This is a genomic window from Nonomuraea sp. NPDC003214, assembly GCF_053590035.1.
The window spans coordinates 282317-393214 of sequence record NZ_JBSFSX010000002.1 but is presented as its reverse complement, the minus strand read 5'-3'; the positions used below and the strand labels follow the sequence as shown (position 1 = coordinate 393214).

Genomic DNA, 110898 nt, shown 5'->3' with positions numbered 1-110898 from the left:
CGTCGTAGGTCGTGACGCGAGTCCCGGTGTCCGGGGCGGCGCTCCTGGTCGTACGGCCACGCAGGTCATAGGCGTAGGACCAGGTGTTGCCCGCGGGGTCGCGCATCGTGGCCGGCTCGCCGCCGGGCCTGTAGGTGTAGGTCGTCTCCTGGTAGGAGCCGGACGGCGACGGGCCCTGATACTGGCGCAGGGCCGTGGTGCGGCCCCGGGCGTCGGTGATGGTGACGGTCGGGGTGGCGCCGTCGGGCGGGTCCACGGCCACCCGGTCGCCGCCATAGGCGGTGACGGTGCGCCACTTCTCCTGGACGTCGTTGCCGCCGACGACGAAGCGGCGCAGGGTCTCCCGGTTCAGCCCGTCGTAGGCGTACGTGTACTGCGCTTCGACGTCGCCGGGCGTCTGGACGCCGAACAGTTCGGGCCGCGGCTCTCCCTCCGCGTAGTAGGGGTCGTACGTGCGCGATACGTTGCCCCGGCTGTCGTAGAAGGTGTCGGTGATGAGCCGTCCGCCGTCCGGTCCCTCGGTCTGCCGCTGGCGCGGGCGCTGGAGTCCGTCGAACAGCTCCTGGGTCACCTGGCGGCCTCCGCCAGGGGCCAGGGCCTTGGTGGTGACGGCGGCGATGCCGCCTTCGGCGACGACGTAGTCGTGCTCGACGTCTGGGGTCTCGGTGGTGGCGCGGCCGGGGAGCCACACCTTGGTGAGGCGGCCCAGCGCGTCGTGGGCGAAGCTGGTGGCACGGCCGGCCGGGTCGGTCCGCGTGGCCGGCACGCCGTGCGCGGGGTCGAGGGTCTCGGTCGTGACGTGGGCGGACGCGGCGTCGCCGGGGGTGACGGGCGGTCCGGTGGTGGTGATCCCGGTGGTCAGTCCGGCCGTCTCGGTGTACGCGGTCCGGGTCGTCCGGCCGAGCGCGTCCGTGACGGCCGTGACTCGTCCGTGGCCGTCGTACGCCGAGCGCGCGGACGGCACGTAGACAGGTGTGCCGTCGTCGTAGTCTGCGATCTTCTCCACCCGGGTGGCGTCCCCCTTCTCCGGCGCGGCCCCGAAGGCGCCTCCGTCGTAGAAGGTGCGCACGTCGGAGACGATGCCGTCCGGCCGGGCGGGCGTGGCGGCGCAGCGGGCGGCGACGGTCTCGACCCGGGCGGGCCGGTCGCGAATCCAGGCGGCGGCGTTGATCGCGTACGTCGTGCGCGTGCACAGGTCGTCGTCCTGGCGGGCGGTGTCGCCGTGGTCGTCCATCTGGGTCGGCAGACCCGTGACGGTGTCGTACGCGGTGTCGGTGCGGGTTTCCCGCCAGGAGCCCCCGTCCACGGCGGTCCAGGTACGGGTGGTGGCGGTGCCGGTGAGAACCGCGTTGGAGGTGCCCCAGGAGCGGACGCGGGAAGCGGTCTGATGCTGCCAGGGCGTGTTGACGGTCTTGGTGTGTACGGATCCGCCCGGGCCGGTGTAGACGGTGCGCTTCACCTCGAACCCGGCCAGGGCGTTGTGATCGGTGTGCGTGCCGCCCTCGCCGTCGGAGACGGTGACGTCTTTGGTGCCGCCGGAGGCGTTGAGCCGGTCGCCGTCCATGCCCCGCAGATACAGGTTCTCCTCAAGGGTGAGGGGTTCGCCGTCGCCACCGGTGCCGATCTGTACCCGCCCGTAGCCGCGCCACTGCGACCAGGTCTTCTCCTTGGCCTTGGCCAGGCCGTCGTCGTCGGCGAAGTGCCAGGCCGCGCCGCCCAGATAGCGGTAGCTGGTGACCATGTCCGGCGACCGGGCGGTGCGGTCCGACCGGATCACCTTCGTCACGACGTACTTGTGGAACCAGTCGCGGATCGGACTGTCGCGCCCGGCGGGCTGCCAGATGGCGGGGAAGCACCGCCTGGTGTTGGTCTCGGGGGCGGGCAGGTCGGACAGGGTGCAGTCCTCGCCGGAGTACTGGACCTCGATCTGGCCGCCGTACGCGTCGAAGATCGCGCCGAGCCGGTACTTGACGAACGGGGGGATGTCGTCGCCGACGCGGTCGATCCGGTTCTTCATCTGGACGTGGTTGAAGGTGACCTCGGGGAGCGTCACCGGCGTGCCGGTGGCCTTGCCCGTGTGCTCGATCCCTTCCAGCAGCAACGGCCGGTCCACGTCGGCGTCTCCCCACCTGTAGCGCAGCCGCCAGGTGTCCACGTCGCGGTAGCCGCCGTCCGGCCGCCTGACCTGCGTGGTGATGTCGGCGAGCCGCTTACGGGACCAGAAGGTCGGCGAGATCAGCCCCTTCGCGGTGCACCCCGCCGCGCAGTTCTGGTCCCACGGCACATCGGGCCACCTGTCCGGGGAGCCGGCGATCTTGGCGGGGGCGCAGTCGAAGCCGCTGTCCGGGAGGCAGCGTTCCGCGGTGCCGAACACCATCCTGGCCGGGGGCGGGGCGAACAGGTCGTCGGACCGCAGGCCGTACTCGATGCGGCTCAGCTGGCCGCCGCGCTCGTAGGCGACATCGTCGGTCAGGGAGACGTTGCGGCCGTACCGGTTGCTCTCCTTGGCGTAGTAGTACGTGATGGCGTTGCCATGGGTGTCCACGACGTGGTCGAGGTTCCAGCGCCACGCCTGGTGGCACGACGACTTCGCGAACCCCGCCGGGTCATGGCATGGCTCGCCGGCCTGGTTGCCGAAGACCGGGGCCGTCCAGACCGATCCGGTGCGCGGCCGTTCCGTGGTCCAGCCGGGCAGCCGGTCACGGCCGAAGAAGTACTGGGTGCCATCGGGTGTGGTGGCCTTCCAGTACTCGCCGTCGTCGTCGCCGTCCCCGCCGCGGCTCGGCCCGTCGGTGAGACGCTCGAACCGGGTGCCGTCGTCACCCCGCGTCCGCCACGTGCCGTCGGCTGCCTTGATGAGCTCACCGCCCCTCCCGTTCCAGGTGACGGTCGCGTTGTCGTACGCCCAGCACTGGTCGCCCGGGTCGACGCCGTTGCTCGTGGGGGCGCCGTCGTCCACGCACGCCTTGTAGCTGCGTTCGATGAACCCCGGCCACAGCGCGAAGCCTTCGCCCACCCATGAGGACTGGTTGTTGGTGCTGGAGGTCCGGCCGTCCACCGAGCCGGAGGAGTAGCCGATCGCCGCCTGCGGCGTCAGTCCGCCCGGCACCGGCGGCACGCGCAGCGGGTAGGACCAGCTGAAGTCGCCGGAGTTCCCGCCACCGCTCCAGGTCGCCGCCTCGGCCAGCGGTGTGGCCCGATAGTCGCCCAGCGCGCTCGCGGGACCGGCCTGGACGGCGAACACCGCCTGCCCGGCGGCGACGTCGGCGGTCAGTGTCCGGGACTCGGCGTCGTTCTCCGCGGGCACCGGGGTGGTGGCACGGCACGCGCCGGCGCCGGGGCTGGTCAGCGCGCAGTCAGGCAGCCGGACGAGCCGGAGGCGGGACCCGTAGGAGCCGCCGTAGGCTTCGCCGATCCCGGAATAGGACACGCGCACTTCGGCCGGGCCCGCGCTGTCCACGGTGAACAGCAGCCCGCTCACGCCGGCCTTCGCCGCGGCGCCTCTGTCGAGGACGCGCACCCGGGCGTTCCCCGTCGCGCGCAGCTCGGCGGCGTCGCCCGCGGACGGCCACCGGGGCCGCGCCACCCGCTCCCCCGCCCTTGAGTCGGTGGTGCGCGGGCGAACCGCCACCCGCTCTCCCCGCACCGGAGGCCGGTCATCACCGACCTCCGGTGCGCCCTTGACCGTCGGGAGCGAGTACGCCGGAGGGGCGTACAGAAGGCTTGCCACCGTGACGGCGGCCGTTATCACGCATAACGACGCTTTACCTGCCCGCACAGAAGCCTCCCTGCGCCGGTGAACCGATGATGGGGCAGAGCACATTGCAGAACGGGTTTCACCGGCTGGGGCGGGCCGACAGGGCAAATTCTAAAAAGATCGGGAGGTTTCGACACCGGGGGCTGATATTACGGGTATATATCTTTTCAGATGTGTTTACTGGTGCCGCACACTTGTTGTCGCCCTCCGGCGTTCCGAGGGCCCCAGGCAGGACCGTGCGATGGGCGACGTATGTCCCCGGCTCCGGTGCCTAGCATCTCGTGCCGGCTGCGCCTCCGACGAGGCTCCCACTGCCCGGCCTGCGGCCCGGCGTTCCGGGGACAGGCGCTCGGCTGGTGGTTCCGCACGCCTGTCAGACCGTCTTGGATTGGCCGCCGTCGATGACGTAGTCGGCGCCGTTGATGTTGCGGGCCTGTCCGGAGGCCAGGAACAGCACGAGTGCGGCGACTTCGTCGGGTTCGGTGAGTCGCCCGGTGTTGAAGCCCGCCTTGGCCGGGAAGCCGGTCAGGAAGTCCGCGACGGTGCTGCCGTTGGCCGCTGCCAGTGTTGCGCCGATGCCGTGCTCGCTCTCCCAGGCCGGAGTGCGGGTCGGTCCGGGAGAGACCGTGTTGATCCGCACCCCGCGCGGCAGGATCGGATGGCGGCGCTCCCCCGGCTCCCGGGCGAATCGAACGTGACGGCGCTCAGGTGAGTGCGGCTTGGGTCGCGACGCGGGCCGGCCCGCATCGGCACCGCCGCCACCCCTGAGCCGGCGCCGACGCTGTGGTCCGGCCAGCGCGCTCCGATACGGACAGCTCATTACGGAAGAAGATCAGATGCCCTCTAAAGCCTGAAGAACCGCTTTCGCTACTGTGTTCCAAGATCAGAAGGGGGTGGCTGGGAGCGCGACCCCGTTGCAGCCAAGGGGAGGATCGATGGGGAACGGTGGACGCATGCACCTGGTCCGGTGGGCGCGAGGCGGTTCTGCCCTGTCCTGCAGTGCTCTTCTCGCTGCGTGCGGAGGGTGGGCGCCACCGGACCGGCCTGCCCCGGACCTGGCGGTCACGCCAGAGACGTCTGCCGCGGTGAGCCCGTCGCCCTCTCCATCGGGTGCCTCGTTCGAGGGACGCGGTCCGGTGCTGTCTGTGAAGAAGGGGCCCTATCCGCACTCGGTTCAGATCGTGGACGCCCAGCTCAGTCCCGACGCTCCGCAATCCCCGGCGCCGCTGGGCCTGACATACATCCAGCTCGTGTTGAAGGTCACCAGCGCTCCGGGACGCCCCCTCAAGGCCCCGCATCCCCAGGCGTACTGGGTGGTTCACTACGACGGCTGCAAGTCCGCCCGGGAAGCCAACAGCCAGGTCGGCTGTGGTGGCATGGACAACGGGACCAACTACTTCACCGAAGAGGAAATGCATTCCCCGGAGTACGGCACCGGCGTTTCGAAGCAGTTTGGCGACCTGGTGGCGGACACTCCGTACTGGACTCGCGCCTGGCAACTGGTACCGGAGAAGGCCGACATGTCGCGGGCTCAACTGTGCGAGGGGGTACGTACCGGAACCCCGGACAACTGCATCCCTCTCGGGACGGTTCGCCATGACGGCGGGCAGCGCCCGGCGGCAGGCTGACAGGCCTCGGCCGAGAGCTGTCCCCTCCCGGTGCCGCGGCTCCCTGCTGCCCTGCCTTGCCCTGGGAACTGCGGGGACCCGCACTACCACTCCGCCTCCAGCACAGGCAGGCTCACCACCACGTCCCGCCGTGTGGCTGGTGTCGCTGGGACATGATCAGGCGCCCAACCGCACCCCGGCCGGCCGCGAGCTCAGGCGAGGACTGGGAAGTTGCTCCGGAAGACCCCGTGCGGGTCGCGGGCGTGCTTGAGGTCGCGGAGGCGGGCCAGAGTCGCGCCCGTGAAGGCGCTCGCGGCGCGTTCCCCCTGGCCGAGGAAGGTGTACGGCTTGCGCCCGCTGGTGTGCGCCAGCAGCGAGGTGCTGAGTTCGCGTTGCCGTTCGGCGACGGCGGCGCCCGCCTCCAGGGTGGGGGACAGGCCGAAGAGGTAGAGGGCGTACGGCTCGGACAGGTGGCCAGCGGCCGTGTCCGAGGGGCGGGCCAGCGCGCCGCCCAGGTGCCGGAGCTGCACGCTGAGCAGCGGGTCGATGGGCCGCTCCAGCAACACGTCGGCGACTTCCGGTCCCAGCCCGGTCAGCAGTTCCGCCCGGGAGCGGCCGGCGCCGGGATCGGTGGGTTCCGCGGTGATGGCGGGCAGGTCGGCGACGGCCATCATGGCGCGGGAGTCCGACAGCCCGCCGTCGATCTTGTCGAGCGGGCGGAGCAGCCGTTCGGCGTCCCCCTGCGAGCCGAGGAAGGTCACGTCCACGGCGACCATGGGCGGGGCGCCGGGGAAGCGCAGGAGGTCGTACCAGGCGGTGAGCTCCTCGGGCGCGTCGGCGGTGATCTCCCGGTAGGCCGCGAGGACGTCGCGGGCCTTGTCGCCCGGCCACAGCATCCGCCCGCCGTACAGGGCGGGAGCGGGGTGCAGGTCGAACTCGACGGCGGTGACGATCGCGAAGTCACCGCCGCCGCCACGGAGGGCCCAGAACACGTCGGGGTCGCTGTCGGCGTCGACCCGGGCACGAGCGCCGTCGGCGTCGACGACGGCGAAGGCGCGCACGCTGGAGGCGGCGAAGCCGTGCTTGCGGCTGAACCAGCTCAGACCGCCGCCCAGCGTGTAGCCGGTGACGCTGACCACCGGGGAACTGCCCGCCAGTCCGGTGAGCGCGTGCGGGCTCGCCGCCTGCTGCACCCGGCCCCAGCTCACGCCGGCGCCCGCTCGGGCCCGCCGTTCCTGCGGGCGGATCTCCAGGTCGTCCAGCCTGCCGGTGCGGAGCAGGATCACGTCGTCCACGTCACCGCTGGCGCCGTGGCCGTTCGGCTGGGTGGTGACGGTGAGACCGGCCAGGCGCGCGTGCCGTACCAAAGCCGCCACGTCGTCGGCGTCGGCGGCCTCCACGACCGCGCGGACGGGCTGCTCCACCGCCAGGTTCCACGGGCGGCGAGCCTGCTCGAAGCCGTCGTCCCCGGCCGCGAGCACGGCGCCCCTGACCACACTGCGCAGTTCGTCCCCGATGTTCATGTCGCATCCCCTTCGTCGGCGTTGGAGCAAGGCTCTCGCAGGTGAGCTGGGGTCGAGCTGAGGTCCGGTTGAGGCGGGCGGCATATGCTGTGACCTCGGGGAATCTACCTGCAAAGTGGGATGATGCTGGCATTTCGGTTGTTCGGTGCGGTGCAGGTCTCCGACGCCTCCGGCGAGCCGTACGATCTGGGCACCCGCAAGCAGCGGGCGCTCGTGGCCATGCTGGCGCTGGAGCCGGGTCGCGTAGTCTCGCTCGACCGGCTGATCGACGAGCTCTGGACCGGCGAGCCACCGGCCGGAGCCACGCGCACGCTGCAGGCGTACATCGCGCACCTGCGCAGGATCCTGGAGCCCGGCCGGGCGGCGCGCACCCCGCCGAGGGTGCTTCTCACGCGCGAGCCCGGCTACCTGCTCGCCGTCGCTCCCGGCCAGGTGGACCTCGGGCGCTTCGTCTCGTACGCCGAGGAAGGGCGGCTGGCCCTGGCGCGCGGCGAGCACCAGGAGGCGATCTCGGCCCTCGACCGCGCCATGGCGCTGTGGACGGGCGATCCGCTCGGGGAGTTCGCCGGCCAGGAGTTCGCGCGGCCCACCGTGGCGCGGCTCGCCGAGGTACGGACCGCGGCGCTGGAGGACCGCTTCGACGCGCGGCTCGCACTCGGCGAGGCGGCCTCGCTCGTCCCCGGCCTGCACGACCTCGTCGAAGCACACCCCTACCGCGAGCGCGGATGGGCGCTGCTGGCGCTCGCCCTCTACCGCTCCGGCCGCCAGGCCGACGCGCTGGCGGCGCTGCGCCGTGTGCGGGACCGGCTGTCGGAGGATCTCGGCCTCGATCCGGGACCCGAACTGCGCGCCCTGGAACAGGCCGTGCTCGGCCAGACGGCGGAGCTGCGCCCGGCCACACCTGCCCCTGAACCGCCCGCCCCGCCCACCCCCGCGCCCGCCACTACCACGCTGATCGGCAGATCGGACCAGCTCGCGGTGCTGGAACACCGGTTCGCCGAGACCCGCGCGGGCCGGGGCGGCGTCGTCCTGGTCACGGGGGAGGCGGGCATCGGCAAGTCCAGGCTCGCCCAGGTCGCGGCCGAGCTGGCGCAGGCGCGTGGCTTCCGCGTCGCCTGGGGGCGCTGCGCGGAGGGTACGGCTCCCGCCTTCTGGCCCTGGACGCAGATCATCCGGCAGAGCGGCCACGCGGGCGAGCCGCTGTCGGGTGAAGCCCTCGAACCGACCCTGTACGGCCGGTTCGAACAGGCCGTCGCGGCCCTCACCGAGGACCCCTGGCCGCTCCTGGTGATCCTGGACGACCTGCACTGGGCCGACGCCTCCTCGCTGCGGCTGCTCGCCTACGCGGCCGGCCCCTTCTCTCGGCTCCCGGTCCTGGCGGTCGTCACCGTCCGTACCGAGCCCGGCGACCACCCCCACGAACTGGGCGACACACTCGCCGCGCTGGCCCGCCAGCACGGGGCGGACCGGCTGGAGCTGACCTCGTTCACCCTGGAGGAAGTCGCAGCCTACCTGCGCGCCAGGAACCTCGACGACGAACCGGGCACGCTGCTGCAGCGCACCGGCGGCAACCCGTTCTACCTCGGCGAGGTGTTGCGGCTGCGGCAGAGCGAGCGCCGCGACCCCACCGCCGTACCCAGGGGCGCGGGCGACGTGATCGACCGCCGGGTCGCCCGCCTGCCGGAGGAGACCCGCGAGCTCTTGCGCGCCGCGGCGGTCGTGGGGCGCGAGCTCGACGTCGAGACGCTCGTGGCCGTCACCTCCAGATCGGCGGAGGAGGTCATGCTCGCCCTGGAACCGGCTGTGGCGACGGGACTGCTGACCGAGCCCGCCGACGGACCCGACTACCGCTTCGGCCACGCTCTGGTCCGCCAAGCTTTGTACGGCAAGCTGTCCCGGGTCGAGCGAGCCCGCCTGCACCTGCGCGTCGGGCGGGCGCTGGAGCCGTACACCGCCGACGCCGAAGCCGCCACGCTGGCCCACCACTTCGCCCAGGCCGCCAAGGTCGGCGGCGCCGCCGGCGCTGTACGGCACGCCGCCCGCGCGGCGGAGCACGCGGCGCGCCAGCTCGCCCACACCGAGTCCGTGCAGTTCTGGCAGCTCGCCCTGACCCACCTGCCGCCCGGCGACCAGGCCACCCGTGCCCGGCTGCTGATCGGCCAGGCGCACGCCAGGCGCGCCAACGGCGATGCCGAGGCCGCGGAGCGGGACCTGCTCGAAGCCATCGAGCTGGCCGACCGGCTCGGCGACCGCACCGCCATGATCGACGCGCTGAGCTTCTTCGGCACGCCCGCGCTCTGGTACTGGCGGCCCTACGGTCAGGTCGACGAGCGCATCGTGGCAGCCCTCGAAGGGCTGCTCGACGGGCCACTTCCGGACGCCGACCGGGCCCGGCTGCTCGGCACGCTCGGCGTCGAGCTGCACTACGGCCCGAGGCAGGGCGAAGGCGAACGCCTCACCGCGCAGGCGATCGACCTGGCCGGCCGGACCGGCGACCACATGCTGCAGGCGCGCACGTTGAGCAACCACCTGCTCGCCGCCTTCGTGCCCGGCCGTACCCACGAGCGCCGGGCCGTCGCCGAACGGATGGCGGCGCTGCCGGGACTGTCGCCGAGCACCGAACTGGTCGCCCGCGTCACCCGCCTGGCCTGCCTGTTGCGTACGGCGGAGCTGGACGAGTGGGACCGCGAGCTGGCCCGCTGCGAACGCCTCCTCGACCGCGACCGGCGGCCGGACCTGGAGGCGATGGTGCGCATCGCGCAGACCGGCCGCCACATGCTCGACGGCGACTGGGACCAGGTGGAACAGCTCGCGACGGGGCACGCGTCGCCGCGGTACGGCTCCAGCCTGTGGGGCGCGCCGTACCGGCGGCTGGCGACCGCCTACTCTCGCGCCCGCGCCCACGGGGAGAGCGGCACGGTGCTGGACGACCTCCTGGCCGCGGCCGAGGAGCGCCACCTGGAGCCCGTCCGGCCCCTCGCGATCCTCGCCGCCGCCGAATCCGGGCGGACCGACCTCGCCCACGACCTGATCGCCCGGTGGGGCGCCCGGATCAGGCAGGACTGGACCGCCGACTTCCTCACCCCCGTCTGGGGTCTCATCGCCGCCCGCCTCGGCACCCCTTCGCCGCACGACCTGTACGAGACGCTCCTGCCCTCCGCCGACCTGCTCGTCGTGCTCGGGATCGGCAGCGCGTGCTGGGGCTCCACCCATCAGGTCCTCGCCGAGCTGGCCGACCGCATGGGGCGGACGGAGACGGCCCGCGAGCACGCGCGCGCCGCCCGCCGTCACAGGGTGCCGGGGAAGCCCGGGAGCACGAGCTGGAAGAAGCCCTGGGCGGTGTAGGTGGCGAGCTTCCTGGCCTTGCCGGTCTCGACGTTCACCGCGTACGCCGTGAAAGGGACGTAGGGCGGGTCGAAGCTCGGTGCCGGGGCGTCGTCGTCCCGCTCGCGGCAGGCCAGGGGTGTGGCCAGGGCGGTGATCTCGTGAGGGCCGGTCCAGCCGCGCAGGTGAACCTGGTTGGCCGTCATGGACAGGCCCCGCACGGGGACGCGCCGGAGCGCCTTGCCGGTCTTCCGGTCCAGATGCACCAGGTCGGGGCCGCTTCGCAGGCATCCGGTGATGCCCGTTTCCACGCTCTCCACCGCGACGACGCGGTTCCCGTCGGGCCCGAGCGCCCCAGCCAGATAGTGCCCGGCGACGTCGACGGTCGTCGTGTTGCCCGCCGTGGACGTCCGCCAGAGCCGGGTGATGGTCCGCAGCCGGGTTCTGGGCGCGTACTCCGCCAGGGTGATCGTGTCACCGTCCGGGGACAGGCCGATCGGGTTCCAGCCGTTGGGCAGCGGCCGGGACATGCGTTCGCGCAGGTCGAAGAGCATGGCCGGGTCCTTGAGCGGCGGCCTCTTGGTGAAGGCCAGGAAGCGGCCGTCGTCCGACAGCAGGAGGTGCGCGATGCTGCCGAGCCAGGCCGTGGGCACCTTCGTCGGCGCCGTGGTCACCGCGCCGGAGGCGAGGTCGCGCACCGCGAAGGTGCCGGCCGCGGTGTCGTAGTACGCGATCTTGCGGCCGTCGCGGCTGATCGCCAGCGGGCTCGTCCGAAGGGGTGCCTGGGACCCGGCCAGGGCCCGCGCCACCCGGTACGTGGTGCCGTCGCGGGTGACCACCCGCCAGCCGCCATTCACGCATCCCGCCGGCGCCTTGCCGCCCGGCGGCCGGCAGAACGTCATGTAGGCGTGGCTCAGCGGCCCCACCCCGCGCGCCGGCAGGTCGGTCGCCGTCCGGGGCGCGACGGCGGGGGCCGGCCGCGCGGCCTGCGTCCGTACGACGGCCGTCACGCCGAGCGCGACGGCGACCACCGCGGCCGCCGCGACGATCGAGGTCGTCCTGCGCCGCCGCCGGTTGCGCATCCCGATCGTGCGCTCGGTCAGGTCGACCCGGGGGGCGCTGTCGGCCACGTCGTTCAGCGCGTCTCGCAGCCCGGTCATCGGTGTGCTCCCTTCAGGTCTTCCAGCTCGGCGAACCGCGGCGCCAGTTCGGGTGCGAGCGCCCGTAACCGGGCGAGCGCGTGATGGGCGTGGCTCTTGACCGTGCCGATCGAGCAGTTCAGCAGCTTGGCGGTCTCGTGCTCGGTGAGATCCTCGTAGTAGCGCAGCACGATCACCGCCCGCTGCCTGGGCGGCAGTTGCGCGAGCGCCCGCAGCATGACGATCCGGACGAGCGTCGAATCCTCGGTGGAGTACGGCCGGTCCGGCGGCTCGGCGCTCGGCAGCTCGGCCACCCTGGCCAGCCGCCGGCGCCACGAGATGTACTGGTTGACCAGGGCCTTGCGGGCGTACGCCTGCGGGCTGGCGAGGCCCGCCAGCCTGGGCCATCGGCCGAGCACCTTGACCAGCACGCTCTGCAGCAGGTCCTCGGCCAGGTGGGCGTCCCCCGTGAGCAGGTACGCCGTCCGCATCAGCGACTGCTGATGGACGGCCATGAACTCACGGAAGCTGTCGTTGGGGTCCACGGTGACTCCTCTCACCCGTTACCAACGCCCGCGATCGGCGGATGGTTGAGACGCCCCTCCCCCAGCCGCCGATCGGGCGTCACGGGCGGGCGGTCACCGTTGCGGCTCGCGTCTGTAGGTGACGTCCGGGCTGTGACTGAAGGCGCTGTCGCATGCCTGCGGCGGTGTATTGGCCCACCCTCGGCTGAGCTCAGGGCCCGCCCGGCCTGTGGCAGTCCCGCTTCATGGTTTCAAGGGCGGGATCGTCTCGATGATCTCTTCGACGGCTCTGGCTCGCAGCTGCGCGCCGGACACGCCAGGATGTCTCCGGCCTACGGAATCCTCCAGCACCTTGGCCAGCCCCGGGCGGGCCTCCATCCAGATCAGGGCCATCCCCACCATCTTGGGCCGGAAGTCATCGGGCTCGATCCCCGCAGGATTCACCACCAGGACGGCCTTGTCGAACGCCCATATCGCCTCTTGGGGCTTCATCTCCATCGCGCGGATCACCGCCAAGTGCAGCAGCGCCCGCCAGTGCCCGTAGATGCAGGCCTGTTCGATCTCCATGACCGCAAGGCTCTCCGAACCAGGAGTGGCAAGGCGCCTCTCTGCCTCCTGGTAGTGCTTCTCCCCGTTGGCGACGTTGGTGAGGCAGACCTCCAGGAGGCGGCGTGCCCCCTGGACCCGCACTTCCCACCGCCGTCGCTTCACGGCCGGGTCGACTTCGTTGTCGGCCGGCTTGGCTTCGGAGCCGCCGGACACCAGCATGACAAACAGCGCCACAACCCCGAGGAGCCCCAGCACACCAAGCACCTCGTGCAAATCCGCGCCCACCTCGTTCACAGTAGAGGCAGGTCCATTCCGGGTGAACCTCTCGCAGCGGCAAGCAGGCATAAGCCGCCGGCGTTGGTCCGGGGAAGCGATGGGCAGCCCCGTATGTGGTCCGGACGCCGCTCACGCCTCGGACATCAGCTGCTCACCCTCGGGCCGCTCCGTCCTCAGCGGGACACCGCCGCCACCGCCCTGAAGTGACCTGCGGGCAGATCGTCCGGTCGGAGGACTACGCGGCAGGTGATCATGACCACCGCGACCAGCCGTCATCCGTCCGCGGTGGTGAACCGCAGGTGTGCCGCCCGCGCCCGGCTGTCTCCCAGGTGTTCGAGGGCGGCGAGCCAGCTCGCCGCCCCCGGCCCGTCGCGGGCGGTGCGCAGACCGGTCACCTCCGCCATGGCCGGTACGGGCTCCGGTCCGGTCAGTGACCGCATGACGGCTCTGCGGACCGGGCCGTCGTTGGCCAGGACTCCGCCCGCCAGCACGACCGGTCCGGGCGAAGTCTGATCACTACAAGGGCGTGCATGATCTTCGTCAACTCGGCCTCCTGGGCGCAGAGTCCGTCGCACTTGCCAACGCAGAGCGCTTTGCGTTGCAAAGCGCTCTGCGTTACCGTACAGGTCTGATGTTGTCGAGAACGGAGGCACGCGTGCAAAGCCACTCGGTGCACGATCTGGAACGAGTCCGCTTCGTCACTGCGCATTACGAGATGCTCCAAGGGCTCGTCGTCCTGCCCTTGCTGACGGTCCTCGGCGTTCTGTTCGTCGTGGATCCCCGCTCCGGCAGCCAAGGCGCTGCGGTGATCTGGTGGGGCATGGCCACGGTGGGGCTGGTGGCGGCATTCGCCGCCATGCCGGTGCTGAGCGGTTACTACCGGCGCAGGTACGGCGCGGTCCGGGCTCAGCGGGAGCAGGGGCGCTCGGCTCTGGTGGCCACGGGCGTGGTGTTCGCCGTGGTCGCCGTCTTGCACACGTTCGCGCCCGCCCTGCCGTTCAGCCCGGAGGCGGTAGCCGTGGGGGCGGGTGTGCTGGTGGCGGGCCGGCGGTTGCGTCCGCTCGCGCCTCCGTTCCTCCTGACGGGCGTCGCCCTCATCGTGGGCGGGCTGCTGCCCTTCCAAAGCGGCGGCCATCCCCTGTCCGATCTGTCGATCTTGCTGGGCGTGTGCTGTGGCGCTGCCGTTCTGCTGGGGGTCTGGAGCCACTTGCTGCTCAGGCGCGTGCTAGGCGGGAACGAGTCCGGTGAGTGAGCCCTTTCAGGAGCTGGCCAACCTGGACAAGCTCGTCCATGAACCGGCCAGGCTGGCCATCACCGCCGCCCTGGAATCCTGCAAGGAGGCCGATTTCCTCTACCTGCAGCGTGTCACGGGCCTGTCGCCGGGCAATCTCTCCTCCCATCTGGCCAAGCTCGAGAACGGCGGGATCGTCCAGGTGCGCAAGGAACTTGCGGGCAAGCGGACGGAGACCTGGATCCAGCTGACCGCGGAGGGACGAGCAGCGGTGATGGAGCACTGGCGCCGCCTGGAACGGTTGCGCCCCGGAGCGTCCAGGCACACCGCCGGCTGAACGTCTCTTCGGCGGACACCGCGCGCTGGGCGGTGCTATCGGTGCCGGTGAACCCGAGCGCGACCAGGCGGTTGTGTATCTGGCCGGCGCCGATCTTCCCGCGCGCCGGGTGAAGCTGACCGGAGCGCCGTCGGCGGCGCCGCTCCAGGCAACGGCAACCGACTCGCCGACGATGGGCGGGCAGCCGAGGCCGAGCGGCGCCGATGCGCGCCAACGCTAGAACGAACTGCACCGCCTCGCCGGCGTCCTTGGCCGACCCCGTACAGCTGATCGGCCGGCGGGACGTCGGTTCGCGGCTCGCCGCGAAGGCGGGCACCCACCCCGTGGTGACCGTCCTGCGTGCACATGACCGGTCAGGGACCCTGCCGTCAGCACTGGTAGAGGGCCGACCAGGGTGTCCCGCCGGGCTCGCGGGCACGGGCGCTGCTCATGCGGTGGTGGCGCCCAGGTCGTGGACGGTCTGGGCGAGGGCTCGGACAAGGTCGTTTTCGGTGTCGGTCTGCCACACCAGGGCGTACGTCAGGGGCGGCATGTCGGGGATGGGCAGCCAGCGCAGGTGGGGCATCGACCAATACCGGGTGACGTGCGCGGGAAAGGTATGGACGATCTCGCCGGTGCCGACGAGGTCGATCAGTTCGTCGGTGCTGGTGATGGGGGCGATGCGTTCGATCGTCTGCCCGCGCGGGGTGTGGAAGGGCAGGTAGCTGTCCAGCCAGTAGTCCGGCATGTCGGCGGCGATGGCGTGCTGGAAGTCACCGAGCGCCTCCAGCGGGATCGAGGACCGCCCGGCCGGTTCCTGGGCGCCGGAGACGGCGAGCACCCTGCGGTCGGTGAGCAGCGGCGGGCCTACGGTCAGGTCGGGTTCTTCCACGGGCAGCCAGGCGATCAGGACGTCCATCTCACCGCTGCGGAGGGCGGCGAACGGGTCGATGAAACGGGCGCGGCGTAGCTGAAGCTCCCATTGCGGGTGCCGCGCGCGGAATTCCTGCCAGTACGGGTGGAAGTCGTGGACGTTGAAGGGCAGCATGCCCACGCGCAGGCGCGCTGTGATGCCTCGCGAGGCCATCCGGGCGCGTTCAAGGCTTTGCTGCAGCCCCGAGTAGACCGGCCGTAAGTCGTCGCGCAACTGCTGTCCGACCGGGGTCAGACGGACCTGACGGCGGTTGGAGCGGTCGAACAACGGGCTGCCGATGCGGCGTTCCTGCTGGCTGATGGCCTGGCTGACTCGGGCCTGGGACACGTGGAGCCGGCTGGCGGTCCGGCCGAAGTGCAACTCCTCGGCCAGAGTCAGGAAGATCTCGATATCCCGAATCTCCACTTATTCCTCATTTGCCTCATAAGTTCCACTTATCGAATCATACGGAATCTCGCGTTGATGCAGACGCGCGACCGCTCCAAGGTGGGAGACGTCCGAAACCGCACGTGAGCGCGGTGCCGGAGCCGACCGCTTGAAGGAGAAGGCCGTGAGCAGGCTGCTCGACATGACGACGATGCATGCGATGCATGACGCGCTGCGTCGCGAGGCCGAGCACCTGGCCAGGGTTACCGCTCGGGTCGGCGGCGACCGCCGCGCCATCCTGCGCACCGCGGCCCGCTGGGACCTGTTCAAGACATCCCTGCGCGTCCACCACACCGCGGAGGACCACGCCCTGTGGCCCGCGCTGCGACAGTCCCTGGCCGACCGGCCCGCCGACCTGACGCTGCTGGAGGCGATGGAGGCCGAGCACGCCGCCATCGACCAGGTCATCGAGGCGATCGACACGGCACTGGCCCACTCCGAGATCGGCATGGACCGGCTCGGCGACCTCACCGACTCCCTGGTCACCGGCCTCACCGGCCACCTCAGGCACGAAGAGGACCAGGCGCTACCGGTGATCCAGGCAGTCATCACCCAGGAGCAGTGGGCGCGCTTCGGGCAGACCCACACCCAGTGGATCAGCGGCGATGCGTCCCGGATCCTGCCGTGGCTCCTGGACGGTGCGAGCGAACAGGTCGTCACCACGATCCTCGCTCCACTGCCCGAACCGATATGCCGGGCCTGGTGCGGGCCCGGCGATTGAACCTCGCGCATCCGTCCCGTACCTCGGACCAGACCCCCAGCAGGAACGACGAGAAAGAGGAAGAACGATGGAAGCTCGCATGAAGAACCCGGCCTACGTCCTCCCCGATGTCATGACCGGCATTCAGGCCATCTTCAAGGGCATCAACAGCAGCGGGATCTCCCAGGAACTGCAGGAGATCGTCGGCCTGCGCACGAGCCAGATCAACGGCTGCAGCGCCTGCGTGGTCAGCCACACCAAGAGCATGCGGAAGGCCGGCGCCGACGAGAACAAGATCGCGGCCGTGGCCGCATGGCAGGAGGCCCCGTACTTCTCCAGCGCCGAGCGGGCCGCCCTGTCCCTGGCCGAGCACGTCACCCGGGTCGCCGATCGCTCCGGCGAGGCCGTCCCCGACACGCTCTGGGACGAGATCGCCGACCACTTCTCCGAGGCGGAGATCTCCGGCCTCCTCATGAGCATCGGGATCACCAACCTCTTCAACCGCCTCAACGCCACCGTCAAGGAGCCGGCCGGCCAGAGCTGGGGCTGAGGACCGTCCTCAGACAGGGCGGGAAGCAGCGAGCATCGCGCTCGACCGGTATCAGCAGCGCGCACCCGTGCCTGGACGGCCGGCCGCATGATCACCCATGTACCGCATAACCATCCACACATAAGGAGTAAGACATGAAGGCACACGTCAGCTCGATCCTTCTCGGCGTCCGGGACATGGACCGGGCCAAGCAGTTCTACACCGAAGGGCTCGGCTGGAAGATCGGGCAGGACTACGGCATCTCGGTGTTCTTCGAGTCGGACGGCGCCTCGCCCGTCGGCTTCTACGGCCGGGAAGGTCTGGCCGGCCTGGCGGGGACGAGCCCGGAGGGCAGCGGCTTCAGCGGGCTGGTGCTCACGTACGTCGTGCGGAGTGAGGCGCGGGTGGACGAGGTGATGGCGGAGGCGGAGAAGGCCGGCGCCACGATTCTCAAGCCCGCCGGCGCCCTGCCGTGGGGCGGGTACGGCGGCACGTTCGCCGACCCGGACGGTTACATCTGGAGTCTCGGCTACAGCGAGCAGGCGCAGGACCAGCCCTACGCGGAGTAGAGGAGCACGTTGTGAAGTTTCGCACCCTCGTCGAGCCTCCGGAGCCCATGCGGGGATTGGAAGTTCCGCCCGAGGCGGTCGAGGCGCTCGGCGGGGGCGCGCGACCGCCGGTGACGAGCTGCCGCGCTCGAGGCGCTGGCCTCGCCGATCGTGCTGGGGGAAGAGCTGCCGCGTCCCGTCCGCGCGGCGCTGGCCGCCGGGATCGAGCGGCATCTGACCGCGTTCGGGCTCGCGACCGAGTTGCCGGATTCGCCGCACTACCTGGACGACGGCTACTGGCGCGGTCCCATCTGGGCGCCCTCGACCGTACTGATCGAGGACGGGCTGCGCCGCGCCGGGCATCCGAACCTGGCCGACGAGATCAGCAGCCGCTTCCGCGCGCTGTGTGAGCGGGCGGGGTTCGCCGAGAACTTCGACGCCCGCACCGGCCAGGGCCTGCGCGACCGTGCCTACACCTGGACGGCCGCCGCCTACCTCCACCTGGCCGCCGCCCACGAGAAGCGAGCCTCGTTCCCGCCTCCTGCCCCACGCGGGCGTCTCACGCCGCCCCGGCAGAAGCCGTCACCGGCCCGCTGAGCGAGGCCCTCGGTACAGCACGTCAGCGTACGCAGGGATCTACTTCGACTCGACGCGTCCGATCGGGGTGGTGCTGCCGTCGAGCGCCGCGGTGGCCCGCGTCCAGGCCGGATCTTCGGGGTAGAGCTCGCTGCGCACGTAGGCCCAGATGAGCGCGCGTACGGCGGCAACCCGGTCGGGGTTCTCGTCAGTGGTCTCGACCGCGTCGAAGGTGGAGATGCCGCCGAGCCCGTGCTCGGCGTCGAAGATCTCCAGCCGGGTCTTCGGCCCGGGCGCCGCGACGTAGGGGTCGCTGCGCCAGTCCTGCCGGTCGGAGAAGAAGGGGTTCCAGTCCTTCTCGCCGACGACGATGAGCGCCTTGGGCGTCATGCCATCGAAGCCGGTGCTGGTGAGTGCGGTGTAGAGCTGCGCCGCTGGACCGTTCAGGTCTTCGCCGCAGCCGGGAGCGGCGATCATGACGCGGGCGCTGAAGCGGTCGTCGACGGCTCCGACCGTCGACCCGTCGCTGGTGTCGGCGATGGTCTGGCCCGAGACCAGGCCGACGGTGTGACCTCCGGCCGAGTGACCGACAGCGGCGATGCGGCCTGGGTCCAGGCGCCCAGCGAGTCCCGGAACGGCGCGTTCGATCTCGCCGAGGTGGTCCACGACCTGGCGAAGATCGTCGGCGCGCGACTTCAGGTACAGCGGCGCATCCGGATCGCCGGCCTCCCGCAGGCCGAGGAACGTGGCGTCGAGATGCGTGGGCTGGATCACGACGAAGCCGTGCGCGGCCCAGAAGTTCACGAGCGGACCGTATCCGTAGAAGGAGGGGACGAAGGTCGACGGGCCGTGTCCGTGCGAGAAGACGATGACCGGCAGGTCACTGCCGACGGCCGGAGCCGTCACGCGAACCGCCAGCGGAACGGGGCGCCCTGGGACATCGATCAGGACGGGGTGGTACGAGGAGACGGGCTCGGGGTCCGGCACCGGGATGCCGGCAGCGTATGTCGTCGGGTCTTTCGCAGAGTCGTTGAGTGCCATGAATTGCTCCTTGAGGATCGTTCCCGTTGCCCAGGTGGAGGGTCCGGCGAGCCCTTCGCCTTCCGTCGCGGTGCAGCCGGAGCCAGGTGGCTGCCGGATTTCCGTGGAGTGGGTCACGCTTCCAGCATGGGTGGGATCGGGCGAACGATGAATGCTTGACGGTGCGGATTTCCTTCGCGATAGTTCGGGGCGTGATGGTCGATCAGTTGTCGGAGGTGTTCGATCTCCTTGAGGTGCGCGGCCAGGTCTCCGGCGCGTTCGCGGTGGGGGGACGATGGGTCACGCGGTCGGTGATCACCAGCCCGCTGAAGTTGACGGTGATGGTGCACGGCCGGTGCCGGCTGTCGGCCGACGGGCTGGACACCCCGATCGAGATGGAGGCCGGTGACGTCGCAGTCCTGACCGGCCGCTCCTGGATGCGTGCCGAGGGCGGCACCGGTGACGGTCCGCCGGTCGAGTTCGTGCCTGAGCCGGGTGATTACGCCCTGCGCGTCGGCGGTGCGGACTTCGCCGCCGACGACGTCATCCTCGGCGGTCACGTCGAGCTGAACCAGGCCGGCGCGGCGCTGCTGACGCAGGCGCTGCCGCCGGTGGCGCTCGTTCGCTCCTGCCACACCGCCGCGCCCGCCCTGCGGGCGTGCGTCGACCGGCTGGTCGAGGAGGTGACGGCCGAGCGGATGGGCGCGGCCTTCGCCGTACGCCAGCACGCCCAGCTGCTGATCTTGGAGGTGTTCCGGGCGTACCTGAACCAGGCCGAACTGCCGCCGGGGTGGCTGCGGGCGCTGACCGACGACAGCCTGCGCCCCGCGCTGACCCTCATGCACCGCGAACCCGGCCGGCCCTGGGGGCTGGCGGAACTGGCCCGTGCGGCGGCGATGTCGCGGACGTCGTTCGCCGTGCGCTTCCGCTCCGTTGCCGGTGTCCCGCCACTGACCTACCTCAGCTCCTGGCGGATGCTGCTGGCCCGGCGGGCGCTGCGCGACGGCGACGTCCGGATCGGGGAACTGGCCGCGCAGCTGGGCTACACCTCCGAGAGCGCCTTCAGCACCGCCTTCAAGCGAGAGGTGGGCGAGGCGCCCCTGCGCTATCGACAGCGGCACCGGCGAACGTCTCCGGTCACGGCACCGGCCTCCAGCCCTTCGGCTGCGTAACGCTCAAGACACACTGCTCTCCGGCAGGCGCACGAGGTGTGGCGCGTGACCTCACCCCTGAGTCAGGAGAAGCAATCCAGCCCGGTGAGTTCGCCGGAGAGGGCCCATAGCCGAGATGCGGAATCGGGATCGGTCGCCCACGGCTTGACGCCGCCGACGAGCATGTCCTCGGTGGTCGCGGGCTCGGCAATGTCGCAGTCCTGGCAGTACGCGCCGCCGTACGCGTCGAGCAGGGGCGAGGTGGCCGCCCACACGGCCGTCGCCGCACCCTGCGCCGGGGTCTTGAAGCCGTCGGCCTGGCGGCCGTCCGAGGTGATCCAGCCCTGGGCGACCTGCTGCTCGCGGGGGATACGCCGTTGCAGCGGAGTAAGAATGCTGCCCGGCCTGGTCATGACCGCGGCCTCAGGGCCGGGCGGCGTCCGCCGGCCTCGTACAGGGACAGAAGCGCATCCACCGCTTGGAGGCGGGACCCGCCGCGCGCCAGCCGCCATGCTTCAGCGGCAGCGCTTCCGGCGCGTCGGCGCGCCTGATCGGCAGCAGGCACCTACCATGAGGCCGCATATTTGCTGAGCTCAGCAGCTCAAGCGTGCACGGGACCGCCAGCGTCCGTGAGGCAAGCGCTGACCTCGAACAGCTGATGTCCTGTTCGGGGCGATGGCGTCCATCGGGCTGGCCCCTCGCCTCCGAGGTCGGCCGGTACGTGATCGCCGCCGGATGGCTGCTGCACGGCATCTGGGACTTCGTGCACCTGCGGCGCGGCAAGGTCGTGGCCCGCTCCTACGCCGAGTGGTGCGGCGTGCTCGACGCGCTGATCGCCTTCGAGCTGGTCTTCCTGGTGTGAGGTGGCTACCGCCGGGCCGAGGCGCGCAGGGCCTCCGCCAGCCATCCGGTGAGCGCGGCCGTCTCCTCGTCGGCGTCGGCCGGGGTCCCGTTGATCGAGGCCACCAGGGACAGATACCGGCCGTGGGTGGCGGCGTACCGGGCCTCCTCCGGGGAGTCCTCCTGCCGGAGCTCCTTGGCCAGGTCGTACGCCGTTGCCAGCCGCTCGCGCGACTCGGGTGTGGACCGCTTGCCGGCCAGCTCGGCGGCCGCGTCCGCGAGGCGGACTGCCAGCTCCTGGGCGCGCGGCGAGTCCGCCGCGAGCCTCGAACGGTACGCCTCCGTGATCTCCTCCCCGATCCGCGCGCCCGTCGTGTGGATGAAGTCCTGCACCGGGGCGCCGGCCACGTACCGGCCCGGGTACGCCGAGTACGTGTCCTTGAGGTAGGCGCGGACCGCGTCGCGGAACCCCTCGTCCTGCACCAGGTCGGCCAGTTCGATCCAGGCTTCGAGCTGGGCCGCCGTGGGGTCCTCCGGCAGGTTCGGACGCATCGTGCGCAACCGGTCGACGAAGCCGGGGGGCACGTCGAGGTGGTCGCCGACCTCGTTCCAGAAGTCGTCGACGAGCCGCTCGCGTTCCTCGTCGGACATCGAGACGAGCTTGTGCATCAGGGCCGCCTGTGCGGCGGTGCCTCCCTGCTTGACCAGCGTTCGCAGCACGGCGCGCTTGGCGCGCAGGCCGCGCTCCTGCCGCTCGACGAGCTCCAGGTGCCGCGCGAGCAGCTCGTGCAGCGACGTGCCGCCGTCGAGCAGCCTGCGGATGTCGTCCAGGCCGGTGTCCAGGTCGCGCAGGGTACGGACGAGTTCAAGCCGGGCGATGGCGCGGATGTCGTACAGCCGGTAGCCCGCCTCCGTCACGCGCGTCGGCTCGGTGAGGCCGGCGTCGGAGTAGAACCGGATGGCGCTCACGCTCAGGCCGGTCCGCCGCGCCACGTCTCCGATCGGGTACGGTTCGTCGTCGCTCATGCGGCCACTATGGAATCTCAAGCCGCTTGAGAGTCAAGCCCGGCACCCCTGGCTGTACCTCGGATTGGGACGTAAGGGGGAATGAGGTGATCTTGGAGGGTAGGACGCTGCCCATGTGGGCGCCCGCACTGAACACAGCTTCGACCAGCATCTCATCCAGACGGGCCGCAGCGTCCGCCTCATACGCCTCGACTGAGGCCGTGCCGCTATAGCGCCGCACCATGAACCGCCGGGCCAACCCGCCGTGGAGGCAGCAAGAGTCCATTCCACCGCATACGGACACGCTAGAAGCCTGCGGGTATCCCAATCCTCAACGACAAGTCCCGATCGGCAAATGAATCTGCCGTTCTACGGCTTCTGGCTCTAGCCAGGCCGGGCGCGGGCGGCGCACTCGGGTGGCCGCTGGGCTCGACGCCGGACTGCAATGGCGTGACGGTCACCACGGTGGCCACGTGCACCTGTCGCCGTTCCGAGTTCTCAGCTGCCTTGGACCCGCAGGCCGCGGTCCAGGAAGTCGATCATCCACTCGAAGGATGCGTCCGGATCGCCGGTCCACTGGAAGCCCTGGGCGACCTGGAGCGCGGCGAAGCCGTGGGTCGTGCTCCGGATCGTCCTGATCGCGTGGACCATCTCCTCCTCGGGGACACCGTAGCCGCGCAGCACGGCGGCCATCGTGTCGATCACCCGGGTTCCGGCCTTCAGCAACGGATCGTCGGGTCCCTCGAAGGGCTCGCCGATCGTCGCGCTGTACGCGCCGGGGTGCGCGGTCACGTACGCCCGCAGCGCGGTGAGGTAGGCGGACAGGGCTTCCTTGCCCGACACGCCCTGAACGGCCTCCCCGACCGTGTCGGCGATGGCTTCCATCGCCAGCGTCGCCACCTTGTGCCGCAGATCGGCCAGGCTGTCGACATGCTTGTAGAGCGACGGCGTGCGGACGCCGAGCCGGTCGGCGAGCAGGGCGAGAGTGAGGCCCGCGAAGCCGACCTCGTCGGCCAGTTCGGCGGCCACCCGCGTTACGTGCTCACTCGACAGCCCCGCCCTAGGCATTCACGGTCCTTTTCACGAAGGCCAGGACGGCGTCCGCGACCTCGTGCGGGAACTGCGCGTGCGGGTAGTGACCCGCGCCCTCGATCATCACGACCGACCCCAGCCCGGACGGCATCGCCGCGATGATGCCGTCGGCTTCGGCGCGCGGATCAGCCCAGTCCGGGTCGAGCGTGCCCATGACGACCAACGCGGGCACGCCCAGCGTCGGCAGGGCGGCCTCGGCATCCTTCGGCGCGGCCTGGCCCATCTTCTGCACGACCGTCATCCGGCCGTCCTCGCGCAGCGTCCTGGCCAGCGCGGCCTGCCGGACAGCCCAGTCGGCCGGCTTGACGCCGGGGTAGGCGTGGTCGAGGTAGCTCAGCCAGGTGTCCACGTTCCCGGTGATGCCGGCGCGCAGCAGGCGGAGCAGGCCGGTGCGGTAGCGGGCGTTCGTGAACAGCGCTCCGAAAGCGACCTTCGGCACCCGGGTGAACGGGCCGATCTCCACAACGGCGGCGACCGCCGGGTGCGCGGCGGCGATCGTCGCGGAGCCGCCGGAGAACGAGTGGCCCACGATCACCGCCGGGCCGCCGCCCAGGTGCTCGATCAGCGCCACGAGGTCACCGGCCGTGTCGGTCCGGGTGTAGGACGCCCACCCGGTGCTCGACTCGCCATGCCCGCGCAGGTCGGCGGTCGCCACCCGGTAGCCGGCTTCCACCAGGAGCGGCGCGAGGAAACGGTAGGCCTCGCGGGTGTCGCCCATCCCGTGGGACAGCACGATCAGCGGGCCTTCGCCGACGACGTCATAGGCCAACGTGCCGCCGTCGTGGGTCAGAAACTCGGTCATGCCCGTACCTCCAGTTAAGCTTGTTAGCCACAAAGCTAATATCAATAGCTTCTTGCGTCAAGAGTCGACGGAGTGGGGCCTCATGATCGGGAGCCACGACCGCCCCTTCGCCTGCGTTCACCGCGGCGTCCATGGCCATCACGTCCTGTCCCGCCCGGCGACCAGAGCTGGTCTACTGCTGGACGATCAGAGAAGTTGATGTACTGCCCGGCGCGGCGCCGGAAGCCATGCGAGACCGGATGGCGGCGATGACCTCACCGGTCTCCAGGCAGGCGATGCCCATACCGGTCAGCTCGTCGTCCGCGTTGCTGGTCCAGCGGGAGAGTGCGTCCCGCACCGCGACGGTGCGTAAATCACGCTCGCTCGCGTCGACGAGCGTGGCACGCGGGCAGTTCGGGTAGTTGCAGCCGGCGACGACTACCGTGCTCACCTCACGTTCGGTGAGGTGTCCCAGCAGCCGGGTGCGGAAGAAGGCGCTCCAGCGCGGCTTGTACAGGATGTACTCGTCCGGGCCGATCTCCTGCGCGTGCCCCGCCAGGAGCAGGTCCGGGTCAAGTTCGCTTCCCGGCGCCAGCCCGTCGGCGAGCTGGGAACCCGGCGAGTGCGGGTTGACCTTTCCGCGCAGCGTGCGCCGGCACAGGTCGGCGTTGCCGCCGTCGGGCAGGTACAGGCGCACGATATGCACGATGGGCCGCCCCGCTTGGCGAAACGCGTGCGTCAGACGCCGGATCGCGGGCAGCACCCCGGCGGTGCCGGTGATGTCGGCGATGAAGTCGCGTTGCAGGTCGATGGTGAGCAGTGCGCTGCGGGAAAACTCCGGCCTGGTGTGTTCGTTCACGCCGGACACGCTAGGCGGGCGGGCCGCGCCGCTCTTGTACGTCGTTGCGCGCAAACCGGCCCGGGGTGCCGGCGAACGCGCGGCGGAAGTGACGGTGCAGATGCGCCTGGTCGTAGAAGCCGCTTTCGGCGGCTGCGCGCGCGACGGTGTGCCCGGCGGTCAGGAGTTGCTGGGCACAGCGCAGGCGTAGCTGAAGCAGGTAGCCGTGCGGAGTGAGGCCGGTTTCGCGGCGAAAGGCACGCAGCAATTGAAACCGGGGCAGGCATGCCACCCTGGCAAGCTCGTCCAGCGACGGGGTGCGTTGAAGGTCCGCGGCCAGGTGCCGCTGTATTCTCCGGACGAGCAGTGGCGGCGTCGGAGTGATCGCGCGGCGTGTGTAGCGGACGAGGATCTCGGTGAACAGTGCCTCGAACTCTTCCTGCGCGACCAGAGGGTTCCGGTCCTGGCGGCGGTGCAGCCGGATCAGACGAGCGGCCAGCGGCGGGTCGTACGGAGTCGGCACCGGGAAGGTGGGCCGGTACCCGGCGAGTTCCGCCAGCAGCGCCGGCGGGAGGTAGAAGACTCGATAGTCCCAGCCTTCGGCGATGCCGGGGCGGCCGGCGTGGATGGTGTCGGCATCGAGAAGGAGCAGGCTACCGGCGGGCGCGTGCTCGGTGGCGCCGCGATAGCGGACAGCCTCCACCCCGCGCTCGATCGCCGCGATGGCGTACTCGCTGTGCGCGTGAGGAACGAAATGATGCGTACGGAAGGACGCTGTCACCAGACGCATGTCGTCCCGGCCGTAGCGGTGCTCAACGACGTCCCTCACGACCGCCTTTGTACCCAACGTCGCCCGAACCTCGAACAGTGGGGTAGCGACCGCTCAGCGATGGCTGACGTTGACCTCACAGAATTTCGAGGAGGCTGGCCCGCCGGCGGCCGGGCAGACGTGGACCGTCACCCACCAGCCCGGCACCCGGGCTCTGGTCGCCCAGGTGTGGGAGGTCACCACCAGCGAGCAACCACCGGCGCGACCCGGTCGCCAAAAAACCAAGAAACCCCAGCTCAGCGAACTGAACCGGGGCTTCTGTCAGGGTGCGCCGCCAGGGACTCGAACCCCGGACCCGCTGATTAAGAGTCAGCTGCTCTGACCAACTGAGCTAGCGGCGCGCCGTGCACGAAGGAATATACCGGCACCAAGCACCCAGGTCGAATCGGCCGAAGCGGCGCCCGTACCGCTAGAATAAAGTTCGGCCTGCAGACAGGAGCATCGATGTTCGACTCGCCCGCCGACGTGACCGAGCGGCTCGCCGCCGTGGACTATCTCTCCGACGACGCCATCTCCACCTCGGTCTTCCTCGCCGCCGCGCTGGGCAAGCCGCTGCTGGTCGAGGGGCCGGCGGGGGTGGGCAAGACGCAGCTCGCCAAGGCCGTGGCGCTGACCACCGACGCCGAGCTGATCCGGTTGCAGTGTTACGAGGGCCTGGACGAGGCGCGGGCGCTGTACGAGTGGAACTACAAGAAGCAGCTCCTGCGCATCCAGGCGACGAGCGCCGACGACGACATCTTCGGCGAGGAGTTCCTGCTGGAGCGGCCGCTGCTCAAGGCGATCCGGTCCGCCGGGCCCTCGGTGCTGCTGATCGACGAGACGGACAAGGCGGACGTGGAGGTCGAGGGGCTGCTGCTGGAGCTGCTGTCCGACTTCCAGGTGACGATTCCGGAGCTGGGCACGATCGAGGCGGTGCGCCGCCCGTTCGTGGTGCTGACGTCGAACGCGACGCGCGAGCTGTCGGAGGCGCTCAAGCGGCGCTGCCTCTACCTGCACATCGAGTATCCGACCCCGGAACGCGAGCGTGACATCGTACTCAGCCAGGTGCCGACGCTCCGCGCCGATCTGGCCGAGCAGCTGGCCAGGACGGTGGCGACGCTGCGGTCGCTGGAGCTGAAGAAGGCGCCGTCGGTGGCGGAGACCGTCGACTGGGCCAACACGCTGCTGGCGCTGGGCCGCGACGAGCTGGACGAGGCGACGGTCGCGGGCACCCTGGGCGTGGTGCTCAAGCACGCCTCCGACCACGCCCGCGCGGTCAAGGAGCTCGGGCTGGCGACGCCGTGACGCACGCGCCGCACAGCTCGCTCGTCGACAGGCACGTCGGCTTCGTGCACGCGCTGCGCGAGGCCGGGCTGCCCGTGTCGCTGGCGGAAGGGCTCGACGCGGCGCGGGCGCTGCGGGTGATCGAGCTGGCCGACCGCGAGTCGCTGCGCGCCGCCTACGCGGCGACGCTGGTGAAGAAGCCCGCGTACCGGCCGGGCTTCGACGTGCTGTTCGACCTGTGGTTCCCGAGGGCGACGACCGGCCTGTACGGGCCGCGCCCGGATCTGGAGTCGGCGCCTCTGGAGGAGGTGCGCGGCTACCTGGCGGGGCTGCTCACGCAGAGCACGGACGCCGAGATGCGGGAGTTCGCCCGGGCCATGGTGGAGCGGTTCGGGCGGCAGGAGGCGGCGGAGGGCCGGCAGAACTGGTTCTCCTACAGCGTCATGCGGGCCCTGTCGCCCGACACGCTGATGGCCCGGATCCTGAACGAGGTACTGGCCGGGCAGGAGCGCGGCGGGCTGGCCGAGAAGACGGCGCGTCAGCGGGTCGCGGCCAACACGCGGCGGCTGGAGGAGGCGGTGTCGGCCGACGTGCGCCGCCGCATCGCCGAGGACTCCGGCATCGACAAGATCGCGCGCTCGGCGGTGCGCCCGCCGCTCGACCACATCGACTTCCTGCGCATCACCAAGGCCGACCTGGCCAGGCTGCGCCGCGAGGTGCACCCGCTGGCCCGGCGGCTGGCCGCGCGGCTGACGATCAAGCACAGGAAGGGCAGGCGCGGGCGGCTCGACTTCCGCAGGACCATGCGGGCGTCGTTGCAGAGCGGCGGCGTGCCGCTGACCACGCATTTCAAGCCGCCCCGGCCGCACAAGCCGGAGCTCGTCATCCTCTGCGACACCAGCGACTCGGTCTCGTCGTTCGCGCATTTCACGCTGCTGCTCACGTACGCGCTGAGGGAGCAGTTCACCAAGGTGCGGGCGTTCGGGTTCGTGGACACGGTGGACGAGATCACCCGGTTCTTCGTGCCCGGCGCCGACGTGGTGGAGGCCATGACGCGGCTGGCGAACGAGGCCGACATGGTGCGGTTCGGCCGGACCAACTACGGCCACGCGCTGGAGGGGTTCGCCGAGCGCTACGGTGACGCGATCGGGCCGAAGACGTCGCTGCTGATCCTCGGCGACGCCCGCTCCAACTACCAGCAGCCCGCGCTCGACACGCTGAAGTCGCTGACCCGGCGCGCCCGGCACGCGTACTGGCTGAACCCGGAGCCCCGGCAGCAGTGGGACACCGGCGACTCGGTGGCGACCGAGTACGGGACGGTCGTCCCCATGTACGAATGCCGAAATGTCGCCCAGTTGACCGCGTTCATCGAGAGCATCGCCTAGGGCGGTTTCTCGTGGATTGCCGTGCCTGCCGGGAAGGACGGCGTGCGGCCTCCCGCCGATCTACGGTGGCAACCAGCCATCCGATTCCGCGGGAGGAACGCCGTGACATCGAACCGACTCGGCTGCGTGGTCGCGGGGACCGTGCTGTTGCTCGCCTCGATCACGGCGATCCCAGCCGCCGCCGACGCCGCCTCCGACGCCGACTGTGCCTGGACGCGTGCCCCGCTGCCCGTGCCCGCCGGCACCCGGCAGGCCGAGGTCACCGCGACCGACCACCAGGGCGGCTTCTCCGGCCGTGCCGTGCTGGCCGACGGCGTCTGGCACGGGGTGTCCTGGCGCGGCGGGCAGTTCGTCGACCACGGAACCACGATCGACGGTGAGCCGATCGCGGGCCTGCCGGACGAGACCCGCTCGGGCGCCCTGCTGGCGTGGACCGCGATCGCCGCCCCGCCCTACTACGGGCCCAGCCACGCGGTCCTGATCAGGAACGGCCAGGCGGACCGGCTCGCCCGGCCCGCCGACGGGTTCCTGCGGCCGTTCGCCGTCAACGAGAAGGGCGACGTCACCGGCCGGAACATGGTGTGGACCGGCAGCCGGTACGTGCACCGCCTGCTGCGCTGGCCCGCCGATCGGCCCGGGCAGGTGATCGAGACGGTCCTGCCCGACGGGTACGAGCCCGAGGACGCGGACGAGGACGGCACGGTGCTGCTGCGCACGCCGGACGGCCCGGCCCTGTGGCGGAACGGCGTGATCACGCCCCTGGCCAAGGTCGCGGGGGCGGCCGGCACGTTCGCCACCGGGATCTCCAACGGGCGGGTGATCGGCCGGATCAGCTACACCTCGCCCTACCGGACGTACGGCGTGCTGTGGGACACCGACGGCGTGCCGCGCGTGCTGCCGAAGAGCGCCGACACCCGGGCCGTCAACCGTGACGGCCTGATCACCGGCACCACGGACGAGGCCACCGGGGGCGGCGAGGGCGTCTGGCGGCTCGACCACTTCGTCCACGCCCTGCCGAAGTCGCCCACGCACAGCATGTGGCTCACGGTGGCCTCGGACGACGGCGCGGTGGCCGGCAGCACCTACGACGTGAGCGACGGCACGGGTGAGCCGTTCGTCGTGCGCTGCGTCTGAGGCCAAAGTGCCTGGTGACCCGGCGGGCGGCTACGGGCAGCTGATCTTCCTGGTGAGGCCGGTCCTGCTGCTGGTGTTGCTGGAGTCGAACCAGATCCGCCATTCGTGCGTGCCGTCGCACGACACCCGCAGCGAGGCGCGCTTGCTGCTGCTGGTGGCCGAGTCCCACGAGTCGTCGACCATGTCCTGCCAGCCGTACCACCGCGACCGCTGCAGCTTCATGGTCATCCGGCCGCAGGAGGAGCCGGCCCACGTGACCACGCCCGCGATCACCTTGTAGCCGTCCTTGTACGGGGTGCCCGGCGAGAGGCTGCACGCGGCCTGCACTCCGGCGGCGGCGGGCTGCGCGCCGGTGAGGAGTCCGGCGGCGAGGGCGAGGGCGACGATTCCGCTGGATCTGCGCATGTTCTTTACCGCTCCATCCCTGGTTCTGGCCTGTCGCGAAAGGACGCTAGTGGCCAGGGGTATATCGGCGGTATATCGCCACTAGGCGCGCTGGAGCTCGCGGGCCGCGGTGCGGGTGAGGAGCTCGATCTGGGCGGGGTCGAGGTGCCCGTTCGCCGTCGATCGGATGCGCCTGGCGACCAGGCGCGGCTTGAGCAGCGTGATGCCCTCGGCCTCCAGCAGCCCGCGGCGCGGCAGCATGCCGCAGTGCACGGCCAGCAGCGGGGTGATCGTGACCTCGATGCCGGTCTCGCGGGTGAGCAGGTCGGCGAACGCCTGGGCGGCGTCGGCCAGCGGCTTGGCGACCTTGGTGCCGTACTTCTCGCCGAAGAACAGCCGGCCGCCGTAGGTGGCGATCTCGGTGTCGGGGCTCCAGGACTCGTTGTCGACGATCCAGACGCCGCCCGGCCCGATCACGAGGTGGTCGATGGACGCCTGGTCCTTGATCGCCCGGCCGTCGAGCACCTGGTAGCCGCGCCTGCCGAGCGAGCGGCGCAGCAGGCGGCCGGTGATGGCCTCGCCGTGCCTGCGCCCGCGCCAGACGGCCGTGGCCTGGAAGCGGCGCCAGTCGAGCCACCAGTCGCCTGCGGCGACGAGCCCGGCCACGACGAGCGCGTAGAAGGCCGTGTAGGTGACGTCGAAGCGGACGCCGAGCGCGAAACCGGCGGCGAACCCGGCCGCCGCCTTGAGGATGCGCGCCCTGCGCCTGCTCTGGGCCTCCTCACGCCAGAACTTCTCGTACCACCACTGGGGGGACGACCCCGTGTACTTCTCGTCCTGCTGCACGTAGATAGAGCCACCGGGCACGGCAAACTCCCCGAATGAGTGTGTCGTCAACAGGATCTGCCACGCCGAAGATCCCTCGCCGGTTAAAGAGATACCCCATCCGAAACCAAGGTGAGCCTAAGGTGACGGAATTGGTACCCCTAGGAGAAGCATCACGGCTCAACCGACCAGTCGGTATGCTGTGATCCGTGATGAAAGAGGAACCGGTACGCCAGAGGCTGCTCGCCGAGGCCACCCGGCTGTTCGCCGAACAGGGCTTCGAGAGCACCTCCGTCCAGGAGATCGTGATGGCCGCCGGCGTCACCAAAGGCGCCATGTATCACTACTTCGACTCCAAGGACGACCTGCTGCACGAGATCTACGGCAGGGTCCTGCGCATGCAGATGGACCGGCTGACGCAGATCGCCGACAGTCCCGGCACGGTCGTCGAGCGGCTGCACCGCGCCGCCGCCGACGTGATCGAGACCACCACCGACAACCTCGACGACTCCAAGATCTTCTTCCGCTCGATGCACCTGCTGGCGCCCGAGACCCGCAAGAGTGTACGGGCCGAGCGCCGGCGCTATCACGAGCGCTTCCGCGACCTGGTGCTGGAGGGCCAGCGCGACGGCGTGTTCAGCGACCGGGTGCCGGCCGACCTGGTCGTCGACTACTTCTTCGGCTCGGTGCACCACCTGGGCACCTGGTTCCACACGGACGGGCCGCTGACCGGCGCCCAGGTGGGCAAGCACTTCGCCGACCTACTGCTGGCCTCCCTCGGGGCCGGGCACCTCGGCGAGTGAGGCGAGCGCCTCGCGATGGTCGCCGGGGGTGCCGAGAGCGATCTCGGTGGCCTTGGCGCGCTTGAGATAGAGATGCACCGGGTGCTCCCAGGTCATCCCGATCCCGCCGTGGAGCTGCACCGCCTCCTCGGCCACGTGCACGGCCACGCCGGCGTTCCACGCCTGGGCCACGGCCGCCGACAGGGGCGAGTCGTCGGCCACCGCGCCCCGTGCCGCCGCCCTGGCCCTGACCACGTCGAGCCACAGGTCGGCCAGCCGGTGCTTGATCGCCTGGAACGACCCGATCGGCCGGGCGAACTGGTGGCGCTCCTTGACGTAGGCGAGCGTCGTGTCGAGGCACCACTGGGCGACCCCGTACTGCTCGGAGGCCAGCAGCCCGGCCCCGTACCGCAGCACGCCCGCCACGTCCACCTCGCCGAGCCGGGTGGCCTCGGCGCCGTCCAGCGTGACGGTGGCGACCGGCCGGGTCAGGTCCAGCGACGGCACGGCGGCGACCTGGGCGCCCTCGACGCGGTAGAGGACGCCCTCGACCGGCACCAGCAGCACGTCCGCGACGTCGGCCCCGGCCACGCCGGTGACCGTGCCCGACAGCCGCCCGTCCGCGAGCCGTACGGAGGAGCCGCGCGACGGGTGGTAGGGCGAGGCCGCGAACGACACCGCGAGCGCGGCGGTCGAGCGGCCGTCGGCGAGCCGTTCGAGCAGGCCGGCGGCCCCGGCCTGGACGAGTGCCCGGGTGGCGAGCACCGCGCTGGTGAGGAACGGCACCGGCGCGACGCCCCGGCCCAGCTCCTCCAGCACGACCGCGACCTCGCTGGCCGTCGCCCCGGCCCCGCCGTGCTCCTCGGGGATGAGCAGCCCGGCCACCCCGATCTCCCCGGCCAGCGTCTTCCACAGGTCCAGGTCGTACGGCTCCGACTCGGCGCGCTTGAGCACGGCGGCGGGCGGGCAGCGGTCGGCGAGCAGGTCGCGCACGGCGGCGCGCAGCTCCTCCTCGACCTCCGAATACAGCAGGCTCGTCATCGCGGCAGGTCCTTCCAGGGCACGTCCTTGTCGACGCGGGGCTCTGAGGGCAGGCCGAGCACCCGCTCGGCGATGATGTTGCGCAGGATCTCGGAGGTGCCGCCCTCGATCGAGTTGCCCTTGGCGCGCAGGTAGCGGTAGCCGGGTCCGCGGCCGTAGAAGTCCACGGTCTCGGAGCGGCGGAAGGTCCAGTCGTCGTAGCCGAGGTCGCGCCGCAGCTCGACGTCCAGGCCGGACAGCGCCTGGTTGAGCCGGGCGAACGACAGCTTCATGCCCGAGCCCTCGGGGCCCGGCTGCCCGGCGGCGAGCTGCTCGCGCAGCCGCGCCCCCGACAGGCGGGTCACCTCGGCCTCCACCCAGAGCGAGAGCAGCCGCTGGTGCAGGTCGTGGGTGCGCAGCTCGGGGTGCTCGCGCCAGTGCTCCAGCACCGCGCCGACCATGCCGCCGCCGCGCCGCACCGGCGCGCCGCCGATGGCGACGCGCTCGTTCATCAGCGTGGTCTGGGCGACCCGCCAGCCGTCGCCGACGGCGCCGAGCCGCAGGTCGTCGGGGAGCCGCACGCCGGTGAGGAACACCTCGTTGAACTCGGCCTCGCCGGTGATCTGCCGCAGCGGGCGCACGTCCACGCCGGGCGCGTGCATGTCGCAGATGAAGTACGTCATGCCGCGGTGCTTGGGCACGTCCGGGTCGGTACGGGTGACGAGGATCGCCCAGCGGGCGTGGTGGGCCCCGGACGTCCACACCTTCTGGCCGTCGACCACCCACTCGTCGCCGTCGCGGACCGCGCGGGTGCCGAGCGTGGCCAGGTCGGACCCGGCGCCGGGCTCGCTGAAGAGCTGGCACCAGATCTCCTCGCCCGTCCACAGCGGGCGCAGGAAGCGGCGCTTCTGCTCCTCGGTGCCGAACGCCAGGATCGTCGGCGCGGCCATGCCGAGCCCGATGCCCTGCACGCCGCCGTCGAGCTGCGGCGTGTGGGCCAGCTCCCGCTCGACCACCTGCTGCAGCTCGCGCGAGACGCCCAGCCCGCCGAGCCCCTCGGGGAACCACACCCAGGCCAGGCCCGCGTCGAACCTGGCCCGCAGGAACTCCAGCCGGTCGCCGTCCGGATCGTTCTCGCTCAGGAACGCGGCGACGCGCTCCTTGAGCCGTGCTTCGTCCACTCCAGCTCCTGTCGTCATCACATGTGCTTCTTCAGCTCGCGGTAGGCCAGCGACCGCTTGTGCACCTCGTCCGGCCCGTCGGCCAGGCGCAGCGAGCGGGCCGCCGCCCAGAGCCCGGCCAGCGGGAAGTCCTGGGAGACGCCGCCGGCGCCGTGCACCTGGATGGCCTTGTCGAGGATCCACTCCACGGTGATCGGGGTGGAGATCTTGATGGCCTGGATCTCGGTGTGGGCGCCCTGGTTGCCGACGGTGTCCATCAGCCAGGCGGTCTTGAGCACGAGCAGCCGCAACTGCTCGATCCTGATGCGGGACTCGGCGATCCAGTCCTGGACCACGCCCTGCTGGGCGACCGGCTTGCCGAACGCGGTGCGGGCCAGCGCCCGCTCGCACATCAGCTCGACCGCGCGCTCGGCCATGCCGATCAGGCGCATGCAGTGGTGGATGCGGCCGGGGCCGAGGCGGGCCTGTGCGATGGCGAAGCCGCCGCCCTCCTCGCCGATCAGGTTGTCGGCCGGGACGCGGACGTCCTCGAACAGGATCTCGGCGTGGCCGCCGTGGTCGGCGTCGCTGTAGCCGAAGACGTGCATGCCGCGCTTGATCGTCATGCCGGGGGTGTCGCGCGGCACCAGGATCATGCTCTGCTGGCGGTGCTTGGGCGCGTCCGGGTTCGTCTTGCCCATGACGATGAAGATCTTGCAGTCGGGGTTCATCGCGCCGGAGATGAACCATTTGCGGCCGTTGATGACGTACTCGTCACCGTCGCGGACGATCGAGGTGGCGATGTTCGTGGCGTCGGAGGAGGCCACGTCGGGCTCGGTCATCGCGAACGCCGAGCGGATCTCGCCGTCGAGCAGCGGGGTCAGCCACTCCTTGCGCTGCCATTCGCTGCCGAACATGGACAGCACTTCCATGTTGCCCGTGTCGGGCGCGGCGCAGTTGGTGGCGACCGGCGCCAGGCTCGGGCTGCGGCCCATGATCTCCGCCAGTGGCGCGTACTGGAGGTTCGTCAGCCCGGCGCCGTGCTCGCCGGGCAGGAACAGGTTCCACAGGCCGCGCTGCCTGGCCTCGTCCTTCAGGTCGTTGACGAGCGGCGGGGCGCTCCAGCCGCTGGTGCGGGCCTGCTCCTCGAAGGCGGACTCGGCGGGATAGACGCATTCGTCCATGAACAGCAGCAGGCGCCGCCGCAGGTCCTCGGTGACGGTGTCGAAGGCGAAGTCCATGCCCGCGAGCCTACCGACCGGCCGGTATGAGTGTCGACAGGTGGTTCCCCGCAAAATCGGTCAGGTGGCCATCAGCGCGCCCGCGAGCCCTGCCTAAGCTGACCGCCATGACCGCGACCTTGCCGGCGCCCGTGGTGCTGGAGAACGACGACGTCCGCCTTGAGCCGCTCACCCTGGCGCACGTGCCCGACCTGTTCGCCGCCGGCGGCGGGGACGACGAGCTGTGGCGGTGGCTGCCCGTGGCGACGCCGCGCACCGAGGAGGAGCTGGCGGCGGTCGCCCGCACGCTGATCGAGGACGACAAGCACGTCCCCCACGCGGTGATCGTGAAGGCGACCGGCAGGGCCGTGGGCTGGACCGCCTACTGCGACGTGCCCGGCTTCGACGAGAGCATCGAGATCGGCTGGACCTGGTACGGCCGGGCCTACTGGCGCTCGGCCGTCAACACCGCGTGCAAGCTGCTGCTGATCGACCACGCCTTCGACAAGCTGGGCCACAACCGGGTGCTGCTCAAGACCGACTGCCTGAACGAGCGGTCCCAGAACGCCATCAGGCGCATCGGCGGCGTCCACGAGGGCACGCTGCGCCGCCACCGCCGCCGCTCCGACGGCACCTGGCGCGACACCGTTTGTTTCGGCATCCTCGTAGAGGAATGGCCGGACCACAGGGCCCGCCTGAACCGCTGACCGGAAGGCGGCATCCAACCTCGCATGGGTGATCGGCTGGGAGGCTACTGGTTGGGCGACCGGCTCGGAGGCGGTGTCCGCGAGGCCTACGACGAGTCGGGGGTCCGCCATGCCCTGCGGGTCCTGCCGCCTCCCGCCGATCCGGAGGCGCTGGCCGCCTGGGTGACGGCGGTCGGCCGGGTCAGCTCGTTACGGGTGGCCCGGCTGGTGGACCACCGGCTCGACGCCGACCCGCCGTACCTCGTCGGGGAGTACGTCGAGGGGGTGAGCGTGCGGGCCGCCGTCGAGCGGCACGGGCCGTACGAGCCGGGCGACCTCTACCGGCTGGCCGCCACCACCGCCACCGCCCTGGCCGCCGTCCACGAGGCGGGCGCCGCGCACGGCGGGCTCGGCCCCGGCACCGTCCTGCTCACGGCCGACGGGCCCCGCCTCACCGCCCCGCGCCCCGGCGGCACCCCGGCCGCCGACGTCCACGCCTGGGGCCGCCTGCTCCGCTTCGCCGCCCACGGCGCCGACGAGCCGGGCAGGCCGGTGCGGGGCACGCCCTCGCCGATGGACCGCCGATTACGCGACCTGGTCGCCGCGGCGCTGCACGACGATCCCGCGCACCGCCCCGGCGCCCGCCAGCTCCTCATGTCGTTGCTCGACGCCCCCCAGTCCCAGCAGGGCCGCCTCTCGCCCCCCGAGCCCGTCGACGACCCGCCGCTCGGCGCCCGGGCCGAGGACGTCTACCAGCGGCTCGCCGTTCCCGACCAGGCCCTGGCCCCCGAGGTGTTCCTGCGGCTCGCGCCCGGCACCGTACGCGCCGACCTGGTCGCCGGCCGCACCCCGGAGCAGGCGGCCGCCATCGACCGGGTGCTCACCGCGTACACCGAGGCGGGGCTGCTGGAGCGGGCGGACGGGCGGGTGACGGTCGCGTGCGGGGCGCTGCCGTCGGCCTGGCCGAGGCTGCGCGCCTGGGTGGAGGCCGAGCGGTCCGGGCTGGCGGTGCAGCGGGAGCTGGCCGGGGCGGCGCGCCGGTGGGAGGAGGGCGGGCGGCGCGGCGCCGACCTGTTCCGCGACGCGGCGCTGGACCGGGCGCTGGCCTGGGCGGCGGGAGACCGGCGGCACGTAACGCTGAACGCGGGCGAGCAGGCGTTCCTGGACGCCGGGCGGGCGGCGGCGCGCAGGCGGGGCCGGCTGCGGCGCGGCGGGCTGGCCGGGGCCGCGGCGCTCGTGCTGGCCGCGGTGCTCGCCTGGCAGGGCGGCGCCGCCGACGGGCGGCTGGAGCAGGCGATGGCCAAGGTGGCGGCGTCCCGGGCGGAGGCGGCGCGCGGGGCCGACCCGGTGACGGCGCGCAAGCTGGCGCTGGCCGCGTGGAGCCTGGCGCCGGTGGCCGAGGCCGGGCGGGCGCTGGTGGGGGCGGCGGCGGACCCGGCGGTGGACGGGTTCGCCGACCCGTACGCCACGGACCGGTCGCTGCACGCGCTGTCGGGCGACGGGAGCAGGCTGGCGTCGCTGGCGGACGGGACGCTGCGGGTGTGGGACGTGACCGGGCGGCGGCTGGTGGCGTCGGCGGCGGGGCCGGAGCGGAGCGTGCGGGCGATGGCCTGGGCGCCGGACGGGCGGACGCTGGCGCTGGTCGGCGTGGACCGCTCGTACCTGTGGAACACCGGCTCCGGTTTGGGCGTGGGGCGGCCGTTCGGGCGCGGGCTGGGCGCGCCGGGCGAGCAGGCGGCGTGGTTCAGCCCGGGCGGCGGGCTGCTGTTCGCGGCGGCGCGGCAGTCGGGCGAGCGGTGGGCCTGGGACCTGCGCGGACGGCGGGCCACGCTGGTGGGCGAGTACGCGGTGGCGGGGCCCGGGGACCGGGTGGCGCTGGTGTTCGCCGGCAACCGCTCGCACCTGCGCTACCTGGCGACGGGGGCGACGACCGCGCGGCCGTGGCTGGACCGGATGCCGTGGGAGTACACGGCGTTCGCGCCGGACGGGACGCGCGTGGCGATCGCGGAGGAGGGCGGCGTGCAGGTCTACGGGCTCGACGGGGTGCCGACGCTGCCGTTCCGGCTCCAGCCGTCGCCCGGGCATCCGGTCTTCAGCGCCGACGGGCGGGTCCTGGCCGCGACGGGCGGCGACCGGGTGAGCGCGTGGCGGCTGGCCGACGGCAGGCTGCTGGCCGACCGGCGGGTGCCGTCGCCGGGGACCGACCGCCCGGCGCAGGCCGCTCTCAGCGCGGACGGGCGCCGCCTGCGCGTGCTGGCCGGGCGCGGCATCGTGCTCACGATCGACCTGGCCCGCTCCCCCGCCCCCGGCGACCCCGAGCGGGCCGCCGCGGCGGTCTGCGCCCGGTACGGCGGGCTGTCACGCGCGGAGTGGACCCGCCACCTGCCCGAGGTCCCTTACGTGGACGCCTGCTGATTACGAGGCCCCGGTCCGCCGCCGAGCATGCCGGCCAGCAGCTCGGCCACGGCCTCGCGGAGGTCGTCCAGCGACGGTTCGGTCCCGGCCCCGGCGATCGCGTCGAACATGATGCCCTCGCCGAACGCGACGAGGCGCTGGCCGTGCCGTACCGGATCGGCGGACCCGGCGGCGGCGAGCAGGGCGACGGCGGGGTCGCGGAAGCGGCGACCGGCCCGGTCGTAGATGCGGCGCAGCTCGGGCCGCCGGGTCGCCTCCAGCGCGAGCTCGTAGCGGGCCAGCGTGCGGCGGCGGTCGCGGAGCTGGATGTGGAGCACCCGGGCCAGGAGGTCGGGCAGCTCGGCGGCGGTCGGCGGCCGGCCGACCAGGCCGTCGGCGAACACCTCCGTCTCCAGTTCGGTCAGCCGCGACAGCGTCAGCTCCAGCAGCGCGGCGCGGGTGCGGGCCAGGTTGGACGTCGAGCCGGGCGGCAGCCCGGCCGCCTCGTCGACGGCGCGGTGGGTGAGGCCGCGCATGCCCCGCTCGGCCAGCAGGGTGATCGCCGCCTCCGCCACGGCCTCTGAACGCTTCACGAACCGGATACTACAGTTGTAGTCGAGACTACAGCCGTAGTAGCGTCAAACTACAGACGTAGTTGAGGAGTGGGGAATGAAGGCTGTAGTGATCGGCGGCGGCATCGGCGGCCTGGCCGCCGGCATCGCGCTGCACCGCGCGGGCTGGCACGTGGACGTGCTGGAGAAGGCGGCCAAGCTGGAGCCCGTCGGCTCCGGCCTGGCCGTGGCGTCCAACGGGCTGCGCGCTCTCGACGTGCTCGGCCTGGGCGACCGCGTGCGCGAGCTGTCGAGGATGGAAGGCCAGGTGGGCGTCCGCCGCCACGACGGCGCCTGGCTCACCCACACCACCGAGGACCGGGCGCGCGAGCTCTACGGCGACTCGATCGTCGTGCTGCTGCGGGCCAGGCTGGTCGAGCTGCTGACCGAGACGCTGGGGCCGGAGCGGCTGCGGCTCGGCACGGCGGTCACGGGCGTCGACGCCGCCACCGGGACCGTGCGCACCGACGCCGGCGAGCTGACCGCCGACCTGGTCGTGGCCGCCGACGGCATCCACTCGCGGGTGCGGGCCGCGCTCTTCCCCCGGCACCCGGAGCCGGTCTACGCGGGCGTGACGACGTGGCGGGGGCTCGCGCCCCGGCCCGACGGGCCGATCCGCAGCTCGGAGAGCTGGGGGCGGGGCACCGTGTTCGGCATCCACGCGCTGGACGACGAGCTGGTCTACTTCTACGCCACCGACCTGTCACCGGCCGGGGCCGCGGGCGGCGACGAGCGGGCGGAGCTGGTGCGCAGGTTCGGGACGTGGCACGCGCCGATCCCCGCCCTGCTGGAAGGCGCCCGGCCGGACCACATCCTGCGCAACGACCTCTACTACCTGCGGGAGCCGCTGCCCGCCATGCACGCGGGCCGGGTGGCGCTGCTCGGCGACGCGGCCCATCCGATGACGCCCAACCTGGGGCAGGGCGCCTGCCAGGCGCTGGAGGACGCGGTCGTGCTCGGCCACCTCGCGGGCGGCGACCTGGCCGCCTACACCGAGGCGCGGCTGCGGCGCACGGCCGACGTCGTGCGCAAGTCGATGGCGATCTGCCGGATCACCAAGGTGCGCAACCCCGTCGCCGTGGCGGTGCGCGACCGGGCGATGTCGCTGGCGAGCCGGTTCAGGCCCGATCTGATGCTGCGCTCAATGGACGAGATTCTGGGATGGCGGCCGCCTGTTTCGACGGGGAGTGATCGGGCGTCAGCCGGCCCAGCGTGATCGTGCCGGCGATGGTCAGCGCCGCCGCCAGCACGGCGGGCACGGCGGTGGCGGGGCTGGTCGGCAGCGGCTCGCCGAGCAGCAGCGCGCCGGCCAGCACCGAGGTGATCGGGTCGACGACCTGCACGCCCGCGTAGGCGATGCCGAAGTAGCCGACCGCGTACGAGCGCTGCAGCAGCACCGTGGCGCAGATCAGCAGCACCGGGATGGCCAGCGTGAACCAGTGCACCAGCCGCCCCAGGTCGCCCTCCATGCCGCCGCCGACCACCCGGACGAACGTGGACACGCTCGCCGTCGCCACGCCCGCGCTGACCGCCAGCAGCAGCGCCTTGTTCGCCCCCTTGGCGCGGATCGCGGCCACCTGCGTGACCAGCACCAGCAGCGCGATCACGCCGATGAACCCGAGCGCCGCCCCGTCACCCAGCCGGGGCGTGACGTGGTGCGACGGCACCAGCATCATCAGCCAGATCAGGCCCACGGCCACCGCGATCGAGCCGAAGATCTCTGCCTTGTACGGTTTGCGGCCGTACATGTACGCGGCCAGCGGCACCGCGAACACCAGCGTGGCCACGCTGATCGGCTGCACCGCCACCAGCGGCGCGAAGCTCAGCGCCACGGCGTGCAGGCACGCGCCGGTCAGGCTGATGATGCCGCCGATCCACCAGCGGGGCCGTCGGGTCAGCCTGAGCGAGGCGCCCTCCGCCACTGCCTCGAACTGTTGCAGCGCCGCGCCGACCGCGTAGCCCAGCGCCCCGGCGAGTGCGATGAGGAGGCCGACCCAGGTCATGGGCGCCCACGCAGGGGCAGAGATCCGTGCAAGAGCATTGCCTCAGCTTAGATGCGCAGCAATGCGCTCGAATCATCCTTTAGGCCAATCTTGGCCTACATCACTTCTCCGGGCAGACGCAGAACAGGTGGCCGTCAGGATCCCGCAGCACGATCCAGCCCACCCCCTCGTCCGTCACGCCCGGCTGGAACTCGGGCTTGGTCGCGCCGATCGCAACGTACTCCTCGACCGCCTTCTCCACGTCCGGGACGCGGAAGTCGAGATGGAACTGCTTGTCGGCGCTCGGCCACTCCACGGGCTTGCGATCGGGCACCCGGCCGAAGTAGAGCGACGTGGTGCCGTCGCTCACGGCCGCGTACTCGTCCTCGGCGTACGTGATGGGCAGGCCGGTCACCTGGTGGTAGAACTCGGCCGTCTTCCTGGGGTCGTCGCAGTCGATGGTGACCGCGATGAGATTCGCCTTCGTCGTCATGACCGTCAGCCTGCCAACCGTACCTGCCATCCTCTGTCAGGTACGCGAACCGCCTTTGACCCGCTTGAGAATCCGGTCCCACTCGGTGCCGAACGGGTTGTCCTGCACCAGATAGGTCCAGGTCGCCTGCGGGCGCTTGAGATCGGGCTCGGGCGCCTCGAACGACTCCAGCGACCGGCGCTCCACCTCGGCCAGCAGCCGCTTGTACTCCGCCACCGCCTCCCGCTGATACTCGTCGACGGGGCTCATCCGGCCCAGCGCCCGCAGGTGGATGCCCTCGCGCAGGTCGGTGAGGAACGCCAGGTGCTCGGTCCAGCAGCGGTCGATCGCGTGCAGCACGATCTGCCTGGCCGTCTCCTCCCGGGTGTCCTCGGGCATCGACTCCCAACGCTCCGGGTCGGCCTCCTTGAGCGCCTTGGCCGCCGCGTCGCCGTGCAGCACCTTGTCGCGCCACTCCAGGATGAGCTCCCGCTGCTGCTCAAGCAGCCGGGTGTAGCGCCAGGTGTTGCGGTGGATCTGCAGGTTGACGCCCTCCGCCACCCGCTGCGCGTGACCCACCAGGTAGGCGCCGCGCCGGTGCCTGACGATGCCGTCGGCGTCGGCCGCCGGCGGCCGCTCGTCCGGCGTGAACTGCGTGATCAGCTCGTCGCCCATGCTGACGAAGAACACCGAGCCGCCCGGGTCGCCCTGGCGGCCCGCCCGGCCGCGCAACTGGTCGTCCAGGCGGCTGCTGGAGTGGCGGCCGGAGCCGATCACGTACAGGCCGCCGAGCTCCGCCACGCCGTCGCCGAGCCGGATGTCAGTGCCCCGGCCCGCCATCTGCGTCGAGACGGTGATCGCGCCGCGCTCGCCCGCCCTGGCGATGATCGCGGCCTCCTCGGCGTCGTTCTTGGCGTTGAGCACCACCGGCTCCAGGTTGCGGCGCTGGAGCAGCATGGCCAGGTTCTCCGACTCGGCCACGTCCAGGGTGCCGATGAGGATCGGCCTGCCGGTCTCGTGCACCGCCTGGATCTCCTCGACCAGCGCCGCGTCCTTGTCGGGCACCGTCGGGTAGATGCGGTCGGGCTCGTCCTTCCTGACGCACGGCCGGTTGGACGGGATCACCGCGACCTTCAGCCCGTAGAACTCGCCGAGCTGCTCGCTCACCGCCACCGCGGTGCCCGTCATGCCGCACACCCTCGGGTAGCGCCTGATCAGGCCCTGCACGGTGATCGAGTCGAGGATCTCGCCCTTCTCGCTCGGCGGCAGCGCCTCCTTGGCCTCCACCGCCGCCTGCAGGCCGGCGGGCCAGCGCTGCAGCACCGCCACCCGGCCGCGCGAGGGGTTGATGAGCTGCACCTTGCCGTCACGCACGATGTAGTCGACGTCGCGGGTCAGCAGCGCGTGGGCGTGCAGGGCCAGGTTGACCTCGATCAGCGTGCCCGGCTCGTGCTCGTCGTAGAGCTCGACGCCGAGCAGGTTCTCCACCGTCTCGGCGCCCTTCGGCGTCAGGTAGACGTTGCGCGCCTGCTCGTCGATCTCGTAGTGGTAGCCCCGGATGAGCTGCCTGACCAGGGCCGCCAGCTCCGGCACCGCGTTGCCCGCGTCGGCCGCCCCCGCCATCACCAGCGGCACCCGCGCCTCGTCGACGAGCACCGAGTCGGCCTCGTCGATCAGCGCCACCTCCGGCTCCGGCACGATGATCTCGTCGGCCGACGTGCGCATCCGGTCACGCAGCACGTCGAAGCCGATCTCGCTCACCGGCCCGTACGTGACGTCCTTCGCGTAGGCGTCGCGCCGCTCCTCCGGGGTGGAGTTCTGGTCGATCCAGCCGACGGTGACGCCCAGGGCCGCGTAGAAGGGGGCCATCCACTCGGCGTCGCGGCGGGCCAGGTAGTCGTTGACCGACATCACGTGCACGCGTCTGCCCTGCAGCGCGTAGCCCGCCGCCGCCATCGCCCCGGACAGCGTCTTGCCCTCGCCGGTGGCCATCTCGGCCACCTTGCCGTCGAGGAGCGCGAGCGTCCCGAGCAACTGCACGTCGTACGGCCTGAGCCCGAGCGTGCGGTCGGCGGCCTCACGGGCGACGGCACAGAACTCGGCCAGGTCGCTCATGTCGGGCCTGGGCAGCTCATCCAGTTTGCCGATCCGGTCGGCGCGGGCGTGAGCCGCCTTGACGACCTTCTGGTACGGCGTCAGGGGGGTGCCTCCCGGACGGTCCAGCAGGTTCCTGACAAATCCTGTAATCGAGGCCACAGTTCCTCCAACGCACGCTCCGCCGCCACCGTTCCCCCGTACCGGCCCGTACCGGCGGCCTGGGAGCGGAGCGACGACACGACAGGCGTCGCCGTACGGACCCTAACCCATACGGCGACCCTGCCTCACGCTCACTCCTCCCGTGCCCTCGCCACCGCCGCCACCAGCAGCAGTACGCACCCCGCCCAGGCCGCCGGCGACAGCCGCTCACCGAACACCAGCACGCCCAGCACGGCCGCCCCCGCCGCTTCCCCCAGCGACACGATCGACACCGTCGTCGCCCGCAGCGCCGTCAACGCGCGGAAGAACAGCAGGTACGCCAGCGCCGTCGGCACCGCCCCCAGGTAGGCCAGCAGCGCCACGCTCTGCCACCCGCCCACCGGGACCACCCCGCCGGCCAGCGCGAACGGCGCCAGGCACACCGTCCCCACGACGAACCCGCCCACGGCCATCCCATGGGAGTCGTCCCGGTGCCGCCGCGAGTACAACGTCACCCCGGCATACCCGGCGGCCGACAGCAGCCCGAGCCCCACCCCGGCCAGCGCCCCCTCCCCGGACGGCGTGGCGAGCGTCCCGGTGAGGGTGACCGGCTCGGGGTGGGGGGTCGCGGTGAGGAGGACGAGGCCCGTCAGGGCGGTGAGGAGGGCGGCGAGGCCGGCGCGGCCGAGGCGTTCGCCGAGCAGGAGCCGGCCGCCGAGGGCGGTGAAGACCGGCGTGGCGCCCATCGTGACGACCGTGGCGATCGCGACGCCCGAGTGCGCGATGGCGCCGAAGTAGGCGGTCTGGTAGACGGCCATGCCGGCGCCGACGACGGCGACGCGGCCGTCGAGGCGGAGGCCGCGGGCGAGCGGCAGCAGGAAGATCGCCCCGAGGAGGTAGCGCCAGAAGGACACGTCCAGGGCGTCGAGCCCGCCGCCGGCGAACAGGAGGGCTCCGGCGGCGCCGCCGGTGCCCCAGGCCGCGGCGGCGGTGGCGACGTACAGCGTGGCACGCCGGGTGGTGAGCTGGGTCATGACAGATGTGCTCCGATGAGGAGTGGTGGATGGGGCCCGGATGCGGGCAGCAACCACCACCGGATCTGTCAGACCCGGAGATACAGGGAAGGCCGCCCGCTAGCGGGCGGGCGGAGGCGAACAGATGAGGCGTCGCGGCATGCGACCACCCTAGCCGGGCACGGACCCCGGGCTCATCCCCTTAATCGCGGTCAGGGCTTGCGGGCGACGCCGCCCAGCAGGATCTCTTCCCAGGGGGCGAGCGGGCCGGGGAGCCGGTCGTCGGGGTGCCACTGGGGGAAGTGGACGACGCCGGGTTCGACGAGGTCGAGGCCGGCGAAGAAGCGGGTGATGCTCTCGCGGTCGCGGAAGTGGCCGGTGCCCATGGTGACCTGGAGCATCGTCTCCAGCGCCTGGGCCTTGGGGTTGGGGCCGGACATGAAGTTGGAGGCGGCCAGGTGGCTGCCGGAGGGCAGCGTCGCCATGTAGCGCCGGATGAGCGCGTGCGGGTCGTCCTGGTCGGGGATGAGGTGGAGGAGCCCGATGGCGAGGACGGCGACGGGCTGGTGGAAGTCGATGAGGCGGCGCAGTTCGGGGTGGCCGAGGACGGCGGGGATGTCGCGGACGTCGGCGGTGATGGCGGTGGCGTGGTCGTTGCGGGCCAGGATGGCGCGGGCGTGCGGTTCGACCATCGGGTCGAGGTCGACGTAGACGACACGGGCGGAGCTGTCGGCGAACTGGGCGACCTCGTGGGTGTTCTCGACGGTGGGCAGCCCGGCGCCGAGGTCGACGAACTGGCGGACCCCGGCCTGGCGGACGAGGTAGTCGACGACCCGGCCGATGAAGGCGCGGTTGCACCAGACCAGGTCGACGACCTCGGGCACGGCGTCCTTGAGGCGGCGGGCCACGGCCCTGTCGGAGGCGAAGTTCTCGGTGCCGCCGAGCAGGGCGTCGTGCACCCGGGCGACACTGGGCCGCTCCGCGTCGACGCCGGGCGGTATCCACTCGTGGCCGGATTGGATGGTCACCTGCGCCCCCCTTCGAGAGGTTGACGCGGATCGTACCCATAGTCCGGGTCTACGGCCAGGTGGGGTCGCCGGCGGGGGTGACGGGGGCGTCGAGCACGTTGAGCCGTTCGAGCAGGGTGAGGAACGTCGAGGCGTACGGAGAGTCCGCCACGACCGCCGCCACCCGGTCCCAGTCGACCTGCTCGCGCAGCGCCCGCACCTGGGGCAGCAGCGCCCCGTAGTCGCAGGCGTGCTCGGAGAGCGGCAGCAGCCAGGAGATCACCAGGTCGGTGGCCTCCAGCACGGGCACGATGACGGCCGACGCCTTCATCGGCTCGGCGCGGGCGAGCAGCGCCGGGGTGACCTCCTGGTCCGACACCTTGAAGATCAGGTCCACCAGCCGGCCCTCGTCGTACGCCTTGACCAGCCAGTCCTCGGGGGGTTTGGCCGTCTCGAAGCCGGCCGAGCGCAGCGCCTCCAGCGCGGCGGGCACGTCGTGCTCGGCGAGCACGAAGTCCACGTCGTGCAGCGACGGCGCGGCTCCCCTGGCGTAGGCCGCGCAGCCGCCGGCCAGCGCGAACCTCACCCCGGCGTCCTTCAACGCGGAGCTGGCTCGCTTCAGCGTGTCGAGGATGGCGTCGGTGACTTCGTGGCCATGGCTGCTCATGTGTGCGGGCTACCCTCACGATCGCCGAATAGGCGTGATCACGGGCGTTCGGGGTAGCGCGAGGCCCCATGACGCAATTCCTGGAAAGGACCGAGCAGGAGTACCAGGGCGAGCATGATCGCCCGCTCGGCACGTACGTGAGGATCATGGGCACGTACGGGGTGCTGGTCGGCGCGGCGGTGGCCGCGGCGGTGCTGACCGGGCGGCGTGCGCCGGACCGGGTCGGGCTCATGGACCTGGGGCTGATGGCGGCGTGCACGCACAAGGTGGCGCGGCTGCTGGCCAAGGACCCGGTCACGAGCCCGCTGCGGGCGCCGTTCACCCGGTACGAGGGCGTGAGCGGCCCGTCGGAGCTCAAGGAGGAGCCGCGCAACACCGTGGGCGAGCTGCTGAGCTGCCCGTTCTGCATCGCGCAGTGGGCGGCCACCGGTTACGCCATCGGCCTGGTGTTCGCGCCGCGGGTGACGCGGCTGGCGGGGGCGGCGATGACGGCGGTGGCCGCGTCGGACTGGCTGCAGCTGGCCTACGCGAAGCTGATGAAGTCGGCTTCCTAGCCTCTGACCAGCGGCAGCACCTGGCGCTGGTAGAAGTCGAAGAAGGCGTCCTGCTCGGGGCCGATCTGGCTGACGTAGACCTCGTCGAAGCCGGCGTCCACGTACTCGCGCAGGGCGCGGGCGTGGACCTCGGGGTCGGGGCCGCACGGGGTGCCGGCGACCGCCTCGTCCTCGGTGACGGAGGCGGCGAGCTGCTCGAAGTGCCGGGGCAGCGGCAGGATCTGGGACGCCTCGCCCTTGATGCCCTGGGTGGGCCACAGGCGGTGGACGGTCTTGCGCGCGCTCGCCTCGTCGGCGGCGTAGCACGCCTTGAGCCCGCCGAGGGTGGGCTTGCCGGCGCCGCCCGCCTGGCGGAACTTCTCCACGGATTCGGCGCTGGGGCCGGTGGAGACGTAGCCGTCGGCGATCCGGCCGGCCAGTTCGATGGACTTGTCCCCGAAGCCCGACATGTAGATGGGCGCGGGCTCGTCGGGCAGCGTGTAGAGCCGGGCGGTGTCCACCTGGTAGTGGCGGCCCCGGTGGGTGACGAGCTTGCCGGTGAACAGCTCCCGCATGAGGCCGACGGCCTCCTCCAGCATCTCCAGCCGTTCGGCGGCGGGCGGCCAGCGGGACTCGATGACGTGCTCGTTCAACGCCTCCCCGGTGCCCACGCCGAGCCGGAACCGGCCGCCGGTGAGCGCGGCCGTGGTGGCGGTGGCCTGGGCCACGATGACGGGGTGGGTGCGCACGAGCGGGCAGGTCACGGCCGTGGTGATGGGCAGCGAGGTGGCCTCCGCGATCGCGCCGATGACCGTCCAGACGAACGGGGCCTGTCCCTGCTCGTCGAGCCAGGGGTGGAAGTGGTCGGAGATCCACAGTGCCTCGAACCCGGCGCGTTCGGCGGCCTTGGCCTGGCGGACCAGCTCGCGGGGGCCGTGCTCCTCGCAGGACAGGAAGTAGCCGTATGTCGTCATGCGGCTACCCTTCCCGTCGCCGGAACGGAAAACATGTTAAGTGTCGAATCAGCGGGGCAGTTGCTGGCTCATGGCTACTTTGCTCTGGATCATCGCGGTAATCCTCGTCATCGCCGGGATCTATGTGATCCTGGCCCGTCGCGATCTCCTGTGGGGGATCGTCCTTATCGTTCTCGGTTTCCTCGTCGGGCCTGGCGGGGTCAGTATCTTCAATGTTTAGGCAGGTCAGCGGTCAGTCCCATCCGCTGGGCCGAACTCCGAGACCGGCCCAGCGGAACTAATGAACAGTTTTTGCCTGAATATCGCCCCGCGCCGAACTCAGTGCCACTCCTAAGGGCATGGGCGTTGGGTGAGTGATTTGCCGTCGTTCAGCCGTTACGAGACGGGCGCAGCCTCGGCGAGAGTGCGTGAGCAGCTCGCCAGGCTGCGCCTTCATCTGCGCAACGGGGCCGTCATCGACGAGGCCACCGCCCGGCTGGCGACCGGCCTGGACATCCGCCCGGCCGAGGCCGCCGAACGGCTGGCCAGGATGGCCAAGCAGAGCGGGCTCTCCCTGGTGGACGTCGCCCTGGGGGTCGAGCGCCCGCCGGAGCCCGAGGTCGTCGCCGCCGAGGTGCCGGGCTGGGTGCGCGGCATGCTGGAGGCGGTGCACGCCTCCGCCATCTACATCACGCCGGTCTGCGACGAGGCCGGGCGGGTGGTGGACTTCCGCATCGTCGCCGCGAACCGGCACGCCACGACGCCCGCCGGACTCACCGAGGACCAGCTCACCGGGCGGCGCCTGCTCACGGCCAGCCCGGGGGTGGCCAGCTCGGGCCTGCTCGACGACTACATCCGCGCGTACGAGACCGGCGAGCCCGTGCACCGGGTGCCGCTGGAGTACGTGGAGGTCGTGGACCGCCGGGTGTGGCCGGCGACGCTGAGCGTGCGCGCGGCCCGGGTGGCCGACGGGCTGCTGGTCACCTGGCGGACGCTGGACGCCGAGGAGCTGCTGGTCACCGGCTGGGAACGCGCCCAGCGGCTGGCCGAGCTGGGCTGGGGCGAGTGGAACCTGGCCACCGAGAACGTCCTGTGGACGTCCGGCCTGTACGAGATGTTCGGCCGCAACCGGGACGATCCCCCGCTGACGCTGGAGGACGTCTCCAGCATGGTGGTGCCGGAGGATCTGCCGGTGGTGGACGACATGATGCGCTCGCTGCTGGAGTACCGCGAGGCGGTCGAGACGTCCTTCCGCGTCCAGCACCGCTACGGGGTGCGGCACCTGAGCGTGTTCAGCGAGCCGATCCTCGACGGCGACGGCGTGCCGGTGAAGGTCCGCTGGCTGGCCCAGGACGTGACGCGGACCCGCCGCAGGGAGCGGGCGCTGGCGGTGGCGCACGAGCAGGCCACCCGGCAGCGGCGGCGGGCCGAGGAGGAGCACGACCTCACCGTGCGGCTGCAGGACACGATCATGCCGCTGCGCCGCGGCCTCGTGCACACGCCGGGACTCGCGGTCGGCGTGCGGTACCTGCCGGCGGGGGAGCTGGCGCGGCTCGGCGGCGACTGGTTCAAGTCGCGGGTGCTGCCCGACGGCCGCACGCTGCTGGCGATCGGCGACGCGATGGGCCACGGGCTGACGGCGGCGAGCCTGATGCTGCAGATGCGCTCCGGCCTGGCCGGGCTCGCCTACACGGCGGCGCCCGCCGGGCAGCTCGCCACCTGGCTGAACGACCTGATCCTGCACTCCAACGAGGGCGTCACGGCGACCGGCACGGCGATCATCGGCCACTTCGACCCGTCGGACCGCACGTTCTCCTGGACCAGCGCCGGGCATCCCGGCCCGATCGTCATCAGGAACGGCCGGGCGCGGCTGGTCGAGGCGGCGACGGGCACCATGCTGGGAGCCTTCGGCCCGGTCGAGTACAGCATGTGCGTCACCCCGCTGGAGCCGGGCGACCTGCTGGTGCTCTACACCGACGGCATGGTGGAGCGGCGCGGCCGGGACCTGGACGCCGGGATGGAGGCGCTGGTCCAGGCGGCGCACTTCTGCGTCGGCGACGACCCGGAAGAGGTGATCGACTGCCTGCTGGGACGGCTGGGCGGCGGCTCGGACGACGACATCTGCCTGATGGCCGTGCGCGTCCTCTGAGGAGCCGCCCCTCAGAAGCCGTTGAGGCAGTAGACCGCGTACGCCCGGCCCAGCACCGGCAGGGCCACGTTGCGGACGCGGATGCCGCCCGGCGTCATGCCCTTCTCGCTGCCCTTGTGCGCATGACCGTGCAGGATGAGGTCGGCCCCGGCCGTGTCGACGGCCTCGGCCAGCAGGTAGCTGCCGAGGAAGGGGTAGATCTCGTGCGGCTCGCCCTCCAGCGTCTCCTTGACGGGCGAGTAGTGCGACAGCACCACGCGCCGGTCGGCCTGGATGTCCTTGAGCGCGCGCTGCCACGCCTCGGCGATGTAGCGGGTGTGCGCCACGAAGTCCTTGATCTCCCGCTCGCCGAACTCGCTGGCGCACTTGCCGGCGAACCCGCCGCCGAAGCCCTTGCCGCCGACCACGCCGAGCCGGACCGGGCCGCAGTCGAGGACCGCGCCGTCGTCGTCGAGCACGATGATCCCGGCGTCACGCAGCTCGCTGGTGATCTCGTGCTGGAGATCGGAGTGGTAGTCGTGGTTGCCGAGCACGGCGACGACGGGCACCGGCAGGTCGCGCAGCTCGTCGGCCACCAGCCTGCCTTCCTCCAGCGTGCCGTGCCGGGTCAGGTCACCGGCGACCATGAGCACGTCGGCGCGTTCCTCGATGCCTTCCAGGCGCTTGCGGTACTGGCCCCGGACGTCCTCGCCCAGGTGGATGTCTCCTACGGCTGCTATGCGCAATTCAGTCAAGACGCTCTACCTCCCCGGGCTCGGTCACCTCGACGACGTTGATCTCGTTGTGCACGTGCAGATCGGGGGCGGCCTCCCTGGCCACCTCGGCGAGCCTGTCGCGCTGTTCGGCGCCGCTCACCTGGCCGCGCAGGAACAGCTGGTCGCCGCGCACGTCGACGTGGATGCCGAGCTCGTGCGTACGACCGTCCTGTGCCATCGCCTCCTGGACGCGGGCCGCGACGTACTGCGGAGCTTCCATGGCTTCCTCCTTACTCTGACGCCGCATGCCCCTGGACGAACAGCTCAAACAGCAACGAGAAGGTCGATGACCGCGCGCTCCACGGTCCCGTGCGTGGCGAGCATGCCGTGGTCGACGTCCGCCCCGAGCTCGGTCAGCGCACCCGCGATCGTCCGGCCGCGCTCGTACGCCTCGATCACGCGCGGATCCACGTACGAGGAGCGGGCGACCGTCGGGGTGTTGCCCAGATACTCCGAGACCTCCCGCATGACCCGGGTGATCGCGCGCTTCCTGGCCGTGGCCGAGTCCGCCTCCTTGGACACCGCGAGGCCGACGGCGGCCAGGACCGTGGCGTGCCAGGTGCGGAAGTCCTTGGCGGTGAAGTCGCCGATGGTGTCGCGCAGGTAGGCGTTGATGTCCTCGCTGCGCACGTCGGCCCAGCCGCCGTCGTCGCGCCGGTAGCGCAGCAGCTCGCCGTCGGCGCGCAGCGCCTTGAGCGACCTGATGACCCGGCAGGCGCCCGCGTCGGCCACCTCCACCTCGCGCGGGATGTCGCCCTTGGCCGGATAGCAGCAGGTCACGGTGTTGCCCGAGCAGGTGACGTGCTCCATCCTGAGCGTGGCCAGGCCGTAGGTGTCGTAACTCTCGCCGCCCACGCGGAAGAAGCCCACGTCCAGCAGCCGCGCCGCGGCGGCCAGCACCCGCTGCCGGGTCAGGCCGCGCCCGGCGAGCTGGTCGTCCACGGTCTTCCTGAAGGCCGGCAGCCGCTCGGCCAGCTCCAGCACCCGGTCGAACTTGGCCTCGTCCTGCTGCCGCCGCCACTCCTCGTGGTAGAGATACTGCCGGCGGCCCGCCGCGTCGGTTCCGGCCGCCTGCAGATGGCCGTGGCCGGAGGCGCAGATCCACACGTCGGTCCAGGCCGGGGGGATGACGAGCGCCTTGATGCGCTCCAGCGTCGCCGGATCGCGCACCGGCTCTCCGTCCGGCCCGTGATAGCTGAAGCCGCGCCCGCGGCGGCGCCGCACGATGCCCGGCTCGTTCTGGTCACTGGGATGCAGCTCCGGCACGCCGGCCCGGCTACCCACGACGTTAGGCGGCAAACGGCACGGGCAGGTGGCCCCCATGACTGAAGACCGGAATTGGCAAGAGACCAGGGACGGCCGCGGCCACGCCATGGTCCCCGCCACGCCGCGCGACGTGGTGCACATCCGGGTGGGCTCGTTCCTCCTGGTGTTCCTGTTCGCCTTCGCCGTGCTCGGCGTCATCGCCCGCGCGCCCGTCATCACCGGGATCGCCGTCGTGTTCGCCGTGGTGGTCGTGATCGACATCGTCATGGCCGTGCGCCGTCAGAAGAACCGCGACACAGGAGAGGCGGGCTGAACTCCCCCATGTCAGCACATCCCCTCCAGGACAAGGTCGTCGTCGTCACCGGCGCCAGCGGCGGCGTCGGCCGCGCGGTCGTGCGCGAGCTCGGCCGCCAGGGCGCCAAGGTGGCGCTGATCGCCCGGGGCACGACCGGGCTCGGCGCCGCCGCCGTGGACGTCGGCGCCGCCGGCGGCGTCGGGCAGGTGTACGAGGCCGACGTCGCCGACTACGACCAGGTACGGCAGGCGGCCGAGCAGGCCGAGGCCGACCTGGGCCCCATCGACGTGTGGATCAACGTCGCCTTCTCCTCGGTGTTCGCCCCGTTCACCGACATCGAACCCGCCGAGTTCGAACGCACCACCGCCGTCACGTACCTGGGCTACGTCTGGGGCACCAGGGTCGCCCTGGACCTGATGCGGCCGCGCGGGCGCGGCGCGATCGTGCAGGCGGGCTCGGCACTCTCCTACCGCGGCATCCCCCTGCAGTCGGCCTACTGCGGAGCCAAGCACGCCATCAAGGGCTTCACCGAATCGGTCCGCACCGAACTGCTGGCCGAGCGGAGCGGCATCCACATCACCATGGTGCAGCTGCCGGCGGTCAACACGCCGCAGTTCGACTGGGTGCTGTCGAAGCTGCGCCGCCACCCCCAGCCCGTTCCCCCGATCTACCAGCCGGAGGTCGTGGCCCGGGGCATCGTGCACGCCGCCGCGCATCCCGAGCGCAAGGAGTACTGGGTGGGCTCCATGACCGTGGCCACGCTGCTGGCCCAGCGGATCGCCCCCGCGCTCGTGGACCGCTACCTGGGCAGGACCGGCGTGGACTCCCAGCAGACCGGCGAGAAGCCGCCCAGCGGCGTGGCCAACCTGTGGGAGCCCGCCGACGAGACGGCCGACTACGGCGCGCACGGCAGCTTCGACAGCAAGAGCCACGGCCGCAGCCCGCAGCTCTGGCTCTCCCGCCACCGCGGGGCCGTGACGGCGCTGGCGGGCGCGGCGGCCGGGGCCGTCCTGCTCCGCCGCGTGCTGCGCTGACCCGCTCGCGAGCCCAGCCGTCCAAGCCGACCAGGAGGTGGCCTGATGGCCGACCTAGATCTTCAGTTCCTCGGGGAGCTGGCGGCGCAGTTGCGGGTCGACTCCGTGCGCGCCGCCGCCGCGGCCGGATCCGGCCACCCCACGTCGTCGATGTCCGCGGCCGACCTGATGGCCGTGCTGTTCGCCGGCCATCTGCGCTACGACTTCGCCGATCCCGCCAACCCGGCCAACGACCATCTGATCTTCTCCAAGGGGCACGCGTCCCCGCTGCTCTACTCGCTGTACAAGGCCGCCGGGGCGATCAGCGACGAGGAGTTGCTGTCGTTCAGGAAGCGCGGCAGCCGCCTGGAGGGCCACCCGACGCCGCGCCTGCCCTGGGTCGAGGTGGCCACCGGCTCCCTCGGCCAGGGGCTGCCCGTGGGCGTGGGCGTGGCCCTGGCCGGGCGGCTGGAACGCATGCCGTACCAGGTGTGGGTGCTCTGCGGCGACAGCGAGCTCGCCGAGGGCTCGGTGTGGGAGGCCGCCGAGCACGCCGGTGCCGAGGGCCTGTCGAACCTCACGCTCGTCGTGGACGTGAACCGGCTCGGCCAGCGCGGCCCCACCCGGCACGGCTGGGACCTGGGCGCGTACGCGCGGCGGTTCGGCGCGTTCGGCTGGCACACCGTCGAGGTGGACGGGCACGATCCCGGGCAGATCGACTACGCGCTCGGCGACGCCCGCAGCACCCGCAGGCGGCCCACCGTGATCCTGGCCAAGACGCGCAAGGGCGAGGGCGTCCTGGAGGTCGAGAACCGCGAGGGCGCGCACGGCAAGGCGCTCAAGGAGCCGGACCTGGCGGTCGAGGAGCTGGGCGGCCGGCGCGACCTGCGCGTCGAGGTGCGCAAGCCGGACAACGGGGGCGACCCGTACCGCTTCCCCGACGGCGAGCTGCGGCTGCCCGAGTACGAGCTCGGCGCGCGGGTCGCCACCAGGACGGCGTACGGCGAGGCGCTGGCGGCGCTCGGCGCGGCGCGCGGCGACGTGGTCGCGCTCGACGGCGAGGTGGCCGACTCGACCAAGGCCGAGGCGTTCGCCCAGGCGTTCCCCGAGCGGTTCTTCGAGATGTACATCGCCGAGCAGCAGCTCGTCGCCGCCGCCGAGGGTCTGCGCATCCGCGGCTGGATCCCGTACGCGGCCACCTTCGCCGCCTTCCTGACCCGCGCCCACGACTTCATCCGGATGGCCGGGGTGTCCCAGTCGTCGATCCGGCTGGTCGGCTCGCATGCCGGCGTGTCGATCGGCGAGGACGGGCCGTCCCAGATGGGGCTGGAGGATCTGGCCATGATGCGCGCCGTCTACGGCAGCACCGTGCTCTACCCGTGCGACGCCAACCAGACGGCGGCGCTGACGGCCGAGATGGCGGACCTGTTCGGCGTCGCCTACCTGCGCACCACGCGGGGGGACACGCCGGTCGTCTACCCGCCCGGCGAGCGGTTCCCCGTGGGCGGCTCCCGCGTGCTGCGCCACTCCCCCGCCGACCGGGCCACGATCGTGGCGGCGGGCATCACCGTGCACGAGGCCCTGGCCGCGCACGAGACGCTGGCCGGCGAGGGCATCCACGTGGGCGTGATCGACATGTACTCGGTCAAGCCGGTCGACGCCGCCGCCCTGGTCGAGGCGGCCACCACGACCGGCAACCTGATCACCGTCGAGGACCACCGGCCCGAGGGCGGGCTCGGCGACGCCGTCCTGGACGCGGTCAGCGAGCTCGGCCCGCGCGTCGTCAAGCTCGCCGTCCACGGCCTGCCCGGCTCGGCGACCCCGCAGGAACAGCTCGCCGACGCCCGCATCGACCGTGACGCCATCATCGCGGCGGTCAAACGGCTCATCTGAGGCACACGCGAGAAGACCTCCACCCGGGCTCCGGGTGGAGGTCTTCTTCCTGCGGTCAGCGGGACTTGGCCGTGGCGCGCCGGTTGGCCTTCTTGATGGCGTCCACCAGCTCGGTCTTCTTCATCTTCGACCGGCCCTTGATCCCCAGCCTCGACGCCACCCCCTGCAGGTGATCCTTGCTGGCGTTGGCGTCGACGCCCTCGGCCGTGCGTCCGGACCGGTCCGTGGCCCCCTTGTCGGAAGGCCCCTTCTTCGCCTTCGGCTCCCAGTGGTCGCCGACCTTCTCGAAGGAGTGCTTCAGCGCCGCGAAGGCCGTCATGTGGGCGCGCCGGCCCTCGCCGTACTCCTCGACGGCCGAGTCGTGCGCCTTCATCCACGTGTCCTGCGCCTTTTTGGGCGAACGGCGGATGGTCTGCGGCAGTTCCTGACTGGCTGGCATGTGGCTTCACCTCCTACAGCGGCGGCTCGTCATGGTGCCGACGCTCCTCGTACACCGTGGTCCTGCGTGCCTCGGGCTCCTCGTAGATCTCGTGCCTGTGGACAGGCTGTTCGATCGGGCCCACGGCCCTGCGGGTCACGCTGATCCGGTAGATGCCGAAACCCAGCCCGACCAGCCCACCCAGCATGATGATGACGCCGACGATGTTGATGTCGAGACCGGCGAGGTCGAATTCGACGGCCCAGGTGAGGATCGCACCGAGCATGATGAGGATGATGCTTCCGGCGATGGTCATTTGCTTTACCTCCTTGGCACGAGAGAACCTCTATCCATATGTGGAAAAACAAACCAATCGTGGTGATCGGGCTGATGGGCAGCGGTAAGACGACCGCTGGCCGGCTCCTCGCGGAGTCCCTCGGGCTGCCCTTCAGCGACAGTGATCCGTTCCTGCAAGAGCGTTACGGGCTCAGCGCGGCCCAGATCGCCGCGCGTGACGGCGCCGACGTGCTGCACCGGCGCGAGGCCGAGCACGTGCTGCACGAGCTCGCCGACGGGCCCAAGGTGATCGCCGCGGCGGCGAGCACGCTGGAGAGCCCCGAGGTGCGGGCCGCGCTGCGCGACGCCCTGGTCGTCTGGCTCGACGCCGACGACGAGGTGCTGACGCAGCGGATGCGCTCCGGCGACCACCGGCCCGACTTCTCCCCCGCGGCGATGCGGGCCAGGCGCGAGCGCTTCTTCACCGAGGTGACGGACCTGAAGTACGACGTGGGGGCGTTGCGGCCGGAGGAGGTGCTGGCGGCGGTCCGCCGCGATATCGGCTTGCCCCCCGCCGAACAGGGCTGATAGCCATGGGCGATGTTCTCTGACAAACCTGTGCTGGTGGGCTCCCGCGTGACGCTGCGGCCGGTCGGCCCCGAACACGCCGAGGGCCTGTTCGAGCTGGTGTCCGACGCCGAGGTGCGGCGGCTCACCGGCTCGCACGGGGAGATCGACCTGGAGGCCGCCCGCCGCTGGTGCGCCACCCGGGCCGACCACGACGACCGCCTCGACCTGGCCATCATGGCCGGCGACAGCTACGTGGGCGAGGTGGTGCTCAACGAGCTCGACCCGGCCAACCTGTCGTGCAACCTGCGGATCGCGCTGCTCGGCTCGCGGGTGTTCGGCAAGGGCTACGGCACCGAGGCGATCGAGCTGGTGCTCGGCCACGCGTTCACCAGGACGCCGCTGCACCGCGTCAGCCTGTGGGTGCACACCTTCAACGAGCGGGCCAGGCACGTGTACGAGAAGGCCGGGTTCGTGGAGGAAGGCGTGCTCCGCGACGCGCTCCACTGGGACGGCGCCTGGCACGACTCGGTCATCATGTCCGTGCTGCGGCCGGAATGGCTGGCAGGATCCCGGAGCCTGCAATAATGATCATGACCACGGGCTCCCCGAGGCGCGCGGGGAGCCCGTGGTGTCCTGGCACCAGGCGCAACCAAACGCCGCGGTCGCGCATCTAAGCCTTCGATGATGCGCTCGGTGCCCGGTGACCCCGACAGGCTTGGCGGCTACTGGCCGGCAGGCAGGCTCAGCGCGTCCCGGCGCGGCGTCGTCTACGACGCCTACGACGACGAGGGGCGCAGGTTCGCGGTCCTGGTGCCGCGCGGCGCGCTCCCCCCGATCCGGCCGGTCGCCCACCCGTGCCTGGCCGAGGTGGTCGAGGTCCGGCCCGACGCCGCGCCCGCCTACCTGGTCACCGCCTTCGCCGACGGTCCCTCCCTGCGCGAGGCCGTCGAACGCCACGGCCCCTACTCCGGCGACGAGCTCCTCACGCTCGCGTCCGCGGTCGCCGCCGCGCTGGCCGCCCTGCACGAGACAGGCGTCGCCCACCAGGACTTACGGCCCGAGAAAGTGCTGCTGAGCGCCGACGGCCCCAAGGTCGTCGGCATCGGCGGGCCCGGCGCCGTCGCCGGCACCCGCACCTACATGGCGCCCGAGGTCTTCACCGGCGAGCCCGCCGGGCCGCAGGGCGACGTGTTCGCCTGGGGCGCCCTCGTCCTCTACGCGGCCACCGGGCGCGACCCCTTCAGCGGCGCCAGCCTGGGCGAGGTCATGCACCGGCTGCTGTCCGCCGACCCCGACCTGACCGTGCTGCCCGGCACGCTGCGGCCCCTCGTCGGCCGCGCCCTCGCCAAGGACCCCGCCGCCCGCCCGCCCGCCGCCGACCTGCCCGGCCCGCCGCCCGGCGGCCCCGCCGTCGTCCCGGCCCCCGGACTCACCGGCCCGCCGCCGCTCGGCGAGGTGGCCGAGCAGGTGTACGCCACGCTGACCGGCCCGCAACGCGCCGAGCTGCCGGGGCTGCTGCTGACGCTGCTCGAAGGCGGCCCGGCCCACGACGAGCACGGCACCCTGGCCCGCCTGGAGGAGGCCGGGCTGCTGGTGCGGCCCAGCCTGCGTGTCCCCCCGGTGGAGACGCCCGCGGGCACCCTGGTGGCGATCGGCGGCCACGGCATCGTCCCCGCCAGCGCCGCCCTCTACCGCGCCTGGCCCCGCCTCCGCACCTGGACCGCCCTCCACCCCGGCACCGGCCACTCTGCCCCCGACCACCCCACTTCCGAGGACACCCCCGCGACCGTCCACCTTCCGGCGGCCACCCTTGCGGACGAGCTCCCTCTCACGGATTCCCCTGCGGGCGACCTCCCCGACGCGGCCTCCTCCAAGGGTGGGCTCCCTCTGGCGGCCTCCCCTGCGGGCGAGCTCCCTCACGCGGCATCCCCCACGGGCGGCCTACGTGGGCGGCTCTCTGGGGGTGACCGTCGTGAGCAGCCGCCGGCGGCCCCCTCTGCGGGCGCTCGGCGTTCGGGGCCCGCGCCCGAAGCCGGAGGCCAGGTGCGGCGGTTCCGTCCGCCCAGGCGCTCCCACGGCCCCGGGGCCCGGTGGCGGCGGCGGAGCGGGGTGGCGGCGCTGGCGGCGGCCGTGGCGCTGCTGGGCGTGGCCGTGGTGACCGTCAAGGAGCAGCCCGAGCAGGTCAGCCGGGACAACGCGCGCCTGGTGGCCGCCAGGGCGGAGGCGCTGCGCACCGAGGACCCGCAGACGGCGATGCGGCTCAGCGTCGCGGCATGGCGGCTGGCGCCGGTGCGCGAGGCGCGGGCGGCGTTGCAGGCGTCGCTGTCGCAGGAGGAGCTGGGCGTGTTCACCGACCCGGTGCCCACCCGGGGCGCGCGTTACCGGCTGAGCGGCGACAGCCTGGTGCGGTGGGAGGGTGACGCGGTCACCGCGTGGGACGTCCCGACCGGCCGCCGCCTGGCGACCCACCCGCTGCCCCCGGCCACGACGGGCGTGAGCGACGACGGCCGCTACGCCGAGACGGCGGGCGGCACCCCGGTGGCGGTGGCGACGGGGGCGCAGACGGATGCCGCGTTCCTGGTCAGCGTGGGCGGCCGGACGGAGCTCTTCTCGGGCGGCGAGCGGCTGCTGGAGGTGGCGGGCGGCCGGGTGGCGCTCTCGCCCGACGGCCGCCGGGCGGCCGTTTCGAGGCCGGACGGCCGGGTGGAGCTGTGGGACGTGCCGAGGCGCGCGCTGACGCGGGCGATCCGCGTCGCTCCAGAGGAGGGCGCGGCGCCGCTGGCGTTCAGCCCGGACGGCCGCCTGCTGGCGGTCGCTGGCGCGAAGACGTTCCTGATCGGCGCGTCCACCACCCGAGCGCTGACCCCCACCTCCGACGCCCCCACCTCCGAGCCCCCCGCCCCCGCCGAAACCGCATCCGAGGACACCGCCCCCGCCGAAGCCCCGCCCGAGGACGCCACGCACGCCACAGCCCCGTCCGAGGACGCCGCCCCCGACGAAACCGCATCCGAGGACACCGCCCCCGACGACGCCGCGTCCGGGGAGCCCTCCGGGCCGCCCGTGTTCAGCCCCGACGGCCGGTTGCTGGCGGTGGCGAGCGGCGACGCCGTGCGGCTGTGGCGGGTCGGCGACGGGCGGCTGCTGAAGTCGGTCGCCCTGCAGTCCCCCGGCCACTCCTACACGTTCTCGGCCGACGGCCGCGCCCTGCACTACCTGAGCGGCCCCGGCACCGTGATCTCGCTCGACGTCCAGGAGACCGGCGAGGCGCGGGCCGACGCGGTGCGGGAGGTGTGCGCCAAGGCCGGCGGGCTGAGCGAGGCCGAGTGGCGCAGGCTCATCCCGGAGACCGGCTACCGGCAGGTGTGCTGAGCGCGTGCCCGCAGCGGCGGGCCGGCCTGGTGCCGCCTGCGGTGAAGTCCGGGTCGAGCTCCACGTCCGTGAGGATGGTGCCCTCGACGGGCCGCCGCACCGTGGTCATCCGGCCGCAGTCGTAGAACACGTACGACCCGGCGTCCTGTCCGAGGACGAGCCACCGTTCGCGGGAGACCGGCTTGCCGTCGCCGTCGCGTACGGCGGCCCACTGGTTGGGGAACCCGGCGAGCTGGAGCACGAGGTTGCCGTTGCCGTTGGCGTGGATGTCCTCGGCGCCGTCGGTCATCCAGCCGACGAGCACGAACCCGAGCCCGATGCCGACGAACGCGCTGGTCAGCACCCGCATCCCGGCCCGTCCGGCGGGCCGGGCGCGCAGCAGCCGGTACGGGACGAGAAAGCCGAGGAGTGCGACGGCCACGACGGTGACCAGCACCGGCGTGCCGGTGACCTCCAGGCCGCTGAGCAGCCCCCAGTAGGCGCAGCCCGACAGCAGGGCGGCCACGGCGGCGGCCAGCCAGGGCTTCTCCCGGGCCCAGGCGATGGCCCGGCCCGCCGCCCCGCGCGTCACCCGGTCGAACAGCCACGCGACGCCCACCACCAGCCCGGCGAGCGGCAGCAGCGCCAGGAACAGCACGACGAGCGTGGTGACGAGGCGGCCCAGTATGCCCGCCTGGTCGAGCCCGGCCTGTTCGGGGGTGATGCCGAAGGTGTCGTAGACGCTCTCGAAGCCCATGTACAGCAGCGCGTACAGCCCGACGGCCACGGGCACGACGACGGTGCCGAGCTTGTCGAACAGGTCCAGCACGCTGCCCCGGTCCACCGGCTCCGCTCCGGTGCGCTCCTCGGTGGGCAGCACCGTTTGATGACTCATGTGACGGCAGTGTGGCTTGTGAATGTTGATAACGGATCGACGGGAGATAACCGATTGGGCGGCAAGCCGGCGACCAGAGGGCGGCAAGAGGCGGCGCGCATGCTTCCGGCATGAGCACCGTGAAGCTGAGCACCGTGAAGATCCCGGCGGTCGCGCCCCGCCGGCCGGACGAGCGCGAGCCCGACCTCACCTCGATGTACGTCATCCACCGCGCCATGCTCGCCGACCTGCGCCGCCTCGTCGCGGCCTGCGCCCGGGGAGGGCGGGACGGCCCGGTACGCGCCTACACGGCGGCGCTCCTGACCGAGGTCGACCACCATCACGCGAACGAGGACGACCTGCTGTGGCCAGTCATCGAGCGCACCGCGGGCCATGCCGTGGACCTGTCCCCGTACACCGACGACCACCAGGCGCTCGGCCCGGTCCTGGACCGGTGCCGGGCGGCGCTGGACCGGGACCTCGCGGCGCTAGGGCACGCCCTGACCGAGCTGCTGGAGCTGCTCGACGACCACATCGCGGAGGAGGAGTCGGAGCTGTTCCCGATCATCTTCCGGTTCGTCCCGTACGAGGCGTACGCGTGGGTGGAGAAGCAGGTCGGCAAGCGGGCCACGCCGCGTCAGCTGATGTTCACGGCGCCGTGGCTGCTGCGGTACGCCACACCGGAGGAGGGCGCGCGGCTGCTCACGGCGGCGAGTCCGCCGCTGCGCCTGCTCGTCCCCGCGCTCAGGCGCCGGTACGCGCGCCGCGAGATGCGGACGTTCGGCTGAGTCAGGCGAGCGCCGTGCGGGCCGCCTCGCGCCAGGCGGCGACGCCGGCCCGTTCCGCCACCTCCAGGGCCTGCCGGTAATGGGGCTCGGCAGGGCGTCCCAGGTAGGCGGCGAGGTCGCCGAGCACCTGGGCGGTGGGCCAGACGGCCAGGTAGCCGGTGCCGCCGACCGGCTGCCCGGCGTACGGCAGCAGCTCCTCGTACGCGCAGGCCGCCCGCGCCCGGTCGTCCAGCGCCACCCCGAGCAGGCCGCGCACGGCGGTGAGCAGGTGCCAGAAGTAGTCGCGCCGCAGCGGCCCGGCCGGGACGGGCACCAGCGCCCGCGCCTCGGCGGCCCGCCCGGCATGGCAGAGCGCCAGCGCGTACAGCTCGGCCGTCTGGTCCCGCCACGGCTCGTAGGCGGCGAGCGGCTCCAGCCGTGGCAGCAGCGGCGTCAGGTCGCCGCGCAGCAGCCGCATCCCGTACAGGCCGAGCGCGAGCAGCCCGGTCTCGTGCTGCCACATGCCGAGCCGCCCGGCCAGCTCGGCGGCGGCGCGGTAGCGGGCCTCGGCCTCCACGTCGTCACCGGCCAGCACCGCGCGGAGGCCGTCGTAGAAGCCGGTGACGACCAGGGTCAGCGGCAGGTCGTACCGGGTGGCGAGGTCGCGGGCGGCCGAGGCGTGCGCGTCGGCGGCGGCGAAGTCGGCCTCGCCCGTGGCCGCCTGCATGAGCATGAGCCGGGCCAGCGCCTCGACGGTCACGTCCGAGCCGGACAGGGCGAGCAGTTCGGTCCCGATCGCCTTGCGCTCGGCCAGGCCGTCGTAGCGGAACGACTGATGGAAGCGGCCGTTGAGCGCGAGCACCAGCAGCGGGCGGTCGCCCAGGCGGCGGGCCATCGCGACCGCCTCGCGGGAGGCCAGGTAGCCGCGTTCGGTCGGCTCGCCTTCGAGCTCGAAGCCCAGCGTGGTGAGCAGCCGGCAGCGGGTGCGGCTGTCGCCCGGCGGCAGCGTGGCCAGCGCCGCCTCCACGGCGTCGATGAGCGCGGTGTCGAGGCCGCCGTACTCGCGGTTGCTCCAGAACGTCGGCACGTCGAACGAGACGATCACCCGAGCGAGCAGGGCCGGGTCGCCGAGCGGGAGCGCGTCGCGGACGGCCCGCTCGCGGTGCGCGCGGGCGGCGACGAGCCTGCCGGAGTTGGCCAGCGACGAGACGAGGCCGAGCGTGAGCTCCAGGCGTTCGCGGGGGTCGCCGGTGAAGGCGTCGAGCGCCTGCTGCCACAGCGCGGCCGCCTCCTGGTGCGCGAAGCGGCGTCCGGCCTGCTCGGCGGCCAGCCGGGAGTAGCGCACCGCCTTGGCCGGGTCCGCGCCGCCCGCCGTGTAGTGGTGGGCGAGCGCGGCCACGTCGCCCGGGTCGTGCTCCTCGATGGCCCGCGCCACCCGCCGGTGCATCCTGGCCCGCCTGATCCGGGACAGGTCGTCGTACAGCGTGTCGCGGATGAGCGCGTGCGCGAACCGCAGGCGGCCCGCCCGGGGCTCGGTCAGCAGGCCCGTGACCAGCCCGGCCTCGACGGCGTCGAGCACGCTCTCCTCGTCCGCGCCGCTGACGGCGGCCAGCACGTCCACGTCGCTCTCCCGGCCGATGACCGCGCCGTGCCGCAGGATCGTCGCCGCCTGCGCGGGCAGCCGGGCGACGCGGCGGCGCAGCACCTCCCGCACCCCCGCCGGGATCGCCGCCGGGCCCTCGGCGTCGAGCAGGCGCGCGGTCTCGCGGACGAAGAACGGGTTCCCGCCGGTCCGCTCGGCGATCTCCGCCACCGTGCCGGGCGGGGCCGGGCGGCCCGTGGTGGCGCGGATCAGCTCGGCCACCTCGCCGGCGGCCAGGCCGCCGAGCTCGATCCTGGCGGGCCCGTGCGCGGCCAGCGCCGCCAGCGCGTCCGCCAGCGGCTCGCTGGGCTCGGTGTGCCGGTACGAGCCGACCACCAGCACCGGCAGCCCGGCGGTCTCCTCCACCACGTGTACGAGGATCGCCAGGGTCTCGGCGTCGGCCCGATGCAGGTCGTCCAGGACGAGCAGCAGCGGCTCCCCCACGCCCGACACGAACGCGCTCACCGCCCGGCGCAACCGGAACCTCGCCGTGGCCACGTCGCCCCGCACCGGCGCGTCGAGCAGCAGCGGCGCCAGCGGCGCGGCGTCGGCGGGCGGGAAGCGGGCGGCCAGCTCGCGCAGCAGCTCCGCCCACGCCCACCCGGCGGGCGCCCCCTCGTGCTCCGGGCACCGCCCCCACGCGGCCACCCACCCGGCGCCCGCCAGCCTCGCGCGCACCTGCTCCATGAACGCCGTCTTCCCCACCCCCGGCTCCCCGCTCACCAACACCACCCCACCCCGAGCCTCCCCACCCCCGGCGGCCGCCCCCACACCCCCGGGAGCAGCCGGAACCCCCGGAGCGGGCGAAATCCCCGGGGCAGCCGAAGCGCCGCCCGAAACGGCCGACGCGGCCGGCGCAGGCGGAACCGCCGGAGCGGCCGGGCCCCCCGAAGGCCCCGGAACGGCCGGTCCGGCCGGAACCCCCGAAGCACCGCCCGGCACGCCCGGAACCGCCGAATCGGCCGACGCAGGCGGGACCGCCGGGGTGGCCGGGAATCCCGAAGGTCCCGCCGCACCGCCGGCCGGCGAGGTTCCCAGGGTGGGTGGGTAGCTCGGGTGGGTGGTGAGGGTGAGGACGGTGGTCAGTTCGGCGTGGCGGCCTATGTACGGGCCGGCGGGGGCCGAGGGGGCGGAGGGTCGGGCGGGAGGCGGGGCAGGGTCGCTGAGGTGGGGGGCTTGGGCGAGGATGTCCTGTTCGAGGCGCCGCAGTTCGGGCCCGGGGTCGACGCCGAGTTCGTCGGCCAGGACGGCGCGGGCGCGGCGGATCGCGCCGAGGGCGTCGCCCTGGCGCCCGCACCGGTAGAGGGCCCGGGCCAGCAGCGCCCAGGCGCCTTCGCGCAGCGGGTGCTCGCCGGCCAGCCGTTCCAGGTCGGGGATGACGCGGGCCGCCCCGCCGAGCCGCAGGACGGCGCCGGCGTGCCGTTCCCTGGCGGTCAGCCGCAGCTCCTCCAGCCGGGCGGCCTCCGCGTCGGCCCAGTGGGAGCCCGCGAACTCCTGGTAGGCGGACCCGTGCCACAGCGCGAGCGCCTCGGCGAGCGGTTCGGGCCCGGCCTCCGGGTCGCCGACGAGGGCTTCGAACCGCCAGGCGTCGACCGCTTCGGCGGGGAGCCGCAGCGCGTAGCCGGGGGGCTGCGTGACGAGCACCTGGGCCGGGGAGCGGGGCGGGCGGCCGGGTTCGAGGGCCCGGCGCAGGTTGGACACGTACGACTGGACGGCGGCGAGCGCCTTGGGCGGCGCCTCCTCGGCGTAGAGGTCGTCGATGAGCCGTTCGACCGGCACCACCTGGCCGCCCGCCGCGAGCAGGCGGCCGAGCACCGAGCGCTGCCGGGGCCTGCCCAGCGTGACCGGCTCGCCGCCGAGGCGGGCGGCGAGCGGTCCCAGGACCTGGAATGTCAGCACCGGTCCTACTTTTCCAGGTTGCCGGGGAGCCTGGAAGCCGGGCGGGTTCGGGCGCATACTCCCGTTGGGGAGGGCAGACCACAGCCCGGCGTCTCCCGCCGGTTCCGCTGGGGCTATCGCGGCACGGGACCTGCCGCGATAGCCCCTACCGTGGTACGCATGAACCCTCTCCTCACCAGCAGGGCGCTCAACCGGGCCACCCTCGACCGCCAGCTTCTCCTGTCCCGCGCCGAGCTGCCGGTGACGGACGTCGTGGAGCGGGTGGGCGGTTTGCAGGCGCAGACGCCGCACACCTGGTACACCGGCCTGTGGAATCGGATCGAGGGGTTCCGGGCGGCGGAGGCGTCGGCGTTGCTGGAGTCGCGCGCGCTGGTCCGGCTGGCGTTGCAGCGTTCGACGATCCACCTGGTGACGGCCCGCGACTGCCTGGCGATGCGGCCGCTGCTCCAGGTGGTGACCGAGCGGATGACCAGGACGACGTTCGTCAGGAAGCTCGGCGACGTGGACCTGGACGAGCTGGCCGCGTACGGGCGGGAGCTGGTGGAGGCGCAGCCGATGACGTTCGCGGCGCTGGGCAGGGCGCTGGCGGAGCGGTGGCCGGGCGAGGATCCGCACGCGCTGAGCCAGGTGGTGCGCTGGCTGGTGCCGCTGGTGCAGGTGCCGCCGCGCGGCCTGTGGGGCAGGAGCGGCCCGATCGCGCACACGAGCGCGGAGTCGTGGCTCGGCTTCGAGGCGCCGGCGATGACGCCCGCCGAGCTGGTCACCCGCTATCTGCGGGCGTTCGGCCCGGCGACGGTGATGGACGCGCAGACGTGGTCGGGCCTGACGCGGCTGGGCGAGGTGGTGGAGTCGATGGATCTCGTACGGTTCCGCGACGAGCAGGGCCGGACCCTGTACGACCTGCCGGACGCCGAACGCCCGTCGCCGGAGGTTCCGGCGCCGGTGCGGTTGATGTACGACTTCGACAACCTGTTCCTGTCGCATGCCGACCGGTCCCGGGTCGTCACGGAGGCGGGGTTCGCCGCGCTGGGCGGTTTCATGGGCACGAATGTGATGCCCCGGGTCATCCTGGTCGACGGCGTCACCGCCGGGGACTGGACGGTGACCAGGGCCGGGAAGGTGTCCACGCTGGGTGTCCACCAGTGGACGCCGATCAAGGACCTGGACGCGGTGGCCGAGGAGGGGTTGCGGCTGCTGGAGTTCCTGGCCCCCGGCGACGAGCATGAAATATCAGTCTTTGATGGCCCCTCCAAGTCCTGACACCAGCTTCCGCTGCACCCCCACGAAGAAGATCAGCACCGGGATCGTCATCAGCGTCGAGGCCGCCATGATCCCGCCCCAGTCGTTCTCGTCCGGCTTGAAGAAGACGAGCAGCGCGGCGGGCAGGGTCTGGCTGTCCTTGGCCGAGATGATGAACGTCCTGGCGAAGATGAAGTCGTTCCAGGCGGTGATGAAGGAGAACACGCTGGTCGCCACCAGCCCGGGCGCGACCAGCGGGAACAGCACCCGCCACAGGATCGTGGCGCGCCCGGCCCCGTCGATCATCGCCGCCTCCTCCAGCGCCTCCGGCACGGCGGCGACGAACCCGCGCATCATCCAGATCGCGAACGGCAGCGAGAACGCCAGGTGCACCAGCACCAGCGAGCCCAGCGTGTTGAGCAGCCCCAGGTCCCGCACGACGAAGAACAGCGGGATCGTCAGCGCCTCGACGGGCACCATCTGGGCGATCAGGAACATGATCAGCACCGTGGTCCGGAACCGGAAGTGGAACCGGGTCACGGCCACGGCCGCCAGGAACGCCACGAGCGCCGACAGCACGACGACCGAGAGCGCGACGATGGCGCTGTTGACGAAGTAGCGGCCGAACCCCTCCCCGGTGATCACCCGGGTGAAGTGCTCGAAGGTCGGGTTGAGCGTCCACGGCTTGACGTCGAGCGACTGGATCTCCCCGGCGGGCTTGAGCGCCGAGACGACCATCCAGTAGAGCGGGAACGCCGTCAGGAACGCCACGACCAGCGCCACGGTGTTGGCCACGTGTCGCATCTACAGCCTCTCCCCCGTGCGATAGAGCGCGCGGATGTAGAACAGGGTGATCACCAGCAGGATCAGCGTCATGATCACACCGATCGCCGAGCCGAGCCCGTACTCCGACGACCCGAAGGCGGTCTGGTAGGCGTAGACGTTGAGCACCGAGTTCTGCCCGGCGATGCCGCCGCCGTTCGTCATCACGTAGATCTGGGTGAAGATCTTGAAGTCCCAGATGATCGACTGGATGACCACGATGGTGATGAGGGGCCGCAGCATCGGCACCATCACCCGCCAGAACGCGTGCCACGCCGAGGCCCCGTCGAGCGAGGCCGCCTCCAGCACCGAGCCGGGGATGGCCTGGATGCCCGCGTAGAGGGTCAGCATGACCAGCGGGAAGGAGTGCCACACGACGGTGGCGCCGACGACGCCGAACGTCACCCACTTGTCGTAGAACCAGTTGAACCCCTCGATGCCGAGCGTCTGGTTGACCAGCCCGAGGTCGGCGTCGAACAGGAACATCCACACCGTGGACCCGGTCATCGCCGGGGCCGCCCACGCCCCGAGCGCCGCCAGCGACAGCGCCGCCCGGGGGATCGGCGAGACGCGGGTGAGCAGCACGGCGAGCGCCGCGCCCACCGCCAGCGTGGCGACGACGAGCGCCGCGGCGAACCCCACGGTCTGCAGCAGCACCTGCCAGAACCGGGGGTCGCCGAGCACGTCCGCGTAGTTCCCGGCCCCGACGAACGTGGTCGGCTGCCCGCCGCTGACCTGGGCCTGGCGGTAGTCGAACACCGACAGCAGCCCCAGCATGTAAACGGGGTAGCCGAACAGCGGGACGAGCACCGCCGCGGCGGGCAGCAGGTAGAGCCAGGGCCGTGCGCGCCTCACGAGCGGCCGAACGCTGCCTTGACCGCGGTGGCGGCCTCGGTGGTCGCCTCGTCCACGCTGGACTGGCCTGTCGCGACCTTCTGCAGCATCGTCGGGATGACCTTGCCGTTGTCGATCTTCACCCAGGCCGGGTCGATGGGCACGAACTTCGTCCCCGCCGCGACCGTGTCCAGGAACGGCTTGAGGAACGGCTCCTTGCCCGCCACCTCGGTACGGGCCGAGGTCAGCGTCGGCAGGTTGCCCATCGCCTCGTACATCTTGACCTGGTACGCCTTGCCGCCCAGCAGCTTGACGAAGTCGACGGCCAGTGAGCGGTGCTTGGCGTTCTTGAGCACGCCGAGGTTGTTGCCGCCGGCGAACGCGGGCGCGAGCGAGCCCTTGTCGAAGCCGGGCAGCGGCACGACCGCGTACTTTCCGGCGGCGGCGCCCGCGTCGACGGCCGAGCGGTTGAAGTTGCCGAGGATGCCCATCGCGGCCTTGCCGCTGGCGAACAGCTCGACGGTCTTGCCGCCGGTGAGCGAGGCGCACGCCTGCGGCGGGCAGACGTCGTCGGACAGCAGGTCGGTGTACGCCTTGACGCCCTTGCGCGCTTCGGGGCCGTCGAGGCTGGTGATGTCGCCGCCCGCGGCCCACACGAACGGCAGGGCGCCGAAGGTGTACTCGCCGCCGACCGCGATGCCGTACAGGTCGGGCTTCTTCTTGCGGATGGTGCGGGCGGCGGCCGTGAGCTCCTCGATGGAGGTGGGCGGCTGGAGGCCGAGCTCGCTGAAGACGTCGGTGCGATAGTAGAGGGAGCGGATGCCGATGAACCACGGCAGCCCGTACTGCTTGCCGTCGACCGACGCCGACTGGAGCAGCTCGGCGGTCATGTCCTGGCCCTGCAGGTCGGCGGTCAGGTCGGTGAAGCCGCCGGCGGCGGCGTACTCGGCCAGGTCGGTGTTGCCGTACTCGGCCACGTCGGGCGCGCTGGCGGGGTCGTTGAAGGCGCCCTTGAACTTCTCGTGCCGGGCGGGCGTGGTGGGGATGTAGGTGATCTCCACCTGGACGCCGTCATGGGCGGCGGTGAACTCCTTGACCGCCTCCTGGACGACCTTGTCCTTGGGGGCGCGGTTCGGCTCGTCGAACAGCCACACGCGCAGGGTTCCGGTCTTCTCGTCGCCGCCGCCGGTCGCCGGCGCCGTGGACGGCGCGCAGGCCGTCAGCACCACGAGGGCGGCAGCACAGTAAAGAAACCTCACTATTACCTCCTCGCCGTGACAGTAGGAAGGCGGCGGGTAGCTGGGAAGTGACTGTCGGAGTTGTTCTGCATTGCACAACGCTGTGTTGCAAAAGCGAAACCTGTCGTAGGCTGGCGCGTGTGCCCGAACGCAACCAGTCCGCCTCGCTCAGACGCGCCCTGGTGGTGCTGGAGCACGTGCGTGACCACAGCGGGCTCACGCTGACCCAGCTCGCCGAGGCCGTCGGCCTGCCCAAGAGCACCGTGCTGCGGCTGGCCGCCCCGCTCGTCGACGCCCGCCTGCTGGAGCGCGACAGGAAGACCGGCGCCTACCGGCTCGGCCACGGCTCGCTCCGGCTCGGCCAGTCCTACCTGTCGTCGCTCGACCTGCGCGCCGTCGCCGCCGAGGAGTCCCACCGGCTCATGAGCGAGGTGCGCGAGACCGTCCACCTGGTCGTCTACGACCCGCCGCACGTCGTCTACATCGACAAGGTGGAGAACCAGGCCAACGTCCGCATGGCCTCCCGCATCGGCAGCCGCGGCCCGCTCCACTCCACCGCCGTCGGCAAGGCGATCCTGGCCTGGCAGCCCGAGGAGACCGTCGAGGAGGTCGTCGCCGCCGGCCTGCCCGGGGCCACCCCGCACACGATCACCGACCCGGCCCGGCTGCGCGCCGAGCTGGCGAACGTGCGCAGGCGCGGTTACTCCGTCGACGATCGGGAGAACGAACCAGAGGTGCGCTGCGTCGGCGCGCCGATCTTCAACCACCACGACGCCGTCACCGCCGCCATCTCCGTCTCCGGCCTCACCTCGCGGATCACCGCCGCGCGGGTGCGCGAGCTGGGGCCGCTGGTGGCGGGGGCGGCGGCGCGCATCTCGAGAAAGCTGGGCTCCACGCGATGACCGGACTGGTGACCTTCGGCGAGACCATGGCGCTGTTCGCGGCCCGCCGCACGGGGCCGCTGCGCTTCGCCCGGGACTTCGACCTGGGACTGGGCGGGGCCGAGTCCAACGTGGCGATCGGCGTGGCGCGGCTGGGCCATCCCGCCTGCTGGATCGGGCGCGTCGGCGCCGACGAGTTCGGCGACCTGATCCGCTCGACGCTGGCCGGTGAGGGCGTCGACGTGCGCGCCGTCCCCGACCCCGGCGCGCCGACCGGATTGATGATCAAGGGCAGGCGCACCGCCGACCACATCGACGTCAGCTACTACCGGACCGGGAGCGCCGGGTCCCGCCTCTCCCCCGACGACCTCGACCCGTCGCTCGTCCGGGCTGCCCGGGTGCTGCACGTCTCCGCGATCACCCCCGCCCTGTCCGCGACCGCCCGCGAGACCGTACGCCATGCCGTCAAGCTGGCGCGGGACGCCGGGGTGACGGTGTCGCTGGACGTCAACTACCGCCGCGCGCTGTGGACCCCGCAGGAGGCCGGGGCCTGGCTGCGCGAGACCGTCGGCGACGTGGACGTGCTGTTCGCCACGGAGGCCGAGGGCCGCCTGGTCACCGGCCCCGACACCGGCCCCGACACCGCGGGCGGCCCCGAGGAGCTGGCCTGGGCGCTGGCCGCGCTCGGCCCCGGGCACGTGCTCGTCAAGCTCGGCGCGCGCGGGGCGCTGGAGCTGTCCGGCGGCGTGCTGCGCCGGGCCGAGCCGTACCGGGTCACCGAGGTCGACCCGGTCGGCGCCGGCGACGGGTTCGCCGCCGGGTGGCTGGCCGGGCTGCTCGACGACGCCCCGCCGGACCGGCGCCTCGACATGGCGTGCGCCGCCGGCGCGTTCGCCGTCACCTCGCAGGGCGACTGGGAGAGCCTGCCCCGCCGCGACGACCTGCGCCTGCTGACCGGGCAGGGCGACGGCGTCAGCAGATAGCCCCTACAGCAGACCGGCCGCCGCCAGGTGCTTGCCGATCCGGCCGGTCTCGTCCTCGTTCAGCGGCACCTGCGGGACGGCCGTGGCCGGGTGGTCGATGATGCCGCGCAGGTGCAGCGCGGCCTTGAACGCGCCCAGCCCCGACGAGCTGCCGCCCATCCTCGAGCCGCCCACCTGGACGATCTCGAACAGCCTGACCAGGCGCTCCTGCTCCCGCCTGGCCGCCTCCCAGTCGCCCTGCCCGGCCGCGCGGACCAGGTTCACGTAGCCGTGCGGGTCCACGTTGCCCAGACCCGGCACCACGCCGTCGGCGCCCATCCACAGCGCGCTGTCCACGGTCAGCTCCGACCCGGTGAGCACGCTGAACGGCGGCCGCCTGCCGAGGATGAGCCGCCGCAGCCCCCCGTCGTCGCCGCTGGAGTCCTTCACCCCGGCCAGCGACCCGTCGGCGGCCAGCTCCAGCAGCAGCTCGGCGCTCAGCTTGGTGTGCACCGACACGGGCAGGTCGTAGGCGTACACCGGCAGCCCGCCGCGCGCCGCGAGCGTGCGGAAGTGCGTGGCGATCTCCACCGGATGGGTGCGCGTGTAGAACGGCGCCGTCGCCACCAGCCCGGACGCCCCGGCCGCCGCCGCGACGGCGGCGTGCTCCAGCACCCGGGGCGTGGTCATGTCGATCACCCCGGCCAGCACCGGCACCTGGCCGCCCGCGTGCCCGATCACCGTGTCGAGCACCACCCGGCGCTGCGCGTCGGTCAGGTAGGCCACCTCGGAGGAGGACCCCAGCACGAACAGCGCGTCCACGCCGCCCTCCAGCAGATGGTCCACCAGCCGCGTCAGCGACCGGGCGTCCACCTCACCCCCGGGGGTCAACGGTGTGCAAACCGGGGGAATCACTCCGGTGAGGGGGGTCATACACGCTCCTGAATCAGTTCGAGGTCGGTGGCGCCGGCCGCCACCGGGTGGTGGCAGTGGTAGAGGTGGTCGGCGTCGGTGACGGCGGCCGGCCAGGCGGCCGCGCACGCGTCGTCGGCCCGCCAGCAGCGGGTCCGGAACGGGCAGCCGCTCGGCGGCCTGGTCGCCGACGGCACCGCGCCGACCAGCGGGATCGGGTTGATCGGCGAGATCAGGCCCGGCGTGGCCGAGAACAGGGCCCGGGTGTACGGGTGCCGCGCGCCGAGCGGGAGCGCCTCGGCGGGCGTCTGCTCGACGATGCGGCCCAGGTACATGGTGACGACGCGGTCGCTCATCCGGCGGACCGTCTGGATGTCGTGCGAGACGAACACCAGGGCCAGCCCGAGCCGCTCCTTCAGGTCGAGCAGCAGGTTGAGGATCTGCGCCCGCACCGACACGTCGAGCGCGCTGGTGGGCTCGTCGGCGACGATCAGCTCCGGCTCCAGGGCGAGCGCGCGGGCGACGGCCACCCGCTGCCGCTGCCCGCCGGAGAGCTGGCTGGGCAGCGCGTCGGCGGCGCCGGAGGGCAGCCCGACGAGCTGCAGCAGCTCGCGCACGCGGGCGTCACGCTGGGCCGGGGTGCCGCGCCGGTGCACGTTGAGCGGGTCGCGCAGCACCTGGCGGACCGGCAGCCGCCGGTTCAGCGCGGTGGACGGGTCCTGGAAGACCATGCCGACGCCGGTGCCGATGAGCGAGCGGCGTTCGGACTCCTTCAGCCCCCACAGGTCGCGGCCCCGGAACGACACCGTCCCGGAGGTCGGCCGTTGCAGCCCGACCAGCACCTTGGCCAGCGTGGACTTGCCGCAGCCGGACTCGCCCACGACGCCGACGGTCTCGCCCGCGCCGACCACGAGGTCCGCGCCGGTCAGGGCGTGGACCCGGTCGCGCGAGAACAGGCCGCCCGAGCGCGCCTTGTGCACGACGTGCACGTCCTTCAGCTCAAGCATGCTGCTCGCTCCCCTGCTGGCTTCCGGTGAGGACCACGGCCGGGTGATGGCAGGCCACCGTGTGCCTGCGGTCGTCGCCCGTCAGCACGGGCGCGTCCGTACGGCACACCTCGGAGGCCATCGGGCACCGGTCGGCGAACCGGCAGCCCGCCGGGAAGTCGGCGGGCGAGGGCACCACGCCGCGGATCTGCGTGAGCCGTTCGGCCCCCGACTCCAGCGACAGCACCGAGCCGAGGAGTCCGCGGGCGTAGTGGTGGGCCGGCGCTCCGACGAGTTCGGCGGTGACGCCGGTCTCCACGATCTGGCCGCCGTACATGACGACCACCCGGTCGGTGACGTCGGCGACCAGCGCCAGGTCGTGGGAGACGAGGATGAGCGCGAACCCGAGCTCCTCGCGCAGCTTCAGCAGCAGCTCGATGACCTGCGCCTGGACGGTCACGTCGAGCGCGGTGGTGGGCTCGTCGGCGACGATCAGCTTGGGCTCGCGCGACAGCGCCATCGCGATCAGCACCCGCTGCCGCTGCCCGCCGGACAGCTCGTGCGGGTAGGACGTCAGCGTGCGGCGCGCGTCCAGGCCGACGAGTTCCAGCAGCTCGGCGGGGGTGCGCCGGCCGCCGCGCCGGCAGACCTGCTTGAGCTGGGCCTTGATGGTCATGGCCGGGTTCAGCGAGGAGAGCGCGTCCTGGTAGATCATCGCCATGTCGTGGCCGAGCAGCTTCCTGCGGGCCTTGCGCGGCATCGTCAGCAGGTGCTGCCCGTCGAAGACGATCTCACCGCCGACGCGGGCGTTCGACGGTTGCAGGCCCATGACGGTCAGCGCCGTCAGCGACTTGCCGCAGCCCGACTCGCCGACCAGGCCCAGGACCTCGCCGGGCCGTACGTCGAAGGAGATGCCGTCGACGATGTCCACCCCGGCGTCGAAGCCGATGCGCAGGTCGGTGACCGACAGGATCGGCGGGCCGGCCGGCAGCGGGCGGGCCCGCTCGGCGAGCCGGCGCGCGGCCTCGGCCAGGCCGGGCAGCTCGACGATCTCGCCGGAGCCGGGCCGGGCCTGCTCGAAGGCGTCGTCGTCCTTGCGGACGGCGCTCTTGCGGGCGGCCGGGGCGGCCCAGGCGTCGGAGATGCCTTCGGACAGGATGTTCAGCGCCAGCACGGTGATCAGGATGAGCAGGCCGGGGAAGACCGTGGCCCACCAGCCGCCGAGCAGCACCAGGTTCTTGCCGTCGGCGATGACGCTGCCCCACGACGGGTCGGGCGGGCGGACGCCGGCGCCGATGAACGACAGCGACGCCTCGAACACGATCGCGTCGGCCACCATCACCGTGCAGAAGACCAGCACCGGGGCGGCGCAGTTGATCGCGACGTGCTTGATGATGATGTGCGGGGTACGTGCGCCGATGATGCGTTCGGCGGCGACGTAGTCCTCGCCGTACTGGGCCAGCACGTTGGCGCGCACCACCCGGGCCACGGACGGCATGTAGAGGAACGCCATGGCCATGACCAGCACCGGGATGCTGCCGCCGAACACCGCCACCAGCACCGCGGCCAGCGCGATGCCGGGGAAGGCCATGATGACGTCGAGCAGCCGCATGATGGTCTCGTCGACGGCCCGGCGGGAGGTGGCCGCGACCGCGCCGATCACGGCCCCGGCGACCAGCGCCAGGCCGGTCGCGCCCAGGCCGATGATCAGCGACCAGCGGGCCCCGTACAGCAGTCTGGACAGGATGTCGCGGTTGGCGCTGTCGAGCCCCATCCAGTGCTCGGCCGACGGGCCGCCGCCGGTGGTGGCCTGGAAGTACGGCGAGTACGGGGCGAGGAGCGGCGCGAACAGCGCCGCCAGCACGACGACGACCACGATGCCGACGGCCAGCCACGACAGCGGCGGCAGTCTCCTGAATCCCACGCCCGGCCTCGACAGGCGTTCCGCCAGTCCTCGTCTCATGCGGCACTCCTGAGCCGGGGGTTGACCAGCAGGTAGAGGACGTCGACCACCAGGTTGACGACCATGAAGCCGACCGCGATCGTCAGCACCACGCCCTGCACCACGGCGGGGTCGCCGTCACGCACCGCGTTGATCATGAGCTGGCCCATGCCGGGCAGCCCGTAGATCGTCTCGATGACGACGGTGCCGCCGATCAGGTAGCCGATGCGCAGGCCGAGCACGGTCAGCGGGTTGATGAGCGCGTTGCGCAGCACGTTGCGGCCGACGACGACGATCGGCGGCAGGCCGCTGCCGATCGCGGTGCGGACGTAGTCGCGGTCCAGCTCCTCCACCATCGAGGTGCGGATGATGCGGATGAGCTGGGCGGCGATCGGCAGCGACAGTGACAGGGCGGGCAGCGTCATCGAGCGCAGCCAGCCGCCGAAGGAGTCGGCCGGGTTGATGTAGCCGCCTGTCGGGAACAGGCCCTCGCCCACCGCGAGCCACTGGATCATGAGCAGCGCCAGCCAGAACGACGGGGCCGCCACGCCGACCAGCGACACCATGCGGATCACCTGGTCCGGCCAGCGGTCGCGGAACAGCGCGCCGGCGACGCCGAACACCAGCGACAGCACGATCCCGACCGCCAGGCCCAGGAACGTGAGCTGGAGCGTCAGCGGCAGCGCCGTGGCGATCGACTCGATCACCGGCTTCTTGGTGAGCACGCTGGTGCCCATGTCGCCTTGCAGCAGGTCGCCGACGAATCGGACGTATCGCAGCGGCAGCGGGTCCAGCAGGCCGTTCTCCAGCTGGAACTGGCGGATCTGCTCGGCGGTCGGGTTCGCGCCCTGGAAGTAGGCGTACTCCGGCTTGCTGTTGGAGAAGCGCATCACGATGAACACGAACGCGACGACGCCGAGCACCAGCGGGATCAGGATCAGCACCCGCCGCGCGAGCATTCTGGCGATCAGGATCATGGCGGCTCAGGTGCGCTTGGCCTGGAGCAGGTTGATGCCGGGGTATGCCTGCGCCCGGACGCCGGAGACCTTCTTGGGGTCCCAGGCGGTCATCAGCTCGGTGTGGACGACGGGGTAGAGCACGGCCTGCTCGGCGATGACGTCCAGATATTTCTGGACCTTGGCGGCCTTGGCTGCCTTGTCCGGCTCCTTGGTGGCCTCGTCCATCATCGCGAACAGGGCCTTGGCGTCCTTGCTGCCGTCGAAGTGGGCGTACTTCATCCACAGCCCGCCCTCGACGAAGTTGTAACGCAGGATCAGGTCGGCGTCCATGCCGAACTGGTTGGGGTTGGAGGCCGCCGCGACCACCTGGTAGTCCTGGAACTGGTCCATCTTGGTGAACAGCGCCGCCGTGTCCTGCGGCTCCAGCGTCGTCTTGACGCCGATCGCCTCCCACGAGGCGGCGATGGTCGGCAGGCAGTCGGCGATCCAGCTCACGTTGACGGCCATGAGGTTGACCGTCAGGTTGCTGACCCCGGCCTCCTTCAGCAGCGCCTTGGCCTTGTCCGGGTCATAGTCGTAGACGACCGCGGCCCGCTTGTGGTCGGGGTGGCCCTCGTTGAGGAAGGAGCTGGAGGCGGTGCCGTGGCCCTTGAGCGCCACGTCGATCATCTTCTTCTTGTCGATCGCGTAGTGCAGCGCCTGCCGTACGCGCACGTCGTCGAACGGCTTGGTGCCCGTGTTGAACATCAGGAACATGTGGTTCATGCCCGCGCCGCCCTCGACCGTCAGCCCCTGCTGCTTGAGCTGGTCGACGTTGGCGTACGGGATGTTGTCGGCGATCTGCGCCTCCGCCGAGCCGCCGGAGATCTTCGCGACCCGGGCGGCCGCGTCGACGATCGTCAGCCAGTTCATCTGCTTGACCGTCGCCGGCCGGGGCCCGTTGTAGCCGTCGAACGCCTCGAACGAGGTGTTGGACTTGGGGTTGTGCGCGGTCATCTTGTACGGGCCCGAGCCGACGGCCTTGCCGCTCTTGGCCTGGTCCCACGCTCCCGGCTGGGAGAAGACGTGCTTCGGCATGATCTTGGCGATGGTGAGCCGGGGCGCCGCGTCCGGGAAGGCGAACTTGAAGACGAGCTCCACCGTGCGGTCGTCGACCTTCTTGACCTCCTCCAGCCAGGAGCGGAAGAAGTTGCCGACGAGCACGTTGGCCTCGGGGTCGAGCACCCGCTCGAACGTGAACACCACGTCGTCGGCGGTGACCGGCTGCCCGTCGTGCCACTTGGCGCCCTCGCGCAGCGTGAACTTCCACGTGGTGGCGTTCAGGTCGTCGGGCAGGGCCGTGGCCAGCGCCGGGTACGGCTCGCGGGTGATGGGGTCGGTGTCGAGCAGGCCCTCGTAGATGTGGGTGATGCCGGCCATGGCGAAGGCCGAGGCGGTCTGCGTCGGGTCCCAGCTCTGGTCGTTGCCGTAGCCGATGACGGCGGTGATCAGGTCTTTGTTGGATCCCGCGCCGACCGAGCCGGTCGAAGCCGGGCCTCCGCTGCAGGCGGCCAGAGTGGACGCGATGATCGCGGCCGCCCCTGTCGCTCCGCTGTAACGCAAGAAGTCGCGGCGGCTGAACTCAGGGCTCACGGATGCCTCCCGGGGGGTAGCCCAACGTAGAACGTGGGACATCCCATGTCCTATCTTTTGCGTAAGGTGGACGCTAGATGCGAGGCCTGGTTGCGGTCAACAGGAGGTTTCCGGAATGTTACGCACCAGTCCGCAGAGAAGGGATCTTTCATGACCACTGCCCCGCGCTCACGGCTCAGCCGTGCCGTCGAGGCCCAGGAGGGCGTCAAGGAGCTCATCCTCAAGCGCGGGCTCAAGGCGGGCGACCCCCTGCCCACCGAATCCGAGCTGATGGAAGAACTGCGCATCAGCCGCAACTCGGTCAGGGAAGCGCTGAAGGCCCTGCAAGCCGTCGGCATCGTCGACATCCGCCACGGCTTCGGCATGTTCGTCGGCCGCATGTCGCTCGCCGGGTTAGTCGACGAGCTGACCTTCCACAGCCGCATCACGCTCCAGAACGGCCGCAACGCCCTGGCCAACCTCATCGAGATCCGCGAGATCCTCGAAGTCGGCCTGGTCCAGCGGCTCATCGACCTGGGCGACGCCGCCGACCTCACCGCCGTCGCCGACGTCATGGCCCGCATGGAGGCCGAAGCGCTGGTGGACGACATCTCCCCCGAGACCGACCGGCTCTTCCACGACCTGCTCTACCGGCCGCTCGGCAACCCCGTCGTCAGCCAGCTCCTCGGCGCGTTCTGGGACGTCTACCACCAGTTGCGCGACCATCTCGGCGCCCCGGACGAGTCCCCCGCCGACGTCGCCCGCCGCCACCGCGACATCTACGTCGCGGTCCAGGCGGCCGACAAGCCGGCGGCGGTCACGGCCGTCATCGCCCACTTCGACGGCGTCCGCAACCGCCTGGCCCGCCTCACCCTCACCTGACCCCCGCCCCCGGCCTCCCCTCGGCCGGGGGTGTCGTCACCAGCGCCGGTAGACCTCTTCGGCCCATCCGTACAGGCCGGAGATCTCCACGACCTCGCCGTCGTCGGCCACGACCGTGCCCCGGTAGTGGCCGAACGCCTGGGCCTCCCGGGTGCGCATGTAGAGGGCGCGCTTGATGTCGGCCTCGCGGACGTGCTCGGGGACGAACTCCAGGTCCACCCGGTCACCGGTGATGCGCCACGGCGCGTTCCAGTCGGTGGTGTCGTAGCGCCAGACCAGCTCCTCGCTGATCTTGTGCACCCGGCCGTCGAGGATGAGCGCGTTCTCGACGCTGCCGGTGCCGTCGGTCCACTTGCCGCCGAGCTGCACGGCCACGTCCCGGCCGCCGGGGCGGCCCGAGGCCGCGCCCCAGTTCCACAGGATCTCGCCGGGCCAGCGGCCCCGGCCGAGGTCGAGCGTGGCCAGCGCGTCGCCCGCGCCGAACGCGTACGTCCTGCCGTTGACGCGCACGGTGCCCTCGGCGGGACGGCCCACGTCCTTGACCGTGTACTGGAAGCGGCGGGTGCTCCACGGCACCACCAGCGACAGGCTCTCGCGGCCCGGCACCCGGTGCACGAGCAGGTCGGCCTCCATCTCGGCGGACTTCAGCCGCAGCCGGGTGCCGTCGGCCGTCTCGTCCACGCTGATCCGCACCGGACCCGCGCCGATGCGGACGCTGCCCTCGCCGCTGCGCGCGGAGAACGACACGCCCCGGGCCGGGACGAGCAGGCCCTTGCTGGTCACCTGCTCGCCGGTGCGGCGGTCCAGGAAGAACGCCGACTCGCCCGCCAGATAGTCGAGGCTGCTGGCACTGAACGCGAACACCTGGCCGGGACTGGTCACGCACCAGTAGTCCCAGCGCATGGTGCGGCCCCAGCCACGGATGTTGGCGCGGTGCAGCGGGGTGCGGCTCCAGCCGACGGCGGCGGGGTTGAGCCGCCCGTCGGGCAGGCACAGGTCGACCCGGCTGGTGATCTCGCGCTCGGCGACCGCGCGCGGGCTCGTGTTCATCGTGCTCTCCGTCATCGCCCCAGCCCGATGCTGAGGTACTTGTACTCCAGGTAGTCGGCCACCCCGTGGTGCCCGCCCTCGCGGCCGTAGCCGCTGCTCTTCACGCCGCCGAACGGCGCCTGCGGCGGCGCGAGCGGCCCGCCGTTGACGGTGACCATGCCGAACTGCAGCTCCTCGGCCACCCGGACGGTCCTGCTCAGGTCGTTGGTCCACACATAGGCGGTCAGCCCGTACGGGGTCGCGTTGGCGCGTTCGACGACCGTGTCGCAGTCGTCGAACTCCAGCACCGGGGCGACCGGCCCGAACGTCTCCTCGCGGCAGACGAGCATGTCCTCGGTGACGCCGCCGAGCACGGTCGCCGGGTAGAACGTTCCAGCGCCGCCGGGGCGGACCCCGCCCGTCAGCGCCTTCGCGCCGTGGGCCAGGGCGTCCTCGACGTGCCTGGCGACCTTGGCGACGGCCCGTTCGTCGATGAGCGGGCCCAGCTCGGCGGCCTCGGCCTGCCGGACGAGCTCGGCGGTGAAGGCGGCGCTCAGCGAGGAGTGCACGAAGATCCGGTTGGGCGAGGTGCACGCCTGGCCGGCGTTGAGGAACTTGCTGCGGGCCACGGCCCGCGCGGCGGCGACCGGGTCGGCGTCGGGGAAGACGAGCACGGGCGCGTGCCCGCCGAGCTCGACGCTGAGCCGCTTGACGTCGTGGGCGCTCTGCCTGATCAGCTCCCTGCCGACCTCGGTGGAGCCGGTGAACGACACCTTGCGCACGCGCGGGTCGGCCATCACGGCGGCCCCGAACGCGGCCGGGCGCGACGTGGTGACCAGGTTGAACACGCCCGGCGGCAGCCCGGCGGCGACGAACGCCTCGGCGACGGCGACGGCCGACAGCGGGGTCAGCTCGGCGGGCTTGAGCACGACCGTGCAGCCCGCGGCGAGCGCCGGGCCGAGCTTGCGCGTGATCATCGAGACGGGGAAGTTCCACGGCGTGATGCCGGCGACCACGCCCACGGGCTCGGGCAGCAGCCAGATCCGGTTGTCGGCGTGCGCGCCCGGCACGGTCTCACCGTAGAGACGGCGGGTCTCCTCGGCGGCCCACAGCAGGTGGTCGGCGCCGGACAGCACCTCGCCGGTCGACTCGGCGAGCGGTTTGCCCTGTTCGGCCGTCATGACGGCGCCGATCGCGCCGGCGCGGGCCGCCAGCTCCCGGGCGGCGGCGCGCATGAGGTCGGCCCGCTCGTGCGCGGGCATGGCCCGCCAGCCCGGCAGCGCGGCGCAGGCGGCGTCGATCGCCTGCCCGGTCAGCTCCGGGCCGCAGTCGGCGACCTCGGCCAGCGGCTCGCCGGTGGCGGGCGCGTAGACGGTGAACGTGCCGCCGGCCTCCCGCCACTCGGCCCCGATGAGCGCCCGTCGTGTGTCAGCCATGTGTCTCCTGGATTCCTTCGATCAGCGCCTTCATGGCGGCCATCTCGTGCGCGTGCTGCAGCTCGCTGGCCAGCGAGATGTCGCCGGCCACCAGGGCGTTCCTTATGGCGACGTGCTCGGCGTGCGACTCGGGCAGCCGCCACGGGACCAGGCGGAAGCCGCGCTGGGCGGTCTCCGTCCTGGCCCACAGGCCCTGCAGCATGCGGTGGGTGAGCTTGCTGTTCTCGGTGTCGCACAGCAGCGAGTGGAAGCGCCGGTTGAGCCGGGCGAACGCGGCCACGTCGCCCGCGCCGACGGCGATCTCGCACTCGGCGAGCACCGCGTCGACCTCGGCCAGCCGCTCGCCCGCCAGCGGGCGGCCGTCCAGCTCCAGCGCGAGCGCGGTCAGCGCGGCCCGCACGCTGTAGAGCTCGCGCACGTTCTCGACGGTGAACGCGGCGACGACGGCGCCCACGTGCGGGCGTTCGACCAGCCACTCCTCCGAGCAGAGCTGCTTGATGGCCTCGCGCACGGGCGTCTCGCTGATGCCGACCGCCTCGGCCACCACCCGGGTGGTGATCTTCGTGCCGGGAGGCGCCTCACCGGTCATGATCAGGTGCTTGATGTGCTCGGCGGCCAGATCCGCCTTGGTGCGGAACGGGGAACGCGATTCGGCCATGGTGGGGAGCCCTTCAGACCCGCTGGACGGTGAGCGGCTCGATCGCCGCATGATCAAGCTCTACACCGAGTCCGGGTACTTCCGGAACGGCTACGAGACCGGAGGAATCGGGCAGCAGCGGTTCGGTCAGCATGGCATGGAACACCTCCGGGACGATCACCGGCGGATCGTAGGGGTACTCCAGCCAGTCGCAGTTCGGCAGCGAGGCGCAGAGCTGCAGGTTGCCGGCCACGCCGAGGCCGGTGGCCCAGGCGTGCGGGATCACCTTGCGCTGCCGGGCGGCGGCCATCGCGCCGAAGTCGCGCAGCGCGCCGATCTCCTCGCTCTCGTTCGCGTCCGGCTGGAAGATGTCGAAGCAGCCGTCCTCCAGCATGCGCACGAGCTGGCCGATGCCGCGGTTGTGCTCGCAGCCCGCGATCGGGATCGGCGAGGCGGCGGTCAGCTCGCACAGCGTGCGGTAGTCGTGCCGGGGCAGCGGCTCCTCCAGCCAGGCGACGCCGAGACCGGCCAGCTCCCTGGCCGTGGTGAGCGCCCGGTCGTAGTCCCAGATCAGCCGGGTGCCGTCGGGGGCGTAACGCCAGCGGGCGGCGGCCTGGTTGGCGTCGACCATGAGGGCCACGCCGGGGCCGACGGCCTCGCGCACGGCGGCGACCTGGGCCACGTCCTCGGCGATGGTCTTGGCGTGGACGCGCAGCTTGATGCCCTGGAACCCTTCGGCGACGGCCTTGAGGCTGTCCTCGACCCGCTGCTCGGGGGTGCGGACTTCGCCGAAGCTCGCGTAGGCGCGGACGGCTCCCGCGTGCCCGCCCCACAGCTTGTACAGCGGCTGCCCGCAGGCCTTGCCGACGGCGTCCCACACGGCGACGCCGACGACCCACGGCCTCGGGAAGACGTACTCGGCCACGTACCGCAGCCGGTTGGCGACGTGCGTGGTGGCGAAGGCGTCCAGGCCGACGAGCTGCGGCCGGATCCAGCCGCGGATCGCCTCCAGCAGCATCGGCCCGGTGCCGTGGCCCATGTCGCCGCCGGACACGCCGACGATGCCCTCGTCGGTCTCGACCTCGACGATGACGGCCGACATGGCCCGGTGCGCGCCCTCCGGCGCCCACGACGGCACGAACGGCCGGGGGTAGGGCAGCTCGATGACGCGAGCGCGCACGTCTGTGATCCTCATCGGCCCATCACCCCTTGGTCGCGCCGTCCGCGAGACCCTTGATCAGGTACTTCTGCACGAGCAGCGCGAACACCACGACGGGCAGCACGGTCAGCACGCCGACCGCGGCCAGCGGCCCCCACATCCCGCCCTTCTCGGTGTCGGCCGCGATGCCGGCGATCGCCACCGGGATGGTGACCGCCCTGTCGTTGGTGAGGATGAGCGCGAACAGCAGCTCCTCCCAGGCCAGGATGATGCAGAAGATCAGCGTCGAGACCAGCCCGGTGATGCTCGTCGGCACGATGACGCGGAAGAACGCGCCGAACCGGGAGCACCCGTCGATCATCGCGGCCTCCTCCAGCTCCTTGGGCAGGCCGCGGAAGAACGCCCGCATCAGCCACACCACGTACGGCACGAGGAAGGTCACGTACGCGAGGATGACGGTGATGTACTGGTCGGTGAGCCCGAGCTTCCTGGCGACCAGGAACAGCGGCACGACCAGCGCGATCGGCGGCACCGCACGGGAGGCGAGGATGAGCCCGCCGACGACGCCGGCGCCGCGCATCCTCATCCGCGACAGCGCGTAGCCGGCCATCGAGCCGGCGATCATGGAGATGGCCGACGCGCCCACCGCGATGATGATCGTGTTGACGATCCGGGGCAGGATGCGCGCCTGGTGGAAGTAGCTGACGTAGTTGTCGAGCGTGAACTCGCTGAGCCACCGGGGCGGCACCGTGAAGATGTCCTTGGGCAGCTTGAACGAGATGCTCACCATGTAGAGGACGGGGAACAGGAAGGCCAGCGTCACCAGGATCGCCCCGGCGATGGCCGCGTACCTTCTCACCATCGGTTCTCCAGACGCCGGCTCACGCGGAACAGGACAAAGGTGATGAGCATCGTGACGACGAGCACGATCGTGGCCATCGAGGACGCCGAGCCGAACTCCAGGCTCCTGAACCCCTTCTCGTAGATGTAGAGGTTGACCACGTTCGTCGCGTTGCCCGGCCCGCCCTTGGTGGCGGCCAGCGCGATGTCGAACATCTTGACCGCGCCCAGCCAGCGCACCACGAACGCCGCCGCCATCACCGGCACGAGCAGCGGCAGCGTCACGTGCCGCAGCGTGGCCCACCGGCCGGCGCCGTCGGACTTGGCCGCCTCGTACACGTCGCCGGGCAGCGCCATGATCCCGGCGGAGGCGATCAGCACCACGAACGGCGTCCACCGCCACGTGTCGATGATGATCACGCTGGCCATCGCGAGCACCGGGTCGCCGATCCACTCGACGGGCCCGATGCCGACCAGCCCGAGCGTGTAGTTGACCACGCCCCAGAGCGGGTCGAGCAGCATCCGCCAGACGCCGCCCGCGACGACCGGCGCCACCACCATCGGGATGAGGAACAGCGCCCGCAGCACCCCGCGCCCCCGCCAGGGCACGTTCAGCAGGAACGCGATCGCGAACCCGAGCACCATCTGCAGCGGCAGCGCGATCACCAGGTAGACGGCCGTGACCCGCAGCGACTCCAGGAAGCCGGGGTCGTTCAGCACCGCCTCGTAGTTGCGCCAGCCGACCCAGCCCGTCGGCTGGAAGGTGGCCAGGTCGAAGTCGGACATGCTCACCCAGAGCGTGTAGAAGATCGGGTAGAGCAGCATGCCCGCCAGCAGGACCAGGGCCGGGGTGAGGAAGAGCCAGGCGGTGCCCGGCTCTCCCAGCCTCACGCGTCTCACTGGCCGTAGCCCTTGGTCTTCAGCAGCTCGGTGATCTCCTTCGCGGCCTGGTCGATCGCCTGCTGGGAGGTCGCCTGGCCGGACATGGCCCGGCTGGTCTGCAGCGCCAGGATCTGCTGGACGGCGTCGGACTCGGGCAGCCTGGGCCGCCACATCTGGCCCTTGCTCGCGACCTCGTAGCCGTCCTTGAGCGCCTTGTAGACCGGCCCGGCCCACTCGGCGGGCGGGGTGCCGTCGAGGGTGGAGTTACGCGCCGGGAAGGTGCCGAACTCCTTGCCGACGAACTGCTCGCCCTGCTTGGAGGTCACCCACTGCAGCCACGTCCAGGCGGCGGCCGGGTGCTCGGACTTCTTGGAGATGCCCGCCGACCAGATGCCGCGGTGCGCGCCGGGCCCGGCGGTGCCCGCGGGCATCGTGGTGATGCCGACCTCCTCGGGGGTCAGCGTGGTGGTCTCCTTGTCGACGGCCGTGCCCTTGAAGACGCTGCCCCACATGAACATGGTGGCCGTCTTGCCCTGCCGGAACGCCTCCAGCGGCTCGTTGAACTGGTAGGTGGAGGCCCCGGGAGGCGCGTACTTGAGCATGTCGACCTGCGTCTGCAGCGCCTTGACCCCGGCCTCGCCGGCGAAGGCGACCTGCATCTTGTCGTCGAGCAGCTTGCCGCCGTTGGAGTTGAGCACGGTCTGCCACACGGTGGGGGTCAGCGGGTCCTTGGTGAAGTACGTGCCCACGGCCCACGAGTCGGTCTTGCCGTCGCCGTCGGTGTCCTGGACGAGCTTCTGGGCGTCCGCGAAGTACTGCTCCCAGGTGGTCTCGGCGGTCGGCTCGGCGACCCCGGCCTTCTTGTAGAGCGACTTGTTGTAGAACATCAGCAGCAGGTTGGAGCGGACGGGCACCGCGTACTGCTTGCCCTCCCACTCCCCCGCGGCGAGCGGCGTCGCGTGGAAGTCGGCCCAGTCATACTCGGGGTCGTTCCACTTGGCCAGCTCCTGGCCCTTGAGGTCGTAGAGGGCGCCGGTCTTGGCGAGCTGCGGGATCCACGGGTCGTCGGCGAGCACCGCGTCGTAGGTGGCGGTGGTGCCGGTCAGCTCCAGCATGGTCTTGGCGAGCTGGTCGTTGTACGGGATGCCGTCGATGGTGACCTTGATGTTCGGATACTTCTTGTTGAACTCCGGCACGAGCTTGTCCTGCCACTGCTTGGCGAACGCGTCGTTGGCGATCACGCGGATCGACACGGGCTGCTGCGCGGTGCCGAGCCCGCCGCCGTCTGCCGGGACCTCCTCGGCCGGCGAGCCGCAGGCCGCGACGGCCAGACCGAGCACGGCTACGGCCGCGACCAGGCGGGTGCTTTTCAAGACTTCTCCTCCGGGGGAAATGGGGGTTTACGCGGTGGGGTCGATCGCGAGCTTGACGACGTCCCTGCCGTCGAGGGCGTAGCCGCCGCCGAGGGCTTCGAGCGCCTCGCGGACCCTGCCGAGCGGCAGGCGGTGGCTCACCACCTGCTCGTACGGCCTGCCGCCGCGTTCGAGGATGGTCAGCGCCTCGTGGTAGCGGCGCTGCATGTCGGGGCCGGCGCCGTACACGCCGGCGATCGTGATGTCCCGCTTCAGAAGGTCGCTGTACGGGTTGAAGGGGATGGCGCCGCGGTCGGTGAAGTTGCCGAGTTCGGCGAGCACGCCGCCGTCGGCGACCAGGCCGAGCGCTTCGGCGAACGCCTCGGGCGAGCCCGCGGTGCCGATGACGGCGTCGGCGCCGTCGCGGCCGAGAGCGTCGAAGATCTCCTGGCGGCGCTTCTCGGGGCCGTCGCCGAGCCCGACCACGGCGTCGGCGCCGAGGCGGGCGGCCAGTTCGAGCCGGGCGCCGGGCGCGCCGACGGCGACGATCCGGGCGGCCCCGGCGGTGCGGGCGGCGGCCACGGCCATCAGGCCGATCGCGCCGGCGCCCTGGACGACGACGGTGGAGCCGATCCGGATCGCGGAACGTTCCACGCCGTGCAGCGCCACGGACAGGGGCTCCTGCAGCACCGCCACCTCGGGGGGCAGGCCGGTCCGGTAGAACACGGTGCCCGCGTTGGAGGCGTACAGGTGGGTGGCGAAGCCGCCGGTGAGGTGCGGCGGCTGGTCGGCGGGCGAGGCGAAGCCGTAGGAGGGGCGGCGGTCGGGGCAGTTGCCGGGCCGGCGCCGCACCTGGCAGTCGTAGCACCGGCCGCAGCTCAGGGACGGGAAGACGCCGACGCGGTCGCCGACCGACACCGGCCGGCCGGCGTGGTCGGTGGTGACGCCTTCGCCGAGGGCGGCGAGGGTGCCGACGATCTCGTGGCCGAGCAGCGCGGGGAAGCGCACGCTGGCCAGGCGGCCCCGGTAGATGTGCGCGTCGGTGCCGCACATGCCGCAGAGCTCGACCTTGAGGACGAACTCCCCGGGGCCGGGGCGGGGCAGCGGGTAGTCGCGTACGTCCACCGGTCCCGCGACGTCGGTGACGATCGCCGCGTGTGCCGTCGCGTCCATCCACCGCCTCCACATTCTGCTTTCTATAGAATGCAGCAGACGTTAGTTTGTGGTGTTTTGGCCGGTCAAGGCTTGTTATCGGAATGTTTTCTGGCCCACTACGCTGGAGGACATGGCGGAGATGGCAGTCCCCGACGGGGCGTGGACGTTCGACGGAGAGACGGTCCGGATCGTGCCCGGCAGCGGCCGCGAGGTGCACGAGCTGCGCAAGGCGCTCGGCGAGCTCGTCGTCCCGCTGGAGGCCGTCGCCGGGGCGACGTTCGAGCCGTCACGCAAGGGCGGCCACCTGCGCCTGCGGCTGCGCCGGGGCGCCGACCCGCTGACCGACGTGGTCGCCGGCTCGCTGACCGCCCCCGCCGACCCCTACCGCCTGGCCGTTCCCAAGGGCCGCACCGGCGCCGCCGAATACTACGCCGACGAGATCCGCGACGCGCTCGCCGCGTGGCAAACGCCCAGCGGGCCGACGGACGACTACCTGCTGCCCGGCCCCGACGTGCCGATCAGCGCGTCCGCCGGTGACGGCACCGTCGCCTTCGACGGCGAGCGCGTCCGCATCGAGTGGACCGCCTTCGCCAGCACCGCCAAGGACGAGGCCGGCCCGCAGGAGTTCCCGCTGACCGACCTGGTGGCCGTGGAGTGGAAGCCGCAGTCCGGCCTCGGCTACGGCACCCTGCGCTTCCGCGCCAAGGGCGACGGGCCGGACAAGCAGCCGCAGAAGGACCCGCGCTGCATCTCGTGGGGAGTGCAGCGCTTCGGCGGCACGACCGCGCTGGTCGCCGCCGCCGTGCACGCCCGCATCCCGCGCGGCGTCGCCGAGCTGCCCCCCGCCCCGGCCCCGGCGGGCGAGGTGGACGTGGTCCTGCGCCACCTCGCCGAGCTCGGCGAGCTGCACCGCTCCGGCGTGCTCAACGACGAGGAGTTCGCCTCGGCTAAGCAGGCCCTGCTGCGCCGCCTGGAGTGAACCGCTCGTCCGGCACGCAGTGCGTCATCTTCAGCCCGGTCACGTCACGCGGCCCGTTCCTGCCCAGCTTGGCCAGCCGGTCCCGGTCCTCGTCGGTCAGCTCCTGCTTGGGCAGCGGCTCCAGCCCGGCCACGTCGTCCGGCGTGATGCCCAGGCCCTCGCCCACGCGCAGCCCCAGGTCGTCCTCCACCAGCAGGAAGTGCCACACCATGCGCTCCTGGATGCGCCGGTCGCACTGCTTGAGCTGGGTGACGAAGTTGTCCACCAGGTCGTCGCGCTCCCACTCCTCCATCAGCAGGTAGCGCTGCCCGGCCTGCACGTAGTCGTTCGTGCGCGGGATGCGCCTGCGGGTGAGCCGGCCGGTGATGACCGGGCCCTCGATGTCCTCCGTCGGGTACTCGGCCTCGCGCAGCCCGCCCACCAGCGACGGCTCGTAGTTGATGTGCGGCGACTCGCCGCCGGTGTCGACGAAGTACGTCATCTGCCCGTCACGCTGGTTGGTGCGGATGCTCGCGTTCTTCGCCTGGTTGACCGGGAGCTGCAGGTAGTTGGGGCCGACCCGGTAGCGCTGGGTGTCGCTGTAGGAGAACGTCCGCCCGACCAGCATCTTGTCGTCGGAGAAGTCCAGCCCGTCGACCAGCACGCCGGTGCCGAACGAGATCTGCTCGTTCTCGGCGAAGTTGTTGTCCACGTTGCGGTTCAGCACCATCCGGCCCACCGGCCGCGCCGGGAACTCGTTCTCCGGCCACACCTTGGTGTCGTCCAGCGGGTCGAAGTCCAGCTCGGGGTGCTCGTCGTCGCTCATCACCTGCACGAGCAGCTCCCACTCCGGGTGGTCGCCGCGCTCGATCGCCTCGTGCAGGTCCTTGGTCGCGTGCCCCAGCTCGGTCGCCTGGATGATCGCCGCGTCGGCCGCTGTCATGCTGCGCACGCCCTGCTTGGGCATCCAGTGATACTTGACCAGGAACGACTCGCCCTGCTTGTTGGTCCACTTGTACGTGTTCACGCCGAAGCCCTGCATGTGCCGGTAGTCGGCCGGGATGCCGCGCGGGCTGAACAGGTTGACCAGCATGTGCATGCACTCGGGCGTCTGCGACATGAAGTCGAAGATGCGGTTCGGCTCCTGGCGGAACGTCACCGGGTCCGGCTTGAGCGCGTGGATCACGTCGGGGAACTTGATCGCGTCCCGGATGAAGAACACCGCCAGGTTGTTGCCCACCAGGTCCCAGTTGCCGTCCTCGGTGTAGAACTTGACGGCGAACCCGCGCGGGTCGCGGGCCGTCTCCGCCGAGTCACGGCCGCCGATCACCGTGGAGAAGCGCACCGCGAGATCCGTGCGCTTGCCCGGCTCCTGGAACAGCTTGGCCCTGGTGTAGCGGCTGACCGGCTCGTCGCCGATCTTCCCGTACGCCTCGAAGAACCCGTAGGCGGTGGTCCCCCGCGCGTGCACCACCCGCTCCGGGATGCGCTCGCGGTCGAAGTGGCTGATCTTCTCCAGGAACTGGTAGTTCTCCAGCGTGGCGGGCCCTCGCGCGCCCACCGTCCGCTGGTTCTGGTTGTCGTAGACAGGGTGGCCCTGCCGGTTCGTCAGCACTTCGCGACGGTCACCAACGTCACTCATGTCACCGTTTCCTCTCCTCGGATGACCCCTTTCCCGCCCTGCCCTCAAGCCGCCGTGCGACACCGGCAAAGACTTCGCCCCTCCGGTCAGCCGCCCTTGCCCGCCAGGTCGAACACCTGCAGCGTCGCCCCCGTGCCGTCCACGCGCCAGAAGCGGGCGCGGCCCGGGCCGCCCTGCCAGACGCGGATCACCTCGGCCCGGCCGTCGCCGTCGTGGTCGCCCACCGACCACGTCCTGATCGAGCCGCGCTCCCAGTCCTTGAGCCGCTTGCCCGCCGGGCCGCGCTCGGGGCCCCGATGGCTGAACGACAGGCCGGGGCGGCGCACGCCCGCCGGGGAGCCGGTGAGGATCTCGGCCCCGCCGACGACCCTCGCGTGCATGCCGATGACCTCGCCGGAGACCAGGTCGTCCAGGCCGTCGCCGGTCAGGTCGCCGGCGTGCAGGCTGCCCCGGACGCCGTCGAGCACCTGCGGCTCGCGGTCCGCGCCGCCGTAGAAGACACGGGTGATGCTCTCGACCGACGGGTCCTCCGTCTCCATGCCGGGCTCGTTGTTGCGGGCCCCGCTGTCGCCGATCGCCACGTCGCGGCGGCCGTCGCCGTCGAAGTCGCCGAACACCGCCGAGCTGCCCGTGGCCACCTCGCGGAAGTCCTCGCCGGTCAGCAGCCAGGCGTGAGCCTGCTCGCCGTCGTCGGGCCCGTACACGACCAGGTCCGGCCCGTACGGATCGGTGACCATCCTGCCGGGCCACTCGCCCTCGGGGAGCGGGCGGCCGCTCCGGCGGGCGGGCTCGCCGGACCTGGTGAACGGGCCGTGCAGGCGGACGAGCCTGCCGCCGGTGCCGTCGGGACGCGACGTGGTCGCCAGCAGGTCGGCGGCGTCGTCGCCGTCGAGGTCGGCCACGCCGGAGTGACTCCCGTACGGCAGGACGGCGGCCGGGCCCCGGCCGCCCCAGAAGATCATCAGGGACCGGTCGGGGATGACGACGTCCGCGCAGCCGTCGCCGTCGAGGTCGGCGAACTGCGGGGGCGCCTCGCCGGACATGGCGCCGTCACCGGCGACGTACGCGGTGGCCGGGTCGAGCCCGCGCGCCGACCCGTGCACCACCACGAGCTGGGCCCGCTCCCGCCAGTCGGCGCCCGTCCGGACGAACGCCAGATCGGCGTAGCCGTCACCGTTCACGTCACCGGGTTCGGCCTTGCCGGAGCACCGGGGCCGCGACGGCGGCGCGGCAGCCGGGGTCATCGAGATCGGCACGGGCTCCGGTGCGGACTCCGGCGTGGGCGGGGGTGTCGGCGCGGCGGGGCCCGGCCCTGCGGCGGCGCACCCGGCGAGCATCGACGACACGAGTAAGACTCCGAGCTTTCTCGCCATGGCCGCCCACTATGCCGCATCCGGCCGAGCAGCGCCCTGACACGGAATGTAAGTGTACGATTACTCTCTGTGTCCGATGTTGTTACTCCGTGAAGGGGAAAACCATGCGTTCGCACTCCGCTCTGGCCGCCGCCGCCGGCGCCCTCATGCTGGTCCTGGCGGTTCCCGGCTCCGCCTGGGCCGCCACGGGCCAGTTCCGCTACTCGTACCAGACCGCCGACGGCTACGACGCCGTCGGCTTCATCAACAACCCGCCGAGCCGGACGTGCATCGACATCCAGGGCGCCGGCTCCGACGGCACGTCGGCCGCCTACGCGCCCAAGAACCTGACCGACGCGACGGCCACCGTCTTCCTGGAGCGCGGCTGCGCGGGCGACGTCTACTACAGCCTGCGCCCCGGCGCGGGCGCCTCGGACCGCCTCCTGGTGCGCTCCGTCGTCTTCTCCTGACCCCGGCACCGAAGAACCCCGGCACGAAAGAACCCCGGCTCGGCGACCCGAGCCGGGGTTCCGCGCGTCTCCGGCCGACAGGCTGCGCTACCGGCGGAGGTAGCGCAGGCGGGATGGATCATGCCGCGCTCGCGCTGACAGGCTCGATCCGGTCGGCGGGCTCGGCGGAGCCCGCTCGCGATGGAGATCAGGGGGATCAGATGCGCGACCTCACACGGGACATCGACAGCTTGCCTTTCCTCGACGTGTACTCCGCTGACTACGTCTCGGACCCGCTGGGCATGATCGAGGCGCTCGGGCCGGGCGTTCCCGTCGCCCGGAGCCCGCGCGGGGTGGAGTTCCTCAGCTACGACCTGGCGCGGGCGCTGCTGCGTGACGAGCGGTTCACGGTGGGCTTCGCCGAGCTGCTCACCGCCTGCGGACTGAATCCGGGCGATGTCGCGTACCGCTACAGCGTCGCGAACACGGCGGCGCTCGAAGGCGAGGCGCACCGGCGCCAGCGCCGGCTGCTGGGGCCGCTGCTCGGCCCGGTGGTGATCGAGCGGTCCCGGGGCGTGGCACGCCTGATCGCCGCCGGGCTGCTCGACAGCCTGGCAGGCGACGAGTTCGACTTCGCCAAGGCCGTCGCGCCCCACGTGCCGGCCGCGTACTTCTGCCATCTCATCGGCGCGCCCGCCGAGGACCACGAGCTGGTCGCGGCCTGCTCGGACATGCTGCTCAAGGCGTTCCGCGCCGATCCCCGCCATCGTGACGAGATCGAACGCGGCGCCCGCACGCTGGTCGGCTACACCCGCGCCCACATCGAACGCCGGCGCGCCGAGCCGGGCGACGACGTGCTCTCCCAGCTCCTCCTGGCGGAGCGGCGGGGCGAGACGACCACGGAGGAGATCCTCGAAATCCTCTTCACGCTGCTGACGGCCAGCACGGACAACACGAGCGCGGCCCTCTCGCACACCGTCATGGCGCTCGCCGCGCATCCGGACCAGTGGCGCCTGCTGCGCGAGGACCCCACGCTGATCCCGAGCGCGGTGCAGGAGAGCCTGCGGGCGCGTCCGAACGTCTGGTCGGACCCGAGGCTCGGGAGCGCGGACCAGGAGTTCGCCGGGCTGGCGATCCCCTCGGGCACGTGGCTGTTCGCCTCGGTGATCGCCGCCAACCACGATCCGTCGGTCTTCACCGACCCGAAGCGGTTCCGGATCGGCCGTACGCATCCGAGACCCGTGCTGAACTTCGGCTCCGGGCGTCACGCGTGCCTGGGACGCCTGATCGCGCTCGTCGAGATCGAGGAGACCGTGCGGCTGCTCGTCGAGCGGTTCGCGAAGATCGAGGTCACCGGGCCGGTCGTGCGGGACGGGCAGCCGCACGGCGACTTCGTGCGCGCCCTGCCCGTCCGCCTCACACCGGCCCGCCCCGGCACGCGCTAGAGACGGCCGCCGCGGTCAGCCGAGGTAGGCGGCGCGGACGCGCGGGTCGGCCAGCAGGTCCGTGCCCGGCCCGGACATGGTGGTCCGGCCGAGGTCGATGACGTAGCCGTGGTCGGCCAGCATGAGAGCGGCCAGGGCGTTCTGCTCGACCATGAGGATCGTCGTCCCCTGGTTCCGGAGCAGGGCGATGGTGTCGAGGATGCGCCGGATCATGATGGGCGAAAGCCCCATGGTGGGCTCGTCGAACATGAGCAGCGCCGGCCGGGCCATCATGGCGCGGCCGATGGCCAGCATCTGCTGCTCGCCTCCGGAGAAGAGGCCCGCCCGTTGCGTACGGCGTTCCCCCAGGACGGGGAAGAGGTCGTAGACGCGGGCCATGTCCTTCGCGACGTGGCGGTCCCGGCGCAGGTGGCCGCCCAGGCGCAGGTTCTCCTCGACGGTCATGCCGGCGAACAGGCGACGCCCCTCGGGACAGTGCGCGACGCCGGCGGCGAGGACGGCGTGCGCCGGCAGGTGGTGGATGGGGCGGCCCCGGAGCCGGATCTCGCCCCGGTGCGGGCGGAGCAGGCCCGACACGGCCTTGAGCACGGTGCTCTTGCCCGCGCCGTTGGTGCCGACGAGGCAGACGATCTGCCCCTCCTGGACGGTGAAGCCGACGTCCTTGACCGCCTCGATCGCGCCGTACGCGACCGCGAGTCCGTTCACTTCGAGCATCAGGCCGCTCCTAGGTAGGCGTCGATGACGCGCGGGTCGGCGCGCACGGTCTCCGGCGGCCCGCTGGTCAGCAGGCGGCCGCGCACGAGCACGTGGACGTGGTCGCAGAGGGAGAAGATGAACCTGGTGTCGTGCTCGATCACGACCACGGAGATCCCGCGCCGGCGGATGGCGTCGATCAGGCGGCTGACGGCGGCCGTCTCGGTGGCGTTCATGCCGGCGGTCGGCTCGTCGAGCATGAGCACCGACGGGTCGCCCGCCAGCGCCCTGGCGATCTCCAGGCGCCGCTGGTCCCCGTACGCCAGGCTGCGGGCGGGGGCCTGACCGGCCGGGTCGAGCCCGACGAAGGCCAGCTCGGCGCGGGCGCGTTCGACGGCCTCCCTCTCGCTCCTGCGGAACCCGGGGCCGTGCAGGAGCGCGTTCAGCAGGCTCTGCCTGATCCGGGTGTGCCGGCCGACGAGCACGTTGTCGAGGATGGACATCTCGGGGAACAGGCGGATGTTCTGGAAGGTGCGCGCGATGCCGCCGCGGGCCGCCTCGGCGGCGTCGGCCACGAGCGGCCGCCCGTTCAGCACCACCTGTCCGGACGTGGGAGCGTACAGGCCCGTCAGGCAGTTGAAGAGGGTGGTCTTGCCGGCGCCGTTGGGGCCGATCAGCCCGACCACGCCGCCGTCGGGCACGGTGAGCGAGACGTCGTCCAGCGCGAGGAGGCCGCCGAAGGACATGAACAGGCGCTCTGCGACGAGAGTCATGAGGACACCAACCCCTTGGGCCGGAAACGCATGATGAGGATGAGGGCGAGCCCGAAGAGCATCAGCCGGTAGTCGCTGAACTCGCGCAGCTTCTCCGGCAGCACGAACAGCAGCGAGGCGCCCACGAGCGCGCCGGGCACCGTGCCCATGCCGCCGAGGATCACCGCGGCCAGCAAGGTGACCGATTCGCTGAAGTCGAAGCTCTCGTAGCCGACCGTGCCGAGCTTGTGCGCGAAGACCGCGCCCGCCAGGCCCGCCAGCGTGGCGCCGACCAGGAAGGCCAGGATCTTGGCCCGGCCGGTGCGCACGCCCATGGCCCTGGCGACGTCCTCGTCCTCCCTGATCGCCAGCCAGGCCCGGCCGGTGCGGCTGTGCTTGAGGTTGGCCAGGACCGCCATCGTGCCGGCGACCAGGAGCACGGTCAGCGCGTAGTAGAGGAAGCCGGCGGGCAGCCCGCCGACCGGCTGGTCGAAGCCCTGCCCGAAGAGGGTGATCGGCGGGATCCCCGGGATGGAGTTGGCGCCGCCGGTCAGCCCGCCGATGTCGTTCTGCGCGGCCCGGAAGAAGATCTCGCCGAACGCGAGCGTCACGATCGCCAGGTAGTCACCCCGCACGCGCAGGGTGGGCGCGCCCACCACGACGCCGAGCAGGCCCGCCACCACCGCGCCCGCGAGCGCCGCGACCGGGAAGGACACCACGTGGGCCAGGTTCGCGGCGGTGAAGGCGCCGATGCCGAGGAAGGCCACGTAGCCGAGGTCGAGCAGTCCTGCCAGGCCCACGACGATGTTGAGCCCGATCGCGGTGGCCGCGTAGATGCCGATGGTGGAGGCCACCGTCATCCAGTAGCCGGTTCCGGCCTCGGTGAGCGGCAGGAGCATGGCGCAGGCCAGCAGGACGGTGAGGCTGAAGGCCCGGTGCCGTTCGGCCAGGGCCGAGAGCCAGGAGAGCACCCCGTACGCGGACAGGATGCCGAACAGGCCGACGGCGAATCCGAGGAACGACAGGAACTCGGCCCCTCCGTGCGGGTTGGTCGCCCGGCTCTGCCCGCCCGCCGTCAGCATCGCCGACACCGCCCACAGCAGGGCGGCGAAGGCCGCCACCAGGATCGGCCAGGCCAGCGCGCGGGACGGAAGCTTCCACGTGGGGGCCGGTTCCCTCCGGCCCAGCCAGATCAGCAGGGCGCCGCCGGCCAGCGTCACCGGACCGCCGAACGACAGGACGCCGAGCGCGGCCAAGAACGCGGTGTGGACGAGCGCGATGACGGCCGCGCCCGCGCCCGCGGCCCGGCTCACACGGGGCAGCAACGCGGCCAGCCCCAGGAGCAGCAGGTGCAGGCGGAAGCCGGTGACCAGGTGCGGGGCGTCGAAGAACTGCAGCGTGGCCAGGCCGGGATAGGCGCCGCCGGGGATGACGGCCGACGCCCACGGCGACAGCGTCCCGAGCAGCACGAGCGCGGCGCCCGGCGCGGAACGCCAGACGGAGCGCGGCTCGCGCGGGGACGGCGCTTCGGTGACCGGGCGGTCCCGGACGAAGGAGGACGTCATGCCCGCACCCTCTCCGGCCGGCCGAGGAAGCCCTGCGGGCGGAACATCAGGACCAGGATCAGCAGTGCGAAGACCCACACGTAGTCGTACTGGGCGCCGCCCCAGGCGTACTGGCCGGCCAGTGACTTCACCAGGCCGATGGAGAGCGCGCCGAGCATGGCGCCGCGGATGCTGCCGATGCCGCCGAGCACGGCCGCGGTGAAGGCGAAGATGCCGTTCTGGAAGCCGATGGCGGTGTCGATCTGCGTGTAGTGGATGCCGTACAGGACGGCGCCCACCCCCGCGAGCGCCGCGCCCAGGACGAACGTCGCCAGGATCACCCGGTCCGGGTCGATCCCCATGAGCCGGGCGGTCTCGGGGTCCTGGGCCGTGGCGCGCATGGCGCGTCCCAGGCGGGAGCGCTCCACGTACAGGTGCAGCGCGGCGGCCAGCAGGGGGGCGACGGCGAGGGCCAGCACGCCGGTCCACAGGACCGTCACCGGCCCGAGCACCAGGTGCCCGTCGTGGAAGGCGCGCGGGAAGGCCAGCGGCGCTGTGGCGCCGGGGTAGAAGACCCGCACCACCTCCTGCAGCAGGATGGACACCCCTAGCGCGGTGATCAGCGGCGCCAGCTTGTGCGCGCCGCGCAGCGGCCGGTACGCCAGCCTCTCCACCGCGACCGCGACCGCCACGGAGACGGCCACCGCCGTCACGCACATGACCGGCAGCGCCGTGTACCAGGGCGTGTCCGCGGGCAGCAGACGCAGGGAGACGAAGTGCGCGCCGAACGCGCCCACCATGAACACCTCGCCGTGAGCGAAGTTGATCAACTGGACGATGCCGTAGACCATCGTGTAGCCGAGCGCGATCAAGCCGATCAGCGCACCCAGCACCAGACCGTTGACGATCTGCTGCGCCAGAGTGGACACGGCTTACTTCGCCTCGAACTGGTCACTCAGCACGTCCTTCCACGCACCGGACGTGACCTTGTACACGGTGAACATCTTGTTGACGCTGTCGCCGTACTGGTCGAATCCGATCGTGCCGTTGGCGCCCGAGTCGGTCCGGTACTCCTGGACCTGCCTGATCAGCTCGGCGCGCTGGTCGAGCCCGCCGTTCCAGCCGCCGCTCGCGGTCACCTCGCCGGCCGAGGCGACGATGACGTTGGCCGCGTCGAAGGCGAAGGCCCCGAACCCGCCGTACCCGTCGGAGAAGCCCTTCTTCTTGTACGCGTCCACGAACGCCTTGCCGCTGTCCAGCTTGTCGATCGGCGCGCCGACAGAGGTGGCGACGTCGCCCTCCTTGCCGCCGAGCGCGATGAACTGGGGGTCGAACAGGCCGTCGGTGCCCGAGACGGGCACGTTCAGCCCCAGGTCCCTGGCCTGCTTGCTGAGCGGGCCGGCCACGTGGTACTCCGAGCCGACGAAGATCGCCTCCGGGTTCAGCGTCTTGACCTTGGTCAGCACGCTGGAGAAGTCGCTGTCGTTCTCGTTGACCTTCTCGCGGATGACGATCTGGGCGCCGAGGCGTTCGGCCTCCTTGGCGAACTCCGTCGCGCTGCTCTCACCCACGGCCTTGCCGTCGGTGATGATCGCCAGCTTCTTCTTCCCCTCCTTCTGCACCATGTAGCGGGCGTTGAAGGGGCCCTGGAGGTCGTCGGTGCCGACGACGCGGAAGTAGTTGCCGTACTGCCGTTTCGGCGCGGTGGCGAAGTCGGCTCCCCTGGACAGCACCGGGTCGGTGTTGCCCGGCGAGATGAGCAGCAGCTTGGCGGCGGCGATCTTCGGCTGGATCGCCCGCGCCACGCCCGAGTTGTACGAGCCGACGACTCCCACGACGTTGGGGTCGTCGGCGAAACGCTGGGCCGCCGCGGCGCCCTTGTCCGGGTTGGCCTCGTCGTCCTGCGCGTCCATCGCGAGCTGGTATCCCTTGACCGCGCACGCCGCGTTGGCCTGGTCGACGGCGAGCTGGACCGAGTTGCGGATGCCGAGCCCGATCGCCGACAGCTTGCCCGACATCGGCGCGATCACGCCGACGACGAGCGTGCCCTTGCTCGTGTCGCACCCCCCGGCGCTCCCGGCCGTCTCGGTCTTGCCCGCCGCGCACGCGCTGGTTCCCGTGGCCGCGACGACGGCCAGCAGCGCGGACAGCACGCCGGTGGTCTTGCTCTTCAACGCAGACTCCCTCGTTCCCCTGCATCCCGACACCCCGTCGGACCGGAGGGACGCTAGAGTCCTCGGCTGTCCACGCGACAGACCCATTCACTGCCCGAAAACTGTCCGGTGAGGGACGGCCCCGGCTCAGCCGAGAGCGGACCAGTCGCGGATGGGCCTCGGCCCTGTCACCACCGAGTCCTCGTAGGCGACGTCGGTGACGCGGATCTTCATGTACCGGGCGCCCGAGAACACCCAGTAGTCGTTCGCCTCGCCCGGCACCGGCAGCATCTCGTCGATGCCCTGCCTGAACGCCGGGACCTTGTGGAACGTGCCGGGCCAGCCGTCGAGCCGCGCCGGGCCGCGGGTGATCTCACCGCCGGGGCCCTCGCCGTCCAGCCTGGCCCGGACGTACCGGTCTCCGGAGAACACCCAGTACTGCTCCGGGTCGTCCGGGGTGCGCACCACCGCGTCGATGCCGTCGTCGGCGAGGTCGCCGAACGCGTCCGCCCAGTCGCCGAGGGGTCGCGGCCCTGCCACCAGCGTGTCGTCGTACGCCTGGTCGGGGCCCGCCAGGCGGATGCGGACATACTCGCGGCCGGAGAAGACCCAGTACTCGTCGGGGGAGCCCGGGACCCGCAACGTCGCGTCGATCCGGTCCCGGAACGCGGGCAGGTCCTCGAACGTGTCGTCCCACGTGCGGAGCGGCGTGGCGGCTCGCAGGATCTCGCCTATCGGGTAACCCCGGGTGGAGAGACGGGCCCGGACGTAGCGGTCGCCGGAGAACAGCCAGTAGCCGCTCGGGGCGTTCAGCTCGGGGTCGTCGGGGACGGGCATCACCGCGTGGACGCGCCGCAGCGGCTCGGCGGCCGTGGCGCTGGGGGCGGCGGACGGACTGGCGGGCTGGGTGGCGGGCGGGGTGGCGGGCTGGGTGGCGGGCTGGGTGGCGGGGCTCGTCGTCGCCGCCGCGGCGGCGGGGGTGTCGTCCGGGGCGCGGTTCGTGAGCGCGACGGCGGCCACGGCGGCCGTGAGCACGACGGCGGCCGCGATCGCCACCAGGCCGGGCAGCCGGCGGCGCGGCACGGCGCGGGATCGGCGTCGCGGATGGGTCGGCAGGTCGGGCACGGTCGGCGTCGTCGAGGCGAAGGGCCGCAGCATCGCGCTCGCCTCCGCGATGGACGGGCGGTGGGCCGGATCCTTGCGGAGCAGGGCTTCGAGCAGCGGGGTCAGCGGCCCTGCGGCGGGCGGGAGGTCCGCCGCCTCCTGGGCGATGGCGTGCAGCACCCCGGCGGGCTCCGGCCGGGCGAACGGGGACCGGCCCGACACCAGCACGCACAGGGTGACGCCGAGCGAGAACAGGTCGCTGGGCGGCCCTCCGGGCTGTCCGCGAAGCCGCTCCGGGGCGATGTACTCGAGCGTCCCCACCACCGCGTCGGTCTCGGTGAGCGAGTCGGTCCCGGTCAGCGCCGCGATGCCGAAGTCGCACAGGACCACCCTGCCGTCGCGGCGCAGCAGGACGTTGGCCGGTTTGACGTCCCGGTGCAGCGCGCCGGCGGCGTGCACGGTCTCCAGCGCGGACAGCAGTTGCAGGCCGATCGTCGCGGCGTCGGCCGGGCTCATCGGACCGGCGGCGGCGAGGTGGTCCTTCAGCGAGGGGCCGTCCACGTACTCCATCACCAGCCACAACCGCTCGTCGTGGATGAGGAGGTCGTGCACGCCGAGGACGTTCGGGTGCGAGATCCGGGCGATGACCTGGGCTTCCCGGTGGGCCCTGGTGAGCTGGGCGGCGCGGGTCTGGCCGGTCGTCCGGAGGTGCATCTCCTTCACCGCCACCGTGCGGCCGAGGAGTTGATCGGTCGCCCGCCACACGGTGCCCGTGCCGCCGCTGCCGAGCTGGTCCAGCAGTACGTACCGTTCAGAAAGCACGCGTGGTCCCCCGAGGTCGAAGATCGCCGTATGCCCCCATCTTCGGCCATTCCCGGGCGTCAGGCGGCTCGGATTGCCCAGGCGAATGGCTGCTGACTGCCACAATTCATGATTAATTCCTGCTGAGGTAACTAGTCCGGATATAGCCTGCTATACCGTTGCATGCCCGCCTGCTCCACCTCCGCGGAGCGTCCGGTCCTCTGTCGTGGGAGTGTGGATGACGGTCGACGATCGCGGGGGTCGTCGGCGTCCGAGCGGACGCTGGGACGTGCAGGCCCGGGGCCGCGCCACGGTCGACGCGCTCGAACGCCTCGTCGGCGGCATGGGCACGGGGATCGTCGCCATGATCGCGCTGCTGCTGCTGACCGCCACCGCGCTGCTGTGCCTGGTCGGCGTGGGGCTGCTGCTGGTGCCCGCCGCCCTGCGCGAGCTGCGGGAGGTCGCCGACCGCGAACGCCGGCGGCTCTCGCGCTGGGGCCCGGAACTCACCGGCCCGGGCACGACCCCCTCCCGGCTGCGCGACGCGGCCGCCGACCGCACGGTCCGCCGCGAGCTGGGCTGGCTGGTGATCCACGCCGGGCTCGGGGGGCTCCTGGGCCTGCTCGCCCTCACGCTGCCTCTCCAGGCCCTCAAGGTCGCCGCCCTCTCGCTGTGGTGGTTGCTGCTGTCGCCGGACCAGCCCGCGGTCGAATCCTGGGGATGGTGGACCGTCAAGGACGTGCCCAGCGCTCTCGGCGTCGCCCTGCTGATCCCGGTGTGGATCGCCCTCACCATGATCGCCGCGCCCGGCCTGGCCCGCTTACAGGCCTGGCCCGGGCGTCGGCTGCTGCGCCACGCCCCGGATTCCGCCACGGATCTGACCTCGCGGGTGGCCGAGCTGACCGCGACGCGCGCCGCGGCCCTCGACGCGCACGCCACCGAGCTGCGGCGGATCGAGCGGTCGCTGCACGACGGGACGCAGAACCGGCTCGTCGCCGTCAACGTGCTGCTCGGGGCGGCCCGCCGCGCACTCGAACGTGATCCGTCCACGGCCGGAGAGCCCCTCGTGCGGGCCCAGGACGCCGTCAGGCAGTCGCTCGACGAGCTCCGGGGGGTCGTGCGGAGCATCCTGCCGCCCGTCCTGATCGACCAGAGCCTCGCCGACGCGCTGACCGGCCTGGCCGCGACCAGCCCCGTGCCGTGCACCGTGGACGTGGACCTCCCGGCCAAGGCCGCCGCCTCCGTCGAGGCCACCGTGTACTTCCTGGTGGCCGAGGCGCTCACCAACACGGCCAAGCACGGCCGTGCGCGGCACGTCGCCGTCGAGGCCCGCCGCGCCGGCGACCGGCTCCGGATCCGGATCACCGACGACGGCCGAGGCGGGGCGGACGAGCGGCACGGTTCCGGGCTGCGCGGCATCCGCGGCCGGGTCGAGGCGCACGACGGGACGTTCACCCTGGACAGCCCGCCCGGCGGGCCCACCGTGCTGGCCGTGAACCTGCCCTGCGGGCCCTGATCCCCGCCGTTCCGGAGCCGGTACGGCCTGCTGTACCCGCAGGAGGCAGTGCGCGGGATCGCCCGCGCGCACCGGCGGCCCGTACCTTCGGTCCGTAGCGGTTGATCGAGGGGGAGCAAGGCGTATGCGCCTGGCGAGCGATTATGAACCGGAACAACTGGGGCGACAGGTACACCTCGCGCGGGAGCAGGCCTTCGTCGGCCGGGGCGCGGAACTGGCGGCCTTCCACGCGGCCCTGCACGGCAGCCACAGTGTCCTGTACGTGCACGGTCCCGGCGGCATCGGGAAGTCCGCGCTGCTGCGGCGGTTCGTCCAGGACGCCGCCGCCGCGAACCGTCCGGTGGTGCACGTCGACGGCCGTGGGCTCGTGGCGTCGCCCGAGGCGTTCGAGGCCGAGGCCGCGCCGGTGCTGCGCGACCCGCGCGCGGTCCTGCTGGTCGACGCCTTCGAGCAGCTTCAGGACCTGGAGGAGTGGCTGCGGGAGGAGTTCCTGTCGAGGGTGCGGATGGGGGCGCTGGTCGTGCTGGCCGGCCGGCACGCCCCGGACGTGCGCTGGCACGCCGACCCCGGGTGGGCCCGGGCCCTGCGGGTCATGCCGCTGCGTGACCTGCCGCCCGCCGAGGCGCGGGCGCTGCTCGACTCCTGCGGGGTGCCCGAGGAGTCGCGCGAGCGGGTGCTGACCTTCGCGGGCGGCCATCCGCTGGCGCTGCTGCTGGCCGCGGCGTCGGGGGGCGCGGAGCCGGAGCACGAGCTCGTGACCGCGCTGCTGGACCAGCTCGTGGGCGAGGTGCCCTCGGCCGCGCACCGGCAGGCGCTGGAGGTCAGCGCGCACGCGTACGTGACGACCGAGGATCTGCTGCGCGCGGTGCTGCCGCACGACGCCGAGGAGCTGTTCCGGTGGCTGCGCCGGTTGCCGTTCATGGAGTCGAGCGCTTCCGGGCTGTCCCCGCACGCCCTGGTGCGCGAGATCCTGGAGGCCGACTTCCGCTGGCGGGACCGGCAGGGGCACGCCGCCATGCACGAACGCGTCCGGAACCACCTGGCCGGAAAGGTGCGGACGGCGGCCGATCCGGACGTGCCCGGCGCCGTGGCGGCCCTGCTCCACCTCCACCGCGGCGACCAGCCGGCGAGCGTACGCGACGCGCACTCGACGGCCGAGTTCCGCGAGGAGCCTCTGGACCCGGCGGACGTCGAGGCCCTGGTCGAGCTGGCCGCCGAGGCGGAAGGGGAGGAGGCCGCGGGCTGCGCCGCCTTCTGGGCCGGGCGCCGCCCGGAGGCGTTCCGCGTCTACCGCCGGGCCGCCACGGGCGAGCCCGTCGCCTGGTTCGCCTGGCTGCGGCTGCCGGAACCGGACCAGGAGGAACTCGCGGCCGACCCGGTCGTGGCCGCGGCGTGGGCGCACGCGCGGGCCACGGCGCCCCTGCGCGCGGGCGAGCACCTGGCCGTCGCCAGGATGTGGCTGCCACGGCAGCAGCCGGGCGGCAGGGCGGTGACGGCGATGATGCGCTGGCGGGCCGTCGGGGAGTGCCTGCGGTCGGAGCAGATGGCCTGGTCCTACTGGGCGCTGCCGGAGCGCGAGGCGCACGAACACCTGTGGCGCTGCGGCATCGGCAGGATCGACGTCCGGCCTCGCGTCGGGGACGCGGCCTATGACCTGTTCGCCCACGACTGGCGGGCGGTGCCGCCCCAGGCGTGGCTGGAGCGCTTCGGCCGGACGACGGCCCCGGAGGCAGGCGGCGGGGCGGGGCGGCTGGCGGTGCTGTCGCGGGCCGAGTTCGGCGAGGCCGTCCGGCAGGCGTTACGCCACTTCTCTCGGCCGGGCGCGCTGGCCGCCTCGCCGCTGACGCGTACCCGGCTGGTCGCCGAGCGGGCCGGGCGGGCCGGACGTGATCCGGCGACGGCCCTGCACGACCTGCTCCGGGAGGCGATCGACGCCCTGCGCGACGACCCGCGCTCAGTCAAGCTGCACCGGGCGCTCGCCGTCACGTACGTGAGCGGCCCGCCCACCCAGCAGCTCGCCGCCACCCGGCTGGGCCTGCCCTTCACCACCTACCGCCGCCACCTGACGGCCGGCGTGGAGCGGGTCGGCTCCGACCTCTGGCACGCCGAGCTGTACGGCGTCGCCGGTCCCCGTCACCGGCTGTGAGCCTGACCCCCTCTTATGACAAAAGCCCTGACATGGTGACATGTCGGCTATAACCTGCGTACCTCCGGTGCTGATCAGCGAACGGCCCTGTGCGTGGCCGAGGAGGTACGTTCCCATGACGGTCGCTGAGGGCTGCCGGGCCGCGCGGCTGCCGCGGGCGCGATGGCGGACGCGATGGGCCTGGCGCTGGGACGTGTTCGGCCGGGGCCGGGCCACCCTGGACGCGCTGGAACACCTCGTCGGCGGCATAGGCACGGGAGTCCTGGCGCTGGCCGCGCTCCTCACGGTGATCGTCACCGCCCTGGCCTGCCTGATCGGCGTCGGGCTGCCGCTGATGCCGGCCGCGCTGCGCGGGTTGCGCGCGGTCGCCAACCGGGAGCGGGCCCGGCTCTCTCGCTGGCACCCGGACGAGATCATCGCCGCGCCCCCGCCGCCGCCCGGGCTGCGCGCCGCCCTCGCCGACCCGCCCGTGCGGCGCGAGCTGGCCTGGGCGCTCGTGCACGCGTCCACCGACATCCTCGTGGGCGTGCTCGCCCTCACCTTCCCGGTCCACGCGGTCCAGGACGCGACCTTCGCCCTGTGGTGGTGGGTGCTGCCCGCGGGGGACGCCACGGCCGCGACCTACGGGATGTGGGAGGTCAGCGACCTGCCCAGCGCCCTCGCCGTCGCCGTGCTGGCCCCGATCGAGATCGCGCTCACCATGCTCCTCGCGCCCCGCATGTCCCGGCTGCAGGCCTGGTCCGGCCTGCGTCTCCTGCGGCCCGGCCCCGGCGTCGACCTGAGCCTGCGCGTGGCGCAGCTCACCGCGACCCGCGCCGCCGTCCTCGACGCGCACCTCGCCGAACTGCGCCGGATCGAGCGGTCGCTGCACGACGGGACGCAGAGCCGCCTCGTCGCCGTCGACGCGCTGATCGCGGACGCGCTGCGGGCGCTGGAGAGCGACACAGCCGGCGACACAGCCGGCGACACAGCCGGCGACACGGCCGGCGACACTGCCACCGCCATGACCTCGATCGAACGGGCACAGACCACCGCCGAGCAGGCGCTCGCCGAGCTCCGGGGCGTCGTGCGGAGCATCCTGCCGCCCGTCCTGACCGACAAGAGCCTCGCCGACGCGCTCACCGGGCTGGCGGCGGCCTGCCCGGTGCCCTGCGTCGTCGACGCCGGCCCGCCGGTCAGGGCCGCCGCCTCCGTCGAGGCCACCGCCTACCTCGTGGTGGCCGAGGCGCTCGCCAACGTCGCCAGGCACAGCCGCGCCAGGTACGCCGTCGTCAGCGTCCGCCACCGGGACGACCGGCTGTGCGTGCGGGTGGTGGACGACGGACGCGGCGGGGCGGACGAGAGCGGCCCCGGGCTCACCGGCATCCGCCGCCGGGTCGAGGCGCACGACGGGTCGTTCCTGCTGAACAGCCCGGACGGCGGGCCCACCATCCTCAACGTGACCCTGCCAGGACCGCTTCAGCGTTCGTCGCGCGAGCTCGACGCGGCTATGGCGGGCCCACCGCGTACGCCCGGATGACGGGCTGGGTGAGGGCGGCGCCGCCGGCCGCCTCGCCCCGGACGCGCTGATCGTGTACGTGGCGGCTCCGGCCGGCCTAGCAGCCGTGCTTGCGGTCGATCGTCCGCTTGAGCTCCTCGTCCATCGGCTCCTCGCCGACGACGAGGAACGCCTTGCCGTACTCGGACAGCCCGCCGCCGGTCACGTACAAGGAGTCGGGCGCCGTCATCGTGACCTCCGCGTCCTCGCCGTCCGAGCCGGGCTTCGTGATCACGAACTCGGTGATCGTCACGCCGAGCGAGGCCAGGGTCCTGCGCACCTCGCCCACGCGGAGGTTGACGAACGGCTTGCAGTGCAGGAGCTCGCCCCGGCCGTTCAGCGAGGTGACGACCTCGTACTCCTCCCCGGGACGGCCCTCGCGGCCCAGCTTGAGCTCGGCGGTGCCGGTGAAGTCCTTGGCGATGGTGAGCCCGATCGGGCAGCTCCGCGTGGGGTCGCAGCCCTCCGGGCGGTCGATCGTCCTGATCTTGTCCGCATGCGGGAACGGGCCCTTGGTCCACCCCGGGGTGTCGGGGTGGATCTCGCCCACGTAGGAAGGGGGGACGGGCACGACCTTGAGCGAGACGTTCAGGCCCGCCTCCTTGAGCTGGGCGGTGTAGACCTCGGGCCGGGCGTACAGGTCCTTGACCTCGATCAGGTAGTGGTCGCCCGCGTCCTTGATGTCCAGCGCGGAGGCGGGGGCGGCGCCGAGCACGGCCGTGAGCGACCAGCCCGCGGCGACCGCCGCCGCGAGCGGCAGCGCCAGGATCGGCCGCCGCCACAGCGGGCGGCGGGTGCGCGGTGCGGGCTCGGCGGTGTCCATGATCCGGGTCAGCATCTCCACGGCCGCCGGGGTGAGCCCGGGACCGGGGTCGGGGGCCAGGCTCTTGACGACCTCGTCGGGGGTCATGCGCTCTCCTTGGCAAGGCGTACGGCGCGCGTGCCGTACGCGCTCAGGTCGATGTCGTGGGCGGCCAGCTCGGTGGCCAGGCGCTTGCGCGCGCGGTGCAGGCGCTGGCGGACGGCCACGCGGGAGCAGCTCAGCACCTTGGCGATCTCGCCGGTGTCCAGCCCTTCCCAGCCCACCAGCGACAGCAGCTCCCTGTCGTCCTCCGACAGGCGGGCGAACGCCGCCCCGGCGCCTGCCGGGATCCGGTCGGCCGCAGCGGCGCCGGCAGCGAGCTCTTCGCGAAGGCGCAGCGTCAGGGCCGTGTGGCGCAGGGCGCCGCGCCGATGGTTGGCCAGGACGCGCCGCGCGGTGCCGTACAGCCACAGCCTGGCCTCGTCACCGGCCGGCACGTCCGCCAGCCGCCGCCAGGCCGTGGTGAACGTCTCGGCGATCACGTCGGCGCAGTCGTCCGGGTGGTCGGTGCGACGGCGGACGTAACCGGAGACGGCCGCGTAGTGCTCCGTGTAGAGCTCTTCGAAGCGCTGCCGGGGCGCCACGGCTTCCTTCTGGTTCAGGAATGTCACATGAGAGTGGATGTCCGGCAATGTACCGGTGTGACAGGGCGGGCTTCGGACAGCAAGAAGCCCCAGCTCAGCGAACTGAACTGGGGCTCTGTCGGGGTGCGCCGCCAGGGACTCGAACCCCGGACCCGCTGATTAAGAGTCAGCTGCTCTGACCAACTGAGCTAGCGGCGCTTGCGACAGGTGTAACTGTACCAGCCGCCGCAGGCTGCCCGCACATCAGATCATCCGAGCCGGTCAGCCAGCTCCCGGTAGGTCCCCAGCACCAGCTCCCAGAACCGCGTCACGTCCAGCCCGGTCGCCACCAGCGCGTTCGGCTGCCGGTCGCGCAGGCGGAAGTCGACGACCGTCATCCCCCGGGTGAACTCGCCGATGGTCTCCACGTTCACCACCGCCGGGGTCTGCGTGACCAGGGACGGGTCCATCACGTACGCGACCGCGCAGGCGTCGTGGATGGCCGGGCCGCCGTCGGCGGTCACCTCGCCGTAGAACTGGGCGGCGGGGACCAGGAGTTCGGCGAGCCTGCCCAGCGGCCGCATGCGTTCCAGCACGCCGGAGGTGACGGTGGCGGTGAGCGTCACGTCCAGGCCGAGCATCTTGACCGTCCAGCCGGCCCCGAACACGATCTGGGCGGCCTCGGGGTCGGCGAGGATGTTGAACTCGGCCGCCGGGTTGTGGTTGCCGCGGGTGAACGAGCCGCCCATGATGACCAGGTCACGCGCCCATTCGACCACCCGGGGCTCGCGCAGCACGGCGAGCGCGATGTTGGTGAGCGGGCCGATGGCGACCAGGGTGATCTCGCCGGGGGCGGCGCGCAGGGTGTCGATGATGCGGTCGGCCGCGTGCCCGTCGGCGACGGTGAGGCTGGGGGCGGGCAGGACGACGCCGCCGAGGCCGCTCTCGCCGTGCACGGCGGCGGCCCGTACGGTGCGGCGCAGCAGCGCGCCGGAGCTGCCGGCGGTGACGGACACGTCGCCGAGGCCGAGGAACTCGCGCAGCGCGAGGGCGTTGGCGGTGGTGAGGGAGAGGTCGACGTTGCCGCCGACGGTGGTGATGGCGACGATCTCCAGGCCCGGGGCGCCGGCGGCGAGGGCGAGCGCCATGGCGTCGTCGATGCCGGGATCACAGTCAATGAGGACTTTGGTCACGAAACCGTACGATACGCAAGAATCGGGACCGGGCAGCTTCCCCCAAAGACTGCCCGGCCCCGATCCGAAGGCGGTCCAGGCCGGCGCCTTCCCCCAAAGGCGCCGGCGGTCCCGCACTGGCAGACCGCGGTCCCCCTCCGCGTCCGCTCCGGTGTAGGTCCTCTCAGGCCGGTCGCACTGCTTCCGACCTGCTTCGACACTACCGAGCCCTATGCAACGGACGCGTCATAACGCAGTTTAATATCCGCCTAATCAGGGCTACGGGATGTCCAAACGGACCTCGGTGCCCTCCGAGAGCGAGGTGCCGACCGTGCAGTACTTCTCGTGCACCCGCGCCGCGACCGCCCTGAAGACCTCGTCGGCCTCCTCCGAGGGCAGCTCGACGTCGTAGGTGATGGTCACCGGGCCCAGGCGGTTGGGCTCGACCTTGTCCGCGGCGACGGTCATCGCCAGCCGCACCAGCCGGTGCCCGCGCTTGGCGGTGAGCGGTTCGACGGTCACGATGTTGCACCCGCCGACGGCCGCGAGCAGCAGCTCGACCGGGGTGAACACGCCCTCGTCGGTGCCGCCGCCCATGTGCACCTCGGCGCCGCGGGCGTTCGTCGCCCTGAACCCACCATCATCAGTCCGCTCAACACGCACGTTAGCCATGTTTTAGACCTTACTCAGATGGTTCTCATGTTCGGCACCCACAGTCGTGGACATGGCTCCTCTGCTGCTCTGCTCCGGCGTCGCGGCCGTCCTGCTCGGCACGTCGCGGCCCCTGGCCCTGCTCGTGTACGGCGTCGCGGCGCTGATGACCCTGCGCGGGCACCGGGGGCCCGCCCGCACCCGGGGCACCGTGCTCATCGCCACCGGCCTGGAGCCCGGCGCGCTGCGCTCCCTGCTGGCGAGCCGGGACGACGCCACCGTGGCCGTCTACCGCACCGACCGGGTGACCGAAGAGCTGCGCGACCTCCAGGACAGGTACGGCCTGGTGCTGGTCGTCGGCCAGGAACACGACCCCCGGGCCAAGGAACGGGTCAGCGCCTCCGGCCTGAGCCGGCAGGTGCCCGACATCGCCGAGCGCGAGGTGGTGCTGGCCGGGCCGCGGCACTTCCAGCGGTACGTGCGCGGCGCCCTGGCGCGGCTGGCCGTGCCGGAGACCCAGGTCAGAAGCACGACCGTCAAGTCCCGGCAATAGGCTTAACACGACATTACGCGCCATATGGGACTGTAGCTGGGGACAAGGAGGCAAAGGTGACGACTTTCCCCGGAAGCGCTCGGGTCGAGACGGTCATGGGTACGCAGGTCAGCGTCGACATCCGTACCGCCCTGCCGCAACGCGAGCTCACCCCTCTGCTGGACGACGCCTTCGCCTGGCTGCGCTGGGTGCAGGAGACGTTCGGCGCCACCAGCCCGGACAGCCAGATCACCCGGCTGAACCGCGGCCAGACCATCAGGCAGATCCCCGAGCTCATCGAGGTGCTGCACCGCTGCGACGAGCTGAGCGAGGCGACCGGCGGCTGGTTCGAGGCCCGCAGGGACGGCGTCGTCGACCCGTCCGGCTACATCAAGGGGTGGGCACTGGAACGCCTCTCCCGCGCGCTGGCCAACGCCGGCGCCGTCGACCACCGCATCAACGCCGGCGGCGACATCCGGGTGCGCGGCTCGGCCGCGCCGGGCAAGCGCTGGCGGGTCGGCGTCCGCGACCCGCACACGGGGCTGGTGCGCCGGGTGCTGTTCGCCAACGACCTCGGCATCGCCACCTCGGGCGGCTCCGGGATCGTCAACCCGCGCACCGGGGACCCGGAGACCACGCTCGGCTCGGTCACCGTGCTCGGCCCCGACCTGGGCGTCGCCGACGGCTACGCCACCGCCATGTACGCGATGGGACCCGTCCTGGCCCGGCGCTTCGCGCTGGAACAGGCGGCGGAGGGACCGTACGAGACATTGATCGTCAGCCGGGACGGACAGGAGTTCGGCACGCCCGGCCTGGCCGGCTACGGCGGGACGGAGACCCGCCTGGCCGGCTAGGCGTCGGGGTGCTCGCGCAGGTAGGCCAGGTAGACGGGGCGCAGCGCCTCGCCCAGCTCGCCCTCACCCGCGGCGAGGGCGTCGCTGAGCAGCGCCGAAACGCGGCTCAGGTCGGCCGTGGTCTCCTTCTCGTGGCCGGACGCCGCCTCGGCGGCGGGGATCACCTTCAGCAGGTTCCACAGGAATCCCACATCCCCGTGGCGCACGGCGTAGCGCACCGCGCGGTCGTGCAGCTCGACGGCCGGCAGCGATTCCAGATCAGTGGCTTCCATCTCACTCCCTCCCCCATGGGACGCACCTTTCCCTCGTCCGGGGGCCGATAACGTGGGAGGATCAATCAGCGTGAGATTCATCATCCGAACCCTGGCGGCAGCGGCCGCCCTCTGGGTGGCCCTCCAGCTCCTCGACGGCATCCGGATCACCGCCCCTGAGAACTCGCTCTCCTACTGGGGCACGCTGCTGATCGTGGCGCTGATCTTCGGCCTGATCAACGCCATCGTCAAGCCCATCGTCAAGGCCCTGGGGTGCGCGCTCATCGTGCTCACGCTGGGCCTGTTCCTGCTGGTCATCAACGGCGCCATGCTGATGCTGACGAGCTGGATCTCGGGCCAGCTCGACATCCCCTTCCACGTGGACGACTTCTGGCCGTCGGCGATCGTGGGCGCGCTCATCATCAGCGTCGTGAGCTGGATCCTCGGCCTGATCATCCCCGGCGACGACTAGCCTGTCGCGGGTCCACGCGGAGAGCTGACCGTGCCGCGTGGGCCGGCGTAGGTCAGCTCGCACTTCCCGTCGGCGCACGAGCGCCGCAACCGGCCCATCGAGACCGTCTGGGCCAGCCCGATCGCCCAGCACGCCGGGCAGCCGCGCAGCGCCAGCAGCCCGACGGGGGCCAGCAGCAGGCTGACCGGTCCGAGCACAGGCAGCAGCGCCACCGCTCCGGCCAGCGCCCCGAACCCGGCCGCCCCGCGCAGCAGGTGGCGGGGCAGCGACGCGCTCGCGAAACTCCTGCCGTCAGACATCTCCGGTTCCCCTCTCCAGTGTGTGGTGGACGGCCGCCCGGGCCCGGTGCAGCCGTGACTTCATCGCCGGGACGCTGAGGCCGAGCGCGTCGGCGACCATCCGGCCGCTGATCCCCTGCACGTCCCGCATGATCAGCACGCGCCGCTGGTCGGCGGGCAGCGCGGCGATCGCCGCCGCCACCCGCCCGGCCTCCAGGCGGTCCAGCACCTCCTCCTCCGCCGACCTCGCGGCGGTCTCCGGGGGCGGCGCGGGCGGCCGCGCCAGCATCCGGGCACGGCGCAGGCACTCGTTGCGGACGATGCGGAACATCCACGACGCCAGCGCCCCGGACGCCCGCAACGTCCCGATCTTCCGGTAGAGGATGATGAGCGCTTCCTGCGCGGCGTCCTCGGCGTCCTCCGGGGTCGCGCACAGCGAGCGGGCGAAGCGCCGCACGTGCGGGTGCGAGCCCGACACCAGCGCCGCAATCGACTCGGCGTCGCCCTCCTGCGCGCCCGCGATCAGCCTGGCGCCGGGCCAGGACTGCTCAGCCACGCGACCTGCTCCTGCGGCGCAGGACGAGCACGCACGTGCAGACGAGCACGGCCCCGGCGATGACGGCGGCGGCGACGATCATGACGACCTCCCTGGTCGATGGGTTCTCGGTCATAAGAGGCAGGGAGGCGGGCAAAGGATTCAGCGGGCGGCGACGGAGCCGCGCTCGCGGAGGGTGGGCTGCTGGACGACGCGGCGGCGCCGGGCCCCGCCGTCGGCCGCCGCCGCCATCAGGCGGACCGCGGCCGAGACGATCCCGTCGATGTTCCAGTCGACGGTCGTCAGCCCCGGCGTGAGCAGCCCGGACATCGGATGGTCGTCGTAGCCCAGGACCGACACGTCGCCGGGGATCGACAGACCCAGCTCCGCCGCCGCCGCGTAGACCCCGTACGCGATCGAGTCTGCGAAGCAGAAGACGGCGCTCGGCCGGGCGCCGGCGAGCAGGGCGCGG

At 72.2% G+C, this 110898-nt stretch carries 108 protein-coding genes and 2 tRNA genes (2 of these 110 only partly in view); 40 read left to right on the top strand and 70 right to left on the bottom strand.

Annotated elements, in window-relative coordinates:
• Positions 1–3631: the 5' portion of an RHS repeat domain-containing protein gene (locus tag ACWDXC_RS06780; RefSeq protein ID WP_449978819.1), read on the bottom strand. The gene continues 2345 nt to the left of window position 1, outside the view; the window shows 3631 of its 5976 coding nt (coding positions 1–3631); the start codon lies at positions 3629–3631; its stop codon lies off the left edge, out of view.
• Positions 3632–4130: 499 nt separating this feature from the next.
• Positions 4131–4397, bottom strand: coding sequence for an SDR family oxidoreductase (locus ACWDXC_RS06775; RefSeq protein WP_449978816.1), 267 nt, complete (start codon positions 4395–4397; stop codon positions 4131–4133).
• Between the two features lie 496 nt (positions 4398–4893).
• Between ACWDXC_RS06775 and ACWDXC_RS06770 the strand changes: the two genes are divergently transcribed.
• Positions 4894–5385 carry a hypothetical protein gene (locus ACWDXC_RS06770; RefSeq protein ID WP_449978814.1) on the top strand — a complete coding sequence of 164 codons (492 nt, stop codon included), beginning with the start codon at positions 4894–4896 and terminating at the stop codon, positions 5383–5385.
• 191 nt (positions 5386–5576) lie between these two features.
• Here ACWDXC_RS06770 and ACWDXC_RS06765 read toward each other — a convergent pair whose 3' ends face one another.
• Complete coding sequence (locus ACWDXC_RS06765; RefSeq protein ID WP_449978812.1) at positions 5577–6887, bottom strand: FAD-binding oxidoreductase; 1311 nt, start codon at positions 6885–6887, stop codon at positions 5577–5579.
• 120 nt (positions 6888–7007) lie between these two features.
• On the opposite strand from ACWDXC_RS06765, the gene ACWDXC_RS06760 reads away from it, so the two are divergent.
• Positions 7008–10232: a BTAD domain-containing putative transcriptional regulator gene (locus ACWDXC_RS06760; protein ID WP_449978810.1), complete on the top strand. Its 3225-nt coding sequence runs from the start codon at positions 7008–7010 to the stop codon at positions 10230–10232.
• Here the strand turns inward: ACWDXC_RS06760 and ACWDXC_RS06755 are convergent.
• From ACWDXC_RS06755 to ACWDXC_RS06740, 4 genes are all read right to left on the bottom strand, one after another.
• Positions 10175–11371 (bottom strand): hypothetical protein, encoded by a 1197-nt coding sequence (locus tag ACWDXC_RS06755; RefSeq protein ID WP_449978808.1) that lies wholly within the window; start codon positions 11369–11371, stop codon positions 10175–10177. The genes ACWDXC_RS06760 and ACWDXC_RS06755 overlap by 58 nt on opposite strands.
• A complete protein-coding gene (locus tag ACWDXC_RS06750; RefSeq protein ID WP_449978806.1) occupies positions 11368–11895 on the bottom strand; it encodes a SigE family RNA polymerase sigma factor in 528 nt (175 codons plus the stop codon). The genes ACWDXC_RS06755 and ACWDXC_RS06750 overlap by 4 nt, the downstream gene beginning before the upstream one ends.
• A gap of 222 nt (positions 11896–12117) precedes the next feature.
• Complete coding sequence (locus ACWDXC_RS06745) at positions 12118–12717, bottom strand: hypothetical protein (RefSeq protein WP_449978804.1); 600 nt, start codon at positions 12715–12717, stop codon at positions 12118–12120.
• A gap of 254 nt (positions 12718–12971) precedes the next feature.
• Positions 12972–13190, bottom strand: coding sequence for a hypothetical protein (locus tag ACWDXC_RS06740; RefSeq protein ID WP_449978801.1), 219 nt, complete (start codon positions 13188–13190; stop codon positions 12972–12974).
• A gap of 164 nt (positions 13191–13354) precedes the next feature.
• On the opposite strand from ACWDXC_RS06740, the gene ACWDXC_RS06735 reads away from it, so the two are divergent.
• A complete protein-coding gene (locus ACWDXC_RS06735) occupies positions 13355–13951 on the top strand; it encodes a hypothetical protein (RefSeq protein ID WP_449978799.1) in 597 nt (198 codons plus the stop codon).
• On the top strand, positions 13944–14267 hold the full coding sequence (locus ACWDXC_RS06730) for a transcriptional regulator (RefSeq protein ID WP_449978797.1): 324 nt from the start codon (positions 13944–13946) through the stop codon (positions 14265–14267). The genes ACWDXC_RS06735 and ACWDXC_RS06730 overlap by 8 nt, the downstream gene beginning before the upstream one ends.
• 427 nt (positions 14268–14694) lie before the next feature.
• Here ACWDXC_RS06730 and ACWDXC_RS06725 read toward each other — a convergent pair whose 3' ends face one another.
• Complete coding sequence (locus ACWDXC_RS06725) at positions 14695–15585, bottom strand: LysR family transcriptional regulator (RefSeq protein WP_449978795.1); 891 nt, start codon at positions 15583–15585, stop codon at positions 14695–14697.
• Positions 15586–15730: 145 nt separating this feature from the next.
• Between ACWDXC_RS06725 and ACWDXC_RS06720 the strand changes: the two genes are divergently transcribed.
• The 4 genes from ACWDXC_RS06720 (at position 15731) to ACWDXC_RS06705 (ending at position 17980) form a co-directional block, all read left to right on the top strand.
• Positions 15731–16327: a hemerythrin domain-containing protein gene (locus tag ACWDXC_RS06720; protein ID WP_449978792.1), complete on the top strand. Its 597-nt coding sequence runs from the start codon at positions 15731–15733 to the stop codon at positions 16325–16327.
• Between the two features lie 67 nt (positions 16328–16394).
• On the top strand, positions 16395–16856 hold the full coding sequence (locus ACWDXC_RS06715) for a carboxymuconolactone decarboxylase family protein (protein WP_449978790.1): 462 nt from the start codon (positions 16395–16397) through the stop codon (positions 16854–16856).
• A 134-nt stretch (positions 16857–16990) separates the two neighbouring features.
• Positions 16991–17404: a VOC family protein gene (locus ACWDXC_RS06710; RefSeq protein WP_173529085.1), complete on the top strand. Its 414-nt coding sequence runs from the start codon at positions 16991–16993 to the stop codon at positions 17402–17404.
• A 150-nt stretch (positions 17405–17554) separates the two neighbouring features.
• Positions 17555–17980, top strand: a complete 426-nt coding sequence (locus ACWDXC_RS06705; RefSeq protein WP_449978786.1) for an MGH1-like glycoside hydrolase domain-containing protein — start codon at positions 17555–17557, stop codon at positions 17978–17980.
• A 39-nt stretch (positions 17981–18019) separates the two neighbouring features.
• Here ACWDXC_RS06705 and ACWDXC_RS06700 read toward each other — a convergent pair whose 3' ends face one another.
• Positions 18020–19117, bottom strand: a complete 1098-nt coding sequence (locus ACWDXC_RS06700; protein WP_449978783.1) for an alpha/beta hydrolase family protein — start codon at positions 19115–19117, stop codon at positions 18020–18022.
• A 77-nt stretch (positions 19118–19194) separates the two neighbouring features.
• Between ACWDXC_RS06700 and ACWDXC_RS06695 the strand changes: the two genes are divergently transcribed.
• On the top strand, positions 19195–20151 hold the full coding sequence (locus tag ACWDXC_RS06695; RefSeq protein WP_449979805.1) for an AraC family transcriptional regulator: 957 nt from the start codon (positions 19195–19197) through the stop codon (positions 20149–20151).
• Positions 20152–20213: 62 nt separating this feature from the next.
• Here ACWDXC_RS06695 and ACWDXC_RS06690 read toward each other — a convergent pair whose 3' ends face one another.
• Complete coding sequence (locus tag ACWDXC_RS06690) at positions 20214–20543, bottom strand: hypothetical protein (protein WP_449978780.1); 330 nt, start codon at positions 20541–20543, stop codon at positions 20214–20216.
• A gap of 308 nt (positions 20544–20851) precedes the next feature.
• Between ACWDXC_RS06690 and ACWDXC_RS06685 the strand changes: the two genes are divergently transcribed.
• Positions 20852–20992, top strand: coding sequence for a hypothetical protein (locus tag ACWDXC_RS06685; protein ID WP_449978777.1), 141 nt, complete (start codon positions 20852–20854; stop codon positions 20990–20992).
• A gap of 5 nt (positions 20993–20997) precedes the next feature.
• On the opposite strand, the gene ACWDXC_RS06680 is transcribed toward ACWDXC_RS06685, so the two are convergent.
• From ACWDXC_RS06680 to ACWDXC_RS06655, 6 genes are all read right to left on the bottom strand, one after another.
• Positions 20998–21996, bottom strand: a complete 999-nt coding sequence (locus ACWDXC_RS06680; protein WP_449978774.1) for a MerR family transcriptional regulator — start codon at positions 21994–21996, stop codon at positions 20998–21000.
• Between the two features lie 477 nt (positions 21997–22473).
• Positions 22474–23043, bottom strand: coding sequence for a TetR/AcrR family transcriptional regulator (locus tag ACWDXC_RS06675; protein ID WP_449978772.1), 570 nt, complete (start codon positions 23041–23043; stop codon positions 22474–22476).
• Positions 23036–23869, bottom strand: a complete 834-nt coding sequence (locus ACWDXC_RS06670; RefSeq protein ID WP_449978769.1) for an alpha/beta fold hydrolase — start codon at positions 23867–23869, stop codon at positions 23036–23038. The genes ACWDXC_RS06675 and ACWDXC_RS06670 overlap by 8 nt, the downstream gene beginning before the upstream one ends.
• Before the next feature lie 172 nt (positions 23870–24041).
• Positions 24042–24707: a cysteine hydrolase family protein gene (locus tag ACWDXC_RS06665; protein ID WP_449978767.1), complete on the bottom strand. Its 666-nt coding sequence runs from the start codon at positions 24705–24707 to the stop codon at positions 24042–24044.
• A 10-nt stretch (positions 24708–24717) separates the two neighbouring features.
• Entirely contained in the window at positions 24718–25515 is a 798-nt protein-coding gene (locus ACWDXC_RS06660; RefSeq protein WP_449978765.1) for an AraC family ligand binding domain-containing protein, read from the bottom strand.
• Positions 25516–25782: 267 nt separating this feature from the next.
• Positions 25783–25856: transfer RNA gene (locus ACWDXC_RS06655), tRNA-Lys, on the bottom strand.
• Positions 25857–25959: 103 nt separating this feature from the next.
• On the opposite strand from ACWDXC_RS06655, the gene ACWDXC_RS06650 reads away from it, so the two are divergent.
• From ACWDXC_RS06650 to ACWDXC_RS06640, 3 genes are all read left to right on the top strand, one after another.
• A complete protein-coding gene (locus ACWDXC_RS06650; protein WP_449978762.1) occupies positions 25960–26799 on the top strand; it encodes an AAA family ATPase in 840 nt (279 codons plus the stop codon).
• Positions 26796–28163: a vWA domain-containing protein gene (locus tag ACWDXC_RS06645; protein ID WP_219515105.1), complete on the top strand. Its 1368-nt coding sequence runs from the start codon at positions 26796–26798 to the stop codon at positions 28161–28163. Before ACWDXC_RS06650 ends, ACWDXC_RS06645 begins: the two co-directional genes overlap by 4 nt.
• Positions 28164–28265: 102 nt before the next feature.
• On the top strand, positions 28266–29297 hold the full coding sequence (locus tag ACWDXC_RS06640) for a hypothetical protein (protein WP_449978759.1): 1032 nt from the start codon (positions 28266–28268) through the stop codon (positions 29295–29297).
• A gap of 30 nt (positions 29298–29327) precedes the next feature.
• Here the strand turns inward: ACWDXC_RS06640 and ACWDXC_RS06635 are convergent, their stop codons facing one another.
• Positions 29328–29702: a hypothetical protein gene (locus ACWDXC_RS06635; RefSeq protein WP_449978756.1), complete on the bottom strand. Its 375-nt coding sequence runs from the start codon at positions 29700–29702 to the stop codon at positions 29328–29330.
• 81 nt (positions 29703–29783) lie between these two features.
• Positions 29784–30548, bottom strand: a complete 765-nt coding sequence (locus ACWDXC_RS06630) for a nuclease-related domain-containing protein (RefSeq protein WP_219515073.1) — start codon at positions 30546–30548, stop codon at positions 29784–29786.
• Between the two features lie 170 nt (positions 30549–30718).
• On the opposite strand from ACWDXC_RS06630, the gene ACWDXC_RS06625 reads away from it, so the two are divergent.
• Positions 30719–31309 carry a TetR/AcrR family transcriptional regulator gene (locus tag ACWDXC_RS06625; RefSeq protein WP_219515151.1) on the top strand — a complete coding sequence of 197 codons (591 nt, stop codon included), beginning with the start codon at positions 30719–30721 and terminating at the stop codon, positions 31307–31309.
• Here ACWDXC_RS06625 and ACWDXC_RS06620 read toward each other — a convergent pair.
• Genes ACWDXC_RS06620 through ACWDXC_RS06610 form a run of 3 tightly spaced genes read right to left on the bottom strand, consistent with a single transcriptional unit; the run spans position 31268 to position 34709 of the window.
• Positions 31268–32329, bottom strand: a complete 1062-nt coding sequence (locus ACWDXC_RS06620) for an acyl-CoA dehydrogenase family protein (protein WP_449978754.1) — start codon at positions 32327–32329, stop codon at positions 31268–31270. The two genes, ACWDXC_RS06625 and ACWDXC_RS06620, sit on opposite strands and share 42 nt — an antisense overlap.
• Positions 32326–33507 carry an acyl-CoA dehydrogenase family protein gene (locus ACWDXC_RS06615; RefSeq protein WP_357593692.1) on the bottom strand — a complete coding sequence of 394 codons (1182 nt, stop codon included), beginning with the start codon at positions 33505–33507 and terminating at the stop codon, positions 32326–32328. Before ACWDXC_RS06615 ends, ACWDXC_RS06620 begins: the two co-directional genes overlap by 4 nt.
• Positions 33507–34709 (bottom strand): acyl-CoA dehydrogenase family protein, encoded by a 1203-nt coding sequence (locus ACWDXC_RS06610; RefSeq protein WP_219515066.1) that lies wholly within the window; start codon positions 34707–34709, stop codon positions 33507–33509. Before ACWDXC_RS06610 ends, ACWDXC_RS06615 begins: the two co-directional genes overlap by 1 nt.
• Before the next feature lie 107 nt (positions 34710–34816).
• Here ACWDXC_RS06610 and ACWDXC_RS06605 point away from each other — a divergent pair, with 107 nt between their 5' ends.
• Positions 34817–35395: a GNAT family N-acetyltransferase gene (locus ACWDXC_RS06605; protein WP_364176406.1), complete on the top strand. Its 579-nt coding sequence runs from the start codon at positions 34817–34819 to the stop codon at positions 35393–35395.
• A gap of 24 nt (positions 35396–35419) precedes the next feature.
• Entirely contained in the window at positions 35420–37789 is a 2370-nt protein-coding gene (locus ACWDXC_RS06600) for a protein kinase family protein (protein WP_449978749.1), read from the top strand.
• On the opposite strand, the gene ACWDXC_RS06595 is transcribed toward ACWDXC_RS06600, so the two are convergent.
• Positions 37771–38361 carry a TetR/AcrR family transcriptional regulator gene (locus ACWDXC_RS06595; protein WP_449978747.1) on the bottom strand — a complete coding sequence of 197 codons (591 nt, stop codon included), beginning with the start codon at positions 38359–38361 and terminating at the stop codon, positions 37771–37773. The genes ACWDXC_RS06600 and ACWDXC_RS06595 overlap by 19 nt on opposite strands.
• 76 nt (positions 38362–38437) lie before the next feature.
• On the opposite strand from ACWDXC_RS06595, the gene ACWDXC_RS06590 reads away from it, so the two are divergent.
• On the top strand, positions 38438–39595 hold the full coding sequence (locus ACWDXC_RS06590) for an FAD-dependent monooxygenase (protein ID WP_449978744.1): 1158 nt from the start codon (positions 38438–38440) through the stop codon (positions 39593–39595).
• Here ACWDXC_RS06590 and ACWDXC_RS06585 read toward each other — a convergent pair.
• The 6 genes from ACWDXC_RS06585 to ACWDXC_RS06560 all read right to left on the bottom strand — a co-directional run bounded on the left by ACWDXC_RS06585 (position 39498) and on the right by ACWDXC_RS06560 (position 45755).
• Positions 39498–40382 (bottom strand): DMT family transporter, encoded by an 885-nt coding sequence (locus tag ACWDXC_RS06585; protein ID WP_219519677.1) that lies wholly within the window; start codon positions 40380–40382, stop codon positions 39498–39500. The two genes, ACWDXC_RS06590 and ACWDXC_RS06585, sit on opposite strands and share 98 nt — an antisense overlap.
• Before the next feature lie 100 nt (positions 40383–40482).
• The gene (locus tag ACWDXC_RS06580; protein ID WP_219519674.1) at positions 40483–40854 is read right to left on the bottom strand and encodes a VOC family protein; all 372 of its coding nucleotides are present in this window, start codon (positions 40852–40854) and stop codon (positions 40483–40485) included.
• Positions 40855–40890: 36 nt separating this feature from the next.
• Positions 40891–43089 carry an accessory Sec system translocase SecA2 gene (secA2, locus tag ACWDXC_RS06575; protein ID WP_449978739.1) on the bottom strand — a complete coding sequence of 733 codons (2199 nt, stop codon included), beginning with the start codon at positions 43087–43089 and terminating at the stop codon, positions 40891–40893.
• A 131-nt stretch (positions 43090–43220) separates the two neighbouring features.
• A complete protein-coding gene (locus ACWDXC_RS06570; protein ID WP_449978736.1) occupies positions 43221–44102 on the bottom strand; it encodes a DMT family transporter in 882 nt (293 codons plus the stop codon).
• Positions 44103–44293: 191 nt separating this feature from the next.
• The gene (locus ACWDXC_RS06565) at positions 44294–45109 is read right to left on the bottom strand and encodes an SAM-dependent methyltransferase (RefSeq protein WP_364176387.1); all 816 of its coding nucleotides are present in this window, start codon (positions 45107–45109) and stop codon (positions 44294–44296) included.
• Positions 45110–45158: 49 nt separating this feature from the next.
• Complete coding sequence (locus ACWDXC_RS06560; protein WP_219517967.1) at positions 45159–45755, bottom strand: nucleotidyltransferase; 597 nt, start codon at positions 45753–45755, stop codon at positions 45159–45161.
• A 68-nt stretch (positions 45756–45823) separates the two neighbouring features.
• Here ACWDXC_RS06560 and ACWDXC_RS06555 point away from each other — a divergent pair, with 68 nt between their 5' ends.
• Positions 45824–46309: a DUF1360 domain-containing protein gene (locus ACWDXC_RS06555; RefSeq protein ID WP_449978732.1), complete on the top strand. Its 486-nt coding sequence runs from the start codon at positions 45824–45826 to the stop codon at positions 46307–46309.
• Here the strand turns inward: ACWDXC_RS06555 and ACWDXC_RS06550 are convergent.
• Positions 46306–47262, bottom strand: coding sequence for a TIGR03557 family F420-dependent LLM class oxidoreductase (locus ACWDXC_RS06550; RefSeq protein WP_357592845.1), 957 nt, complete (start codon positions 47260–47262; stop codon positions 46306–46308). The genes ACWDXC_RS06555 and ACWDXC_RS06550 overlap by 4 nt on opposite strands.
• 70 nt (positions 47263–47332) lie before the next feature.
• Between ACWDXC_RS06550 and ACWDXC_RS06545 the strand changes: the two genes are divergently transcribed.
• Positions 47333–47482, top strand: coding sequence for a GPGG-motif small membrane protein (locus tag ACWDXC_RS06545; RefSeq protein ID WP_020543887.1), 150 nt, complete (start codon positions 47333–47335; stop codon positions 47480–47482).
• 183 nt (positions 47483–47665) lie between these two features.
• Positions 47666–49390, top strand: a complete 1725-nt coding sequence (locus tag ACWDXC_RS06540; protein ID WP_449978729.1) for a SpoIIE family protein phosphatase — start codon at positions 47666–47668, stop codon at positions 49388–49390.
• 11 nt (positions 49391–49401) lie between these two features.
• Here the strand turns inward: ACWDXC_RS06540 and ACWDXC_RS06535 are convergent, their stop codons facing one another.
• From ACWDXC_RS06535 to ACWDXC_RS06525, 3 genes are read right to left on the bottom strand one after another with little or no spacing between them, the layout of a single operon-like run.
• A complete protein-coding gene (locus ACWDXC_RS06535) occupies positions 49402–50124 on the bottom strand; it encodes a metallophosphoesterase family protein (RefSeq protein WP_219517975.1) in 723 nt (240 codons plus the stop codon).
• Positions 50117–50365: a BON domain-containing protein gene (locus tag ACWDXC_RS06530; RefSeq protein WP_449978727.1), complete on the bottom strand. Its 249-nt coding sequence runs from the start codon at positions 50363–50365 to the stop codon at positions 50117–50119. The genes ACWDXC_RS06535 and ACWDXC_RS06530 overlap by 8 nt, the downstream gene beginning before the upstream one ends.
• A 44-nt stretch (positions 50366–50409) precedes the next feature.
• On the bottom strand, positions 50410–51411 hold the full coding sequence (locus ACWDXC_RS06525) for a DNA topoisomerase IB (RefSeq protein ID WP_364176371.1): 1002 nt from the start codon (positions 51409–51411) through the stop codon (positions 50410–50412).
• Positions 51412–51466: 55 nt separating this feature from the next.
• Here ACWDXC_RS06525 and ACWDXC_RS06520 point away from each other — a divergent pair, with 55 nt between their 5' ends.
• From ACWDXC_RS06520 to ACWDXC_RS06510, 3 genes are read left to right on the top strand one after another with little or no spacing between them, the layout of a single operon-like run.
• Positions 51467–51724, top strand: a complete 258-nt coding sequence (locus ACWDXC_RS06520; RefSeq protein WP_219517981.1) for a hypothetical protein — start codon at positions 51467–51469, stop codon at positions 51722–51724.
• A gap of 8 nt (positions 51725–51732) precedes the next feature.
• Positions 51733–52740 carry an SDR family oxidoreductase gene (locus ACWDXC_RS06515; protein WP_449978723.1) on the top strand — a complete coding sequence of 336 codons (1008 nt, stop codon included), beginning with the start codon at positions 51733–51735 and terminating at the stop codon, positions 52738–52740.
• 45 nt (positions 52741–52785) lie between these two features.
• Positions 52786–54612: a transketolase gene (locus ACWDXC_RS06510; protein WP_449978720.1), complete on the top strand. Its 1827-nt coding sequence runs from the start codon at positions 52786–52788 to the stop codon at positions 54610–54612.
• A gap of 55 nt (positions 54613–54667) precedes the next feature.
• On the opposite strand, the gene ACWDXC_RS06505 is transcribed toward ACWDXC_RS06510, so the two are convergent.
• Both ACWDXC_RS06505 and ACWDXC_RS06500 read right to left on the bottom strand, forming a co-directional pair.
• Positions 54668–55051, bottom strand: coding sequence for a ChaB family protein (locus tag ACWDXC_RS06505; RefSeq protein ID WP_219517985.1), 384 nt, complete (start codon positions 55049–55051; stop codon positions 54668–54670).
• A 13-nt stretch (positions 55052–55064) separates the two neighbouring features.
• A complete protein-coding gene (locus tag ACWDXC_RS06500; protein WP_219517986.1) occupies positions 55065–55346 on the bottom strand; it encodes a hypothetical protein in 282 nt (93 codons plus the stop codon).
• 59 nt (positions 55347–55405) lie between these two features.
• Here ACWDXC_RS06500 and ACWDXC_RS06495 point away from each other — a divergent pair, with 59 nt between their 5' ends.
• From ACWDXC_RS06495 to ACWDXC_RS06485, 3 genes are all read left to right on the top strand, one after another.
• Positions 55406–55894, top strand: coding sequence for a shikimate kinase (locus ACWDXC_RS06495; RefSeq protein ID WP_449978718.1), 489 nt, complete (start codon positions 55406–55408; stop codon positions 55892–55894).
• A gap of 12 nt (positions 55895–55906) precedes the next feature.
• Positions 55907–56461: a GNAT family N-acetyltransferase gene (locus ACWDXC_RS06490; protein ID WP_449978716.1), complete on the top strand. Its 555-nt coding sequence runs from the start codon at positions 55907–55909 to the stop codon at positions 56459–56461.
• Between the two features lie 108 nt (positions 56462–56569).
• Positions 56570–59245: a protein kinase domain-containing protein gene (locus ACWDXC_RS06485; protein ID WP_449978713.1), complete on the top strand. Its 2676-nt coding sequence runs from the start codon at positions 56570–56572 to the stop codon at positions 59243–59245.
• On the opposite strand, the gene ACWDXC_RS06480 is transcribed toward ACWDXC_RS06485, so the two are convergent.
• Positions 59211–60119: a hypothetical protein gene (locus tag ACWDXC_RS06480; RefSeq protein WP_364176352.1), complete on the bottom strand. Its 909-nt coding sequence runs from the start codon at positions 60117–60119 to the stop codon at positions 59211–59213. The two genes, ACWDXC_RS06485 and ACWDXC_RS06480, sit on opposite strands and share 35 nt — an antisense overlap.
• A gap of 110 nt (positions 60120–60229) precedes the next feature.
• On the opposite strand from ACWDXC_RS06480, the gene ACWDXC_RS06475 reads away from it, so the two are divergent.
• Positions 60230–60886 (top strand): hemerythrin domain-containing protein, encoded by a 657-nt coding sequence (locus ACWDXC_RS06475; RefSeq protein WP_449978710.1) that lies wholly within the window; start codon positions 60230–60232, stop codon positions 60884–60886.
• A 1-nt stretch (position 60887) separates the two neighbouring features.
• Here ACWDXC_RS06475 and ACWDXC_RS06470 read toward each other — a convergent pair whose 3' ends face one another.
• The gene (locus tag ACWDXC_RS06470) at positions 60888–64406 is read right to left on the bottom strand and encodes a BTAD domain-containing putative transcriptional regulator (RefSeq protein ID WP_449978707.1); all 3519 of its coding nucleotides are present in this window, start codon (positions 64404–64406) and stop codon (positions 60888–60890) included.
• A gap of 159 nt (positions 64407–64565) precedes the next feature.
• On the opposite strand from ACWDXC_RS06470, the gene ACWDXC_RS06465 reads away from it, so the two are divergent.
• Complete coding sequence (locus ACWDXC_RS06465; RefSeq protein WP_449978705.1) at positions 64566–65666, top strand: winged helix DNA-binding domain-containing protein; 1101 nt, start codon at positions 64566–64568, stop codon at positions 65664–65666.
• On the opposite strand, the gene ACWDXC_RS06460 is transcribed toward ACWDXC_RS06465, so the two are convergent.
• Genes ACWDXC_RS06460 through ACWDXC_RS06450 form a run of 3 tightly spaced genes read right to left on the bottom strand, consistent with a single transcriptional unit; the run spans position 65637 to position 68560 of the window.
• A complete protein-coding gene (locus ACWDXC_RS06460) occupies positions 65637–66449 on the bottom strand; it encodes a carbohydrate ABC transporter permease (protein WP_449978702.1) in 813 nt (270 codons plus the stop codon). The genes ACWDXC_RS06465 and ACWDXC_RS06460 overlap by 30 nt on opposite strands.
• Entirely contained in the window at positions 66450–67322 is an 873-nt protein-coding gene (locus ACWDXC_RS06455) for a carbohydrate ABC transporter permease (protein WP_219510543.1), read from the bottom strand. It lies immediately after the preceding gene.
• Positions 67319–68560 carry an extracellular solute-binding protein gene (locus tag ACWDXC_RS06450; RefSeq protein WP_357592823.1) on the bottom strand — a complete coding sequence of 414 codons (1242 nt, stop codon included), beginning with the start codon at positions 68558–68560 and terminating at the stop codon, positions 67319–67321. Before ACWDXC_RS06450 ends, ACWDXC_RS06455 begins: the two co-directional genes overlap by 4 nt.
• Positions 68561–68679: 119 nt before the next feature.
• On the opposite strand from ACWDXC_RS06450, the gene ACWDXC_RS06445 reads away from it, so the two are divergent.
• Together ACWDXC_RS06445 and ACWDXC_RS06440 are read left to right on the top strand one after the other, a co-directional pair.
• Positions 68680–69441 carry an IclR family transcriptional regulator gene (locus ACWDXC_RS06445; protein ID WP_357592821.1) on the top strand — a complete coding sequence of 254 codons (762 nt, stop codon included), beginning with the start codon at positions 68680–68682 and terminating at the stop codon, positions 69439–69441.
• Entirely contained in the window at positions 69438–70403 is a 966-nt protein-coding gene (locus ACWDXC_RS06440) for a sugar kinase (protein WP_449978699.1), read from the top strand. Before ACWDXC_RS06445 ends, ACWDXC_RS06440 begins: the two co-directional genes overlap by 4 nt.
• Before the next feature lie 3 nt (positions 70404–70406).
• Here ACWDXC_RS06440 and ACWDXC_RS06435 read toward each other — a convergent pair whose 3' ends face one another.
• Genes ACWDXC_RS06435 through ACWDXC_RS06415 form a run of 5 tightly spaced genes read right to left on the bottom strand, consistent with a single transcriptional unit; the run spans position 70407 to position 76813 of the window.
• Positions 70407–71315: a dihydrodipicolinate synthase family protein gene (locus ACWDXC_RS06435; RefSeq protein ID WP_449978697.1), complete on the bottom strand. Its 909-nt coding sequence runs from the start codon at positions 71313–71315 to the stop codon at positions 70407–70409.
• The gene (locus tag ACWDXC_RS06430) at positions 71312–72301 is read right to left on the bottom strand and encodes an oligopeptide/dipeptide ABC transporter ATP-binding protein (RefSeq protein WP_219510546.1); all 990 of its coding nucleotides are present in this window, start codon (positions 72299–72301) and stop codon (positions 71312–71314) included. The genes ACWDXC_RS06435 and ACWDXC_RS06430 overlap by 4 nt, the downstream gene beginning before the upstream one ends.
• The gene (locus ACWDXC_RS06425) at positions 72294–74243 is read right to left on the bottom strand and encodes a dipeptide/oligopeptide/nickel ABC transporter permease/ATP-binding protein (RefSeq protein WP_449978693.1); all 1950 of its coding nucleotides are present in this window, start codon (positions 74241–74243) and stop codon (positions 72294–72296) included. Before ACWDXC_RS06425 ends, ACWDXC_RS06430 begins: the two co-directional genes overlap by 8 nt.
• Positions 74240–75199, bottom strand: a complete 960-nt coding sequence (locus ACWDXC_RS06420; RefSeq protein ID WP_364176335.1) for an ABC transporter permease — start codon at positions 75197–75199, stop codon at positions 74240–74242. The genes ACWDXC_RS06425 and ACWDXC_RS06420 overlap by 4 nt, the downstream gene beginning before the upstream one ends.
• A gap of 6 nt (positions 75200–75205) precedes the next feature.
• Positions 75206–76813 carry an ABC transporter substrate-binding protein gene (locus ACWDXC_RS06415; protein ID WP_357592817.1) on the bottom strand — a complete coding sequence of 536 codons (1608 nt, stop codon included), beginning with the start codon at positions 76811–76813 and terminating at the stop codon, positions 75206–75208.
• A gap of 150 nt (positions 76814–76963) precedes the next feature.
• Between ACWDXC_RS06415 and ACWDXC_RS06410 the strand changes: the two genes are divergently transcribed.
• Positions 76964–77674 (top strand): FadR/GntR family transcriptional regulator, encoded by a 711-nt coding sequence (locus ACWDXC_RS06410; protein ID WP_219510550.1) that lies wholly within the window; start codon positions 76964–76966, stop codon positions 77672–77674.
• A gap of 36 nt (positions 77675–77710) precedes the next feature.
• Here the strand turns inward: ACWDXC_RS06410 and ACWDXC_RS06405 are convergent, their stop codons facing one another.
• From ACWDXC_RS06405 to ACWDXC_RS06370, 8 genes are read right to left on the bottom strand one after another with little or no spacing between them, the layout of a single operon-like run.
• A complete protein-coding gene (locus tag ACWDXC_RS06405) occupies positions 77711–78724 on the bottom strand; it encodes a DUF2804 domain-containing protein (protein WP_449978689.1) in 1014 nt (337 codons plus the stop codon).
• A gap of 11 nt (positions 78725–78735) precedes the next feature.
• Entirely contained in the window at positions 78736–80139 is a 1404-nt protein-coding gene (locus ACWDXC_RS06400; RefSeq protein ID WP_449978687.1) for an NAD-dependent succinate-semialdehyde dehydrogenase, read from the bottom strand.
• Complete coding sequence (locus tag ACWDXC_RS06395; protein ID WP_219510553.1) at positions 80132–80797, bottom strand: GntR family transcriptional regulator; 666 nt, start codon at positions 80795–80797, stop codon at positions 80132–80134. The genes ACWDXC_RS06400 and ACWDXC_RS06395 overlap by 8 nt, the downstream gene beginning before the upstream one ends.
• A gap of 13 nt (positions 80798–80810) precedes the next feature.
• Complete coding sequence (locus ACWDXC_RS06390; RefSeq protein ID WP_449978684.1) at positions 80811–81971, bottom strand: mandelate racemase/muconate lactonizing enzyme family protein; 1161 nt, start codon at positions 81969–81971, stop codon at positions 80811–80813.
• A gap of 7 nt (positions 81972–81978) precedes the next feature.
• The gene (locus ACWDXC_RS06385) at positions 81979–82797 is read right to left on the bottom strand and encodes a carbohydrate ABC transporter permease (protein ID WP_364176320.1); all 819 of its coding nucleotides are present in this window, start codon (positions 82795–82797) and stop codon (positions 81979–81981) included.
• Positions 82791–83666 carry a carbohydrate ABC transporter permease gene (locus tag ACWDXC_RS06380; RefSeq protein WP_308126029.1) on the bottom strand — a complete coding sequence of 292 codons (876 nt, stop codon included), beginning with the start codon at positions 83664–83666 and terminating at the stop codon, positions 82791–82793. Before ACWDXC_RS06380 ends, ACWDXC_RS06385 begins: the two co-directional genes overlap by 7 nt.
• Positions 83667–83671: 5 nt before the next feature.
• Positions 83672–85030, bottom strand: a complete 1359-nt coding sequence (locus tag ACWDXC_RS06375) for an ABC transporter substrate-binding protein (RefSeq protein ID WP_449978681.1) — start codon at positions 85028–85030, stop codon at positions 83672–83674.
• A gap of 27 nt (positions 85031–85057) precedes the next feature.
• Entirely contained in the window at positions 85058–86182 is a 1125-nt protein-coding gene (locus ACWDXC_RS06370; protein WP_449978679.1) for a zinc-binding dehydrogenase, read from the bottom strand.
• 112 nt (positions 86183–86294) lie between these two features.
• Between ACWDXC_RS06370 and ACWDXC_RS06365 the strand changes: the two genes are divergently transcribed.
• Positions 86295–87143 carry a DUF4429 domain-containing protein gene (locus ACWDXC_RS06365; RefSeq protein ID WP_449978677.1) on the top strand — a complete coding sequence of 283 codons (849 nt, stop codon included), beginning with the start codon at positions 86295–86297 and terminating at the stop codon, positions 87141–87143.
• On the opposite strand, the gene ACWDXC_RS06360 is transcribed toward ACWDXC_RS06365, so the two are convergent.
• Positions 87112–88764, bottom strand: coding sequence for a catalase (locus ACWDXC_RS06360; RefSeq protein WP_449978674.1), 1653 nt, complete (start codon positions 88762–88764; stop codon positions 87112–87114). The two genes, ACWDXC_RS06365 and ACWDXC_RS06360, sit on opposite strands and share 32 nt — an antisense overlap.
• Positions 88765–88850: 86 nt before the next feature.
• Positions 88851–90137, bottom strand: a complete 1287-nt coding sequence (locus ACWDXC_RS06355; RefSeq protein WP_449978671.1) for an FG-GAP repeat domain-containing protein — start codon at positions 90135–90137, stop codon at positions 88851–88853.
• 104 nt (positions 90138–90241) lie between these two features.
• On the opposite strand from ACWDXC_RS06355, the gene ACWDXC_RS06350 reads away from it, so the two are divergent.
• Complete coding sequence (locus tag ACWDXC_RS06350; RefSeq protein WP_219510563.1) at positions 90242–90586, top strand: hypothetical protein; 345 nt, start codon at positions 90242–90244, stop codon at positions 90584–90586.
• 200 nt (positions 90587–90786) lie between these two features.
• The gene (locus tag ACWDXC_RS06345) at positions 90787–92010 is read left to right on the top strand and encodes a cytochrome P450 (protein ID WP_449978668.1); all 1224 of its coding nucleotides are present in this window, start codon (positions 90787–90789) and stop codon (positions 92008–92010) included.
• 15 nt (positions 92011–92025) lie between these two features.
• Here the strand turns inward: ACWDXC_RS06345 and ACWDXC_RS06340 are convergent, their stop codons facing one another.
• The 6 genes from ACWDXC_RS06340 to ACWDXC_RS06315 all read right to left on the bottom strand — a co-directional run bounded on the left by ACWDXC_RS06340 (position 92026) and on the right by ACWDXC_RS06315 (position 99078).
• Positions 92026–92724, bottom strand: coding sequence for an ABC transporter ATP-binding protein (locus tag ACWDXC_RS06340; RefSeq protein WP_449978665.1), 699 nt, complete (start codon positions 92722–92724; stop codon positions 92026–92028).
• A complete protein-coding gene (locus tag ACWDXC_RS06335) occupies positions 92724–93476 on the bottom strand; it encodes an ABC transporter ATP-binding protein (RefSeq protein ID WP_449978662.1) in 753 nt (250 codons plus the stop codon). Before ACWDXC_RS06335 ends, ACWDXC_RS06340 begins: the two co-directional genes overlap by 1 nt.
• Positions 93473–95020 (bottom strand): branched-chain amino acid ABC transporter permease, encoded by a 1548-nt coding sequence (locus tag ACWDXC_RS06330; protein ID WP_449978659.1) that lies wholly within the window; start codon positions 95018–95020, stop codon positions 93473–93475. The genes ACWDXC_RS06335 and ACWDXC_RS06330 overlap by 4 nt, the downstream gene beginning before the upstream one ends.
• Entirely contained in the window at positions 95017–95928 is a 912-nt protein-coding gene (locus ACWDXC_RS06325; RefSeq protein ID WP_449978656.1) for a branched-chain amino acid ABC transporter permease, read from the bottom strand. Before ACWDXC_RS06325 ends, ACWDXC_RS06330 begins: the two co-directional genes overlap by 4 nt.
• A gap of 3 nt (positions 95929–95931) precedes the next feature.
• Positions 95932–97173 (bottom strand): branched-chain amino acid ABC transporter substrate-binding protein, encoded by a 1242-nt coding sequence (locus ACWDXC_RS06320; protein ID WP_449978654.1) that lies wholly within the window; start codon positions 97171–97173, stop codon positions 95932–95934.
• Positions 97174–97299: 126 nt separating this feature from the next.
• Positions 97300–99078 carry a protein kinase domain-containing protein gene (locus ACWDXC_RS06315; RefSeq protein WP_449978651.1) on the bottom strand — a complete coding sequence of 593 codons (1779 nt, stop codon included), beginning with the start codon at positions 99076–99078 and terminating at the stop codon, positions 97300–97302.
• A gap of 217 nt (positions 99079–99295) precedes the next feature.
• On the opposite strand from ACWDXC_RS06315, the gene ACWDXC_RS06310 reads away from it, so the two are divergent.
• The 3 genes from ACWDXC_RS06310 (at position 99296) to ACWDXC_RS06300 (ending at position 104238) form a co-directional block, all read left to right on the top strand.
• Positions 99296–100573 (top strand): sensor domain-containing protein, encoded by a 1278-nt coding sequence (locus ACWDXC_RS06310; RefSeq protein WP_449978649.1) that lies wholly within the window; start codon positions 99296–99298, stop codon positions 100571–100573.
• Positions 100574–100697: 124 nt separating this feature from the next.
• A complete protein-coding gene (locus tag ACWDXC_RS06305; protein WP_449978646.1) occupies positions 100698–102719 on the top strand; it encodes an AAA family ATPase in 2022 nt (673 codons plus the stop codon).
• Between the two features lie 115 nt (positions 102720–102834).
• Positions 102835–104238: a sensor histidine kinase gene (locus ACWDXC_RS06300; RefSeq protein ID WP_449978644.1), complete on the top strand. Its 1404-nt coding sequence runs from the start codon at positions 102835–102837 to the stop codon at positions 104236–104238.
• A gap of 76 nt (positions 104239–104314) precedes the next feature.
• Here the strand turns inward: ACWDXC_RS06300 and ACWDXC_RS06295 are convergent, their stop codons facing one another.
• From ACWDXC_RS06295 to ACWDXC_RS06275, 5 genes are all read right to left on the bottom strand, one after another.
• On the bottom strand, positions 104315–105166 hold the full coding sequence (locus ACWDXC_RS06295; RefSeq protein WP_449978642.1) for a hypothetical protein: 852 nt from the start codon (positions 105164–105166) through the stop codon (positions 104315–104317).
• Positions 105163–105729, bottom strand: coding sequence for an RNA polymerase sigma factor (locus ACWDXC_RS06290; protein WP_449978640.1), 567 nt, complete (start codon positions 105727–105729; stop codon positions 105163–105165). Before ACWDXC_RS06290 ends, ACWDXC_RS06295 begins: the two co-directional genes overlap by 4 nt.
• A gap of 97 nt (positions 105730–105826) precedes the next feature.
• Positions 105827–105900 (bottom strand) — tRNA-Lys (locus tag ACWDXC_RS06285).
• 50 nt (positions 105901–105950) lie between these two features.
• Complete coding sequence (locus ACWDXC_RS06280) at positions 105951–106874, bottom strand: nucleoside hydrolase (protein ID WP_449978638.1); 924 nt, start codon at positions 106872–106874, stop codon at positions 105951–105953.
• 258 nt (positions 106875–107132) lie between these two features.
• Positions 107133–107525, bottom strand: a complete 393-nt coding sequence (locus ACWDXC_RS06275; protein ID WP_449978636.1) for an OsmC family protein — start codon at positions 107523–107525, stop codon at positions 107133–107135.
• A 52-nt stretch (positions 107526–107577) separates the two neighbouring features.
• Between ACWDXC_RS06275 and ACWDXC_RS06270 the strand changes: the two genes are divergently transcribed.
• Positions 107578–108057, top strand: a complete 480-nt coding sequence (locus ACWDXC_RS06270; protein ID WP_219506915.1) for a ferredoxin reductase domain-containing protein — start codon at positions 107578–107580, stop codon at positions 108055–108057.
• Positions 108058–108152: 95 nt separating this feature from the next.
• Positions 108153–108890, top strand: coding sequence for an FAD:protein FMN transferase (locus ACWDXC_RS06265; RefSeq protein ID WP_449978634.1), 738 nt, complete (start codon positions 108153–108155; stop codon positions 108888–108890).
• Here the strand turns inward: ACWDXC_RS06265 and ACWDXC_RS06260 are convergent.
• Positions 108887–109162, bottom strand: coding sequence for a hypothetical protein (locus ACWDXC_RS06260; RefSeq protein ID WP_449978631.1), 276 nt, complete (start codon positions 109160–109162; stop codon positions 108887–108889). The two genes, ACWDXC_RS06265 and ACWDXC_RS06260, sit on opposite strands and share 4 nt — an antisense overlap.
• 70 nt (positions 109163–109232) lie before the next feature.
• Between ACWDXC_RS06260 and ACWDXC_RS06255 the strand changes: the two genes are divergently transcribed.
• Complete coding sequence (locus tag ACWDXC_RS06255; protein ID WP_219506921.1) at positions 109233–109613, top strand: phage holin family protein; 381 nt, start codon at positions 109233–109235, stop codon at positions 109611–109613.
• Here ACWDXC_RS06255 and ACWDXC_RS06250 read toward each other — a convergent pair.
• The 4 genes in view from ACWDXC_RS06250 to ACWDXC_RS06235 are tightly spaced (at most 26 nt apart) and all read right to left on the bottom strand, a layout consistent with a single transcriptional unit that may run on beyond the window.
• Positions 109610–109912 (bottom strand): hypothetical protein, encoded by a 303-nt coding sequence (locus ACWDXC_RS06250; RefSeq protein WP_449978628.1) that lies wholly within the window; start codon positions 109910–109912, stop codon positions 109610–109612. The two genes, ACWDXC_RS06255 and ACWDXC_RS06250, sit on opposite strands and share 4 nt — an antisense overlap.
• On the bottom strand, positions 109905–110447 hold the full coding sequence (locus ACWDXC_RS06245; protein WP_449978625.1) for an RNA polymerase sigma factor: 543 nt from the start codon (positions 110445–110447) through the stop codon (positions 109905–109907). Before ACWDXC_RS06245 ends, ACWDXC_RS06250 begins: the two co-directional genes overlap by 8 nt.
• Positions 110440–110562 (bottom strand): hypothetical protein, encoded by a 123-nt coding sequence (locus tag ACWDXC_RS06240; protein ID WP_449978623.1) that lies wholly within the window; start codon positions 110560–110562, stop codon positions 110440–110442. The genes ACWDXC_RS06245 and ACWDXC_RS06240 overlap by 8 nt, the downstream gene beginning before the upstream one ends.
• Positions 110563–110588: 26 nt before the next feature.
• On the bottom strand, positions 110589–110898 hold the 3' end of the coding sequence (locus ACWDXC_RS06235; RefSeq protein WP_449978621.1) for a LacI family DNA-binding transcriptional regulator. 677 nt of this gene lie beyond the right edge of the window; 310 of the gene's 987 nt are visible here — the last part of the coding sequence; the start codon falls outside the window, past its right edge; its stop codon occupies positions 110589–110591.

Bases quoted from the DNA above. Each gene is read 5' to 3' on its own strand.
- ACWDXC_RS06765 (WP_449978812.1), bottom strand. From the start codon at position 6,887: ATGAACATCGGGGACGAACTGCGCAGTGTGGTCAGGGGCGCCGTGCTC.
- ACWDXC_RS06760 (WP_449978810.1), top strand. From the start codon at position 7,008: ATGATGCTGGCATTTCGGTTGTTCGGTGCGGTGCAGGTCTCCGACGCC.
- ACWDXC_RS06755 (WP_449978808.1), bottom strand. From the start codon at position 11,371: ATGACCGGGCTGCGAGACGCGCTGAACGACGTGGCCGACAGCGCCCCC.
- ACWDXC_RS06715 (WP_449978790.1), top strand. From the start codon at position 16,395: ATGGAAGCTCGCATGAAGAACCCGGCCTACGTCCTCCCCGATGTCATG.
- ACWDXC_RS06710 (WP_173529085.1), top strand. From the start codon at position 16,991: ATGAAGGCACACGTCAGCTCGATCCTTCTCGGCGTCCGGGACATGGAC.
- ACWDXC_RS06695 (WP_449979805.1), top strand. From the start codon at position 19,195: ATGGTCGATCAGTTGTCGGAGGTGTTCGATCTCCTTGAGGTGCGCGGC.
- ACWDXC_RS06690 (WP_449978780.1), bottom strand. From the start codon at position 20,543: ATGACCAGGCCGGGCAGCATTCTTACTCCGCTGCAACGGCGTATCCCC.
- ACWDXC_RS06680 (WP_449978774.1), bottom strand. From the start codon at position 21,996: ATGAGCGACGACGAACCGTACCCGATCGGAGACGTGGCGCGGCGGACC.
- ACWDXC_RS06675 (WP_449978772.1), bottom strand. From the start codon at position 23,043: ATGCCTAGGGCGGGGCTGTCGAGTGAGCACGTAACGCGGGTGGCCGCC.
- ACWDXC_RS06670 (WP_449978769.1), bottom strand. From the start codon at position 23,869: ATGACCGAGTTTCTGACCCACGACGGCGGCACGTTGGCCTATGACGTC.
- ACWDXC_RS06650 (WP_449978762.1), top strand. From the start codon at position 25,960: ATGTTCGACTCGCCCGCCGACGTGACCGAGCGGCTCGCCGCCGTGGAC.
- ACWDXC_RS06635 (WP_449978756.1), bottom strand. From the start codon at position 29,702: ATGCGCAGATCCAGCGGAATCGTCGCCCTCGCCCTCGCCGCCGGACTC.
- ACWDXC_RS06625 (WP_219515151.1), top strand. From the start codon at position 30,719: ATGAAAGAGGAACCGGTACGCCAGAGGCTGCTCGCCGAGGCCACCCGG.
- ACWDXC_RS06620 (WP_449978754.1), bottom strand. From the start codon at position 32,329: ATGACGAGCCTGCTGTATTCGGAGGTCGAGGAGGAGCTGCGCGCCGCC.
- ACWDXC_RS06615 (WP_357593692.1), bottom strand. From the start codon at position 33,507: ATGACGACAGGAGCTGGAGTGGACGAAGCACGGCTCAAGGAGCGCGTC.
- ACWDXC_RS06610 (WP_219515066.1), bottom strand. From the start codon at position 34,709: ATGGACTTCGCCTTCGACACCGTCACCGAGGACCTGCGGCGGCGCCTG.
- ACWDXC_RS06605 (WP_364176406.1), top strand. From the start codon at position 34,817: ATGACCGCGACCTTGCCGGCGCCCGTGGTGCTGGAGAACGACGACGTC.
- ACWDXC_RS06600 (WP_449978749.1), top strand. From the start codon at position 35,420: ATGGGTGATCGGCTGGGAGGCTACTGGTTGGGCGACCGGCTCGGAGGC.
- ACWDXC_RS06590 (WP_449978744.1), top strand. From the start codon at position 38,438: ATGAAGGCTGTAGTGATCGGCGGCGGCATCGGCGGCCTGGCCGCCGGC.
- ACWDXC_RS06585 (WP_219519677.1), bottom strand. From the start codon at position 40,382: ATGACCTGGGTCGGCCTCCTCATCGCACTCGCCGGGGCGCTGGGCTAC.
- ACWDXC_RS06580 (WP_219519674.1), bottom strand. From the start codon at position 40,854: ATGACGACGAAGGCGAATCTCATCGCGGTCACCATCGACTGCGACGAC.
- ACWDXC_RS06570 (WP_449978736.1), bottom strand. From the start codon at position 44,102: ATGACCCAGCTCACCACCCGGCGTGCCACGCTGTACGTCGCCACCGCC.
- ACWDXC_RS06560 (WP_219517967.1), bottom strand. From the start codon at position 45,755: ATGAGCAGCCATGGCCACGAAGTCACCGACGCCATCCTCGACACGCTG.
- ACWDXC_RS06555 (WP_449978732.1), top strand. From the start codon at position 45,824: ATGACGCAATTCCTGGAAAGGACCGAGCAGGAGTACCAGGGCGAGCAT.
- ACWDXC_RS06550 (WP_357592845.1), bottom strand. From the start codon at position 47,262: ATGACGACATACGGCTACTTCCTGTCCTGCGAGGAGCACGGCCCCCGC.
- ACWDXC_RS06545 (WP_020543887.1), top strand. From the start codon at position 47,333: ATGGCTACTTTGCTCTGGATCATCGCGGTAATCCTCGTCATCGCCGGG.
- ACWDXC_RS06530 (WP_449978727.1), bottom strand. From the start codon at position 50,365: ATGGAAGCTCCGCAGTACGTCGCGGCCCGCGTCCAGGAGGCGATGGCA.
- ACWDXC_RS06520 (WP_219517981.1), top strand. From the start codon at position 51,467: ATGACTGAAGACCGGAATTGGCAAGAGACCAGGGACGGCCGCGGCCAC.
- ACWDXC_RS06515 (WP_449978723.1), top strand. From the start codon at position 51,733: ATGTCAGCACATCCCCTCCAGGACAAGGTCGTCGTCGTCACCGGCGCC.
- ACWDXC_RS06510 (WP_449978720.1), top strand. From the start codon at position 52,786: ATGGCCGACCTAGATCTTCAGTTCCTCGGGGAGCTGGCGGCGCAGTTG.
- ACWDXC_RS06505 (WP_219517985.1), bottom strand. From the start codon at position 55,051: ATGCCAGCCAGTCAGGAACTGCCGCAGACCATCCGCCGTTCGCCCAAA.
- ACWDXC_RS06500 (WP_219517986.1), bottom strand. From the start codon at position 55,346: ATGACCATCGCCGGAAGCATCATCCTCATCATGCTCGGTGCGATCCTC.
- ACWDXC_RS06490 (WP_449978716.1), top strand. From the start codon at position 55,907: ATGTTCTCTGACAAACCTGTGCTGGTGGGCTCCCGCGTGACGCTGCGG.
- ACWDXC_RS06480 (WP_364176352.1), bottom strand. From the start codon at position 60,119: ATGAGTCATCAAACGGTGCTGCCCACCGAGGAGCGCACCGGAGCGGAG.
- ACWDXC_RS06475 (WP_449978710.1), top strand. From the start codon at position 60,230: ATGAGCACCGTGAAGCTGAGCACCGTGAAGATCCCGGCGGTCGCGCCC.
- ACWDXC_RS06465 (WP_449978705.1), top strand. From the start codon at position 64,566: ATGAACCCTCTCCTCACCAGCAGGGCGCTCAACCGGGCCACCCTCGAC.
- ACWDXC_RS06460 (WP_449978702.1), bottom strand. From the start codon at position 66,449: ATGCGACACGTGGCCAACACCGTGGCGCTGGTCGTGGCGTTCCTGACG.
- ACWDXC_RS06440 (WP_449978699.1), top strand. From the start codon at position 69,438: ATGACCGGACTGGTGACCTTCGGCGAGACCATGGCGCTGTTCGCGGCC.
- ACWDXC_RS06435 (WP_449978697.1), bottom strand. From the start codon at position 71,315: ATGACCCCCCTCACCGGAGTGATTCCCCCGGTTTGCACACCGTTGACC.
- ACWDXC_RS06430 (WP_219510546.1), bottom strand. From the start codon at position 72,301: ATGCTTGAGCTGAAGGACGTGCACGTCGTGCACAAGGCGCGCTCGGGC.
- ACWDXC_RS06425 (WP_449978693.1), bottom strand. From the start codon at position 74,243: ATGAGACGAGGACTGGCGGAACGCCTGTCGAGGCCGGGCGTGGGATTC.
- ACWDXC_RS06420 (WP_364176335.1), bottom strand. From the start codon at position 75,199: ATGATCCTGATCGCCAGAATGCTCGCGCGGCGGGTGCTGATCCTGATC.
- ACWDXC_RS06410 (WP_219510550.1), top strand. From the start codon at position 76,964: ATGACCACTGCCCCGCGCTCACGGCTCAGCCGTGCCGTCGAGGCCCAG.
- ACWDXC_RS06405 (WP_449978689.1), bottom strand. From the start codon at position 78,724: ATGAACACGAGCCCGCGCGCGGTCGCCGAGCGCGAGATCACCAGCCGG.
- ACWDXC_RS06400 (WP_449978687.1), bottom strand. From the start codon at position 80,139: ATGGCTGACACACGACGGGCGCTCATCGGGGCCGAGTGGCGGGAGGCC.
- ACWDXC_RS06395 (WP_219510553.1), bottom strand. From the start codon at position 80,797: ATGGCCGAATCGCGTTCCCCGTTCCGCACCAAGGCGGATCTGGCCGCC.
- ACWDXC_RS06390 (WP_449978684.1), bottom strand. From the start codon at position 81,971: ATGAGGATCACAGACGTGCGCGCTCGCGTCATCGAGCTGCCCTACCCC.
- ACWDXC_RS06385 (WP_364176320.1), bottom strand. From the start codon at position 82,797: ATGGTGAGAAGGTACGCGGCCATCGCCGGGGCGATCCTGGTGACGCTG.
- ACWDXC_RS06370 (WP_449978679.1), bottom strand. From the start codon at position 86,182: ATGGACGCGACGGCACACGCGGCGATCGTCACCGACGTCGCGGGACCG.
- ACWDXC_RS06365 (WP_449978677.1), top strand. From the start codon at position 86,295: ATGGCGGAGATGGCAGTCCCCGACGGGGCGTGGACGTTCGACGGAGAG.
- ACWDXC_RS06360 (WP_449978674.1), bottom strand. From the start codon at position 88,764: ATGAGTGACGTTGGTGACCGTCGCGAAGTGCTGACGAACCGGCAGGGC.
- ACWDXC_RS06355 (WP_449978671.1), bottom strand. From the start codon at position 90,137: ATGGCGAGAAAGCTCGGAGTCTTACTCGTGTCGTCGATGCTCGCCGGG.
- ACWDXC_RS06350 (WP_219510563.1), top strand. From the start codon at position 90,242: ATGCGTTCGCACTCCGCTCTGGCCGCCGCCGCCGGCGCCCTCATGCTG.
- ACWDXC_RS06345 (WP_449978668.1), top strand. From the start codon at position 90,787: ATGCGCGACCTCACACGGGACATCGACAGCTTGCCTTTCCTCGACGTG.
- ACWDXC_RS06340 (WP_449978665.1), bottom strand. From the start codon at position 92,724: ATGCTCGAAGTGAACGGACTCGCGGTCGCGTACGGCGCGATCGAGGCG.
- ACWDXC_RS06335 (WP_449978662.1), bottom strand. From the start codon at position 93,476: ATGACTCTCGTCGCAGAGCGCCTGTTCATGTCCTTCGGCGGCCTCCTC.
- ACWDXC_RS06330 (WP_449978659.1), bottom strand. From the start codon at position 95,020: ATGACGTCCTCCTTCGTCCGGGACCGCCCGGTCACCGAAGCGCCGTCC.
- ACWDXC_RS06310 (WP_449978649.1), top strand. From the start codon at position 99,296: ATGACGGTCGACGATCGCGGGGGTCGTCGGCGTCCGAGCGGACGCTGG.
- ACWDXC_RS06305 (WP_449978646.1), top strand. From the start codon at position 100,698: ATGCGCCTGGCGAGCGATTATGAACCGGAACAACTGGGGCGACAGGTA.
- ACWDXC_RS06300 (WP_449978644.1), top strand. From the start codon at position 102,835: ATGACGGTCGCTGAGGGCTGCCGGGCCGCGCGGCTGCCGCGGGCGCGA.
- ACWDXC_RS06295 (WP_449978642.1), bottom strand. From the start codon at position 105,166: ATGACCCCCGACGAGGTCGTCAAGAGCCTGGCCCCCGACCCCGGTCCC.
- ACWDXC_RS06275 (WP_449978636.1), bottom strand. From the start codon at position 107,525: ATGGCTAACGTGCGTGTTGAGCGGACTGATGATGGTGGGTTCAGGGCG.
- ACWDXC_RS06270 (WP_219506915.1), top strand. From the start codon at position 107,578: ATGGCTCCTCTGCTGCTCTGCTCCGGCGTCGCGGCCGTCCTGCTCGGC.
- ACWDXC_RS06265 (WP_449978634.1), top strand. From the start codon at position 108,153: ATGGGTACGCAGGTCAGCGTCGACATCCGTACCGCCCTGCCGCAACGC.
- ACWDXC_RS06260 (WP_449978631.1), bottom strand. From the start codon at position 109,162: ATGGAAGCCACTGATCTGGAATCGCTGCCGGCCGTCGAGCTGCACGAC.
- ACWDXC_RS06250 (WP_449978628.1), bottom strand. From the start codon at position 109,912: ATGTCTGACGGCAGGAGTTTCGCGAGCGCGTCGCTGCCCCGCCACCTG.
- ACWDXC_RS06240 (WP_449978623.1), bottom strand. From the start codon at position 110,562: ATGACCGAGAACCCATCGACCAGGGAGGTCGTCATGATCGTCGCCGCC.